This window comes from Thermogemmatispora tikiterensis (genome assembly GCF_003268475.1).
Classification (GTDB): Bacteria; Chloroflexota; Ktedonobacteria; order Ktedonobacterales; family Ktedonobacteraceae; genus Thermogemmatispora; species Thermogemmatispora tikiterensis.
In genome coordinates this window covers 2,892,724-3,008,066 of sequence record NZ_MCIF01000002.1, presented here as the reverse complement: position 1 = coordinate 3,008,066, position 115,343 = coordinate 2,892,724, and the positions used below count along the sequence as shown (strand labels likewise).

General features: G+C 59.0%; 77 protein-coding genes, 1 pseudogene and 1 riboswitch (2 of these 79 only partly in view). Of the genes and pseudogenes, 49 read left to right on the top strand and 29 right to left on the bottom strand.

The features are described from left to right. On the bottom strand, positions 1 to 870 hold the 5' portion of the coding sequence (locus A4R35_RS12080; protein WP_146747200.1) for a hypothetical protein. Its footprint begins 270 nt before the window's first position; the window shows 870 of its 1,140 coding nt (coding positions 1-870); its start codon is at positions 868 to 870; its stop codon lies off the left edge, out of view. A gap of 755 nt (positions 871 to 1,625) precedes the next feature. Next, the gene (gene rph / locus A4R35_RS12070) at positions 1,626 to 2,339 is read right to left on the bottom strand and encodes a ribonuclease PH (RefSeq protein WP_112429684.1); all 714 of its coding nucleotides are present in this window, start codon (positions 2,337 to 2,339) and stop codon (positions 1,626 to 1,628) included. A 388-nt stretch (positions 2,340 to 2,727) separates the two neighbouring features. On the opposite strand from rph, the gene A4R35_RS12065 reads away from it, so the two are divergent. Continuing rightward, positions 2,728 to 4,338 (top strand): alpha,alpha-trehalose-phosphate synthase (UDP-forming), encoded by a 1,611-nt coding sequence (locus A4R35_RS12065; protein ID WP_189361714.1) that lies wholly within the window; start codon positions 2,728 to 2,730, stop codon positions 4,336 to 4,338. 59 nt (positions 4,339 to 4,397) lie between these two features. On the opposite strand, the gene otsB is transcribed toward A4R35_RS12065, so the two are convergent. Beyond that, on the bottom strand, positions 4,398 to 5,243 hold the full coding sequence (otsB, locus tag A4R35_RS12060; RefSeq protein WP_112429680.1) for a trehalose-phosphatase: 846 nt from the start codon (positions 5,241 to 5,243) through the stop codon (positions 4,398 to 4,400). Positions 5,244 to 5,638: 395 nt separating this feature from the next. Here otsB and A4R35_RS12055 point away from each other — a divergent pair, with 395 nt between their 5' ends. Continuing rightward, positions 5,639 to 6,469, top strand: a complete 831-nt coding sequence (locus A4R35_RS12055; RefSeq protein ID WP_112429678.1) for a YjbE family putative metal transport protein — start codon at positions 5,639 to 5,641, stop codon at positions 6,467 to 6,469. A gap of 337 nt (positions 6,470 to 6,806) precedes the next feature. Here A4R35_RS12055 and pknB read toward each other — a convergent pair whose 3' ends face one another. Together pknB and selB are read right to left on the bottom strand one after the other, a co-directional pair. After that, a complete protein-coding gene (pknB, locus tag A4R35_RS12050) occupies positions 6,807 to 8,621 on the bottom strand; it encodes a Stk1 family PASTA domain-containing Ser/Thr kinase (protein WP_112429676.1) in 1,815 nt (604 codons plus the stop codon). 592 nt (positions 8,622 to 9,213) lie between these two features. Beyond that, positions 9,214 to 11,136 carry a selenocysteine-specific translation elongation factor gene (selB, locus tag A4R35_RS12045; RefSeq protein WP_112429674.1) on the bottom strand — a complete coding sequence of 641 codons (1,923 nt, stop codon included), beginning with the start codon at positions 11,134 to 11,136 and terminating at the stop codon, positions 9,214 to 9,216. Positions 11,137 to 11,508: 372 nt separating this feature from the next. On the opposite strand from selB, the gene A4R35_RS12040 reads away from it, so the two are divergent. The 4 genes and pseudogenes from A4R35_RS12040 to A4R35_RS12025 form a co-directional block, all read left to right on the top strand. Then, positions 11,509 to 13,251 carry an AMP-binding protein gene (locus A4R35_RS12040; protein ID WP_112429672.1) on the top strand — a complete coding sequence of 581 codons (1,743 nt, stop codon included), beginning with the start codon at positions 11,509 to 11,511 and terminating at the stop codon, positions 13,249 to 13,251. A gap of 345 nt (positions 13,252 to 13,596) precedes the next feature. Further along, positions 13,597 to 14,232, top strand: coding sequence for a hypothetical protein (locus tag A4R35_RS12035; protein ID WP_112429670.1), 636 nt, complete (start codon positions 13,597 to 13,599; stop codon positions 14,230 to 14,232). Further along, positions 14,213 to 14,791 (top strand): DUF6036 family nucleotidyltransferase, encoded by a 579-nt coding sequence (locus tag A4R35_RS23930; RefSeq protein ID WP_146747199.1) that lies wholly within the window; start codon positions 14,213 to 14,215, stop codon positions 14,789 to 14,791. Before A4R35_RS12035 ends, A4R35_RS23930 begins: the two co-directional genes overlap by 20 nt. Positions 14,792 to 14,797: 6 nt before the next feature. Continuing rightward, positions 14,798 to 15,112 (top strand): annotated as a pseudogene (locus A4R35_RS12025) (AMP-binding protein); the annotation flags it as partial. A 107-nt stretch (positions 15,113 to 15,219) separates the two neighbouring features. On the opposite strand, the gene A4R35_RS25085 reads toward A4R35_RS12025, so the two are convergent. The 6 genes from A4R35_RS25085 to A4R35_RS11990 all read right to left on the bottom strand — a co-directional run bounded on the left by A4R35_RS25085 (position 15,220) and on the right by A4R35_RS11990 (position 24,325). After that, complete coding sequence (locus A4R35_RS25085; protein WP_112429664.1) at positions 15,220 to 16,002, bottom strand: DUF6585 family protein; 783 nt, start codon at positions 16,000 to 16,002, stop codon at positions 15,220 to 15,222. A gap of 275 nt (positions 16,003 to 16,277) precedes the next feature. Next, the gene (locus A4R35_RS12015) at positions 16,278 to 16,868 is read right to left on the bottom strand and encodes a DUF6585 family protein (protein WP_112429662.1); all 591 of its coding nucleotides are present in this window, start codon (positions 16,866 to 16,868) and stop codon (positions 16,278 to 16,280) included. A gap of 612 nt (positions 16,869 to 17,480) precedes the next feature. Next, positions 17,481 to 18,362 carry a hypothetical protein gene (locus A4R35_RS12005; protein ID WP_112429658.1) on the bottom strand — a complete coding sequence of 294 codons (882 nt, stop codon included), beginning with the start codon at positions 18,360 to 18,362 and terminating at the stop codon, positions 17,481 to 17,483. Between the two features lie 311 nt (positions 18,363 to 18,673). Then, positions 18,674 to 21,262 carry an alanine racemase gene (gene alr, locus A4R35_RS12000; protein WP_189361712.1) on the bottom strand — a complete coding sequence of 863 codons (2,589 nt, stop codon included), beginning with the start codon at positions 21,260 to 21,262 and terminating at the stop codon, positions 18,674 to 18,676. A gap of 46 nt (positions 21,263 to 21,308) precedes the next feature. Then, positions 21,309 to 22,502, bottom strand: a complete 1,194-nt coding sequence (gene dprA / locus A4R35_RS11995) for a DNA-processing protein DprA (protein ID WP_223258308.1) — start codon at positions 22,500 to 22,502, stop codon at positions 21,309 to 21,311. Between the two features lie 221 nt (positions 22,503 to 22,723). Beyond that, entirely contained in the window at positions 22,724 to 24,325 is a 1,602-nt protein-coding gene (locus tag A4R35_RS11990; protein ID WP_112429654.1) for a peptidase MA family metallohydrolase, read from the bottom strand. A 433-nt stretch (positions 24,326 to 24,758) separates the two neighbouring features. On the opposite strand from A4R35_RS11990, the gene A4R35_RS11985 reads away from it, so the two are divergent. After that, positions 24,759 to 27,800 (top strand): transglycosylase domain-containing protein, encoded by a 3,042-nt coding sequence (locus A4R35_RS11985; protein ID WP_112429652.1) that lies wholly within the window; start codon positions 24,759 to 24,761, stop codon positions 27,798 to 27,800. Between the two features lie 285 nt (positions 27,801 to 28,085). Here A4R35_RS11985 and A4R35_RS11980 read toward each other — a convergent pair whose 3' ends face one another. After that, the gene (locus A4R35_RS11980; protein ID WP_112429650.1) at positions 28,086 to 28,637 is read right to left on the bottom strand and encodes a hypothetical protein; all 552 of its coding nucleotides are present in this window, start codon (positions 28,635 to 28,637) and stop codon (positions 28,086 to 28,088) included. Between the two features lie 342 nt (positions 28,638 to 28,979). Between A4R35_RS11980 and hrcA the strand changes: the two genes are divergently transcribed. The 3 genes from hrcA to dnaJ all read left to right on the top strand — a co-directional run bounded on the left by hrcA (position 28,980) and on the right by dnaJ (position 33,525). Beyond that, the gene (hrcA, locus tag A4R35_RS11975; protein WP_151727380.1) at positions 28,980 to 30,071 is read left to right on the top strand and encodes a heat-inducible transcriptional repressor HrcA; all 1,092 of its coding nucleotides are present in this window, start codon (positions 28,980 to 28,982) and stop codon (positions 30,069 to 30,071) included. 365 nt (positions 30,072 to 30,436) lie between these two features. After that, the gene (dnaK, locus tag A4R35_RS11970) at positions 30,437 to 32,344 is read left to right on the top strand and encodes a molecular chaperone DnaK (RefSeq protein WP_112429646.1); all 1,908 of its coding nucleotides are present in this window, start codon (positions 30,437 to 30,439) and stop codon (positions 32,342 to 32,344) included. 26 nt (positions 32,345 to 32,370) lie between these two features. After that, a complete protein-coding gene (dnaJ, locus tag A4R35_RS11965) occupies positions 32,371 to 33,525 on the top strand; it encodes a molecular chaperone DnaJ (RefSeq protein ID WP_112429644.1) in 1,155 nt (384 codons plus the stop codon). 119 nt (positions 33,526 to 33,644) lie between these two features. On the opposite strand, the gene A4R35_RS11960 is transcribed toward dnaJ, so the two are convergent. Further along, positions 33,645 to 34,670 carry an endonuclease/exonuclease/phosphatase family protein gene (locus tag A4R35_RS11960; RefSeq protein WP_112429641.1) on the bottom strand — a complete coding sequence of 342 codons (1,026 nt, stop codon included), beginning with the start codon at positions 34,668 to 34,670 and terminating at the stop codon, positions 33,645 to 33,647. Positions 34,671 to 35,109: 439 nt separating this feature from the next. After that, positions 35,110 to 36,477, bottom strand: a complete 1,368-nt coding sequence (locus tag A4R35_RS11955; RefSeq protein ID WP_112429639.1) for a glycine--tRNA ligase — start codon at positions 36,475 to 36,477, stop codon at positions 35,110 to 35,112. Between the two features lie 704 nt (positions 36,478 to 37,181). Between A4R35_RS11955 and A4R35_RS11950 the strand changes: the two genes are divergently transcribed. From A4R35_RS11950 to A4R35_RS11900, 11 genes are all read left to right on the top strand, one after another. Next, positions 37,182 to 39,743, top strand: coding sequence for a DEAD/DEAH box helicase (locus tag A4R35_RS11950; protein ID WP_112429637.1), 2,562 nt, complete (start codon positions 37,182 to 37,184; stop codon positions 39,741 to 39,743). Positions 39,744 to 40,411: 668 nt separating this feature from the next. Next, a complete protein-coding gene (gene pyrB / locus A4R35_RS11945) occupies positions 40,412 to 41,401 on the top strand; it encodes an aspartate carbamoyltransferase (RefSeq protein ID WP_112429635.1) in 990 nt (329 codons plus the stop codon). Positions 41,402 to 41,435: 34 nt separating this feature from the next. Continuing rightward, complete coding sequence (gene carA / locus A4R35_RS11940; RefSeq protein ID WP_112434155.1) at positions 41,436 to 42,572, top strand: glutamine-hydrolyzing carbamoyl-phosphate synthase small subunit; 1,137 nt, start codon at positions 41,436 to 41,438, stop codon at positions 42,570 to 42,572. A 2-nt stretch (positions 42,573 to 42,574) separates the two neighbouring features. Then, a complete protein-coding gene (gene carB / locus A4R35_RS11935) occupies positions 42,575 to 45,763 on the top strand; it encodes a carbamoyl-phosphate synthase (glutamine-hydrolyzing) large subunit (RefSeq protein WP_112429633.1) in 3,189 nt (1,062 codons plus the stop codon). Positions 45,764 to 45,774: 11 nt separating this feature from the next. Further along, a complete protein-coding gene (locus A4R35_RS11930) occupies positions 45,775 to 47,136 on the top strand; it encodes a dihydroorotase (RefSeq protein ID WP_112429631.1) in 1,362 nt (453 codons plus the stop codon). A gap of 437 nt (positions 47,137 to 47,573) precedes the next feature. Continuing rightward, on the top strand, positions 47,574 to 47,891 hold the full coding sequence (locus A4R35_RS25000) for a protein kinase domain-containing protein (RefSeq protein WP_112429629.1): 318 nt from the start codon (positions 47,574 to 47,576) through the stop codon (positions 47,889 to 47,891). Between the two features lie 19 nt (positions 47,892 to 47,910). After that, the gene (locus A4R35_RS11920) at positions 47,911 to 49,914 is read left to right on the top strand and encodes a serine/threonine protein kinase (protein WP_262982328.1); all 2,004 of its coding nucleotides are present in this window, start codon (positions 47,911 to 47,913) and stop codon (positions 49,912 to 49,914) included. 392 nt (positions 49,915 to 50,306) lie between these two features. Beyond that, a complete protein-coding gene (locus A4R35_RS11915) occupies positions 50,307 to 52,034 on the top strand; it encodes a hypothetical protein (protein WP_112429625.1) in 1,728 nt (575 codons plus the stop codon). Between the two features lie 87 nt (positions 52,035 to 52,121). After that, entirely contained in the window at positions 52,122 to 52,517 is a 396-nt protein-coding gene (locus A4R35_RS11910) for a hypothetical protein (RefSeq protein WP_069806111.1), read from the top strand. Between the two features lie 410 nt (positions 52,518 to 52,927). Beyond that, the gene (locus A4R35_RS11905) at positions 52,928 to 53,773 is read left to right on the top strand and encodes an ABC transporter ATP-binding protein (protein ID WP_189361708.1); all 846 of its coding nucleotides are present in this window, start codon (positions 52,928 to 52,930) and stop codon (positions 53,771 to 53,773) included. Between the two features lie 13 nt (positions 53,774 to 53,786). Beyond that, positions 53,787 to 55,556, top strand: coding sequence for a hypothetical protein (locus A4R35_RS11900; RefSeq protein ID WP_112429621.1), 1,770 nt, complete (start codon positions 53,787 to 53,789; stop codon positions 55,554 to 55,556). Positions 55,557 to 55,679: 123 nt separating this feature from the next. Here A4R35_RS11900 and A4R35_RS11895 read toward each other — a convergent pair whose 3' ends face one another. The 3 genes from A4R35_RS11895 to A4R35_RS11885 form a co-directional block, all read right to left on the bottom strand. After that, on the bottom strand, positions 55,680 to 56,891 hold the full coding sequence (locus A4R35_RS11895; RefSeq protein WP_146747196.1) for a YncE family protein: 1,212 nt from the start codon (positions 56,889 to 56,891) through the stop codon (positions 55,680 to 55,682). Between the two features lie 96 nt (positions 56,892 to 56,987). After that, positions 56,988 to 58,148, bottom strand: coding sequence for a WD40/YVTN/BNR-like repeat-containing protein (locus A4R35_RS11890; protein WP_112429617.1), 1,161 nt, complete (start codon positions 58,146 to 58,148; stop codon positions 56,988 to 56,990). Between the two features lie 17 nt (positions 58,149 to 58,165). Then, a complete protein-coding gene (locus tag A4R35_RS11885) occupies positions 58,166 to 60,181 on the bottom strand; it encodes a copper resistance protein CopC (RefSeq protein WP_112429615.1) in 2,016 nt (671 codons plus the stop codon). 273 nt (positions 60,182 to 60,454) lie between these two features. Here A4R35_RS11885 and rnc point away from each other — a divergent pair, with 273 nt between their 5' ends. From rnc to A4R35_RS11865, 4 genes are all read left to right on the top strand, one after another. Beyond that, entirely contained in the window at positions 60,455 to 61,177 is a 723-nt protein-coding gene (gene rnc, locus A4R35_RS11880) for a ribonuclease III (RefSeq protein WP_112429613.1), read from the top strand. Between the two features lie 481 nt (positions 61,178 to 61,658). Continuing rightward, entirely contained in the window at positions 61,659 to 62,081 is a 423-nt protein-coding gene (locus tag A4R35_RS11875) for a cobalamin B12-binding domain-containing protein (RefSeq protein ID WP_112429611.1), read from the top strand. A 7-nt stretch (positions 62,082 to 62,088) separates the two neighbouring features. Continuing rightward, positions 62,089 to 63,051, top strand: a complete 963-nt coding sequence (meaB, locus tag A4R35_RS11870) for a methylmalonyl Co-A mutase-associated GTPase MeaB (protein WP_223258307.1) — start codon at positions 62,089 to 62,091, stop codon at positions 63,049 to 63,051. Positions 63,052 to 63,166: 115 nt separating this feature from the next. After that, positions 63,167 to 64,582 (top strand): DEAD/DEAH box helicase, encoded by a 1,416-nt coding sequence (locus tag A4R35_RS11865; RefSeq protein ID WP_112429609.1) that lies wholly within the window; start codon positions 63,167 to 63,169, stop codon positions 64,580 to 64,582. Between the two features lie 160 nt (positions 64,583 to 64,742). Here A4R35_RS11865 and A4R35_RS11860 read toward each other — a convergent pair whose 3' ends face one another. Next, a complete protein-coding gene (locus tag A4R35_RS11860) occupies positions 64,743 to 66,959 on the bottom strand; it encodes a serine/threonine protein kinase (RefSeq protein WP_112429607.1) in 2,217 nt (738 codons plus the stop codon). A 509-nt stretch (positions 66,960 to 67,468) separates the two neighbouring features. On the opposite strand from A4R35_RS11860, the gene A4R35_RS11855 reads away from it, so the two are divergent. The 4 genes from A4R35_RS11855 to A4R35_RS11840 all read left to right on the top strand — a co-directional run bounded on the left by A4R35_RS11855 (position 67,469) and on the right by A4R35_RS11840 (position 74,981). Further along, entirely contained in the window at positions 67,469 to 69,505 is a 2,037-nt protein-coding gene (locus A4R35_RS11855; RefSeq protein WP_112429605.1) for a DUF790 family protein, read from the top strand. Between the two features lie 83 nt (positions 69,506 to 69,588). Continuing rightward, positions 69,589 to 71,553, top strand: coding sequence for a serine/threonine-protein kinase (locus A4R35_RS11850; protein ID WP_112429603.1), 1,965 nt, complete (start codon positions 69,589 to 69,591; stop codon positions 71,551 to 71,553). A 180-nt stretch (positions 71,554 to 71,733) separates the two neighbouring features. Then, positions 71,734 to 72,582: an FG-GAP repeat domain-containing protein gene (locus A4R35_RS11845; protein ID WP_112429601.1), complete on the top strand. Its 849-nt coding sequence runs from the start codon at positions 71,734 to 71,736 to the stop codon at positions 72,580 to 72,582. A gap of 1,028 nt (positions 72,583 to 73,610) precedes the next feature. Further along, the gene (locus tag A4R35_RS11840; RefSeq protein WP_189361706.1) at positions 73,611 to 74,981 is read left to right on the top strand and encodes an AI-2E family transporter; all 1,371 of its coding nucleotides are present in this window, start codon (positions 73,611 to 73,613) and stop codon (positions 74,979 to 74,981) included. Between the two features lie 19 nt (positions 74,982 to 75,000). On the opposite strand, the gene A4R35_RS11835 is transcribed toward A4R35_RS11840, so the two are convergent. Together A4R35_RS11835 and A4R35_RS25300 are read right to left on the bottom strand one after the other, a co-directional pair. Further along, positions 75,001 to 75,663: a potassium channel family protein gene (locus tag A4R35_RS11835; RefSeq protein WP_112429597.1), complete on the bottom strand. Its 663-nt coding sequence runs from the start codon at positions 75,661 to 75,663 to the stop codon at positions 75,001 to 75,003. A gap of 11 nt (positions 75,664 to 75,674) precedes the next feature. Then, the gene (locus tag A4R35_RS25300) at positions 75,675 to 76,379 is read right to left on the bottom strand and encodes a potassium channel family protein (RefSeq protein WP_112429595.1); all 705 of its coding nucleotides are present in this window, start codon (positions 76,377 to 76,379) and stop codon (positions 75,675 to 75,677) included. On the opposite strand from A4R35_RS25300, the gene A4R35_RS11825 reads away from it, so the two are divergent. Together A4R35_RS11825 and A4R35_RS11820 are read left to right on the top strand one after the other, a co-directional pair. After that, a complete protein-coding gene (locus tag A4R35_RS11825; protein WP_112429593.1) occupies positions 76,378 to 77,424 on the top strand; it encodes a lipid II:glycine glycyltransferase FemX in 1,047 nt (348 codons plus the stop codon). The two genes, A4R35_RS25300 and A4R35_RS11825, sit on opposite strands and share 2 nt — an antisense overlap. A 328-nt stretch (positions 77,425 to 77,752) precedes the next feature. Continuing rightward, positions 77,753 to 77,995 (top strand): PLD nuclease N-terminal domain-containing protein, encoded by a 243-nt coding sequence (locus A4R35_RS11820; protein WP_112429591.1) that lies wholly within the window; start codon positions 77,753 to 77,755, stop codon positions 77,993 to 77,995. On the opposite strand, the gene A4R35_RS11815 is transcribed toward A4R35_RS11820, so the two are convergent. Next, positions 77,992 to 78,642, bottom strand: coding sequence for a GNAT family N-acetyltransferase (locus tag A4R35_RS11815; RefSeq protein ID WP_189361704.1), 651 nt, complete (start codon positions 78,640 to 78,642; stop codon positions 77,992 to 77,994). The two genes, A4R35_RS11820 and A4R35_RS11815, sit on opposite strands and share 4 nt — an antisense overlap. A gap of 208 nt (positions 78,643 to 78,850) precedes the next feature. Further along, a riboswitch (SAM riboswitch) is annotated at positions 78,851 to 78,960 on the top strand. Between the two features lie 579 nt (positions 78,961 to 79,539). Here A4R35_RS11815 and metX point away from each other — a divergent pair. The 4 genes from metX to asd all read left to right on the top strand — a co-directional run bounded on the left by metX (position 79,540) and on the right by asd (position 84,791). Then, positions 79,540 to 80,688 (top strand): homoserine O-acetyltransferase MetX, encoded by a 1,149-nt coding sequence (gene metX / locus A4R35_RS11810; protein WP_112429587.1) that lies wholly within the window; start codon positions 79,540 to 79,542, stop codon positions 80,686 to 80,688. A 121-nt stretch (positions 80,689 to 80,809) separates the two neighbouring features. Beyond that, positions 80,810 to 82,135: a homocysteine synthase gene (locus A4R35_RS11805; RefSeq protein ID WP_112429585.1), complete on the top strand. Its 1,326-nt coding sequence runs from the start codon at positions 80,810 to 80,812 to the stop codon at positions 82,133 to 82,135. 55 nt (positions 82,136 to 82,190) lie between these two features. Beyond that, positions 82,191 to 83,666, top strand: coding sequence for an aspartate kinase (locus A4R35_RS11800; RefSeq protein WP_112429583.1), 1,476 nt, complete (start codon positions 82,191 to 82,193; stop codon positions 83,664 to 83,666). 57 nt (positions 83,667 to 83,723) lie between these two features. After that, positions 83,724 to 84,791, top strand: a complete 1,068-nt coding sequence (gene asd, locus A4R35_RS11795; RefSeq protein WP_112429581.1) for an aspartate-semialdehyde dehydrogenase — start codon at positions 83,724 to 83,726, stop codon at positions 84,789 to 84,791. Positions 84,792 to 84,905: 114 nt separating this feature from the next. Here the strand turns inward: asd and A4R35_RS11790 are convergent, their stop codons facing one another. Then, a complete protein-coding gene (locus A4R35_RS11790; RefSeq protein ID WP_189361702.1) occupies positions 84,906 to 86,267 on the bottom strand; it encodes a S53 family peptidase in 1,362 nt (453 codons plus the stop codon). 405 nt (positions 86,268 to 86,672) lie between these two features. Between A4R35_RS11790 and A4R35_RS11785 the strand changes: the two genes are divergently transcribed. The 3 genes from A4R35_RS11785 to mdh all read left to right on the top strand — a co-directional run bounded on the left by A4R35_RS11785 (position 86,673) and on the right by mdh (position 90,509). Then, positions 86,673 to 87,725, top strand: coding sequence for a CHAP domain-containing protein (locus tag A4R35_RS11785; protein ID WP_112429577.1), 1,053 nt, complete (start codon positions 86,673 to 86,675; stop codon positions 87,723 to 87,725). A 610-nt stretch (positions 87,726 to 88,335) separates the two neighbouring features. After that, positions 88,336 to 89,262, top strand: a complete 927-nt coding sequence (locus A4R35_RS11775) for a CHAP domain-containing protein (protein WP_112429574.1) — start codon at positions 88,336 to 88,338, stop codon at positions 89,260 to 89,262. Positions 89,263 to 89,582: 320 nt separating this feature from the next. Then, positions 89,583 to 90,509, top strand: a complete 927-nt coding sequence (gene mdh, locus A4R35_RS11770) for a malate dehydrogenase (RefSeq protein ID WP_112429573.1) — start codon at positions 89,583 to 89,585, stop codon at positions 90,507 to 90,509. 121 nt (positions 90,510 to 90,630) lie between these two features. Here the strand turns inward: mdh and rsmI are convergent, their stop codons facing one another. Beyond that, positions 90,631 to 91,395, bottom strand: coding sequence for a 16S rRNA (cytidine(1402)-2'-O)-methyltransferase (gene rsmI / locus A4R35_RS11765; RefSeq protein WP_112429572.1), 765 nt, complete (start codon positions 91,393 to 91,395; stop codon positions 90,631 to 90,633). A gap of 1,116 nt (positions 91,396 to 92,511) precedes the next feature. Between rsmI and A4R35_RS11760 the strand changes: the two genes are divergently transcribed. From A4R35_RS11760 to A4R35_RS11750, 3 genes are all read left to right on the top strand, one after another. Beyond that, positions 92,512 to 93,894 carry a helix-turn-helix domain-containing protein gene (locus tag A4R35_RS11760; protein ID WP_189361700.1) on the top strand — a complete coding sequence of 461 codons (1,383 nt, stop codon included), beginning with the start codon at positions 92,512 to 92,514 and terminating at the stop codon, positions 93,892 to 93,894. 496 nt (positions 93,895 to 94,390) lie between these two features. Next, positions 94,391 to 95,323 (top strand): hypothetical protein, encoded by a 933-nt coding sequence (locus tag A4R35_RS11755; RefSeq protein WP_112429568.1) that lies wholly within the window; start codon positions 94,391 to 94,393, stop codon positions 95,321 to 95,323. Positions 95,324 to 95,372: 49 nt separating this feature from the next. Then, positions 95,373 to 96,431, top strand: coding sequence for a hypothetical protein (locus A4R35_RS11750; RefSeq protein WP_112429566.1), 1,059 nt, complete (start codon positions 95,373 to 95,375; stop codon positions 96,429 to 96,431). Between the two features lie 55 nt (positions 96,432 to 96,486). Here the strand turns inward: A4R35_RS11750 and A4R35_RS11745 are convergent, their stop codons facing one another. Beyond that, positions 96,487 to 97,863, bottom strand: a complete 1,377-nt coding sequence (locus A4R35_RS11745; RefSeq protein ID WP_112429564.1) for a helix-turn-helix domain-containing protein — start codon at positions 97,861 to 97,863, stop codon at positions 96,487 to 96,489. A gap of 493 nt (positions 97,864 to 98,356) precedes the next feature. Between A4R35_RS11745 and aroC the strand changes: the two genes are divergently transcribed. Then, a complete protein-coding gene (gene aroC / locus A4R35_RS11740; protein WP_112429562.1) occupies positions 98,357 to 99,520 on the top strand; it encodes a chorismate synthase in 1,164 nt (387 codons plus the stop codon). 155 nt (positions 99,521 to 99,675) lie between these two features. On the opposite strand, the gene A4R35_RS11735 is transcribed toward aroC, so the two are convergent. Then, positions 99,676 to 100,173, bottom strand: a complete 498-nt coding sequence (locus tag A4R35_RS11735) for a Fur family transcriptional regulator (protein ID WP_112429560.1) — start codon at positions 100,171 to 100,173, stop codon at positions 99,676 to 99,678. Between the two features lie 236 nt (positions 100,174 to 100,409). Between A4R35_RS11735 and fdhD the strand changes: the two genes are divergently transcribed. The 3 genes from fdhD (at position 100,410) to A4R35_RS11720 (ending at position 104,077) form a co-directional block, all read left to right on the top strand. Beyond that, the gene (gene fdhD, locus A4R35_RS11730) at positions 100,410 to 101,291 is read left to right on the top strand and encodes a formate dehydrogenase accessory sulfurtransferase FdhD (RefSeq protein WP_223258306.1); all 882 of its coding nucleotides are present in this window, start codon (positions 100,410 to 100,412) and stop codon (positions 101,289 to 101,291) included. Positions 101,292 to 101,346: 55 nt separating this feature from the next. Further along, a complete protein-coding gene (gene mnmE, locus A4R35_RS11725; RefSeq protein WP_112429558.1) occupies positions 101,347 to 102,774 on the top strand; it encodes a tRNA uridine-5-carboxymethylaminomethyl(34) synthesis GTPase MnmE in 1,428 nt (475 codons plus the stop codon). 79 nt (positions 102,775 to 102,853) lie between these two features. Next, positions 102,854 to 104,077, top strand: a complete 1,224-nt coding sequence (locus A4R35_RS11720; RefSeq protein ID WP_112429556.1) for a hypothetical protein — start codon at positions 102,854 to 102,856, stop codon at positions 104,075 to 104,077. Positions 104,078 to 104,307: 230 nt separating this feature from the next. Here A4R35_RS11720 and hisS read toward each other — a convergent pair whose 3' ends face one another. Then, positions 104,308 to 105,606: a histidine--tRNA ligase gene (gene hisS, locus A4R35_RS11715; RefSeq protein WP_112429554.1), complete on the bottom strand. Its 1,299-nt coding sequence runs from the start codon at positions 105,604 to 105,606 to the stop codon at positions 104,308 to 104,310. Positions 105,607 to 106,224: 618 nt separating this feature from the next. Here hisS and A4R35_RS11710 point away from each other — a divergent pair. Continuing rightward, complete coding sequence (locus A4R35_RS11710; RefSeq protein ID WP_112429552.1) at positions 106,225 to 107,004, top strand: glycosyltransferase family 2 protein; 780 nt, start codon at positions 106,225 to 106,227, stop codon at positions 107,002 to 107,004. 12 nt (positions 107,005 to 107,016) lie between these two features. After that, on the top strand, positions 107,017 to 107,409 hold the full coding sequence (locus A4R35_RS11705) for a hypothetical protein (RefSeq protein ID WP_112429550.1): 393 nt from the start codon (positions 107,017 to 107,019) through the stop codon (positions 107,407 to 107,409). 100 nt (positions 107,410 to 107,509) lie between these two features. On the opposite strand, the gene gyrA is transcribed toward A4R35_RS11705, so the two are convergent. Next, entirely contained in the window at positions 107,510 to 110,074 is a 2,565-nt protein-coding gene (gene gyrA / locus A4R35_RS11700) for a DNA gyrase subunit A (RefSeq protein ID WP_223258305.1), read from the bottom strand. A gap of 421 nt (positions 110,075 to 110,495) precedes the next feature. On the opposite strand from gyrA, the gene A4R35_RS11695 reads away from it, so the two are divergent. Both A4R35_RS11695 and A4R35_RS11690 read left to right on the top strand, forming a co-directional pair. After that, positions 110,496 to 111,029 (top strand): hypothetical protein, encoded by a 534-nt coding sequence (locus A4R35_RS11695; protein ID WP_112429546.1) that lies wholly within the window; start codon positions 110,496 to 110,498, stop codon positions 111,027 to 111,029. A 147-nt stretch (positions 111,030 to 111,176) separates the two neighbouring features. Further along, positions 111,177 to 112,748, top strand: coding sequence for a PH domain-containing protein (locus A4R35_RS11690; protein WP_112429545.1), 1,572 nt, complete (start codon positions 111,177 to 111,179; stop codon positions 112,746 to 112,748). Between the two features lie 247 nt (positions 112,749 to 112,995). Here the strand turns inward: A4R35_RS11690 and rlmD are convergent, their stop codons facing one another. Further along, on the bottom strand, positions 112,996 to 114,351 hold the full coding sequence (gene rlmD / locus A4R35_RS11685) for a 23S rRNA (uracil(1939)-C(5))-methyltransferase RlmD (RefSeq protein WP_146747195.1): 1,356 nt from the start codon (positions 114,349 to 114,351) through the stop codon (positions 112,996 to 112,998). 376 nt (positions 114,352 to 114,727) lie between these two features. Further along, positions 114,728 to 115,343: the 3' portion of a bactofilin family protein gene (locus A4R35_RS11680; RefSeq protein ID WP_189361698.1), read on the bottom strand. It continues 323 nt past the right edge of the window; only the last 616 of its 939 coding nucleotides appear in the window; its start codon lies off the right edge, out of view — the gene reads right to left on this strand; its stop codon occupies positions 114,728 to 114,730.

The following is a 115,343-nucleotide window of genomic DNA, read 5'->3' as shown; positions in this document are numbered from 1 at the left end:
TTCGAAGCGGCGAGCATTAGCCTCGCCGGCGTCCTGGGCCGCCTGAGCCAGCGGATCAGACGTGTGAGCGGCGAAGGTATCCTGGAAAATGTCGTCCCAGCTTGACCAGCGCCCACGCAGTGGTTTCCAGCCAAGCTGGCTATCGCTGACCGTGCGCCATTTTTCCTCGGTAAACTGAACCCAATCCTCGATCAAGCGGATACAAGACTCCAATTGCTGGCGCAGGCGCTCCTCCTCGGCGCTGTGGGACTGCGAGCCGCTCTGTGGGAAGCCCTCAGCGGAGGGGGCGGCCTGGCCATAGAAGCCGCTCTGGAAATAGGCGGGAGCCTGTTGCACGCCGGGGAAGAAGCCAGAGTTGCCGGGCAGGCCTGAGAAATCCGCGCTCCCCTGACCGATCTGAGTCATGGGACCTGTCTGACCTGTTTGGCCTGCGGGCAGGCCCAGAACAGGGCCTTGTGGGGAAGCCAGCTCGCCCGTTACTGTCACCCCTCCGAAGGCGGGGTTGAGGCTCAAGATCGAGGAGCCATCGGGCATCAGCATGCCCTCGGGAATGGTAGGCAGACCACCGATCACGATCTCCTCATGCCCGATTGCATCGAGGATGCGCCAGGCCAGTCGCGGGTGCTTAATAGCCCACCACAGGCGGCGCGCCAGAAAGGTACAGGCAAAGGTAAAGTTGACCAGCAGCCAGACCAGCCCGCGCACCGCCAGCCAGTTCACCAGACCGGCCACCACAATCCAGTACCAGGGATCATGTTGCCCTGCCTCCTCAATAATGGTCAGGACAACTGCCACGGTGAGGCTGGGATCGCGCAGAGGATTAATCACATCGATGATACGCCAGAACCATGAACGCTCTGTCTTCTTCAAGATACGCTCCTCTGACATCACACTACGATGCCGCTGTCTCTTATCCTTCGCTCGGCTCACAGCCCGCTGTCAGACCATACGAGCCGTCCAGATTGCAGGCCCCGACTGCCTGCAGGCCAGGTCTTGCCTTTCTGCCGCAGCTTTCTTCGGGCGTTAGCGAGCGGGGCTGACCCTGCCTGCTTCACTGCTGTACCGTTCCGCCTTCTGTCGTCACCCTCTGCCCTTCAGCTGTCAGGTGGGCCTTGTCGGGGAGGGATGAGCCTTCGCTCTGCGGCTCAGCTACTCTGGCTGACGAGCGAGCTACTCCTCATCGTCTGGCTCGCCTGCCGACTGTTCTGTTGCCGTCCTGCACCTGGCTGTGCATATAGCTGCGGGGCCATCTCTCGCTCGCCCCCGTTCCTGCTGCTCTGTGCTGTCGTTTTCTTTCTTCCGGTGTGACTTTCGGCGAACCTCATGCAGACGAGCGGCCTTCTGCAGCTAGCTCTCTCATTCGGCCATTCGCGGGACGATTCTAACATGAGCCCCTGCAGCCTGCAAGCTTTGCCAGCAGGACAGGGGCATATTGGGCTATCCTGACACACCACATCACTGCCATTTTTATTGTACCAGAGCCACGAGCAAGGCAAGGAAGCAGGCTCCCTTGTGGAGTCGGCGGAGCGGTACTTTAGTACCGCTAGCAGATGTTTCAAACGGCAAGGAGCGGGCGAACGAGCGAACAAGAGCCAGTCTTCAGGAAAAAATCCGTGGCGGCCAGGCTAGCGCAGATACGGCTGTTGGAAGGCCAGCAGCTGGCTGATCCCCTCTTGTGCCAGAGAGAGCAATTCATCCAGGCGGGTGCGACTAAAGACGCCGCCCTCGCCGGTGCCTTGAACCTCGACGAAGTCGCCGTGTGCCGTCATGACCACATTGAAATCAACCTCGGCCCGGGCATCCTCCTCATAGCACAGATCGAGGAGTGGCTCGCCCTCGACGACACCCACGCTAACGGCGGCCACCGCGGTGCGCACCGGGTGAGCGGGCAGGAGACCGCGCTCCACTAGGCGGCTGCATGCCCGGTAAAGAGCCACAAAGGCGCCGGTAATGGCGGCGGTACGCGTTCCGCCGTCGGCCTGCAGTACGTCGCAGTCAAGAATCAGGGTGCGCGTTCCCAGGGCCTCCAGATCCACGGCAGCCCGCAGCGAACGACCGATCAGCCGCTGAATCTCCTGGGTGCGACCGCTGAGGCGTCCTTCACGCTCACGTGGTGTGCGGGTCAGCGTTGCCCGGGGCAACATGCTATACTCGGCGGTGACCCAGCCGCGTCCGCTGCCCTCTAGAAAAGGGGGTACCTTTTCCTCGACGGTGGCGGCGCATAGCACCCGTGTTCGTCCCGCCTCGATGATCACCGAGCCCTCGGCATAGTCTAGATAGTCAACTGTCAGGCGTAGGGGGCGTAGTTGAGTCTGAGAACGCCCGTCTGTGCGTATCATAAGCGAAGCCCTCTTGACAATTTCAAGCTATTCAAAGTCTGGTTCCGACTCATGAAAAATACGGAGGAAGGGGTTCCCTCTTGTTGCCAGTGGCTGTTTCCAGGGAGAGAAGGCCCCATTTCCTCTGCGAATTATGGTACTATACATAAGGGTGTCTCCAACAGAGGTATCTGACCGTGCGTCACCTAAAGAGGGCAGAGAAAGGTCTGCGTTCCCTCTCGTCGCCTCTGTCTTCTCGTGCCTCTGCGGGAAGGTAGGCGGCGAAAAACGCACACCGACCAGGCCCGAACAAGGAGGGAGCGGACAAACAAGTGAGACAGCGAGAGAGATGAAGAGCAGCAGAAAGTCGCAGCCGAAGCGCGAAGAACCTGTTAGAAAGGACCAACCTATGTCTGCGCATAAAACGCTGCATCCTGCGCAAGCGGAGCCACTCCATGCGCATCGCCTCATTATTGCGACCAACCGCGGTCCCGTTGAATTTTATCTTACACAAGATAAAGTGTTGAAATCTCGACGAGGAGCGGGAGGAGTCGTCACAGCTCTCATCGAGGCGGCCAGTCGCATGGAAGTCACCTGGGTGGCAATGGCGATGACAGAAGGGGACCGTCTGGCGGCGCGCGGCGCTGAAGCTGAGTGTGGGCGTATTCCCTCGCCGCTGCCGAATCTCAAGATGCAGCTCCGCTACGTTGTCATTCCCAAGACGGCTTACCGCAAGCACTATGACATCATTAGCAATCGCGTCCTCTGGTTCCTGCAGCACTATCTCTATGATCCCAGCAGTAACTCCTTCAATTATCAGCGGCTGCAGGATGCCTGGAGGAACGGCTATCGGGTGGCTAACCAGGCCATTGCCGAGGCGGTGAATGCCGAGATCGAGCGGGCTGAGACCACGCCAGTGGTTATGCTGCATGACTATCACCTCTATCTGGTGGCCGCTATGATTCGTGAGCGGCACCCTAGCATCATCACCCAGCAATTTATTCACATTCCCTGGCCAGACAGCCGTTGCTGGCACTTCCTGCCTAGCAACATTACGCAGGAGATTTATCGTGGCCTGGTGGGCAACGATATCGTTGGCTTCCAGACCGAGCGCGATGCGCGCAATTTCCTGGAAGGGGCGCGGACCATTCTCGAAGGGGCCGAAGTCGACTTTGAAGAAGGGACCGTTGTCTGGCAGGGACACCGCACGCTGGCGCGAGCGTATCCGATCTCGATCTCGGTGACTGAGGAGCGGCGCATTGTCCAGAGCCTGGCCGGGCGGAGGGCTGCCGAAAAGATCCTGCCCCTACTAGGCGAACAGACGATCATGCGCGTCGACCGTATCGAGCCGACGAAGAACATTCCTCGAGGCTTCCAGGCCTATGCCCAGATGCTGGAGGAGCATCCCGAACTGCGGGGGAAGGTAAAATTCCTGGCCTTCCTTGTTCCTTCGCGTCAATCACTGCCCGAATACAAGCGGCTCAACAGTGAGGTGCTCAAGCTCGTCGAAGAGATCAATGCCCGCTATGGGGATGCCAGCTGGAAGCCCATTGAGGTCTTCTGCGACAACGACCGTACGCGGGCATTGGCCGCCATGCAGTTTTACGACGTGCTGCTCGTCAACCCCATTATTGACGGCATGAATCTGGTAGCCAAGGAAGGAGCGGTTGTCAACAAGCGCAACGGCTTGCTTGTGCTCTCGCGCACTGCTGGCGCCTTCCAGCAGCTTGGCAAAGCAGCCATTCCGACTTCGCCTCTGGATGTGGCAGAGACCGCCGAGGCGCTCTACACTGCCCTGACGCTTCCGCCCGAGGAGCGTGAGCGGCGGGCCAAGCTGGCCCGTCAGATCGTGGAGCAGAACAATCTGCAGACCTGGCTCACCCGTCAGATTGAAGATATTAACGAGCTACTTGACCTGGCGCGTTTGGCCGCTGAGAACGAGAAGCGGCAGCGTGAGCAGAGTGAGCCAGAGAGTGAACCCGAGCTTGCGCCCAGCCCGTTGTCTCTTTCAGCAGGATGACCCTGCTGCTAGATGCCGCTGTCTTCGGGCTGGCAAGAAAAGCGCGTGGAGGTAATCCACTACGCACGCTTTTCCTGCCAGCCTGGCGAGGACGCCCCAGCCTCACTCTCCAGGAAGGTCACCATTTCCTCTAGCAAGGCCGCCATGCCAGCCACTCCCTCGACGATGAGATCCGCCCGCTCCAGGAGTCGAGGGGGGGTATCGGCGTGGCGCACAGCGATCGTCACCGCTGCCGGACAGGACCCCTCTTGGCGCAGGCGAATCAGGGTCTCTACTCCATCCAGGTCAGTGGTGTCATCCCCCGCGAAGAGCGCACTACGCAGCTGATACTGCTCGATGAAGCGCTGCAGAGCCTGGCCTTTATTCAGGCCAGGTACGCGCAGTTCGACGGCCATCTTCCCTTCCGTGAGCAGGAGGCCGCTCTCCTGCGCTGGCTCCCTCAGCAGCTCCAGGATCTGCTGCCGGGCCTGGGCAGGATTGGGGCAGCGACGGTAATGGATGGTCCCGCCGATACTTTTGTATTCAATCTGCGCGCAAGGGAGCGCTGGCGTCAGGTACTGCTCCGCCAGCGCAAGCAGCCGCTGCGCTGGAAGGCGGTAGGCTTCGGCCTCTGGAAGCAGTCTGATCGGATGGTGCTCAGGGAGGCCCTCCGCCCACTCCAGGCCGTGATTGCCGATGTACGTGATCTCGTCGACCCCTACCAGCGCCGCGGCGCTGGTGATTCCTCTACCCGTGACCACCGCCACCCTGGCGTAGGGCCGCAGACGTTCCAACAGAGATGCCACGCCTGGAAAGAGCCTGGCGGCTTCAGGGGTCGGAGCAATGGGGCTGAGTGTGCCGTCGATGTCGAAAGTCAATCCACAAGGGCGGGTCAGCAAGACATGGCGTAGTACGGCAGTCAGCATAGTGGCGTGGTCCTCCTTTGCCTACATCTCGTTGTCGTGGCGCGCGCATGGCTGGCGTCGAGCATAAGGCCGTGCGCATTGCATTCTATCATGTGGTGTTGCTGCACTGCGTTACACGTGGTACTATGTAAAGAAAAGCAAGGCGTTTCAGATGCGCTTCCTTACCGCAGGGCTAGCTTTATAGCCCAGGCGAGGCAGCCAGGCTGCTTGCTACCCACAGGCATGGCCCCCAAGCGAGCAGTAAAGACAACGGAGGCTCTGAGCGACGTGATCCCCATTACCGTCGCTCTCTTTGGTGCTGTGTGGCTCCGCTCTCTTCTGACCTGGCTTGCCGATGGCTCTGGCTCTGGGCAGGACAGCAATGAACTTCTCTATCTTCATGAAGGGGGTTGGAGATGCCGCAGACCTGGCTGCAGTTTCTCAGCACTGTCGGCGGTATTATTCTAGTCGATCTCGCTTTGAGTGGTGATAACGCCCTGGTCATTGGGGCGGCCACTGTAGGCATTCCACGACAACGGCGCTGGGCGGCCCTCTCTCTCGGTGGGGGCCTGGCTATTTTCCTCCGTCTGACTTTCGCTGCTCTGGCTACCTGGCTCTTACAGATTCCCTATCTCCAGGCCATAGGCGGTCTTGTGGTTCTCTCAATTGCGGCCCGTCTCTTCTTCAGCCATGCCTCTGAAAAGGCAGAGCCGCAGCCCGCGAGCGCGGCCAGATCGATCCCGGTCAGCGAGACGTCGCGCATCACTCAGCCGCTGAACAGAGGGCCGGCTACTGTTCTGAACAAGGCTTCCCACCTGCATCGCCTGCTGGAGCGTCACCTCTCGCCAGAAAATACCAGCTTTGTGCTGGCCATGCTCACCATCGTGCTGGCAGATGTCACCATGAGCCTGGATAACGTGATCGCCATCGGCGCTATTGCCCAGGGGCAGCTCCCGGTCCTCATTATTGGCCTTCTGACCAGCATTCTGCTCCTGCTCTTAGGCAGTGCGCTGATCGCTGAGGTGCTTAGCCGGTTACCCGGCCTCACACTGGTGGCCAGCTTTATCCTGGCCTGGGTTGCGGCCCACTTGATCATTAATGATCCAGCCATCAGCTTTCTCCAAGATCATGAACTGGCCGTCTATGGTGGGTCATTCCTCTTCGTAGGGGTGATGGCGCTGGTGGCCTATCTCCAGCAACGCCATCAGCGTTACCTGCATTCCTCCTCTCCCCCCTCTTCCCGCTAAGCTGGTGGATTGGCCTGACTCGCTCTCAATGCTGTTTAACTACAATAACTATCGCTTCCCCTGGAGGCGTTACGCTCAGCCCCGGTTGTCCAGCCACTGCCCTCTCAGAGAACGAGCAATGCAGTCAGGTCATGCTTGAGTGAAAGAAGAGTAAGGAAGAAGGATCATGCGATCGCTGTTGCCAGCTGGTAGCGCGGAGCAAAGTGAAAAGGGGACTCCCCATCTGGAGGGTCCCCTGTTGTTGATCGTCTGGTTGCCCTTCTTGAATTGCTGAGCGATGGAGCGTAGTATCCTCTCAGCGCCGTCCGAGTGGCTCAGCCAGCGCCCTATCTCCCTTCTAGGGTAAGAGAGAAGGGGGAGTCGCCGAAGGCTGAGGGTGGGCCGTCGGCGAGGGCGTTGGTGAGGGCGTTGGTGAGGGCGACGGCGTCGGCGTCGGAGACGGCGATGGAGTAGGGGTCGGCGAGGGCTTCTCTGTCGCCGTTGGCGATGGGACGGTGGTCGGCGAGCCAGTGCTTAAGTTCACCACGTAGAGAATCACGCTCTGGCCGTTAGGCAGCTCCTCACCACTCTTGGGCGAAGTACGATCAACATAGTTGGCCGGCTTCGTCGGATCAACGCCGTCGGACTGCACCGTAAAGGGAATGCCCTGACTGCGCAAAATGCGTTCTGCTCCAGCCAGCGTATTACCCACCAATCCATCGGGGACAATGACCTTTGTCGGTCGCTCTTGCAGATCGACCAGGATCGTCGAACCGCGTGGGGCCAGGGCCGGAGGCTGCGGCGACTGCCGAACCACGTATCCCGAGGTCAGGCCATTATGCACCTGCAGTACAAAGCCTGCATTGGTCGCGCGGGTCAGTGCCTGCTGGTAGGTGAGGCCGATCAACGAAGGAACAGGCACCTCTGGCGGGACTGGGGTCGCCTGAGTAGAAAAGTGCAGAAAAGGCACAAATCCCAGAATAGAAGCCAGATAGATGCTGAAGCCGAGGAGCAGAACAGTGGCGATAAGGATAAGAGCAGTAATAATACCAGCTAAGCGTGAACCTCGCTCACCGGCGATCGCATCACGCTGGAAAGGACGAGTTGTGCCTGACTGAACAAAGCCCCCATAGGGTCCAGGCCCGGGAGCAGGGAGAGCCTCGGGTGAAACGTAGGGAGAAGCCGCCAGGGCGCCAGCGGCGAGGGGACGCTGATCGTAGCCTGCAGCGGCAGCAGCGCCAGGGATCTCATTGACCAGGCCGTGCCCAACGCCGGAGGGCGAAGGGCGGTAAGGTGAAGTGACCACTGTTGGCGCTGCTGCCACATCGGCAGCAGGCTCTGCAAGCTCAGTTTCTCCGAGGGCCTCCAGAGCGCGGGCCAGGGCGCTGCCATCGCGATAGCGCATCTCTGGGATCTTTTCCAGACAGCGCAGAATAATCTCTTCGAGAGCGGGAGGAATAGCTGGATTATAGTGGCTGGGGGGTACCGGTGGGTCCTGGATGTGTTGCATGGCCACAGCCACCGGGGTATCGCCCTCGAAAGGAGTGCGCCCAGTCAACATTTCATACATCACGATTCCGAGCGCGTAGACATCGGCGGCTGGGCTAACGATCTCGCCCTGGGCCTGTTCTGGTGCATAATATTGCACCGTACCGAGCGTCATCCCCGTTGTGGTGAGACGCTCGGCATTGATATCCTTATAGACGCTGGCGATACCGAAATCGGTCAGCTTAATCGAGCCATCGCGCCCGACGAGAATATTCTGGGGCTTGACATCACGGTGAACGATCCCGCGGCGATGGGCGGCGCCGAGGCCGAGAGCGACGTCATGGGCGATAATCACCGCGCGCTCCACATCCAGCACACCCCGTGAGCGCAAGTAGCGGCGCAGGTCTGTGCCCTCGACCAGCTCCATAACGATATAGTAATTCCCCTCGCTCTGCCCGTAGTCGTACACCTGCACAATATTGGGGTGCTGCAGAGCAGAGGCGGCCTTTGCCTCGCGCTGGAAGCGCGTGACAAACTTCGGGTCGGTACTGTAGACCTCGCGTAGCACCTTAATCGCCACAGGGCGATCCATGCGCAGGTCCCGCCCGCGGTAGATGGTTGCCATGCCCCCCCGACCGATGGGGTCCAATAGCTGGTATCGCTCGCCCAGAACTTCTGTTTGCATAGCTCTCCGCTTTGACCGTACAGCTTATCAGGAGGGGCCACATGGGCCTTGGGGCCTGGTCGGGCCGGCCTCCCGCCTCTCTCTCGCCTGCTTTGGCCTTGGCTACTCCTCGCTCTTCCTCCCAGCCAGCCTGTTTGCCTGTCTGCCCCGCTTCACCTGTGGCCGCTTCTCACGCTCTAGCCTGGTTGGCGTGCTGAAGCTGGCCTGGTCTTCCGTGCCTGGCAAGCGATGCTCATGCCAGGCTGCTCTGCTGCCTCTCCAGCCTGGTCCAACCAACCTGGCTCGACTCGACCAACGAGCCTGGCCCGCTGCTTCCACGCTCCAGCCAGCGTGCCCTCCGGATGGGACGAGGTATTCTTTCACAAACGCCCTGCTATGGACGATAAACGCAGGATACCCGGTAAACTACAGTTCGCTCCTTATTGTAGCGCATCCTATCCCCATTGGGAACAGCTTTCTCCGAGGTTACTGCGTAGCACAGATCTGTTTTCTCTTCGGCAATCACCTCTGTTGCGGTCTTGCTCCAGAGGCCAGCCCGAGTGCAGCCACTCGCCTCGCCACCTTTCGTGCTGACAGCTAGGAGCCGCCGGCCTCAAGTGCCTGCTGGCTGGGGTAAGCGAACGCGAAGATCACCTACTCGTCGCGTGATACGCTGTTCGTCCATGTGCTCCAGGAGAGGTAAGACGTACTTGCGCGTTGTTCCCAGCAGGTCACGTGCCTGAGCTACAGTAATGGTACCATGCTCTTGCAAATAGGATGTGATGAGTGCTACCGCTCTCTCGTACGCCTCACGCAGAAAAAGGATGGTACCATCTCCCATCTTCACTAGCTCGCCTCGCTCCAGCAGCGCATTCACGAGCTCCTCCCCTATCAGAGCTTCGGCCTCCCCTCGTGTTGGCGGCATAAAAGGATTCTCGCGAAAGACTTGAATTAAACGCTCTACCTGTCGCTGCTGCTCAGCGCTCAAGGTTGGTAGAAACTCGGGGAGGCGGAGCAGGCCAGCGCTGCCGGCTTCGGTGAGCAAGCCCTCGCTGCGCAGGGTTTCGAACACCTCCATTGCCAGGCGTGGCGGCAGATGAAGGCGGGAGCGCCATTCCTCTTTAGACAGTCCGCTACGCAATGGAAACTGCACATGGTAGTCGCGGACCAGGCGGAGGGCCTCCTCGCTGAGGGCCTGCCAGACACTTAGCGCGAACCAGTATGTCCCCACACGTCGCACTCGTCTCTGAGTTAACAACGTCTCCAGGGCCTGCTGCGTCACAGGCTGGGTGAGATTACTCAGGCGGGCTAGCTCGGCGGTCTCATAGGCTGGCCACTGGAGGCGCGTCGTGCCTGTCATGCGGCGTACTGGCTGTTCGAGATGGGTCAGGATGATAGCTTCAGGGCTGCCCTGAGCCAGCGTCTCCAGATGGTGGAGCACCTCGCTGCGGCGTCGACGGTGATAGCGCGGGTGAGCATCGAGGACTGCGCCGCCGCCGATCGTGAGGCTGGGCGAGGGAATACGCACGATGAAGCGATCGTGGCGCTCAACCACGGTTGGCTGGTGCAGACGCAGTTGCGCCCAGGTACTTTCACCGGGAAGCAGTTCGTCGTCTTCCAGCAGGCGCACGGTGGCTGGTACGACCTGAGCCCCGCAGTAGAAATCAACCAGGGCGTTGTGACTCAGTGGGCGCGGAGCATCCGCCAGCAGGCGCAGGCGGACATCGATCAGCGTGGTTGGCTGCAGCAGGCCCGGCAGGGTCACCACATCGCCCCGCTCTACTTCCTGATGGGCAATGCCGGCCAGATTCAGGGCGGTGCGTTCCCCGGGCTGGGCGACGCTAATCGCCTGCCGATGGCGCTGGAGGCCGCGAATGCGGGCCTTGAGGCCGCGCGGGAGAATCTCGACCTCTTGCCCTGGCCGGAAGCAGCCATCGATGAGCGTTCCTGTCACGATTGTTCCGAAGCCAGCAAGGGTAAAAACACGATCGACCGGGAGACGGGGGCGTCCCCGGTCGGGGCGCTCAGGGGCCCTCGCGGTAGCTTCTTGCAGGTGAGCAAGCAGGGCCGCTATCCCCTGGCCGCTGATGGCCGAGACGGGCACGATGGGAGCGCCTGCCAGACTGGTAGGCTGAAGCAACGTGGCGATCTCCTCGCTGACCAGGGCCAGCCATTCTTCATCGACTAGGTCGGCCTTCGTTAAGGCTACAACGCCGCTACGGACCTGCAGCAGGTCGAGAATGGCCAGATGCTCGCGGGTCTGGGGCATTGCTCCCTCGTCGGCGGCCACGACCAGCAAGGCGACATCGATGCCTCCCACTCCGGCCAGCATGTTCTTGATGAAACCCTCATGGCCCGGTACATCGATGAGGCTGACCTCGCGGCCATCCGGCAAGGTCAGCCAGGCAAAACCCAGGTCGATCGTCATGCCGCGGACTTTCTCTTCGGTCAGACGATCTGGATCGATGCCTGTCAGTGCCTTGACGAGGGTTGATTTGCCATGATCAATGTGCCCGGCTGTTCCTATGCATGTCATAAGCGTCGTCTATGATGAAGACAAGCGATGCCCGACTGAGACGCTCGCGTTCTTCTCGTTCTTCGACAGTCTGATCGCTTGCTCTCTGCTCATGCCGTGGGCAGGGAAGAGAGCCTCTCTACAGTATACATCGTTGTCTGGTGACTGGCTATGGAGTCTGGTCAGCAGGGATAGAGCGGTCTGGCAAACGCCGGGGTAATGAGCGTCTGGCTTGAGTACGGTTGAGGTGACGGTCAGTTGGGCCCAGAGGAACTTGATTTTTGGTAGAGCATTGGCTACGCTAGCTGTGAGTGAAGGGACGGGCATGGTCCTGCCCGTCCTGCCCTGTAGCGCCCTGTTGTCTCGTTCAGCTTCAGAGGAGAAAGAAGCACCATGACTCAACTATCCGCATCTGAAGGGGCCACAGCGCCTGTGGCCCGGCAATGGAGCTATGCCAGCGGTCCCAGTGATGTCCCGCTGCTGGGTCTGACCATCGGCGATCTCTTTGATCAGACAGTTGAGCGCTTCCCCGACCACCCTGCTCTGATTGCCCGCCACCAGGGTATCCGCCTCACCTATCGCCAGCTGCAGGCCGAGGTCAATCGTTGTGCCAAAGCCCTGATGCAGCTCGGCATTCAGAAGGGCGAGCGGGTCGGCATCTGGGCCCCCAACTGTGCCGAGTGGTGCATTACGCAGTTTGCGACGGCCAAGATCGGCGCCATTCTGGTCAATATTAATCCCGCCTATCGCCTGCATGAGGTCGAGTATGCGCTCTCTCAGTCGGGCTGCAAGGCCCTGATCACCGCTGCCGCCTTTAAGTCCTCCAATTACGTCGAAATGCTGACCTCGCTGGCACCCGAGCTGGCAAGCTCTGCACCGGGCGAGCTGCACGCCGCGCGTCTGCCCGAGCTGCGCCTGATTGTCCAGCTCGGCGAAGAGTCGGTACCTGGCATGCTGCGCTGGAGCGAGCTGCTGGCGCAGTCCGAGAATGTCAGTGATGAGGCATTAAGAGCAAGACAAAGAGAACAAGAATTTGATGATGCGATAAATATTCAGTATACTAGCGGCACGACCGGATATCCCAAAGGGGCGACGCTGAGCCACCACAATATTCTCAATAATGGTTATTTCGTGGCTCGCCTGCAGGGCTTCACCCACGGGGATCGGCTGTGTATTCCGGTGCCGCTCTACCACTGCTTCGGCATGGTGATGGGCAATCTGGGCTGTGTGACGCATGGGGCGACGATGGTTTACCCGGCAGAGAGCTTTGAGCCGCGAGCCGTGCTGGAGGCGGTCCAGGAAGAGCGCTGTACAGCCCTCTATGGGGTGCCGACCATGTTCATCGCCGAGCTGGAGCATCCCGACTTTGAGCAGTTCGATCTGAGCAGCCTGCGCACGGGCGTGATGGCAGGCTCTCCCTGCCCGGTGGAGGTGATGCGCAAAGTTATCGAGAAGATGCATATGAAGCAGGTGGAGATCTGCTATGGGATGACGGAGACGTCGCCGGTGTCGACGCAGACCAGGCTGGATGATCCGCTAGAGAAGCGGGTGAGCACGGTGGGGCAGGTACATCCGCACCTGGAGATCAAGATTGTCGATCCGGCGAGCGGGAAGGTGGTGCCTGTGGGCCAGCCGGGGGAGCTGTGCACGCGCGGCTATAGTGTCATGTTAGGCTACTGGAATAATCGCGAGGCCACGGCTCAGGCCATCGATCGGGCGCGCTGGATGCATACCGGCGATCTGGCGGTCATGGATGCTGACGGGTACATCAACATCGTGGGGCGCATCAAGGATATGATCATTCGGGGCGGCGAGAATGTCTATCCGCGAGAGATTGAGGAGTTCCTTTATACCCATCCCAAGATCAGTGATGTCCAGGTGATCGGGGTGCCAGATGCGAAGTATGGCGAGGAGATCATGGCCTGGATCAAGCTGAAGCCGGGCGAGCAGGCCACGCCGGAGGAGATCCGGGCCTTCTGCCAGGGGAAGATTGCCCATTACAAGATCCCGCGCTATATCAAGTTCGTGGACAGCTTCCCGATGACAGTGACGGGCAAGATCCAGAAGTTTATCATGCGCGAGCAGGCCATTCAGGAACTGGGCTTGCAGGAGGCCGCTCGTATCCAGACGGCCTAAGCTTGTGTGCTCTATAAGCGTGTGCCTTGACCAGTAGTGTGTAGGGGATGAGTCTGGCGCCAGGGGAGCAGCCACCCCCTGGCGCTTGCTCTGCTGGCTGGCTCTGGGGAACGCGCCAGCGCGTAGCCATGCGCGTTCAGCAGTTTGTCCCTCACATCGGATCATGATGCGCTCTGGTCCGATTTCCAGGGTTTCAGCCAGGCTCCAGGGCAAGCCATCCCCACTACGGGATCTCGATTGTCCTTGCAGGAGGCTGGCCTGTTACGACCTGGGGCAGAAAGATGGTATTCTTGAGGAGCCGTGAGGTTGGTTCAAACAGGAGCAAGCGAGGAGTGAGCCAGGGCTATGTCTACCAGATTGCAGGCCGATATTGACCCGGTCGAGATTCAGACGTTGATTGCCATCCTGCGTGAGTGGGGAATCTATTATCTGGTCGCCAGCGCACCGCCGCCAGCAGGGACCTCCACGACGGTCGATCCAGTAGAGCTGCTATTGCGCCTGGCTAGCTGTAGCTTTCCTCTTGTGGAAAATGCTACCATCTCTCTTTTCATACTCCATCCCGAGCTCGCTCCCGCCGCGCAGGAGGTTCTCCAACGCTGTGAAGGTGAACCCCGTGAGCGGCTGGCGGTGCTTATTCTGGCTACACTCTACTTGCAGCGCTGGTGGTTCTTTCGCCTCGCCTTTGCTCTTGGACGCCTGTCTACTTTTCCTGAAGAACCATTTGCCTCTCTCTGGCAAGAGCGTCAGGTGCCACCGCCCTCTACCGATGGAGGACGGGCCGGTCTACCCGCTCTGGAGAAGTATCTACAGCGGCGCTATGGTCTGCCTCTCAATTTTATGGCTGACTGGCAGAATCAGATTGACCATCTTCTGGAGCAAGAGGAAGCTAAAAGGCGAGTGGTCCCGCTGAAGGTGATTGAAACCTTACGGAAGTTGAGCCAGCAGCAGTTACAGGCGCTCAGTGGCAAGGAGCAATGCTGATGAGTATGCGCAAGCCGGCTGGGCAAGAACGAAATTGAGCTGTTCCTTGCTCGATTGGGTAGGACTCAGAAGCCTGGCAGAGTCTACCTTTGTGGTAGGAGCAGCACTCGTTCATTGTGGCATTCGTCCTGGATATACTCTAGATATTGACCTTCAAATCGGCATTGATCCTTACGATCTTATAGAAGAAATAGAGCATCTAAAGCAAGAATTGGATGTAAATGTTGAAATCGTTTCTCCAGGTGATTTTATGCCCCTGCCAGATGGTTGGGAAGCACGCTTACAATTTGTCAAGCGCTATGGAAAGCTCGACGTCTTCTACTTTGACTGGTATAGCATTGCCCTTTCCAAAATCCTGCGTGGGAGCCAGCGCGATAGCCTTGATGTCCAATTGATGCAGCGGCAAGGTTGCATTGCCCTTGAAGAGCTGGATTATCTTTTTCAGAATGTGCTAGATAAGCTGGCTTCTCCTGCCTACAGGCGGCGCTACCCCAATCTCTCGCGTGAGCGCCTGCAACAGCGCTATGAGGCATTTCGCCTTCTCCTCCAGAGTAGCTAAGTGGTGATGCACATGAAGCAGGTGGAGATCTGCTATGGGATAACGGAGACGTCGCCGGTGTCGACGCAGACCAGGCTGGATAATCCGCTAGAGAAGCGGGTGAGCACGGTGGGGCAGGTACATCTGCACCTGGAGATCAAAATTGTTGATCCGGCGAGCGGGAAGGTGGTGCCTGTGGGCCAGCCGGGGGAGCTGTGCACGCGCGGCTATAGTGTCATGTTAGGCTACTGGAACAATCGGGAGGCGACGGGGCAGGCGATCGATCGGGCGCGCTGGATGCACACCGGCGATCTGGCGGTCATGGATGCTGATGAGTTCTATCGGCGGTAAGGAGTGAGCGCCATCGTTGGCCAAGCTTGATGAATCCGGTACCAGGGGAGTAGCTGCTCCCCTGGCACTTATTTTATTGACTGGCCTTCTGGGGAGCGCTAGCGAGCGGCCTTGTACACAATCTCGACTACAGCGTTGAGTAAGCAGGCGTTGGGCTGCCGTGGTACCCAGGTGCGGTACCAGTCCGAGGTCCGTCCCTCGCGCCGGATGACGATCTGCTCAGGCCCAATCTCGATCGTCTCGACCTGGCTCCAGGGCAAGAAATCCCCTTTGTTCCACAGGCCGTCTCGGCTGACGAAGAGCGGATCAAAGTTGAGGATCTCGCCCCGCTGATAGCCTTCCAGAAGGGCAGGAAGGTGGGTGGCGACAAAGTAGCTTTCAATTGTATCGCAGATGCGCGCGCGCTCATGTTCATTCAGTTTGTGAAGGGTGGAGATCTCGAAGGCTCTGCCTTGCTTGTCCCTGATCTTGATCGTATCGATGTCCTTTACTCCTGCGGATTGAGTATTGCTGCTGTTCTTATAGGTGCCTCGCCAGAGCATCTTGATCTCCTTCCAGGGAAAAATCTGCTGGTTGAGGGGGCTGGTGTGTATAAAGCCGTTGCTAAAGAGATCGATGCGGCTGCGGGAAGTATTGAATGTCCAGCCGGCCCAGAGGACTAGCGGCCAAAGAGTTATGCCCAATGCGATGAACGCGCCGAGGGCATGCACGCTTCCAACGAAGAGCAGTTCGATGAATAGCGTCGGGAGGAGTAGAAAGAGGCAGCTCCCAGTCTTCTGAGGGAGTCTGTAGCTACAGAGCCAGTCGCCAAGACCTCTGGCCTCTGCTCGTCTCAGGATAGAGGAAGGAACTGGCTGTCGGGGTGAGAATTCTTGCTGCATGGCGGTCCCGCCTTTGTGCGCGAGAGGGCTCTTAGTTGGGGCGGCTTTCTCGCCTCTGCCAAAAGCCTAAACGCCTACATGTTTCAATGCCTGTTCACTGAGACATTACCATGAAGGCTAAGCAAGAAGCAAGGGTATTTGCCGCTGTTCACTCTTGCTGTCGCAGGGAGCTCACTGACAGATGGGTAATGCGACGCTGCCGACTCGTACATTGCTGCCCGTGGCAGAAAGGCAGCAGCTTCCTGAAGATGGGGAGCGAGCTGTCGCGTCATGCTCTAGCGACTGGCCTTGTACACAATCTCGACTACAGCGTTGAGTAAGCAGGCGTTGGGCTGCCGTGGTACCCAGGTGCGGTACCAGTCCGAGGTCCGTCCCTCGCGCCGGATGACGATCTGCTCAGGCCCAATCTCGATCGTCTCGACCTGGCTCCAGGGCAAGAAATCCCCTTTGTTCCACAGGCCGTCTCGGCTGACGAAGAGCGGATCAAAGTTGAGGATCTCGCCCCGTTGATAGCCTTCCAGAAGGGCAGGAAGGTGGGTGGCGACAAAGTAGCTTTCAATTGTATCGCAGATGCGCGCGCGCTCATGTTCATTCAGTTGCGTGAAGGTCGAAAGCTCGAAGAGACTGCCGTTCTGCTGTTTTACCTTGATCGTGTCGATCTCGCCTACACCTTCAGGATGAGAATCACTGGATGCCTGGTAGGTGCCTCGCCAGATAGTCGAGATGTCTTCCCAGCGAAAGGCCGCCTGATTGAAAGGGCTGCTCCACAGAAAGCCGTGGCTGAAAAGATCAATGCGACTGTAGAATGTATCAACTGTCCAGATAACCCACATCAGGAGCAGCAGGAAAGTGATACCTAGCGTCACCAGAGCGAAGATAGAGAACCGCTGCTGAGACAGAGAGCCTCAATGAAAAGAAGAGGCAGAAGCAGCAAGAGACAGCCCCAAGTCTTCTGAGGCAGGCGGTAGCCGCAGAGCCAGTCGCCCAGCCTCTTAGCCTTTGCACGCCTCAAAATGGCGGGCGGAACGAGTTGCGGCAGCGAGTATTGTTGCTGCATTGGACCCATCTTCCTTTCGGGAAGAACCGTCAGCGGTGGCCTCCCCCAGTTTGGCGAGGAGCTTTACCCTTCAGTCCCCTTCCATCACATTCTTCTTCTCTTTTTAAGAAAATACCAAGCTGGAAGGGAAAGAGGCAAGCGTAATCCTCCGCTCCCTCTCTGTCCTCGTGTCCCACTGTCAGGAGCGCGACCTATCGCATCAGGTCCGTATGTTGCAGGCTGAAGCCGAAAGATAGATGTTATCCTTGAGGAACAATGAGGCTCTCTAGATGCGAGTCAGCGATAGGGCGAAGGGCGAGAGCAGATGTCTGTGAGATTGCGGGCCGACAGCGATCCGGTCGAGATCCATGCTGTATGGTGATCTTACGCAGGCAAGGAACCCACTAGCTGATCACCTGTGCTCTCGCCGTCTCCTTGCAGATTAAAACCAGCGACCCAGCCACGGTTTCTCTTGCAGCGTTTTCTGCACCTCCTGAATATAGTGGATGGCCCCACTATCGTACCACTGGCCGCTGTACCAGGAGCCGAGGCAGCCCCAGATATCGCCAGCGTGATAGCGTGGGTAGCCGGCGCTGGGCGTCGACGCCTGCAGCTGAGTAGCCAGGCCCTCGTAGCACATGCGCATCATCCCGTAGACATAATCGGCATTGAAGGCCGTATCATCGCGCATCATCGGCCACTCGTGACTGAAATAGCGATAGGTGATTTGCAGCAGACCATAAAAGGAAGGGCAGGATGAGCCATTCCAGGTGCCTGGTGGACAGTAGCGGCTCTCGGTGGTCTTGCCCGCGGCGGTGCTCTGGTGCCACCAGGACTCGACCGCCGCCTGTGCTCGTACCAGATCGGCGTTGACCCCCCATTTGCAGGCCACCCACTGGATGATCTCATCGGTGGTACCAGTGAAATTGCCGCTAATGCGGGCGCTATAGCGATTGGCCTGGGGATTCTGGGTGTAGGTAGGATAGAACTGGTCAATGGCAGCCAGCTGTTGGGCTGTTGGCACATGGTGATTGGCGGCGGTGTTGTCTGGACGTGGCTCCCACGAGCTGTAGTGGATGCTGGCCGCGCACTGTTGATCAGAGGGAAGGACGGCCCCCACGGCACTGATCAGACCCTGGACGGGGGACGTTGTGGCCGCCGGCGCGGTGGTGGCCGTCTTGGGGAGCGGCGAGGGGGTCGGCAGGGCTGCTGGCTCAAAGGTCATGGCTCCAACAGTAGGAGTCAGTGGCCGTACGCCCGAGCTGGTCAATGGACTGACAGGCTCAGTTGTTCCCATACAGGCGCTGAGCAGCAAGGCGCTCATGAGCAACGCAACTCTGCTCGCCTGCTGTGGCCGCCCCCAGATTCGCCGCAGCACCCTGGGAGCGAGCAGCCGTAACGGATGGCCCGGATCACTGAGCATCCTCATAGTCAGATCTCGGTCCTGCCTGTATCGCTATATGTCTTTTAATCTATCTATAGAACGAATCAAGACCGTGATCTTCACTGAGGCATACCTAGGCCGTCTCTCTTGCCTGCCGCTGCCCTTGAGGGGCCGATTTCTGATATGCCGGCTGATTCCGCTTGGTGGGTTATTCCCCTGGTAGGGAGGTGGTCCTGAAGCTGGTCTGGCTCTCAATCGACCCGCGGCACGCGCGCCAGAATCTCCGACACCACCTCGTAATTGATCGTGCCGAGGCGTTCGGCCACCTGCTCCGCCGTCAGTGTTGCCTCACCCTGGCGCCCGATCAGCACCACCTCATCGCCCACGCGCACCCCGGGAATATCCGTCACATCGATCATACACTGATCCATACAGACCCGGCCCACGATCGGGGCTTCCCTGCCGTGGATCAGGACCGAGCCCCATGTACGCGGCGCGCGGCGGAAGCCATCGGCGTAGCCGACTGGTAGCACTGCGATGCGTGTTGGGCGCGTTGTCACATAGGTACAGCCATAGCCGATGCATTCACCCTCTGGAACCAGCTTCACCTGAGCCACCTGCGTCTTAAAGGAGAGTGCCGGGCGAAAACCGGCTGGCAGCCGGACCTCTGGTGAAGGATCAAGGCCGTAGAGGGCGATTCCGGGCCGCACCATATCGAAATGCGCCTCTGGCACCGTCAGCGTCGCTGCACTATTAGCAGCATGAGCCAGAGGAGGGCGCAGTCCCTCGGCCTCTAAAGCCTGCAGCACCTGCTGAAAACGCGCCAGCTGCCTGCGGGTGTAGGACTTATCCTGCGCATCGGCCATAGCAAAATGGGTAAAGATCCCTTCCAGCTCCAGGCCTGGCAGGCGTGTGATCTCCTGTGCCAGTCGGACGATGGCCTCAATCTCCTCAGCGCGGATGCCCAGACGTCCCATGCCCGTGTCCACCTTCAGATGGACCTTCACCGTGCGTTGCAGGGCCTGAGCGGCACGAGAGAGTGCCTGGGCCGCTTCACTCGAATAGAGCGTGATTGTCAAACCCAGGCGCACCGCCTCACGCATCTGCCAGTGTGGCACATAGCCAAAGACCAGGATAGGGGCCGTAATACCTGCTTCGCGCAAAGGAGTGGCTTCGCTGACCGTTGCCACGCCCAACCTGCTGGCTCCATTCAGCAGGACAGTGCGGGCCACCTTCAGCGCCCCATGACCATAGGCATCGGCCTTCAGACTGGCCAGCACCTGCACCCGTGGCCCAACCAGTTCCTTGATGCGTCGTGTATTATTGGCGATCGCGCTCAGGTCGATCTCCAACCAGGTTGGTCGCTCCGGGCGCATGCGTACAATCTGCTTCCAGCCTGGGGTCTGGCGCACTAAGCGTTCGGGGGCCTGAGCAGGATCGGCCAGCAAGCGCTCCGTCACGCGCTCCATGCGGGCCTCCTCGGAGCCTTTAATCAGTACCACATCCCGTGGCTCGTCCTCCGTCGGCTGATCAGCCTTCTCCAACAGAGCAAGCACGGCCCGTGCGGCATCCTCATGGGTAGAGGTCTGGATAATGCGCTCAGCGGGCAGGCCGGCCTCGTGCGCCGCCTCAGCAATCAGCGCTGCCCGTTCGCCGCGGGTTACCAGATAGTCCACCTGACTCGCCGCCGCCTGACCGACGAGGGTGTGGCCCTCCTCCTCAAAGGTTCCCAAATTGAACATGTCGCCCAGCACAGCGATGCGTCTTCTGGCTGGCAGCCGTGCCAGTGTCTCCAGGGCGGCCAGCATCGAAGCCGGAGCCGCATTGTGCGTATCATCCAACAGCCAGCTTCGCTGCAGGCCAGGCAAAGGATTCAGACGGCCAGGCAGCGGAGCAAATTCTGCCAGCGCCTGGGCAATCTGCTCATCGGACAGCCCACACAAGCGGCCCACGGTCGCGGCGGCCAGCATGGTCGTCACAAAATGCGCGCCGAGCAAGCGTGTTCTCAGCGCCTGTCCACTCCCTGACCAATGGGCCTCTGTCCCCTCCCAGGAGACGTGGACCTTCTCCAGGGCCGTGGCAGTAAAGGCCTGCCAGTGGCGGTCGTCGCTCCGGCGGAGCAGGCGGCGGAGCAGCTCATCATCTCCATTAACCACCAGTGTACCCTCGGCGGGCAGATAATTAGCCAGACTTACCAGCTCCGTCGCCAGGTGCTCCAGGCTGCCGAAATACAGCAACTGAGTCGGGCTGATATTGGTCAGTACCCCGATACGGGGCTGAGCAATGCGGCAGAGATTGCCAATCTCACCCGGATGGTCGCAGCCCAACTCGACGACTGCATACTCGTGGTGCTCCTCCAGGCGACCCAGAGAGAGGGGCAAGCCCAGCAAATCATTGTAATTCTGCCAGCTCTTGAAAGTGGCAAAATGGCGCTCAAGCACATGCGCAATCGCTTCCTTGGTCGTCGTTTTCCCCGTGCTTCCCGTGACCGCGATCACGGTAGGCCGCCAGCGAGCTAGAATCGCCCGGGCGTAGGCTTGCAGCGCCTGGCGCGTATCCGCGACGACCACCACCGCCGCGCCGCTCTCTTGCAGAGCAGCGCGCTGCTCCTCAGAGAGCGCACTGAAATAGCGACCCTCGATCAACAGGCCGCCAGCTCCGCGCTGCAGGGCATCCTGCCAGTAGTCATGGCCATCGCTGCGCTCACCGCGTACAGCCACAAAAAGCTCTCCGGGCAGCAATTGACGTGTATCATGATTGAAAGCGGGAAACTGCTGTTGACGTCCAAGAAAAACTAAACTCCCTCCCGTCGCCTCCAGAAGATGATCCAGCAAGATCATAGAGCCGACCTGACCTCTCTTCTCAGGCTGACGCTGTGCCATACACTTAGCGGGCCAGCACATAATACATCGCGCCCACCTGTTTTATCATACCCTTTAGCTCCAGCGTCAGCAACGTCGCAGCCACCTGTGAGGAGGGCAATCCTGATGTGCGAGTCAGCTCATCGATATGGCGCGGCTCATGGTTCAGCAAGGCCAGCAGTTGGCGTTCGACTGGATCGTCCGGCAGAGCCTGCTGTAGCTCCAGGCACTGTGAAACCGTAAACAGATTGAGCGCGTCCAGGATATCCTGAACACTGGTAATCAAATGGGCGCCGTCCCGGATTAAGCGATTGACCCCCTCGCTCCCGCGGGAGAACATATTGCCAGGGACAGCAAAGACATCGCGTCCAGCCTCCAGCGCATGGCGGGCTGTGATCAGCGCTCCGCTCTTCTGGGGAGCCTCCGTCACCACTACTCCCAGGGCCAGGCCGGCGATAATCCGGTTGCGTGCAGGAAAATTGCCACTGTCGGGATAGGTCCCAGGAGGATACTCGCTTAGCAGGGCCCCCTGGCCTGAGCTGACGATGCGGCGCGCCAGATTGACATTTGACCCTGGGTAGAGGACATCCAGACCACAGGCGAGGACCGCGATTGTACGTCCCCCGGTTGCCAGAGCCGCCGTATGGGCCGCTGTATCGATACCGACCGCCAGGCCACTGACGATCGTCACGCCGTGGCGGGCCAACTCTGCCGCCAGATGCTCGGTCACCAGCTTGCCGTAGGCGCTCATACGGCGGGTTCCGACGATGGCCAGGGCACATTGATCATTGGGGTTGAGCTGACCGCGCAGGTAGAGCACAGGAGGAGCATCGTTCAGGCGCCGCAAGGCCGGCGGGTAGAGCTGGTCCCTGGGTGTCAACGCCTCGATATCGAGGCGTTGCAAACGGGCCAGCTCCTCCTCTGGAGCAATAAGCGCGCGCTGTCGAAGCAGGCTTTCAACCAGGCGAGTGTGAAGGCCGGCAGAGAGTAGCTCTGCTCGTCCTGCTTTCCAGGCGGCGGATAGCTCACCGTGGAAAAAGGTCAAAAGCTTCTTGAAGCTGGCTGGTCCAATGCCGCGGATGCGACTGAAGGCCACCCAGTAGGAGCGCTCTTCTTCAGAGAGAGGGGGGTGGGAGAAACCGCCAGGGGAGGCGGGAGTGCTCGTTTGCCGCGGTACGCAAGCTGAGTCAGAAGTTGTATCATCCATTATATCACTCATCGCACACATCCTTTCCACATGACACATCTAATCATCATATGAATGATATTCTTCCGCCACCATTCCATTTAACCGTTTTGCCGCTGGCTCTTGCTGGAGATAAAGCGATTGGCGATCGAGGGCTGGCCTGCAATGCTGGCCGGGAGGGAGCCGGATCTGTCAGAGCAGTGCTAGAGCGGCGGGCAACAGGCTAGAGGAGCCAGGCCTGTTGCCCGGCTGCATCAAACTTCCGGACGAGGCGGCCACGGCCCGTGATCCTCGCCGTGATCCTTAGCTCCTGGCTCCTGCGGTGGCGGAGAGAGCGGACCTTCCTCCCTTCCTGGCAAGCCGAAAGGCCGATCGCTATCGAAGTACGAAAACCCATCGGGGGTCCTGGGAGCGGACTGTCCAGGCCAGCCTCCCTGGCGTCCAGGTGGTAGAGGGCCACCCATTGAGGGCGGACCCTGTCGATCTCCGCGGCTGGCCGACAGAATCTGCTCTGCTGCCTGAACAGCGGCCAGCGCCTGAAGACGCTGATTGCGGACTGACAACAGGAGCAGCGCGGTGCCCAACAGAGCCGTGAGCATCAGCATGGCTCCAAGAGCTGCCAGAGTGGTATCCCGGCTATCGCTTGTGGCTGGCGTCGGCACTTGGAGCTGGGCCGTTGTGGCTGGCTGTGCGACTGGCGTCTGCATCTCCGCAGGTGAGAGCGTTGGTGGCTGATGGAGAGCCAGATGCCACTGATTCTCCAGATGGGCCTGATCCTCACCGATAGCTGCCTGGAGGGCCTCATCGAAGGTCTGCCTGTTGCTACCAAGGAGCTGGAACAGATGCTCCAGCGCTGTTTTGCCAAAGGTGCGATACATATAGTCGACCAGATTCCAGCTCTCCGCATAGGCCAGATAGGCGGCATCGCTGTCGCTTGGGAAGCGTTCCGTGATCTGGGCCAGCGGGAGCAGCGAGTGGCTGCGCAAAGCCTCATTGAAGCGGTCGGTCATTTCCGGCTCGTGGTAGAGCTGGCAATAGACGGCCAAACCTTCGTCGAACCAGAGAGGGATGTTTGTGTCGTTAGAAACCGTCTGATGGAGCAGCAGATGGGTCATCTCGTGAGGCATATCGCGCGCCAAAGTTTCGTCTGTGAGACTGCTCACCATAAAGAAGGCCTCATTGAGGGGCGGGAAGGCTTCGCCTCCTACCCATTCGAATGTATCGGGAGGGAGGGCACTGCGGAAAGCGTCCTCGCTGCTGTAGACCCAGAGATCAAAGGCCTGGTGATAATGCAGACCCGTCACCTCTAGCAGGTGGTTCTCGTCGGTAACAGCGCGCGTGAGCAGAGCCTGGCCGAAACCGGGGGTCTCATTATACCAATGGAGGTGCATATATCCCTGAGTTGTGCTTTGCCAGCTAAAGCGCGTATCGGTTACAATAAAACTGACATATTTAGTTAAATGAACATTATCTAGAGAATCGCTAAGTTCCCAATAATAAGTGACTGTTGCTCCTGGCATAACGTAATTATTCCCGCTGGTATCCATGCGCCAGTGCAAGGTAATCGTTTTTGCGGCATTGGCTGTGACTCGCTCGGTATCGTCGACATCGAATAGTGGGATGGAGACATGGATATAGGCGACGACAATTGGCGCCAGGCTATCAGTAGCGCTCAATTGGAAATCGATGTAATTGGGGAAATGGACGCTCTGCGATTGGGCCATTACCGAGATCGGGTCTGCGGCCCGCTCGGCCAGGGCGGGGGAAGCCAGTTCTCCCCCTATCAGCAGCCAGGCAGCAGCAAGAGAAGAAAGAACTCTGACAAGCAACGGCAAGCGAGCATAGTGCACAAACATGTGGATATTGCTCCTTTGCAAGAGAACGGCCCAGGCTTCTATTGTCCCATGTATTGTACATGATTTATCTGGAGATGTGAAGCTATGAATTGGCAGAGCTTCTAGCGTGCATCATGGTCTATGGATCGGGATCTGTACGAGAGGATAGTGGGCATGAGGGTGGAGGGATTGGAGGGCATGGCCTGAAAGGGGGATAGCGGTAGGCAATTATCTTACCGTGTGCTATTGTGTCTACGTCCGATAGATTGCTGAGCAAAGCAAGCAGACATCATGTCTAGCATTCATGAGCAGAGGAAGGAGAGCGGAGCTGCAGGCTTGCCGTGCTGGTTGGAGCCTGTGGAGGGGGTGGGCCTCTCTCCCTGGACCGGCGTTCTGGCTTATTGACAGCCGGGCGGTGGTGTACAAGGAGTCTCATTGAGGGGATTGTGAACCGATGAGCAACAGTCAGTGGAAGCAGCCGTTCAACCGTCCTGAAGGAGCAAATTATAACGGTCACCAGCAAGAGCGAGCGCCGGGGAGCCTCTTACGCCGCTACGGTGAGCAGCCTACCAGCGGGCCATCCGCCGTATCGCCGCAGCCGTCAGGGCTGGGGCTGAACGTTCCCCCAGCGTCGCAGGCGGGCCATCCGGCCATGCCGCAGGGAGGTGGGGGAACGCCGGCGCCCTTACCGCTGCAGGCCAGTCCAAGCAATCAGGAAGGTCAACCGCGACGTACCGGCCTGCTTTCGGGGCGCTACAATAATTGGGTCTCTAACGTCTCCAACGTCGTACGTCGTTGGTCTGGCAAAGTGGTAGCTGTAGCCGGTACCATGGGCTTGGGCTCCCATTCCCAGGCAGCGCGTCCCCTGGTTCCCTCGCAGGCGCTGCGTTCCTCGACCCTGCCCGCTGGCTCTGGTGCCGGTGTAGGCCCGGGCCTTCTAGAGAGGCCAGCCCCCTCTGTCCAGCGCGGCGGCATCGATAAAACTCGGCCCTGGCGTCGCTCACGCACTCTGCGCATTTCCATGCTCCGGAGGCGGCGTCAGCGCCTTAAGAGTCGTCAGTTTGGCCCGCGGCGTGTGGTAACCGTGGTGGCCTCGGTGGTGGCCGTGCTCATCCTGATCTTTCTCTCGACGGGCGGAGCCTCGGCCTACGCTTACTATCAAGAGCAGTACCCGCGGGTACAGCAGTTAGCGAGCCAGCATGTCAGCCAGACCTCGCGCATCTATGATCGCAACATGAACCTGCTGTATCAGGCCTATGACACGGAGAGTCAGTACGCCGGGCGGCGTACTCCAGTGGCATATAAGGATATTCCGATGGTTATGCAGCAGGCAATGATTGCCGCCGAGGACCCCACCTTCTGGGAGAACGCAGGTTTTGATCCCCAGGGTATCCTGCGCGCTTTCATTGAGCATAACGGTGGCGGCAGTGGCTTGACGCAGCAGCTGATTAAGAACCTTACTCACGATGACCAATATTCCTATTCACGCAAGATTACCGAGGCGGCCCTGGCTATTGCCCTGACCCAGCAGTATCCCAAGTGGAAAATCCTGGAGATGTACTTTAATGTAGCGCCCTTTGGGGCTCAGGAGCTGGGAATCGAAGCGGCAGTCGAAGATTATTTTGATCTCAAGCCGCATTGCGATGTCCACTTCAACTGTATTCCGGGTATTCGCTATCTCGATGTAGACCTGAAAACGGGCAAGCATGATCCCCTGCTGGGGCTAGCGCGTGCCTCCTTCCTGGCAGGTCTGCCACAGAATCCCGACTACTATGACCCTTCCCTGGAGAAAGTTATCCCGGGTAACACCGAGCGGGCGCTGAACCGTCAGAAATATGTGCTCAACCAGATGATCAAGCTTGGTATGGTTGTAGATGGCGTGGGACTGGTTACACCCGAGGTAGCGGCGAAGGTCGAGGCCATCTCTGCCCAGTTCAAGTTCCATCCCTATGTCAACACCATTCGGGCTCCCCACTTCGTCTTCTGGGTCATCTCTCAGATTGAGAACGCTCTCGGCCACGGAGATATGCAGGCCGGTGAGGTGGCTTTCCTCACTGGCGGCTTCAATATTCGGACCACGATCGACGTCAATCTGGAAACCTTCGTTGAGAAGGCCATCGATCGCCATCTCGACCAGGTCGAGTGCCGCTATTTTTCCTACTATACTGGCTGTGGTCCCTTAAATACTGTGAACAATGTCAATGATGCCGCAGTGGTCGTCATGGATGCCAAAACGGGCGAGGTTCTGGCTATGGCTGGCAGCTCCGACTGGAATTCGAACAAGCCCCAGATCAAAGGGCAGGTCAACGCTGCGCTCTCACCGCGCCAGCCAGGCTCTTCTTTCAAGCCTATTGTCTATGCGACCGCCTTCCAGATGGGCTGGTATCCTGGCATTGTATTGCCGGATGTCAAGACCTACTTCCCATATAACAATCAGAACCCCGAGACTGACCCGGAAAACAATGCCTATCATCCAACCGATTACGGCAATACCTACCATAACTGGAATTCGACCATACGCGAGGCCCTGCAGAACTCCCTCAACGTGCCCGCTGTCAAGGCAATGGAGTTCACCGGTGTCCAGAACGTGATCACGATGGCGGAGCGCATGGGTATTACGGCCATCCGTGACTATGATCTGCCAGCCTGCCGTCAGAGCAAAAATAATCCGAATCTCACCTATCAGGATTGTTTCTTCCCGAGCCTGGCGCTGGGCACTGCCGAGGTGCCGCTCTTGCAGATGACGGGAGCTTATCAGGTCTTCGCCGATGGAGGGATGCATGTCCCGCCCCAGGGGGTACTCGATATCTGGGACAACTATGGTCACCATCTCTATCACTATGATACCAGCCATCCTCCAGCCACGCGCGTGCTGAGCCCTCAGATCGCTTATATGATTACCGACGTGCTTTCGGATGAGGCTGCCCGTGCCCAGGAGTTCGGCGGCGACCATACGCTGTCGATGTGGGACTGGCACCTGCCCAATGGTCAGGTACCCGATGTGGCTGCCAAGACCGGCACGACCGATAATTTCAAGGATAACTGGACCATCGGCTATACACCTGATGTAGTGGTGGGGGTATGGGCTGGCAACGCTGATAACGAGCCGTTCCGCGGCAACGTGATCGGTATTACGGGCGCTGCCCCTATCTGGCATAGCGTCATTGAGCGGGCCATGGGCGCTTGCAATATGGATGGTGCCAATATTCCTTGCGGCTCTTATAAGTCGCCGTATCATGACTACTTCTTTACGGCCCCACCGGGCGTGAAGAAGATGTGCGTCAATACGGTGAATGGGCTGCAAGGCAGCGGCTACTGCGACGTCATGCTGGATGATGAGTATCCGCAGCAAAGCGGCCTGCCGGCGACTACTTCATCGTCAACGGGAACGGGTGATACCACCGGGATGAATCAGGGCAATGGCGGCAACGGTGCTGCCACGCCAACAGCCACGGCAACAACCAATAATGGGGCCTCACCAACAGCCCAACCGTGAAGCTGCGTCTGGTCTGTTGAAGGCAAGGCAGCGATCAGGGTAGAGGAACGGGGTGGGCTGGAGTGACTCCTGTAGAAGAAGAAGAAGATCCAGCGGGTCCGCCCCTGCTAAGGGACGCCAGTCAGAGAGGCACCTTGCGGGAGGTGGACCCGCTGTTTGCCCGGCTGCCGCCAGACCGTTAGCGCGTTAGCGCGATCGACACCTGCTCGTTCTGCGCTGGGCTTGCTGGCCCTGGCCGGACCAGCGCCGGGATCAGCCGGGATTCGCCAACCGGCTTGCTCTCCTCTACTGGTTGACGCAAACCTGACGCGAGAGAGAACCCCAGATAGCCAGACTCGCGCAAGCCTGCGTCAAAACAGTGCCGTCGACCATGTTGGTCCAGGCGGGGAAGGCGCTGCCCGTATAGTAACTGGTGCAGTTTTCAGGATAGCATTGGCGTTCGGAGCCGCCAACTGTCGAGATGCGGATCGAGATGGCGTAAGGGGCATTGAGCCAGACGACTGCCCAGTTGGCCTGGCAGAGCGTCGAGTAGTAATTATAGAGCTGGCCGATCCATGTACCTCCTCCCTGGGGGCCGCCAGTCCAGATGTCGACCGTCGTGAGCGTGACCCCATTATTGGCGCTAGATTTGCCACAGGTTGTCGTGTATGGATCAGCTCCGTAGCACTCCGCTCCCTGGCAGGGAGGTGGATAGTAATGAGGCTGAACGCTCTGATCGCTGCTAATGCGGGCCTGAGCATGCGCGGTGGGCGAAGCAAGCAGTGCGGGGAAAAGTATCGATAGGATGACTAGTAGGGAAGAGAGGGGGATGATCAGGTTACGCTGAAGAAATAGCATTGGTGAGAACCTCCCCAATCTTGCTTCATGTGAGATTCAGTTGGAGAGATCACTTGAAAAGTGATCTCTCTGATACTTTAGTATATACATGCTGATTTGTCAATCTCAGCTTTGAGAGGCTCATAGCTATCTTCCAGTATGTGGGGCAAAGGGAGAGAGAGGCGCCCGAGGCTGACGGTCACCTCCCCTTGACAATCCTTTCTGCCGAGTGCTATGCTGTACTTGCAGTCTCACAAAGAGACTGCTAGCACTTATTTTGGCCTCATTGATGCCTGAGTAACCCGGCGAAGAATGGAGGGCCGGGGGGGCTGGGTAGAGCCAGAGATAGGGGCCTGTGAGCCGATGTCGATCCCGCTGAGTCCACGCAAACAAGAGATCCTGAGAGCGCTGGTCGAGGAATACATCCACACAGGCATGCCAGTGGCCTCCGAGACGCTCGTACGCAAGTATGGCCTCAGATATAGCTCGGCCACGGTGCGGCACGAGCTGGCCGGCCTGGAGGAGGCAAAGCTGATCTATCAGCCGCATACCTCAGCAGGGCGAGTGCCGACCAATCAGGGCTATCGTTATTTCGTCGAACATCTGATGGAGGAGTCGGCCCTCTCTTTAGAGGAGCAGCGACTGATCCGCCACCAGTTCTATCAAGTGCAGGATCAGCTCGACCAGTGGGTGCGCCTGACGGCCTCGGTGATGGCGCGGATGCTGCACAGCGCCGCTGTGATGACGCCGCCGCGGGCCAGCGTAGGGCAGCTCAAGCACTTTGAAGTTCTCTCGGTCTCCGATTATTCGGCTCATCTGGTCCTGGTAATGAGCGATGGCACAGTGAGGCAGCGGCGCCTGTTGCTGGAGACGCCTTACAAGCAAGAGGATCTGAGCGCCATCTCGACGCGTCTCAACAAGCTCTTCCAGGGAAAGAATGCTGCCGAAGTCATGGCGATCTTGGAGAAGCGAGGCTTCTCCCCGGTGGAGCAGCTGATCGGCACGGCCATCGCCCAATTGCTTGAGCAACACAGCCGTCTCGTCAGTGATCTCTTCTATCGTGAGGGTGTCCTCAACATTTTAGAGCCGCCTGATGGGCGAAGCCGGGCCGGCGATGAGGAGCGCCGTGAGCGTAGTCACCGCGCGCTGGAAGAGGAGCGGCGCGAGCGTGTCAACAAAGTGATCAAGGTGCTGGAAGAGAAGAGCTTTTTACCAGCCCTGGCCTCACACGTGCGCGAGTCCGATGGGGTACAGGTGATCATCGGTGGAGAGGATGAGTGGGATGAGATGAAGGATGTCAGTCTGGTTGTTGCTCGCTATGGGCGTGAGGATAAGCTCAGCGGCCTCTTGGGTGTGATTGGCCCCACACCCATGCAATACGGGCGGGCGGTGGCGGTTGTCCGCTATATGGTTGAGCTGATGAACGACCTGCTGGAGCAGGGCTATGGCCTGTGAGCGGGCGGCTGTAGCGCGCTATGGGGGGCCGCCACAATGGGCGGGTGACGAGCATACAGGCAAACATGGAGTGCTGAAGCGGTGGGGATGGGTTAGGGGATGGTCAGGTAGTTGGTTGATGGGGATGGGCTAACAGGGTGGGGGAAGAGGGTTGCCAGCAGTCATCTTCACTGATTCCCTTTCACTGCCTGTGCTCGTTCGCGGCCCCAGCCCTGGCGGGTAGGAGCTGGGCCAACATCAGGCTGTCGGTGTAGGCAAGTAGACCGAGTGATAGAGCTAGAACGGACAGGCGGCTCCTTGTGATCATCCTGCTGTTCTCTCCCCCGGCCAGCGCAGAAAATCTTGCGAGATTGTAGGAGGCAACTGTGCCACGAGTTATTGGCATTGATCTTGGGACGACGAACTCTTGTGTTGCTGTTATGGAAGGCGGCGAGCCGGTGGTGATCCCCAACGCCGAGGGCTCGCGCACGACGCCGTCTGTCTTTGCGGTGACGAAGAACGGCGAGCGGCTTGTCGGCGAGATGGCGAAACGGCAGGCCATTACGAACCCTGAGAATACCATTTATTCCATCAAGCGCTTCATGGGGCGCAAATACGATGATCCCGAGGTTGTGCGTGATCGCAGCCTCGTTCCCTATAAGGTGATCCGTGCCAGCAACGGCGACGCCTGGGTTGAGGTCCAGGGGCGGCAGTACAGCCCGCCGGAGATCTCAGCCATGATCCTCCAGAAGCTCAAGACCGATGCGGAAGCCTATCTCGGTGAGCGCGTGACACAGGCGGTCATCACAGTGCCAGCCTACTTCAACGATGCCCAGCGTCAGGCGACGCGCGACGCGGGACGCATCGCCGGCCTGGAGGTTCTGCGCATTATCAATGAGCCGACGGCGGCCTCGCTGGCCTACGGCCTGGATAAGAAGAAGGATGAGCGTATCGCCGTCTACGATCTGGGCGGGGGGACCTTCGATATCTCCCTGCTGGAGCTTGGCGATGGTGTCTTCGAGGTCAAAAGCACCAATGGCGATACCCATCTGGGAGGCGATGACTTCGATCAGCGCATCATCAACTGGATGGCCGAGGAGTTCCAGAAGGAGCATGGCATCGATCTGCGCCAGGACCGTATGGCCCTGCAGCGCTTGAAGGAGGCTGCCGAGCGCGCCAAGAAGGAGCTGTCCAGCTCGCTGCAGACGGAGATCAATCTGCCCTTCATTACTGCCGATGCCAGTGGCCCCAAGCATCTGATGGTGACCTTGACACGCGCCAAGTTGGAGCAGCTGGTGGAGGACCTGATTGAGCGCTCGCGCGGGCCGGTGATGCAGGCTCTGGCCGATGCCGGCGTGCGCCCCAGCGATATCCAGGAAGTGGTCCTGGTCGGTGGCCAGACGCGTATGCCGGCAGTTCAAGCCCTGGTGCGCCGGATCTTTGATCGCGAACCGCATCGTGGGGTCAATCCCGATGAGGTGGTGGCTGTGGGAGCCGCCATCCAGGCCGCCGTTTTGACCGGCGATATTAAGGACGTGTTGCTGCTCGATGTTACACCGCTCTCGCTGGGTATCGAGACGATGGGCGGCATCTTTACCCGCTTGATCGAGCGCAATACGACTATTCCAACGCGCAAGAGCCAGATCTTCTCTACCGCCAGCGACAATCAGCCGAGCGTCGAAATTAATGTGCTGCAGGGCGAGCGTGAGTTTGCCAAGGATAACCGCTCGCTGGGGAGCTTCATCCTCGATGGGATTCCGCCTGCTCCTCGTGGCGTGCCACAGATCGAGGTGACTTTCGATATCGATGCCAACGGTATTGTCAATGTCTCGGCTCGCGATAAAGGCACCGGGCGCCAGCAGAAGATTACGATTATGCCCTCCAGTGGCCTCTCTCAGGAGCAGATCGAGCGTATGATTCGCGAGGCTGAGGAGCACGCGGCGGAGGATCGCCGGCGCAAGGAGGAGGTCGAAGAGCGTAACCAGGCCGATAGCGCCGCCTATCGCGCTGAGAAGAGCCTGGCCGACCTGGGCGAGAAGCTCTCTCCTGAACAGCGCAGCGAGCTGGAGACGAAAATCGCTGAGGTACGCGCTGCTTTGGAGGGTGATGATATCGCGCGCGTCAAGGCTGCGCGCGAGGCGCTCGAGCAGAGCTTCTATCGTGTCAGTGAAGCCCTCTATCGTCAGGCGGAGAGCACCGATGGCGCTTCCTCTACTACCACAAGCGATGGGAATGGCCAGTCGCAGGGAACAACGCAGGACGATACCATCGAGGGCGAGTACAAGGAAATGTAGTTCTCTGACGTTAAAAGGACCTGTCGATGCCTGCTGGTAAACGAGATTACTACGAAGTTCTGGGTGTATCGCGCCACGCAAGCGAGGAGGAAATTAAGAAAGCGTTCCGCCGCCTTGCCAAGCAGTATCACCCGGACGCCAACAAGGAGCCAGGCGCTGAAGCACGCTTCATTGAGATCAATGAGGCGTACGAGGTCCTGAGCGATCCGCAGAAACGCGCGGCCTACGATCGCTATGGCCATGCCGGGGTCGGCAATGGCAGCGGAGCTGGTTTTGGCGGGTTCGGCGGTTTCAGCGACTTCGGCTCATTTACGACGCTCAACGACATCTTCGAGACCTTCTTCGCTGGAACGGCAGGTTCGCAGCGCCGAACGGGACCGCAGCGGGGCGCTGATATTCGCTATGAGCTGACGATTACCTTCGAAGAGGCCGTTTTCGGTTGTCAGAAGGAGATCGAGCTGCCTCGCTGGGAGACCTGCCCTCATTGCCACGGGAGCGGCGCTCAGCCAGGCACTTCGACAGCTCGCTGCTCCTCCTGCGGCGGTACTGGCGAGATTCGACGCGTGCAGCAATCGATCTTTGGCCAGTTTGTCAATGTGACTGTCTGTGAGCGTTGCCGTGGCGAGGGGCGGGTGATTACTACGCCTTGCGAGAAGTGTCGTGGCCAGGGGCGCGTGCGCAATAATCGCCGCGTGGTGGTCAATATCCCTGCCGGCGTGGACGATGGGATCAATGTGCGCGTGACTGGTGAGGGTGAGGTCAGCGCTCGTGGCGGTACGCCTGGCAACCTCTATGTGATTCTGACCGTTAAGCCTCATCCTTTCTTTAAGCGCCAGGGCAACGATATTATCTACGAGCTGCCGATCAGCTTTACGCAGGCGGCTCTCGGAGACGAGGTCGAGGTGCCAACGATCGACGGCAAGACGGCAACGCTCAAGATCCCGCCTGGCACGCAGAGCGGTCGCTCTTTCCGCCTGAAGGGCCTGGGCGTCCCCGTGGTTCACAGTAGTGCGCGTGGCGATCAGCATGTGATCGTGAAGGTCGTTACTCCTACAAACCTGACGCCCGAGATGCGTCGCCTCCTCGAAGAGTTCGCTCGCCTGGAGCGTGAGCAGAGCGAGCAGAACGATAAGAACATCTTTCGCAATCTCTTCGAGAAGACGAAGGACGTCTTTCAGTGATCCTCGAGGCTGCGCTTGCACTCGAAGGTCATCGTCGGCAGGCCAGGGAGGAGAGGGTGGGGTAGATCCTCCTCTCTGCCCTCCCTTCCAATGCGCCTCTGAGGCCAGCCTGGCCCGGTTTACAGCGAAGAGAGTGCGGCGAAAGCCTGGGGTGTGCTGATCTCTCTCGTCGGGGCCGGTGTGGCGCAGGGAGCAAACTCGGCCAGCACGGGCAAGTGATCACTGGCCTGGGGCCCTTTGACGCCATTGCCTTCCTCCACGACCTGGCAGGCGCGTAGCCGCGGCGCTAGCTCGGGGCTGGCAAAGATGAAGTCGATCCTGCCTGCGGGCATGAGCGCTGGACAGGTGAAGCCCGGCTCATGAGGGTGCAGGTGGCGGAAACAGTCGAGGTAGCCTGCACGCCGTAGCAAAGAGATGCTCTTGCGGGGCACATAAAGACCGGCCAGGGCATCGATGAACCAGCGTGCTGGCCGATTGCGCGAGAGATGCGCGAGGAGAGGTTGCAGCGGACGCAGGCGATCGGGCAGCACATAGGCAAGGTGGGGATGGCCATCGCGCTCATGGCTCTCTCCGCTGGGCAGAGTCTGATCCAGGTAAAGCACATAGCGCAGGAGCGCACTGGCGCGCAGCGCCTCACCAGGCGCCAGTGCATTGAAGTCTCCCATGAGCAGGTGAGGCTGACCATGTGCGGCGGCCATGATATCCAGGATAGCCTCAACCTCACGCTGCCGCAGGTGCTCTGCGGCCCGCCCTTTGTGAAAGCTGGCAATCAGGTGGGCTACAAAGACGGTCAGCTCGTTCCCATCCTCCTCGCGCACATGCACCTCTAGCACTGGACGAGTCAGCACTCCTGGCCGTACATGAACCCGGCTGGCAAGGACTGGTAGCCTGGTGAGGCAGGCCACCTGAAACTCATCGCCCGCTGTTGGATGGTCTCCCCGAATCAAGGTCATCTGCAGACGCTCTGCCAGTTCCTCAACGACAGCTTTCTCTGCCTCCCTGCGTGGATTCAGCCCCTCGGGCAGCCCAACAATATCAGGCTGAACGGCGCTGATCAGGCGTGCCAGTGGCTCTGTGCGCCGATCCTCTCCAGGACAGGGAGTCATACCACCGGCCAGAATATTATATGAGAGTACGCGTGTCATCTTCGTCAGTTTCAGTGCTTTTTGCGCTTTGCGGAACCTGTAAAGCAATCATGAAATGGTTGTTCGCCCGTCGCCGTCCTGTGCTCCCCGCCGGCGAACGGCAGCGGAGCGCACAGAGGGTGATCATGCTCTGCTCTCAGCCGCACGATCACTCGCAATTTAAAACGGTTTGACTGGGAGGAAAAGCACGCTCTGCGGCTAACTGTCTCCTGTATGCTTCCCTCTTCTGAGCGGCGAGCGAAGGGACTTGCGGCAACGGATAGCAAGGAGACGATCGCAAGGGAGGAGAGACGGTGTTCATCGACTTACGGAGAGCACCACACCGCCGATGCAGCAAAGAAGAGAGGATGTAAAACGCCAAAGGGGAGCACACAGCCGCAACGGTGGGCTGGCGGCTGGCTCCCCTTGTAGCGAGTGCCTGGCTGGTAGGGGGTGCTTTTCAGTGCCAGGTTACGCGCTCCAGCAAGTAGGCTGGCAGCTCCTCGATGGCCACACGCACCTGAGTCATCGTATCGCGGTCGCGCACCGTTACCGTCTTATCTTCCAGGGACTGGAAATCGACGGTGACGCAGTAAGGCGTACCAATCTCATCCTGGCGTCGATAGAGGCGCCCGATGCTGCCCGTATCGTCATATTGAGCCACCATCAGCCGGCGCAGGCGCTCATAGATCCCACGGGCCAGCTTCACCAGCTCCTCGTTGTTGCGCTTCAGTGGGAAGACGGCTACCTTCACCGGAGCGAGCATCGGGTGCAGATGAAGCACGGTGCGCGTTTCGCCGCTCTTGCCCTGGGGATCAGGTTGTTCCTCATAGGCATCCAGCAGCAGATAGAGGAAGGTGCGATCGACGCCACCGGAGGTCTCCACGATCCAGGGGATGTAGCGCTCCTTGGTCACCTCGTCGACGTAGCTCAGATCCTCGCCGCTATACTGGCTGTGGCGTGAGAGATCCCAATCCTGACGCCAGTGGATGCCCTCCCACTCCTGCCAGCCGAGGATCGTCTGATACTCGATGTCGAAAGCCTGGCGGGCATAGTGGGCCAGCTCATCGGGGCCATGTTCGCGCAGGCGTAGACGATCCTTGTGGTTGATCAAGCCGCGGTACCACTCGAAGCGGCGCTGTTTCCAATAGTCGAACCACTGCTGCATCTCGCTCGGATGGACGAAGAACTGCAGATCCCATTGCTCAAACTCGCGCTGGCGGAAGAGAAAGTTACCGGGAGTTACCTCGTTGCGGAAAGCCTTGCCGATCTGGCAGATCCCAAAGGGGATCTTCATGCGTGAAGACTTGACGACGTTCATGAAGTCCAGATAGATATTCTGGCAAGCCTCGCCACGCAGGTAGGTCTTCACGCGGTCGTCTTCGACCACGCCGAGGTAGGTTTCCATCAACAGGTTAAAGGTCCGTGGCTCCATCAGCTCGCCGCCATCGTTGGGGCACTTGCGCTGCTCCAGGTTCTCGGGTGGGAGGTGATCGACGCGGAAGCGCTTCTTACAGGTCTTGCACTCGACCAGGCGATCGACAAAGTTCTCGACATGGCCGCTGGCCTCCCAGACGCGAGGATGGGTGAGAATAGCACCCTCGATCCCCACGACATTATCCTGCGTCTGAACCATCGACCACCACCAGTAGCGGCGGATGTTATTGCGCAATTCGACGCCCAGAGGACCGAAGTCGTAGACGCCTGAGATGCCACCATAGATTTCCGAGTTAGGGTACACGAAGCCGCGCCGCTTACAGAGCGAGACAATCTTGTCAAGAGGGACAAAGGCTGTGTCGCTAGTCTGTTGCTGTTCAAGCTGAGTCATAGGCGAGTGGTCTCCTTCTCTGCAATAAAAATCGCCCCAGGCGTTCACAAACGCCAGGGACGAATATCGCCAATGTAAGCCGCCCGGGGCTGACCTCTCTCAGGCGATATGCGCGGTTCCACCCTGCTTCTTCGCGCTCTTCGTCCCTACCTGCCATCAGAAGGCAAGGAAGGATCGCAGTGCGAAGCCACTCATTGTTGACATACCGGCTCCGAAGCGCCCTTCACCGGTTCTGGATTGCCGGCCTTCCACCAACCGCCGGCTCGCTGTTACCCTCGACCGGTTACTCCTCTTCATCATCGCCGGTCTCGTTGTTCAGTTGGTCTACCTGTCCAGTCGCTTAATTGAATTGCTCTGCTATCAATCAGAGCTTCTGTGTGTCTGTAGTATAGCAGGGTGCGTCTGACGGTGCAAGAGGGCAGAACCGAACGGACCAGACGCTACCTGCCAAGGCCCCTTCCTACCCGGTGCTGACCGACTGGCAGGCTGGCAGGCTGGCTGGCATTCACCCCTCCGGCTCTGGCTGCTCGGGGCCGATTTTCCTTGCCTCCGATAACTGGCCCTGCTTGCCCCCTTCCTTCTTTCGTGCTACAATGAAACCATGAAACAAAATGGCTGTGCAGAGTCTCCTGGGCAGAAGAAAGTCCTTCATGTTGAGCAGCACCGTAGTCTGTTTTCTGGTAGCGCGTTAGAGAAAGGTTGAAATGGGCAAGAGAAACGTGGAGGTTGATCCTGAGATTCAAGAAGAGATAGAGGCATTTGCAAGTCGGTATCCATTTCCTCTTGACACCTTTCAGAAAGAAGCCATAGTACACCTCGCCCAGGGACGATCGGTGCTGGTGGCGGCTCCGACGGGGACAGGGAAAACGCTGGTGGCCGAGTATGCCATCTGGAAAGCCTGGCAGCGAGGTGCGCGCGTCATCTACACCACCCCCTTGAAGGCGCTCTCTAATCAGAAGTTCCGTGATTTACGAACCACCTATGGGCCGGAGGCGGTCGGTCTTGTCACTGGGGACATTGTGGAGCGGAGTCGGGCGGCGATTGTTATTATGACGACCGAAGTCTATCGCAACATGCTCCTGGAAGAGGGGGCTGAGGACGGCCCTTCCTCGCTGACTGATGTGGCCTATGTTGTCTTTGATGAGCTGCATTATCTCAGCGATCCTGAGCGTGGCCCCGTCTGGGAGGAGGCCATCATCTGCTCACCTTCTCATGTACAGCTTGTCGGTCTCTCGGCGACGGTCAGCAATGCCCAGGAACTGGCCGATTGGATCAGTCGCGTACACCGCCCTGTGGCCCTGGTTATGCACGAAGAGCGAGCTGTGCCTCTGGAGCATTACTACTTTCTCGATGGCAAGTTGCATCTTGTCCAGGACGCTGCGGGACGGCGTGTAGAGCGCTTCCCCAAGATTGGAGGGGAGGCGCGTCTGGCGCGGCGCTATACTTTCATGCGGGATTGGGAGGGAGCTGAGGAGGAGGAGCAAGAGGAGAGAGCAGCTTCCGGGACAGCTGCCGGCGAGGGGCAAGAGGCTACCTCCGTGGCCACAGCGACGGAAGCTGCGGTCTATGACCATCCTCAGGAAAAAGCTCGCTCTAAGCACAAGCGGGCACGTCCGCCGTTCCGACGGGCGCCCGAGCCTGGCGAAGTTTTAACAGCCCTCCGCGATGCTGATCTCCTGCCGTGTCTCTACTTTCTCCCGGGGCGGCGAGCCGTTGAGGAGGCAGCAATGAGCGCGGCGCGCCATCTCTTCACCACGCCACAGGAGCAGGAACGCATCCATGAGGAGATTAGCGTCTGGCTAGAGCAGCTGCCGCCCGAGGACCGTAATTTGCAGCAGGTGCATGCGCTTGTCAACCTCTTGCCCCGCGGTTTAGCTTTTCACCATGCCGGTCTCCTGCCGGGCCTGAAGGTGCTGGTGGAGACCCTCTTTGCTCAGGGCCATCTGCGGGCGGTCTTTGCCACCGATACTCTGGCTCTGGGTATCAATATGCCTGCTCGCTCCGTGGTAGTGGGAAGCCTGAGCAAGTTCGACGGCGTAGAGATGCGCCTTCTGACCCCGAACGAGTACCGCCAGCTGACCGGGCGAGCTGGTAGACGTGGTATGGATGTGCGCGGAGCAGCGGTCATCCCGTACTCTCCCTGGGAGCCGTTTGAGGAGGCCTTTGCCCGTATCACGGATGAGCTTCATCCGGTCTACAGCTCTTTCGTGATTCGTTACAATTCGATTCTCAACCTCTGGCGCGAGGGGGATATCGGGCACCTGCGGCGCATCTGCGCCTCTAGCCTGCGCGAGTATCAGCGCTATCGGGCCTGGGAGGAGCAGAGGCTACGCTTCGTTCAGCAAGTAGAGCGCCAGCTCCGTAAGGGGCGCAAAGTCAGCCCCAAAAAGCTCAAGGCTGCAGAAGAGACAGCACGTGCCCTGGAGCGCAGTCAGCGGCGGCGTGGCCAGCTCCAGCTGAGTCGTGAGGGGAAGGAAGAGCTGGAGGGCACGGTCTTTGTCCTGCGCTCCTTGGGTTATATTGGGCCCGACGACCGGCTGACCCTGCGCGGGCGCCTGCTGCGCAGTATCTTCCATCCGGCGGGCATCCTCATTGTCGAGCTGATCATGGATGGCATCCTGGATGAACTGACGCCCGCCGAACTGGCGGAGGTCTGTAGCTGGTTCACCTTTGACAACGACCGGCGCCTCTACAATCGTCATGTACTCAACTCGCGGCTGAAGGAGGTGCGGCGCGAACTCAAGCAGGTCGAGAAGCAAGTCTGTGAGATGGAGGAGACAGCCGGGCTCTCCCTGACGCCGCGCATCGTTCCCGAGTTTCACGGCGTGGCCCTCTCCTGGGCACGCGGAATGTCTCTCAACGGACTCTTGCGGCGCATCGATCTGGCCGAGGGCGATATTCTGATGTTACTCAATCAGACCATCGACCTGCTGCAGCAGGTGCAGGGAGCGATTGGCCAGCTGCTGGATGCACGCGACCTCTGGTCCGCAGTGCTGAGCTGGCCGAACGACGGCGCTGGTCTCAGCCGCAATACTCTCAAGCAGGTGCGGCGTCAACTCGCCGAGCAGCAAGAGCAACACGAGCGCCTCTCGCGCCTACGTCCCTTGTTTGCCCAGGCCAGTGCCTTGCTGATGCGGGGCATCATCCTGCAAAGTCGCACGGTACCCTCGATGGTAGCACGCATCAATGGAGAAGAGCTGCCGCTGGATGCCGAAGAGGATAGTGATCCTCACGAGGCTCTTCAGGATCTGATCGAAGAGGCCTAGGCAAGACAAGAGTCAACAGGGGAGAGACGCAGCCGAGCGGGCCCGTTACGAACGCTCTGGCCGCAGGCTGCAGCTGTCCCATCCTGTCACTGTGCAGGGCAGGCAGGTGGGGGGTGAGTGGCAGGCACAATGGATAGCCAGAATGAGCCACGCGGCAGGCGTCTCCGCAGCTCTGTCCGGGGCGATACACCGGTTCTCTTCTGAGGACAGCTCGGGCCCGTGTAGTCGCTACGGCGGTCGGGCGCGCCCTCCTATTCTTTCTCGTAGGTACCTGTTGGCTATTGACTTTTAGCAAAGTAAAGTGTATAAATATATGACGATTTGAAATGGGTTTGCTCGGCAAGTTTGTGGACAAAGGGTCTGGCTCCATCATGTCTTTGATCGACTGGCAGTCATTAATTACTCTCCCCTTATGGAGGGTAGACTGTTCATTCTACAGGTGGGGTGGACCCGGTGTCTTGCCCGAGGAAGAAGATTTTTTCCTCACCCCTGGAAACAGGGGTGGGGAATTTTTTTATAGCCTCAGCCGGGGCAGACCTCATCTCGTGAGCAAACAAGGAGGAAGCTCTCGCTCGCTCCGTTTCATCGTTCCCAGCTGAAAGGAATGGAGCACTGACAAGCGTATGACCAGTCAACAGGTTGTGCTGAAAGGCTAGCTGGAGGACAGCATGAATCAGGTAATTACGCATCCGCCTGGCTCACTTGAGCTGATCAGCGGAGATTTCAAGGGGAAAGATATTCTTTCTCTTGATCAATTTTCAGCTGCCGATCTCTATAGAGTCTTCGCGTTAGCGCGCGAGATGAAAGAGTTGGTTCTTGCGAGTCAGCCTTCTCAACTGCTTGCTGGTCAACTCGTAGCCCTGTTGTTCTATGAACCCTCCAGCCGGACCTTCGGCTCTTTTGCGGCTGCGGTCAAGCGGCTTGGCGGGCAGACGCTGGATATCCAGAATCCCGAGGTTGTCAGCTCAGTCTGGAAAGGGGAGTCGTTTGAGGACACGATTAGCGTCTTCGGGGCCTATACGCAGGCGATTGTCCTGCGCCATCCGCTGCCGGGCGCGGCCCAACGGGCGGCGGAGGTGGCCAATGTGCCAGTGATTAATGCTGGCGATGGCAACAATGAGCACCCCACCCAGACGCTCCTCGACCTCTTTACGATCTATGAGCAATTTGGGCGTCTTGATCATCTGAAGGGCCTGCTGGCCGGTGATCCGCTCAACAGCCGTACCCTGCACTCGCTCATCCGTGGCCTGGCCCTCTTTGAGGGCAATACTGTCTATCTCCTGTCACCCGAAGCGCTGCGTCTTGCGCGCGAAGATCTGCTCGCGCTGAGGGCTCGTGGCATCGAAATCGTAGAGATCCACAGTGAGCGAGAAATTCCTACTGACTGTCATTTCTGGTATTGGACGCGTATTCAGAAAGAACGTCTCTCATCTCTCGATGACTATCAACAACTGGCTGCTGCTTCGTTCCAGGTGACACCGGCGTTACTGGCTGAGCGTGCCAATCGCGAGATGATTCTGATGGACCCCTTGCCGCGTGTTGGGACGATCGATCCTGCCGTCGATAGCGATGAGCGCGCGGTCTATCTGCGTTCCCAGATCAGAAACGGTTTGTACACCCGCATGGCCTTGCTGGCGTTGATTCTGGGGAAAGCGTAGTGTCGTTGAAAGGACTTCCTGGATGCAGCAGAACATGGTAGATCGAACATTTCTGGTTGCGGAGAACCTTGCCGATCTCTCTCGTTTTGCACTTGATACCGGTGCCCGCCGCGGGAAGCTGGTGCTGGAGGATGGCACGATCTTTGAAGGCACGTCCTTTGGCTATGAGGCTTCCATTGCCGGTGAAGTCGTGTTTTGCACGGGGATGGTTGGCTATCCAGAGGCGATGACCGATGCCTCCTACGGGGGCCAGATTCTGGCCATGACCTATCCCCTGATTGGCAACTACGGGGTGCCGCAGTCGGAGTACTGGGAAGGTGAGCGCATTCATATCGCCGGACTGATCGTATCCGACTATATAGACACACCCTCTCACGCCCAGAGCATCATGAGCCTGCGCTCCTGGCTACAGCAGCAGCAGGTGCCGGCTCTGGAAATCAAAGATACCCGTCTCCTGACGCGGCATATCCGTACGCATGGGACGATGCTGGGCAAGATCGTTCTCGACGATGAGGATCTGCCTTTCTATGATCCGAACCTTGACAATCTGGTAGCGGGCGTCTCATGCCGGCAGGTTGAGCGTCTGGGCGAGGGCGATCTAACTATTGCCTTGATCGATTGTGGCACCAAGCACAATATTGTGCGCTCGCTGCTGAGACGCAATGTGCGCCTCGTCCGCGTCCCCTGGGACTATAACCTCTTTGACCAGGCCAGTACCTTTGAGTTCGACGGCATCGTGATCTCCAATGGGCCTGGCGATCCGAAAACGGTTCAAAAGACGATCCAGACTATTCAGATCGCCCTGGAGCGAGCGATCCCGATGTTGGGCATTTGCCTGGGCCATCAGCTCCTGGCCCTGGCCGCCGGCGGCGATACCTATAAGATGAAGTTCGGGCATCGGAGCCAGAATCAGCCATGTCTGCTGAATGATAGCAAGCGCTGCTTTATCACAACTCAGAATCACGGTTTTGCGGTTGGAACCTTGCCACCAGGATTTGCTCCCTGGTTTATTAATGGGAACGATGGTACCAACGAGGGTATGATCCATCACGAGCTTCCCTTCTTCTCTGTGCAGTTCCATCCAGAGGCAAGGCCCGGTCCAATGGATACCGATTGGATCTTTGATCACTTCCTTGCTCGCGTTCGCATCGAAAAGGAGGCTCGCGGCTGACAATGAAAAAATTGCGCAAGGTGCTGGTCCTGGGCGCCGGGGCACTCAAAATTGGGCAGGCCGGAGAGTTCGACTACTCCGGCTCCCAGGCCCTCAAAGCGCTGCGAGAAGAGGGGATCTCAACGATTCTGGTCAATCCCAACATTGCGACCATTCAGACCTCCAAAGAGCTGGCCGACCAGATCTACTTTCTGCCAGTCACACCCTTCTTTGTAGAGCGCATCATCGAGAAGGAGCGCCCCGACGGTATCCTCCTCTCTTTCGGAGGACAGACGGCGCTCAACTGCGGTGTCGAACTCTTCAAGAGCGGTGTTTTGGAGAAGTATCAGGTCGAGATTCTGGGCACGCCCGTCACGGCCATTATTCTGACAGAAGATCGCCAGGAATTTGCCGAACACCTGCATAAGATCAATATCCCGACGCCGATTAGTAAAAGTGCAGAATCACTGGAAGAGGCGCAGGAAATTGCTCAAACCATTGGCTTCCCGGTCATGCTGCGGGCTGGCTTCGCTCTGGGTGGCCAGGGGTCAGGGATTGCTCACAATATGGAAGAGTTGCGGCGCATCGTGACCAGTGCCCTGGCCTTCTCTCCGCAGGTACTGGTCGAGCAATATCTGCACCACTATAAAGAGGTCGAGTATGAAGTTGTCCGTGATGCCTATGATAATTGCATCACGGTCTGCAACATGGAGAACATGGACCCGCTGGGCATCCACACTGGCGAGTCGGTAGTGCTCGCCCCCAGCCAGACGCTCACGAATAGCGAGTACCATACCCTGCGTTCGGCGGCAATTGCCATTGTCAGGAGCCTGGGCATCGTTGGGGAATGCAATGTCCAGTTTGCCCTCAATCCGCGCACGTCCGAGTACTACGTCATTGAGGTCAACGCGCGCCTCTCGCGCAGCTCGGCTCTGGCCAGCAAAGCAACCGGCTATCCGCTGGCCTACGTCGCTGCCAAGCTGGCTCTGGGCTATGCGCTCCCCGAGCTGACCAATAAGGTTACAGGTGTGACGCAAGCCTGCTTTGAGCCGAGCCTGGACTATGTGGTGGTCAAGATCCCTCGTTGGGACCTCGATAAGTTTAAGGGTGCCGACCAGACCATCGGTACCAGCATGAAGTCCGTTGGCGAAGTGATGGGGATTGGGCGCACCTTTGAGGAGGCCTATCAGAAGGCCATCCGCATGCTGGACCTCGGGCTTGAGGGGGCGACCTCAAAGCGGGTCTTTCTGGGGGAGGAGAGCGAGGCCGCGATTATCGATAAGTATCTCTATACGCCCACTCCCAAGCGCATTTTCGCTCTGCCAGTGGCGATGCGCAACGGCTTCTCGATCGAGAAGATCAGCGATATTACGGGCATCGATCCCTGGTTCCTGTACCGCATTCAACACATTGTAAAGCTGGAGGAGGAACTGGAGCGCGATCACGAGCTGACCGCGGCTCGTCTGCTTCTCTTGAAGCAGGCTGGCCTGTCTGATAAGCGCATTGGCGAACTAACTGGCAAGACGGAGCTGGAGATCCGGGCGCTGCGCCAGCGCTACGGGGTCCTGCCCTCGGTTTTTCAGATTGATACCCTGGCGGGCGAGTTCCCGTCGGACACAAACTATCTGTATATGACCTATAATGGGCAGCATCACGACGTCGAGCCGCTGGGCCAGGAAGGCGTGGTAGTGCTTGGCTCCGGCCCCTATCGCATTGGCTCCTCCGTAGAATTTGACTGGAGCAGCGTCAACACGGTACAGGCCCTCAAGAAGTACGACAAGCGCTCCATCGTCATCAACTGCAACCCCGAGACAGTCTCTACCGATTACGACATGTCGGACCGTCTCTACTTTGAAGAGCTAACCTTTGAGCGCATCGCCGACATCTGCGACTTTGAGGACCCTTATGGGGTCATTGTCTCAGTAGGTGGCCAGACTCCCAATAACCGGGTCAAGGCGCTGCATGACTACGGCATTCCCATCCTGGGCACCTCTGCCGGGCACATCGACCAGGCTGAGAATCGCTCGAAATTCTCGCAATTGCTGGATGAGCTGGGCATTCGTCAGCCGGCCTGGGATACCTTCGAGACCATCGAAGATATCCTCAGCTTCGCCGAGCGCGTTGGCTATCCGGTCCTGGTACGCCCTTCGTACGTGCTCTCTGGCAGTGCCATGAATGTCTGCTACACTCCTGAGCAACTGGAGCGCTACACCAGGTATGCGGCTGCTGTCTCGCCCGACCATCCGGTAACCGTCACCAAGTTCTTCCAGAAAGTCAAGGAGGTCGAGCTGGATGCCGTCGCCCAACGAGGCGAGATCAAAGCCTTTGTAATCTCGGAGCATGTGGAAAACGCTGGGGTGCACTCCGGCGATGCGACGATTGTGCTGCCTCCCCAGACTATTAATGCTGAAACATTGCAGCGCATCGAAGAAGCGGGGCGGGCTATTGCACGCGCACTGGAGATCACTGGACCATTCAACGTCCAGTTCCTGGCCAAGGATAACCAGGTCTACGTGATCGAAGCCAACCTGCGTGCCTCGCGGACCTTCCCTTTCATCTCGAAGGTCACAGGCATCAATCTGATCGAGTTGTTTGTCGATGCGCTCTTCCAAAAGGAGATCGCGCCCGTCACCATGCCCTCCCTCACCTTTACGGCGGTGAAGGCCCCACAGTTCTCCTTCTCACGTCTCACAGGCGCTGATCCCTTGCTGCGCGTTGAGATGGCCTCGACGGGTGAGGTGGCCTGCTTCGGCGAGGACCTGGAAGAGGCCTACCTCAAAGCGGTGATTGCTACCGGTGGGCATATTCCTCAGAAGGGCATCTTAATCAGCATCGGCAGCGAAGAGAAGAAGCAGAAGTTCCTGGAGACGGCCAGGTTGCTGGCTTCTCTGGGTCTGCCGCTCTATGCCACCGAGAAAACCTGCGCTTTCCTGCGTCAGCATGGCATCGAGGCGGAGATGCTCTTCAAGATTCACGAGCAAAGAGAGCCTAATGTTCTCTCTTACTTTCGAGAGCGCAAGATTGATCTGGCTATCAATGTGGTTGACAACTATGTGATGAAGGAGGTTGATGATAATTATACAATACGTCGTGCGGCAGTTGATTATAATATTCCTCTGCTGACCAAGGTGAAGCAGGTGCGTCTGTTCGCGCGGGCCATCGTCAACAAGGATCTGCGGACGATTCCCATTAAGGCCTGGAATGAGTACTGAGGAGCTGTGCTATGCCGACAACCCTCATGGGCGCGCTCGTACTGCCCGATCGTATTATCAACGGAACGATCACCGTGGTCGATGGGAGAATCGCGCGCATAGAAGAAGGCTTCTCCGTCCAAGCTGGAGAGACCTTTGATTTCCGGGGGAAGTACCTCCTGCCCGGCTTGATCGAAGTGCATGGCCACATGCGTGAGCCGGGGCTGGAGTACAAAGAGGATATCGCTCATGGGACGCGGGCGGGCCTGGCTGGGGGCTATACCACGATCCTGGATATGCCCAACACCAGGCCGCCGACGACGACCGCGGCCCGGGTTGACGAGCAGATCCAGCGGTATACAGCGCGCTCCTACTGCGACTTTGCCATCAATATGGGGGTCTCGCGCGAGGAGATTGATGAACTAAGGGCGGTCGATCCCACGAAGATTACCGGTGTCAAGATTTTCGCTGCCGGTCACCAAAGCGCGCCGACGACCATTCCGCGCCTGAGCGACCTGGCTCGCATCTTTGCCATTCTGGGCGAGCGGGGCCTGATGGCCATCGTCCATGCCGAAAATCAGGAGCTGATCGATTACTTTCTGCATCAGTACCGTGACATCGCAGGTCGGCATGATCCCGCGGCCTGGGGAGAGGTGCGCAACCTCGCCGTGGTGCTGACCTCAGTGCTGGAGATGATCTCGCTGGCCAGGTACTTCGGCGTGAAGCTCTACTTGCTGCATCTCTCGACGCCCGAGGAGCTGGCAGCAGTCGACTTTGGTCGCCGCATTGGAGTGGAGGTCTATGGTGAGGTCACGACAGCCCATCTCGCCTTAAGCAGCGCTGATTATGCCCACTATGGCAACCTGATCAACATTGCGCCAGCCCTGCGCTCTCCGGAGGCGCAAGATCAGCTCTGGCAGCTGCTGCGCGCGGGGAGGATTGACACGGTGGTGACTGATCATGCACCTCATACGCTGGCCGAGAAGCAGAAGGCCAGCGTATGGGAGGTTGCCTCGGGGATGCCTGGACTGCAGGAGGCGGTCCCTGTCCTGGTAAGCAACTGGGTCAAGCGTTTTGGGAGAGGGACGCTGGAAGAGGGGCTGATCCGTATCGCTCAGGTCACCTCGGGTAATATCGCGCGCATCTTTGGCTTTGGGCAGAAAGGGACCCTGGCCGTCGGTAAGGACGCCGATATTGTGGTGATTGATACTGAGCAACCCTGGAAGGTGAGGAAGGAAGACCTCTATACCAAAAACCAATGGTCGGTCTACGAGGGCCTGGAACTGATCGGACGCCCGGTAGCGACCTTTTTGCGTGGTCAGCTCGTTTACCGCGATGGCCAGATTATTGGTGAGCCCCAGGGCCAGCTGCTGAGGCGCACCGCTCGCTGCTGAGATCCTGGCAAGGTGCCAGTGCAGACCCGCTGAGCAGGCTCTCCTTCTCCTCAAAAGGAGGAGGGCCTGCTCTCTTTCTATGAGGGCACGTTGCTGGTGAGGACCCCTGAAGTGGTGATGGGGAGTCTTCCCTCTCTCTGGGAAGTCGTTGAGAGCGCAAGGCAGCCCAAGAGAATGCGGTGAGTCGCAGCCAGGGAGGGCTTCATCCTCGTCGCAGCTGGCTAAGAGCCATTACCCACAACCATTACTTTGGTCATGCCTGCCAGGCGGATTCATTGTCAGAGCTGTGTAAATTAACTAAGATGTACAAGCGAAAAAATATTTCACGATACACTGTGGTGTACCCCCCCCGACGTGCCTGCGCGCTGAAGTCTGGGTTGCACGTCGTTGCCGAAGAACAATCGCGGCTGGGCGATTGAAACAAAAGAGGATGTTGCATGAATCCTGAAGCTTTGATTGGAATGAAGCTGGGGACCTGCACGCTCCAGCGCTTGATCGGGCAGGGTGGTATGGGCGCGGTATTCCTGGCGCAGCAGTCGCGACCGCGCCGTCAGGTGGCTGTGAAGGTGCTCTTCCCGATGGCCTCGCTGACACCTCATCAGCTGGCAGCCTTTCTGGAGCGCTTCCGGCGCGAGACGGATGCCGCCGCCTCTCTGGAGCATCCCAATATTATGCCAGTCTACGAGTATGGGGAGCAGCAAGGCCTGGCCTACCTGGTCATGCCCTATATCAGCGGGGGGGACACTGCGCGATGAGATGGAGCGTGAGGGGGCAATGGCCCTGCCCAAGGTGCTCAACTATCTTGAGCAGCTGGCCGCTGCCCTTGATTTTGCCCATGAGCGGGGCGTCATTCACCGCGATGTCAAACCGGCCAACATCTTGAAGACGCCCGATGGCCGCTTGCTGCTGACCGATTTCGGTCTGGTGAAGATTATCTCTGAGGAGCGGGCGAGTCAGGTGCGTTTGACGGGGCCTGGGGCGCCGGTGGGCACGCCCGATTATATGTCGCCCGAGCAGGTGCTGGGGCAGCCAGTTGATGGGCGGGCCGATCTCTACTCGCTCGGGGTTATTCTCTATCAGATGGTGACCGGCGTGGCGCCCTTCCGGGGTGAGGCCCCGATGCAGATTGCCGCCCAGCATCTGCAGACTCCGCCCACGTCACCGCGTGTTTTTCGCCCTGATCTTCCGGTGGCTGCGGAGCAGGTGATCCTGCGCGCGCTCGCCAAAAATCCGGCAGATCGCTACTTCAGTGGTCAGGAAATGGCTCTAGCCTTTCGTCTGGCCCTGACTTCCGCCGGCATCAATGTCGATACAGGTCAAAATCCTGCCATTGCGGCGCTTGGTCTCTCGGGTAAGTTCGCCGTGCCTGGCAGTGCCGGTGGCCTGCTTGACCCGCGCTGGCAAACGGCCAGTGCGCCCCAGCCTGCCGTCAATATGGCTTCTGTGCCCCAAGCGCAGGCTGTCCAGGCGGCCCCTCCCATGCATGGCGCGCCCGCTGGCGATCTGCCAGCGACAGCGACAGCCTTCCCTGCTCCTTCGCTGAAGCTGCCCGCAGCTGAGCCTCCTCGGCCTACGGCAAAGCTCCCAGCAGCCAGCAGCGCCAGTCGCCGCGGTGGCCTACTCTCGCGCACTGGGATGTTCCCGCGAGTGGGCGCCGGCGTGATGCCGGAAAGCGCGACTGGTCAGGTCGGTCCGGTCACCAATGAACAGCCTGCTGTGCTCTGGTCGACTGAAGAGCAGCAGCCCAATTTCACCGATCCTCTGCCTTCTGTGGCCGCGCCTGCGGGTGATCAGGGAGTCCAGCAGCTTTCGCCCGCCTTGTCGACAACGACGGGGACGCTCGCTCCGGTGGCCCAGCAAACAGCCACCTCGCCTCTAGTGAAATTGACTGGTCCCGTCAAGGTGGTCAAGGTCCCCGTGGCTGGCCAGCCAGGTCGCTATGTCACCGGTCTGTTACCCCTGACTGCTCCCAGTACGGGGCAGGCGAAAGGCGCCTCCAGGGGTGAACGTCGCCGGGCGCGCATGGTGGTGACCTTGATTGTGGCTGCGCTCATCCTGGTGGTTGGCTCCGGTCTCCTGCTGTTGGGCCATGTCCATAGCGGCCAGAAGATGGGACCCCAGGGAACGGCGACCCCCGCACTGCAATCAACGGCCTCGCCGATGGCAACCGCGGCCAACGCCAGCGATGTGCTCTTCTCTGATCCGCTGTCGCAGAATGTGCATGATTGGCCGACGACTCCGGCGGATACCTACGCCTTTAAGGATGGCGCGTATCACATCACGAACCATAGCCAGAAGGGAATCGCCGTTGTCCTGCAGTCGGCGCCTTTTACGGGCCCGATAGGGTACAGCCTGACCATGCAGGAGGTTAAGGGCGACGACACCAATGTTAACAATTCCTTCGGCCTGATTCTGCGTTTCAGTCAGCAGACACGCGGTGGCAAAACGGTGACAACCTTCTATAGCTTCGAGGTGCAGAATATCAAAGGCGGTGAGTACCGCTTCTATAAGTATGACGATAGTCGCGGCCCCAATAACGCCTGGGGTACACCGATCTGGCGCAAGAAGTTTGGCAGCGAGTTCCACCAGGGGCAGGGACCCAAGAACGTCAATACCTTGAAGGTCTTTGCTAATGGCTCTAGCTTTACCTTCATTGTCAACGGCACCATAGTGGGCCAAACCAAGGATAACTCGCTCCCTTCGGGTACCGTGGGCATGCTGGTAAATCTGAACGGGACGGAGGTCGCTTTTAAGGATCTGCTGATTACGCGCAATTGACAGAGCATGCGATGGACGCTGAAGCACTGCGTGGGATGGTCCTGGAAACGGCACCCTGTGAGCTGGCTTTGTCAGAGAGGGAGAGAGGCCGTTGGTGGGGCGGAACAGAGCTGTTGGTCGTGGCAGGTAGGTAGGGAGGGGGGATAGTGGTGGTGGAGCTGCTCTTTCTTCCTCTAGCTTTTCTTACTCCCGTGCTGCTTCCGGCGTTCCTGGAGGGCTTGCGGCAGGATGAATAGCCAGAACACGAGGGGGCACTCGCTGCCTTTCATTACAAACTGCCCTGAGCCTGGATCTGCTGGCGGCGCTGGCTTGCCCTGGAACCAGTGGCCGCCTTCCGCCAGGCGTTGACGTAGCTAGCAGGCACTTTGTCACGAGAGGGAGGACAGCAGGGGATGCATCCATCTCAGAGTCCAGATCAATCACGCCCGCGACGGAGTCTCTTTGATCCTATCTGGCAGCTGCAAAGCCAAAGCGCGCAGAATGCTGCGGACTCGTCAGCGGCTAATGCCGCCACGAATGCTGCTCCCCAGCATGGACTTGGGGAGGAGGCGGCTGCAGGTAACGCTCTGCCCGGGGGAGGAGAGACTGCCGCTGGCCCGGGGACACTCGGCTCTCGTCCGGTGCGCAAGCTTGGTTTGCTGAGCGCTGCTCGCCTCCAGGCCGAGACTAATATACTGACTGGCCCTGCGGCAGGTGAGATGCAGGTAACCCAGATGCCTTTCCCGGGCGAAGGGCAACTGTCGCAAACGCAAATGCCTGCGGCCAATGTAGGGTCTCCATCTCCCTTTGCTCCTGCTACCTTCTCTTCACCCTCCGCTGGCGCAGGTACTATGGCGGATGCGAGCGCTGAGGCGTCAACGATGGCCCTGAATCAAAGCGCTCTCTTCCAGAATCGGCAGATAACTGATGCTTCCGCCTTTGGCGAGGGTTCACAGGCGCCGCTCGCTCAGCAGGGAGTCTCGCAGATAACCTCGGCGGCTGCTACGGATGCGACCGAGATCCAGCTGCCTTTTCCCACACCGACCCCAACCTCCCTTACGGGCTTCTCTCCTAATGTCACACGCGTCCTGGCCCCGTTCACTGGCCCACTTCCTGGCGCTACAAGCACCCTTCCCAGAACAACAACTGGTGCCCTAGGCCCCTCTCCTTTTATCGAGGCTGGGGGCAGCAAGAATACGGCTGCTCTGACCGGAGCGCTGCGCCTGGTGCAGATTCCTGTTGCTGGCCAGCCGGGACGCTACGTGACCAGCATGTTGCCTGTCTTGACTGAGCCAATGCAGCCGCCTCCTGCACAGGGTGACTCGGCCCAGAGGGGCTTCTCGCCAGCGTCGCTCTGGAAAGAGAAGCGGAATCTGCTCATCTTGTTGTGCGTCTTACTCGTAGTGCTCACCGGGTCCGGCTTGCTGATGTTCGCCCGCCTGCATGCCAACCCGGCCCCACAGGCGAGGAAGGGATCTGTCACTGCGGCAGTGGCAACGGGGACCGCGGCGGTCAACGGAACTCCAACGCCCACCGTTATCATGGAGGACCCGCTGGAGGAGAATATCCACAACTGGCCCGTTGTCACCACCGGCTCACGCCTCTTTGTCTTCAAGGATGGGGCCTATCACATCATTAACAACGACGACAATAATATGGCCGTGGCTATCTTGCCCGACGCTCCTGGGCCGTTGCTGAGCACCTCGCTGGCCTATACCCTGACAATGCAGGAGATTAAAGGTGACGATGGCTCGATCAATAACCAGTTTGGCATGATTATCCGTTACAGCCAGCAGTCCAAGGGGGGCAAGGTAACAACTCAGTTTTATGCCTTCGAGGTGCGCAACACCAGCGATGGCGAATATCAGTTCTGGAAGTTTAATAGCTCTGCCCCCGAAGATAGTCGCTGGACAAAGATCTGGTCGAAGGGCTTTGGTAAGGAGTACCACCAGGGGCATGGCTCAAAGGCCGCCAATACCATCAAAATCGTGGCGAGTGGCAAGAACTTTACTTTCTATGTGAACGGCAAGAAGGTGGGAACAGCTCAAGATGGCTCGATTCCTTCTGGCTCTCTGGGGCTGCTTGTGAACCTGAAGGGAACGGAGGTGGCTTTCTCCAATCTGCTCGTGACAACTCCTTGAGCTGATCGTTTTCAGTAACGGGGAACGGTAGTCGTTTTTCCTCATCGAAATTTGCCCACTTGTGGGCCTGTGGCTGGAGGCAGTATTTTGAGAGCGATCTTTGTCTGGCTGACACTGATTATCACGGCATTTCTGTTCCTGCTCAATCTTGGGCTTGTGATTGTCTTTAGGAAGCGCAAGAAGACAGAGGTGCTATCCTATATCGGGGCTGGTTTGATTGAGCTGGCTGTCTTCTGCGTAGTGCTCCTCTTCCACCTGGGCGTGCTGACCTCTATCCCCTTTCATCTGCCGCCGGGCCTGAGCTTCAATCGCGCGGAGATCGCTGCAGCTCTGGCCCTGGGAATCGGCCTTTTCCCAGCAGCCTATTGGCACCGGGTATCTATGGCCCAGCTGCGCGCTCGCATGGAGCAAGATGCCCGATTGATGAAGATGCGCAGCGACGGGGGTGTGCGGATCAAGACCCCCGAGGAGTGGATGACCTGAGCAGGGCGGTGGCTTCTATGCCACCTTTTGCTCTGCCAATCTTGCTCGTCTGAACGCCCGCCGTCACTGAGGCTCTGAGCGAGCTGCTCTGTTGCTCGCCGATCGCCTGTAACTCAGACTCGCTCCTTGTTACCAACTACTACCCTCTCGCCGAGGTCTTTCCCCGCACCGCAGACTATCAGCCTGCCTGCCCAGCCTCACTTAAGACCGATCTGCAGCAAGCCTGCTTTTCTATCTCTCCACTCTTCTCTCCTCCCTGCTTCCTCTATCGCTTTGGATGTGGCTGCTCTATCTGCGTTTTTCTATAGCAAATAGCTCGGTTCGTCTTCCAATTGTAGCTGTCCTTGACAAAGGGACCCTTTGCGTGTTATACAATATAGCAATTAGTTATAATAATGGGAGGTAAACGGATGCACTCTGATCCTCGGCAGTTTGCCGTAGCCAATCCATTTACGCAAGAGGTGGAGGAATGGCAACAGGAAGCCGCAATTGTCACTCGTGATCTGGTGCGTGTCTTTGGCCAGAAGGTAGCGGTCAATCACCTCAACCTGGTGGTGAGGCGCGGCGAATTCTTCGGGTTTCTGGGTCCCAATGGTGCCGGTAAATCCACCACCATCAAAATGATGGTTGGTTTGCTACGTCCGACGGCGGGCCGGGTCTGGGTGGCTGGCGTTGATGTCTGGCGAGAGCCGCTGCAAGCCCGTCGCCTGATGGGCGTGCTACCAGAGCAGCTCAATCTCTACGAGCGCTTAACCGGGCGTGAATTCTTGACCTTCACCGGTCATATGTATGAGTTAGCGAAAGGCGAGATCGAACGACGCTCGTCCGAGCTGCTGCGCTTACTGGCGCTGGAGGAGGACGCCAATAAGCTCATCATTGACTATTCGGTGGGGATGCGCAAGAAAATTGCCCTGGCGGCGGCCCTGATCCATAATCCGCAGGTGCTTTTCCTGGACGAGCCATTTGAGGGGATCGATCCAGTCAGCTCGCGAGTGATCCGCGATATCCTGCAAGACCTGACGAGGCGCGGGACAACGATCTTCTTCTCCTCCCATATTATGGAGCTGGTCGAGCGTCTCTGCTCGCGCGTAGGGATTATCAACCAGGGGGTGCTTGTAGCAGAAGGGACCCTTCAGGAGCTGCGAGCGCGGGCTAGCGGCACCGGTGATATGCCGCGTGACGCCACTCTGGAAGACATTTTCTTGAATGTGATCGGGGTGCGCAACGAGGAGCACAACTTGAGCTGGCTTGAATAAAGAGGAGATTGGTATGCCATCGAGTTTCCCGTCTGGTGGCCTTAGTAGCTTCAGGCTCGATCCTCACAAGCTCCGCTGGCTGCTTTGGCTGCGTTGGCGTCTCTTTGTGCGCGGCTTGACGCGTAGTCGGCAAAATATCGTTTCATTTGCTGTTGGCGCCCTTTTCCTGGCTGCCTGTTGCGGCAGCACGGCCTTTGCTCTGACTGTGGCCTATCGTATGATAGCTCCGCCGGGGAATGTAGAGCTGCTCTATGTAGTCTTGACCAGCATCACATTGCTCTGGATTCTTTTGCCGGTTTTCCAGTATGCTCAAAATGAGGGCCTGGATATCTCCAAGCTGCTCCAATTTCCCCTAACGCGGGGAGAAATGATGGTTGGCCTCCTCATCGCTCAATTAATCGATTTGTTGAGCTTTGGGTTGATGCTATGGCTGATCACAATTATCCTGGGCTTCACTCTCTCTCCTGGATTGCTGCTTTTAAATATCGTGGCCACGCTCATCTTTTTAGGATTTGTCGTGAGCTGCAGCCAGCTGGTGATGGCTCTTCTCTCGGGCCTCTTGCAGAACCGGCGATTCCGTGATCTGAGCTACGTAGTGATTATCCTCGGCTTCGCTCTCTTTTACATTGCGCAGCAGCTTTTGCTGCGCGGCATCTTTCTCGAGAACTTCACCAAAGGATTGATGCAGCGTCAGTATTCCCACTATCTTGCCTGGCTCCCACCCGGCTGGATTGCGCAGGCGATCGAGGCCGGGCTAAATGGCAACTGGTTGGCCAGTCTGGGCTGGCTGCTGCTGGCGCTGCTCCTCACACTGATCTTGCTCTACCTCTGGCTGCGGGTGCTAGAGCGGGTGGTCACGCAGCCGGAAGTCGGGGGACGGAGCCAGGCCGGACGTGTATCGCAGCGAGCGGTGCCCGTTGTCTCTGGCACGATGCCGTCTGCCGCATCTGCTGCCGAAGTGGCTGCTACTCCAGTCCTTGCCCAGGGCCAAGTCAGGACCTCCTGGTTCGCCCGTTTCCTCTCTTCTCAGACGCTTGCCATTGCCGCCAAGGATCTGCGCTACTTCCGGCGTGATCCTCAACTGCTCGGACAATTGATCATGCCCCTGGTCGTGGCCTGTGTGGCTTTGGTGGCTCCCTTCCTTGGCAGGAACGCCGGGCGCGTAGCAGAAGATAGCTGGTTCTTTCTCTTCTATCCCCCCTTCATTGTCTTCCTCTACCTCTCCATGCTCTCGATCAACGCCCTGGGACTGGAGCGCAAGCCGCTGACGGTCCTGCTCCTCTATCCGATCAAGCCCGAGCGCCTCTTCTTTGGCAAAAACCTGGCGGTGCTCGTGCCTGGCCTGGTGCTTTTGCTGGCCATGCTCGCCTTTGAAAGTCTCTTTCTGGGTCTCTGGCACCTCGTGCTGCCGTTCCTGGTTGCCGGGCTGGCGAGCATAGGTATTGTGCTGGGTTGGGGAAACCTTACCTCTGTCTTCTTCCCTCAGCCTGTGATCCAGAGGCGGGGCATGCTTCTTGCTGGCTCCGCCAGCTACAGCGGCGCTGGTTGTACGCGAGGCTTGTTCCAGCTACTGATCCTGGCCATCTCGCTGATCTCGCTGACGCCAGTCATTCTGGCCATGATCCTGCCAGTCTGGTTCAACATGACCTGGCTCTGGATCGTCAGTGTTCCTGTCTCTCTGGCCTATGGTCTCGCGTTTTACCTTCTTCTCACGCGCTTTGTCGCCGCGCCGGCTCTGCTGCGCCGCGGACCGGAGATCCTGGAGGCCGTGGTTCGCGATTAGGGGCAAGGAACCGCTAGCGAACCACAGGTCAGGCAGGAGAGTCCCTGCTCGAGCGAGCGGGCCGTCTCCCCTCCCCCCTCTCCTGACGGGAGGGGAGACGGCCCCTGCTTGCCGTCTCTTGTCTCAACCTTTGCCATGCTGGGACTCTGCCTTTGGCGGCTGGCTCCGTCCCAGGCGCTGACGCAGCCAGAAGAAGAGTACAGGTACGATGATCACCAGGCCAATCAGGGTGTAGAGAGCTACGGTGATGAAACGGTCGCTTGATGCTGTTGTCGCGGAAGTGGTCCCCAGGGCGGGGGGATAGAGGCCGGTGATGATGAAATGTGGTGAGCCGCCTACATGGAAAACCTTGATGATCTGACGCGCCGGCACATCGAGCATGGCTACATCGCCGTTGGCCAGGGCGGCAAAGCCAAACTCGCCATCGCTGGTGATGGCCACCGCCTGGGGGGCGGCGCTGAGGGTGAAGCTGTGGTCTGGCTCCGCCGGCGGGGGGCTACCTGGGACGATAGGGGCCAACACGTAGAGCTGCCGGCTCGCCTTGTCTGGCACGTAGATATCGCCTGTGATGGCATCGTAATCCATGGCGCCGAAGTCTCCACCGCGAAAGAGCGTTGGATAGATTTCGCGCGTTCCCAGGTTGACCGCAATGATGCTATGCTGGCGCGTGCTGACGTAGGCGATGGAGCCAAGAGGAATGGTGATCGAGAGCGGTCCCTGGGGAACAGGGACGGTGGCCAGACGCTGGCCAGAGGAATTATAGACTGCCAGGGCCTGGCTCTCTGAGACCCAGAGCTGGTTGCCTTTTCCTCCCGAGATACCGCTTCCGACCACGGCTACAGCCAGGCCAGCGACGTTGCTCGCCGCGCGTATCGTTCTCTGCAGGGCACAGTTTGCGGGGTCGAGCACGCTGATGAGGGAGGCTTCGGGGCCGGCGGCATAGAGTAGATTCGCCCCTGGATCAAAAGCCACGAAGGAGGGAGCACCGGGTACATGAGCTGAACAAAGCACCTGTCCCGTGCGAGCCGAAACCATGCTAACGGTACCGAGAGTAGGCTGGGCCACATAGAGGAAGCGTCCGTCCAGGCTGAGGTAGGCCATGTGGGGATCGCCTGCCAGGCGAATGGAGGGCTGGACCTGTTGCTTGACAATGTCGATCACGCCGATGCCGTTGCCTCCGCCTACTACATAGGCCAGGTTGGGTGCTCCCCCGTCAGCTCGAGCCGGCTGCGGAGCACCCAAGCCTGGAGGGGCAACGAGGCTCAGGACCATCAGCAGTGACAGCGACAGAGACGTCAAAAAAGCCAATCCTCGTCCGACAAATGACATCCGCATAATGCCTATCCTTGCTTGCTGGCTTGTTTTGGCCTGAGATGGCAGCGATAGCCGGTGGAAGTTGAGCCATTGCTCGCTCATTGGTTGTCAGGCTCATCATGTGCTGGCTGGGGTCAGCGACTGCCAGTGCGCTCCGTTCCCTTGACCGCTGAGCACATAGACCTCTGTTGGGTAAGAGAGCGACAGATAGAGCTGGAAAGGATTGAGAGGATCGACCGCCAGCTCGCTCAAGTTGCCACTGATCATTGGCAGGCTGACCCAGCTCTGGCCACCGTCAGTGCTGCGGTAGATGGTGGTAGCCGTTTTGCCGTATAGAATGTGTGGGTTGCTGGGTGCAGCGACCAGGGACGTCAAGAGAAAAAAGGAGCGTGCGCTCGTGCCGGGCGTGCTGGGTGTGAAGGTGCGGCCACCGTCGCGTGAGATATACATGCCGGCATCACCACTGGCGTAGATTGGCTGGTTGGGGCCGGCTGTGGTAGCATCGAAGATGCCGCCATGAATGCCAGCAATCAGCTGCCAGTGGAGGCCACCATCACTACTCAGCGCCATTCCGGCGCTGCTATAGACCAGCAGATGGCCTGGTGCTCCCGGTAGCGGTAGCAGGCCGCTGATCACAGAGAAAGGCAGCTTCCCGGTCTCGCGGAAATGGCTTCCTCCGTCGTGGCTGACAAGCAAACCGTACTCCTGACGCTCTGAGAGATAGATATAGACCTCGTTGGGGCTGTCGTTGCCAGCGACGGCCAGGAAAATAGTGGTTCGCGTCAAACTGGCGCTGCTTGCCATCAGCTGCCAGGTCCTTCCCTGGTCCTTGCTCATATAGAGGCCCGGTGTGCCACGGGCGTTGCTCACGTTGGGGTAGGTCAGCACGTAGAGGCGCTGGGAATCAAGCGGGCTAACTGTGAGCGAGTAGGTCATAAGGTCTTCCATGAGTTGCCCTTGACCGCCAGCGACCTCCTGCCAATGCTGGCCTCCATCCTCCGAGCGGAAAAGGCCATAATGCGTGGCCAGGAGTAGGACATGAGGAGGGAGGGCAAGCAAGGAATGCACATGGTTAGCGGCGCTTCCGAAACCGTTGCCCTCTGTGACTGCCGTGGGGGTCGACAGCGCCGAACCCTGGCCGCTGCCTGGCAGGCTGCAGGCCAGCATGCTCGCTGGCAGGAGCACGAAGAGTACAATGAGCAGCGCCGTTGGTCCAATGTTCCCCCTCAGGGGCCGCCCACAGCGGCCTCGATGCCATCTAGCCAATACAGCAGCCATGCTATTCTGTTTCCTCGCTAGAAAGGAGTGAAAAACTTGACTTGCATCTCATGAAGCTTATTGTCTAGAGTTCTTATTTGCACGCGAGCCGACCAATTGCCACTCATGGTCAGGTCGCCCTGGGCACTGAAGCTTCCGTCGGCGGCTGGCTGCAGGTTTAGTACCTCCGTGCCCATATCCATATCGAGCATATTCAGGTACAGCGTCACGCCGACCTGGGTCACTGGGCGCTGCGTTTGGCGATCGCTGACTTTGACGGTAAAGGTATTGGTGCCGAAACGGTTCGGTGAGACTGTCAGCGTTACCGTAAAGAGACCGTCGCTGGTAGTGGCGCTGGTCGTCAATGGTTTCGGAGTAGCGGTCGAGCTAGCGGTGGGAGCTGTCTGATTCTGGGCTGTAGTGGGAGCCAAAGTCCCGGCGAAGATATTCATCAGGCCGACGCAGATCAGTACTCCCACGCCGAGCAGCGGCTCCCAGCGCAGCACGGTCGTCAGACGGGTAGTCAGCCTGGTCAGGCGCTTCTCTCGCAGCTTCAGCTGACGTGCCCAGCGTCTCTGCTGGATTCCCGTTTCAGGCTCCTCTGAGGCCTTTTCTGTCTGTTGCGCTGTTGGGTTTGTCTGGCTTTGTTCCAGGTGTTCAAGGCAGTAGGCATATTTGCCATACTCCTTTTTCAAACGCGGGCGCAGCAGCAGTACATGGAAAGCGCTGGTCGCGAGCAGAGCGGCCACCAGCACAATTTTGATCAGCAGCGCGCGCCCATAGGCCGTCGTAATCAGCTCCGCGGGGCTGGTCAGATGGAACGAAGCGCTGAAAGGGCCAGTAATGGTCAGCAAAAGCACGCCGGCGATCGCCCAGGGAGAATAGTAGGGCAGGACTGTTGTTAAGGATTGCGCGCGCAGTGGAGGAGCGTGCTGCTCTAGCAGAGGCAGATAGCATGTAACGATATAGAACATGCCACCAATCCAGAAAGCCGAGCCGAGTAAGTGTAGCCAGTCAATCAGGACTGAAAAGAGAAAGAGATTGCTACTCACCGCGGCGGCATGGCTGGAAAGTGTCATGGTGCCGAAGAGGGCCAGGCCAAGAAGCAGATTCAGCCAGGCGCAGGCCCGCTCGAAAGGAGCAGGGTGCCGGCGGGCCAGGAGCTGGTAGAATGCCACTGCCAGAGCCAGCAAGATTATCGCTTCGCGTCCCAGCCAGAAGGTTCCAAAGCGGCTACTTGTGACCATACTCAGCAAGAGAGAGGGAGCCAGGGCGCCGCTCCATTGGCCATTGCTCAGAAAGAGGGCCTGGCCGACAAGCACGCCCAGATTAGCCACCAGCAGCGCCAGCAAGGTGGGGACAGCAAAGCGGTGAATGAAGCGCGAAGGCATGGCCTGCACAATGGCCTCCGTCTCGGAGTGATCGCTGCCCTCGCCGGTAGGGACAGCCTCCAGGACGAAAAAGCGCCACAGTTGGGCTCCCACCCAGAAAATGGCCCCCAGCTCGCTCAGGGTCACGGCCACCAGGTTGAAAAGGCCAACGGCATCGATTTGCCCTGTGTAGAGGCTGCTCGTATTGCCACCGCCGAGCAGGTCCTGGCCGGGCGGGGGCGCGCTGGCATTCAGGTGGGGTACCGTGCCGTTAGGTTCGGCAATCGTGAACAGGAAGGAGCCACGAAGGACGTGCCCATCGACGTTGGAGACACTGCGCCAGACGACCACATACACGTCGGGAGGCAGGTTCGCTTTTAAGCCGAGATCAAGCTCAGTGGGGTCACGGGACGAGACGTGAGCATTCCCTGTATCGACACGCTGATTGTGGCTATTGACCACGACAGCACTGCTCAGCGCCGGATTCAGATCCTCGCTGAACCAGAGGCGAACCTCTGTCGGGGCGGTCCGCAGGAGGGCATCCTGGGAGGGATCGGAGCGTAAGAGCACCGCATGGGCTTCTGCCGTTCCGGGAAAGAGCAGGAACAGGGCCAGAGCCACGAGTGCCGCTCCGATCGTCAGCTGCCAGCAGGCCGAGCGACGTAAATCCTTGTGCATCAGCATTGTCCTGTCCTCAGCTGCATAGGCCTGATCATGGCCTTGCTTGGCCTCTCCTTACTTATCTACTCTATGGATACGCAGACATGGCGGGAAAGATCGTGGTCAGAAGCAGAAAACAGATTCTTCACTACCCCTGGTCAGTTCCCATTGTCCGATGATTACCACAGGGTGTCAAGAGACGGGGGGCGTCGCTGCGGCGTCAGATGCGCCCCGGCGACCCAGAGCTGATGAGAGAGACTCGACGCTTGCGGCTCAGGTAGGCTATAATAATACTGTATGACGGAGAGCACCAGCGATCTTGCAGAACTGGAAGCCCGATTACAGATTACCTTTCACGATCGACGATTGCTGGAGCGCGCGCTGACGCATCATTCCTGCTGTCCTGAGACGGCCATCCGTGACTCGTACGACACGCTAGAATTTCTCGGTGATGCGATCATCAGCGCTCACGTCGTGGAGTATATTTATCGCAACTTCCCGGAGGCCTCCGAAGGAGAAATGACCTCGCTCAAGTCGGAGGTAGTCAGCCGGCGGGTGCTCTCGCGCATCGGGCGCCAGCTCGGTCTCTTTGATTTCGTACGTGTTGATACCGCCAGTTTGCGCACCTTCAATGAACGCTCGCGTGATTCTCTGTGCACCGATGTTCTAGAGGCTCTGGTCGGCGCCATTCACATTGATCAGGGGCCAGAAGTCGCTCGTGAGTTCGTGGCACGGTGGATTTTTCCGGTCGTCAACGAGGTGCACAGGCAACTCTTCAACAGCAATCCCAAAGGACGCCTGCAAAACATCCTCCTCCGTCGCTCCGGTTGCCTTCCCCGCTATCGTGTCCTGGAGGAAGGTGGCAGCCGCAATGACCGTACCTTCACTGTTGGTGTCTTCGAACATGACCTGCTGCTTGGCGTTGGCACGGCTTCCAGCATCAAGGAAGCAGGGCGCCTGGCGGCCCTTGACGCTCTCCGCTCGCTCCAGCCGGAGGGGTTTCCCGAGACCCCATCCTGAAGCGAGCCTTTCTCTTGCCCTTGTAACTCGTGCTTATCCCTGGCTCGCATGGTTGGCCGGCTGCCTGACTGTCTGCCTCTTGCTTTCTCTCAGTCTGGTGGGTGGAAGCGAAGCGGCGGCTTGCAGGGACTGATTGGCCGATGTAGAATGGTAGTGCTCAATTGGAGATGCGTGAGTAGCGTACCTGGAGCCTGGTCCTGGGCGGCCTCTGCGGCAGTGCGGGGGCTTCTTCCTCGGGCTACGCTGCGGCAAACTGAGCGCAAGCAACCTGGCCTGCTGCCTCTGGTCTTTGCTTAGCGGCCCAGCAGCGTCAATGAGAGTCGGAGGAGGAGACTGCCTTGCGCCGAGCAGGGCCGAGCAGGGCGGCAGGCTGGCGCGACCGCGACGCATACAGAAACCGGCTGGCTAAGGAGCTGGCCTGACGTTCAGCCTGGCCATGTCAGGCGCAGGTTTCAGCGAGGTTGGACAAAGGAGTCACCTTATGGCTGCAACTCGTCCCATTCGCGTGTTGGTTGCCAAACCAGGACTGGATGGGCATGACCGTGGCGCGAAAGTCATCGCCCGTGCCCTGCGTGATGCAGGCATGGAGGTTATCTATACGGGCATTCGTCAAACACCAGAGATGATTGTGGAAGCCGCCATTCAGGAAGATGTTGATGCCATTCTCCTGAGCATCCTCTCCGGCGCGCACATGGCTCTCTTCCCTCGCATTATGGAGTTGCTGAAGCAGAACGGCGTCACCGATGTCCTCGTAGCCGCTGGGGGTATCTTGCCCGATGAGGATATTCCCGCTATCAAAGCGATGGGCATCAAAGGGTGCTTTGGCCCGGGAACCCCCGTTGAGCAGATCATTCAGTTCGTGCGTGAGAATATTCACCCTGAGCGTCTCCAGGTAGAGGTGTAGGTGCGGCTTGCAAAACCAGAATCAGAATCTGATCGAGCGTCTTCTGAGCGGCGACCGGCGCGCGCTGGCTCGTATGGTGACCCTTATCGAAAATGGGGTACCTGGTATCCGCGATTGCCTGGCTGAGTTGCATCGACACGCTGGGCGCGCTCACATCATAGGCATCACGGGATCTCCAGGCGTAGGCAAGAGCACCCTGGTGACCCGGCTCACGCGCGAATTTCGCCAGCGCGAGCGACGTGTAGCGGTGATCGCCGTTGATCCCACCAGTCCTTTCTCAGGCGGGGCGTTGCTTGGCGACCGCATTCGCATGATGGAGCTGGCTGGTGACCCGGGCGTCTTCATTCGGAGCATGGCCAGCCGCGGAAGCCTGGGTGGCCTCTCCGCCGCTACGCGCGATGTCGTGCGTGCTATGGATGCTGCCGGTTACGACCCGATTCTCATTGAGACCGTCGGCACCGGGCAGGCCGAGGTCGAAATCATGCGTGCCGCGCATAGCGTAATGGTGGTTTGTGCTCCCGGCCTCGGCGATGAGGTTCAGGCCCTCAAGGCCGGTATTCTGGAGATCGCGGACCTCTTTGTTGTCAGCAAGAAAGATAAGCCGGGCGCTAACCAGACTGCTGCCGAGCTGGCCATGCTCTTGAGTCTGGCCCCCGACCGGCGTACTGCGGCCTGGCGCATTCCGATCGTCCTGACCAGCGCCCTCAAAGGCGAGGGGATTGATCAGCTTGTGGAAGCTCTGGAGCGTCATCGTCGCTTTCTGGAAGACAGCGGCCTGCTCCGGCAGCGTGCTCAGCGTCAGATCCGTAGTGAAATCGAAGCGCTGATCGTACAGAAGGTGCTTCAGCACCTTGAAGAGGAGGTCAGCCCCGGCGAGTGGCAGCGCCTGCTGAGCGAGATCAGCGAGCGAGCGCGTGATCCCTATAGCGTCGCACGTGAGCTGGAGGAGCGCCTTGGCCTGCCTCGCTGAGCGCCATCCCATCCCGCTCCGCTCCGGTCAGGCGATCGAGCAGCTGCAGCCGGGAGAGGTAAGGCGTCAGGTCAGGTTGGACAAAGCTGCAGCCGGGAGAGTGAGGAGAGCAGGCATGATTGTGATCGATCTACGCGGACGTGATCTTGTGTTGTTGCCGCCTGCTGAGTGGGGCGCTTTGCCGACGGAGGAGCTGCTGCAGCGCCTCTTTGGGCCGCACCTGCCGAAGCGGGTAGCGGCCCAACTTGGGCGTGATCGTCGTCGTGGCTTCTTGCGCACGTTGCCCATCCATCTCGCCGCTGTCAAACAGGCCTTGAGTCAGCAGGGAACCCCTTTTCAGGTTGCCTTTGACGAGCGCCCGGCTCTGCCCTTCGTTCCGGTGCCCGCTGTGGAAGCGCGTCCGTACCAGCAGGAGGCTCTGGAGCGCTGGCTGGCTGCGGAAGGAGCGGGAGTCATCGTCCTGCCGACTGGTGCGGGCAAAACAGTGGTGGCGGCCCTGGCTATCCACTCCCTGCAGCTCTGGACAGTGGTGGTGGTCCCCACTATTGACCTGCTGCAGCAATGGCGACTGGCCCTGGCCTCCATGCTGCAACTGGCGCCAGAGCAGATCGGCCTCTTTGGGGGTGGCGACAAGAACCTGCAGCCGATCACCGTCATCACCTACGATTCTGCAGCCCTCTATCCCCTAGAGCTGCGACGCTTTGGCTTGCTCATCTTTGACGAATGTCACCACCTCCCGGCTCCGACCTATCGTCAGATTGCGCTCAGTGCTTTTACACCCCGCCGCCTTGGCCTCAGTGCCACTCCTGAGCGCAGCGATATGGCTCACCTGGATCTGGAAGAACTCATTGGTCCCGAGGTCTACCGGCGCGGCCCAGAGGAGCTAACCGAAGGTCGCTATCTGGCCCAGTATCGGGAAATCCGTATTGAGGTCACGCTTCCTCCCGAAGACCAGCAGCACTATGCCGAGCAGCGGGCCATCTATCGTTCCTTCCTCCGTCGTCGCCGGATCGCTATTCGCTCGCCAGAAGATTTCCAGCAGAAGCTGATCTTTCTCAGTGCGCGTGACAAAGAAGCCCGAGCAGCCATGCGTGCCTGGAGAGAAGCGCGTCGCATTGCTCTCAACGCAGCTGCCAAATATGAGCAGATCGAGCAATTGCTCAAACGCCACGCCTGTGACCAGGTGATCCTCTTCTCCGAATATAACCAGGTTGTTGAAGAGATCAGCCGGCGCTTCTGTCTGCCAAGCGTCACCTACAAGACGGCTGCCGAGGAGCGTCAGCTTATTCTAGAGCGCTTCCGCCGAGGGCAATACAGCAAGCTCGTCACTGGGCGTGTCCTGAACGAGGGAGTTGACCTTCCCGACTGTCGCGTGGCTATCATTGTCAGCGGGAACAGCACCAGACGTGAATATATTCAGCGTCTGGGGCGGGTTCTGCGACCCAAAGAGGGAGAAGCCACCCTCTACGAGCTGGTCAGCAGCGGCACGACCGAAGAGGAGATCGCTCGTCGGCGGCGCCAGTCATCTTGAGTGCCACAAATCAGGCTTTTATGCCTCTCGGCCTCTCTTCCTTACTCACTAAGCCTAGGCTAAGGTGGACGTGAGGGGAAGGGGCTTCCTGCCTGCAGAGAACGGCCTGCCTCGAACCCAGACGAAGCGACCTGCTGTTCTCGCTTCTGCTCATTACTGCTCAGACTTTTTGCAGGGGTACCGCGGCCAGATACTGACACTCGACGTAGGCTTGATACATCCCTGCCGAACCCTGGTCCATCGTGGGCTGGTCGTTGGGTGGAATCACGCGTCCGGTATAGGAGTCTGCTGCAGCCTTCTTCAACTGCAGTGCCAGATCGAGTGCGTTCTGACTTCCCATCTGGTCCAAAGGAGTCTGAGCCAGTTTAGCGCTGTAGGTACGCATGTTGGCCACCCACTGTCGTAGATCGCTCAAGGCATTATTGATATGCTGGATATGCTGCAGCATTGTGCTATTCTGACCAGCGACCTCTTGCAAGTGGCTGATCTCGCTGGCCATCATGTCCAGATACCCTGGGGTAGATGGCGAAGAAATGAGGCCGATCGGGATCTGTAGGAGCGCAGGCTGATTAGCGGGAAGGTCGCCGCTGCTGTGAGCGTAGCTGGTACTGTCGATCATGGTAATAATGCGGTTCGCCTGGCGCCAGGCCAGACCGTAGTCGTGGGGGCCTTGCAGATCATCAACGATACTGCTGGCCTTATCATTGATGGACTTAATTGTCTCGAACATCTCTACAGCGATGCCGACCTTCTCGGGCAGGCCCGGGGCGAGGTAGAGCAGATGCTGCAGGTAGGGAAGAGCGGCCCCGTTCAGATTACCAGCATAGACCTTGGGTCCTGCAGGAGCTTGCGGCTGCTGCTGGCCATCTTCCAGGGTCACAAAGAAACCGGTAGCTACTGAGAGCAGATTGGTATGCTGGACATCGCCTGGATAGACGAGGCTTGCCTTGCCGTTGGAGATCAGTAACTTCCCGAGGGGGATAATGCGAGAACCGCTGGCCTGCATCCAGGCATAATAGGCCTGGTTCGCTGCCGGAGCGGGCAAGCCGGAGATCTCGATACGGAGCACATCGGCGTGACCCAGAGCGTCATCCTGGAAAAAGACGTAGCCGGGAATGCCGGGCGTCGCTGGTTGACTACTCGGCTGACTTTGGTGGGGCCAGAGACTGGCGAAACTGGCACCCAAAATAATGATACAGAGAACAACCCCGCTGATGATGGCGTAGCTGAGAGGAAACTCCTTCCCACGTCCTCGGGCTGGGACGGCAGGCAGTACTGCTGTAGTCGCTGGAGGCAGAGCAGGCGCAGGAGGAGCGGGCGGGAGAGGCTGGGGAACACGAGCGGGCATGGGAGCCGGCAAAGGTGTACTTGGCGCCGCTCCGCTCTCCGGGGTAACCACCGGGATGCGTCGTGTCGTCTGGGCGGTGGCAGCGGGCAGCGGGCCAGAGAGAGCGCTGGGCTCCTCTGCGGAACCGTGGCCATCGCGGAGAAACTCGTCACCCAGCGAAAGCTGGCCCGTAGGTAGCGCCGCGCAGGCTTCTGCTACCGCATCGGCCAGGGCTGAAGCGCTGCGGAAGCGCGTCGCCGGGTCCTTGGCGATGGCGCGGAGAATCACCTCTGAAAGGCCTGGCGGGATGCTCGAATTAATCAGGATCGGAGGGGTCGGCAGCACGTTAATATGCTGCATCATCAGCGCGACGGCGCTCTCACTGCGGAAAGGCTGGACTCCGGTGCACAGCTCATACAGGATGACGCCGAGCGAGTAAATATCGCTCCGCTCAGTAGGGGGCTGGCCACGAGCTTGCTCAGGTGAGATATAGAGGGCGCTCTGCAAGCTGCTCGTCCCTTTGAAAAGCGTGGCCAGGCCAAAATCAGCAATGCGCGGCTCGCCAATCTTGCTGTGCAAGGCATGGCGCTGGTCCAGCAGGATATTGGAAGGCTTCAAACCGCCATGAATAATGCCCTGCTGATGAGCATAGTCCAGGGCAGCTCCAAGAGCCTTAAAAAGGTAGACGAGGGCGGAAATAGGAGGAAAGAGACCCTTGCGCAGCGTGTGCTGAATATAATGGGCCAGCGTCTCCCCCTCCACGTACTCCATCGCCATACAGGCCATCGTGCTGTTGGTCTCCGGTACGCGGAGCACCTCAAAGCCGAGCAACGACACAATATTGGGGTGATGCAGGGCGCTCAGCATCTGGCCAGCTTGGTGGAAGCGTGCCAGGAAGTTGGGGTCGGCCTGCAAATCGCTGTGGAACAGCTTGAGCGCTACCACCTGGTTGCGCTCAAGGTCGTAGGCCATCCAGACCTCGCCCAGGCTGCCACTGCCCAGTTGCTGCTGTAATCCATATCTGCCAATGCGGCGCGGGATGGTGCTCATAGCAACCCCCCTCTGTTCAGGATGGTGGTTGTCCTACAGTGTGTATGCTCTCTCCCTGAAATAGAACACGGTCGCAAGCGCCCATTTTTGTGAGGATAGCGCTGCGCTGCACTGCCTCCCTGCTCAAGCGGCGCGCCCGAGGGCGAGAGTGGCCGTTAACCAGCCCAATGCCCATCCATTGCCTTCCCGTGAGTACTATACCAGATACGGGACAACCATGCAATGAGATCATACCAATGTCTCTGGGTCAGCTTCTTTACAACCTTCACGACAAAATTCTTTTGGAGAGGAATGATTTTATAGATCATAATAATATTTTTGTTGCCTTTACGCCGGAGAACCCCCTATGTACGTCATACCCTCATGGGATGGGAGAAAGGTCCCACCGCTGGCCCGTCTGCTGGCCTGCTCATGGCCGAGAGGTCACTGCTAGGCAGTGCCGCTTGTTTGCGATATAATGCCTCTGTCCGTTAGAGAACGACGGGGGCGAGAAGTCAGGGAGATCGTGTGTGCGTCTCAGTCTACAAGATGTCAAAAAGCAGGTCTACCGTCGCGGTGGCGAGCGCTATCTAACGCTGCGCTGGCTGCAGCCAGGAGAGCTAAGTGCCGAGATCGCGCAGCTCCTCGCCTACTATGAAGGGCTGCTCGGGCAACCGCGACGGGCCTTTTCTCTAGATGAAGCGCGTGCCTGTATTGGTGACTATCGTCTTGCCGATGGTCTGATTGCCGTTCTTGGAACCTGGTACACCTGGCAGCAGCCGGCCTGGACCGACGAGCTCAAGCACCTCGCCGCTGGTGAGCAAGCGCTGATGGCCCTCCAACAAATGGGCATTTCCTCCTCCGTTCAGCTCCGTCTTGCGCTCTTCGACTATGTCAACAGCAGCTACGATGGTTTTCTAGCCGGCAGCGAACGCACGGCGGCCCTCACAGCCTTTGCGGCCCGTTTCTCTCTCTCGCTCGCCGAGCTAGAGCGGCTGCTCATCCTCGACAATGAGGACGAAGCCTGCCTGGTGCGAGTGAGCGAAAGTGTTCCCCAGCCGGCGCTGATCGTCGCCTATTACAACCAGGCTATCTTTGAGGCAGCCTTGAGCAGCGCGGCTCGGGTGACCTTTCTCCTTGACTCTCAGGTGTTACGCGCTGTCGAGCCGGTCGGTCTGGGTGCAGTGATCAAACGCTTCTGCTACCTGGCGCGCCGCCTGGGCATCTATTATGATCTAGATTACGCCGCTGAGCTGGAGGGTGATCCTTTGCCGCTCTCCGAGAGAGATCAGCCCACCCGTCTGCGCCTGACCTGCTATGGTCCCCAGGAGATGACGGGCCTTCCTCAGCAGTATGGGCAGCGGCTGGCCCGTCTCTGCCGCTTGCTCCTGGAGTACGCGCCCTGGCCCGCGACGGGCACAAGTGCCCGTCGGCGCCGGCGCAGCGCTGAACGACTGCGCAAAGCCATTGTGGCTGCCGAGGCCCTGGTTTATCTGGGCGAACGAGCCTATCATCTGCCCCTGGACCCCGATCTGCTTTCCCTGCTGACCTTGCCAGAGGAGGACCAGGCGGGACGGCCAGCTGAGGCAGGCGAAGCTCTCTTTGACAGCGAGCTGGAAAGTACCTTCGCCGCTGCCTTCCAGGCGCTCGAACGCGGCCCAGGTCAAGGGCTGGAGGGCTGGTCCCTGGAGCGTGAGCCTGAGCCACTGCTGCTGCGAGAAGGGATCTTTATTCCTGATTTTGCTCTTTCACGAGGACAGCAGCGTCTTTATGTCGAAATCCTTGGTTTCTGGACATCTGCTTATAGAGAACGTAAAATACAGAAATTGCAGCAGTTGCAAGGACGTAGCGATATTATTCTTCTCGTACCTCGCGAGGCGCGGGCAGCCTTCGCCTCCCTGGAAGGAGCCTTTCCCATCGTGAGCTACGATGGCCAGGTGGCCCTCAGCGATCTCCTACACCTGCTCCGCAGCCGTTACGATGACTTCGCCAGGCGCCTGGCCCTCCTCGATCGCGAGGCGATACGGCAGCAGATTCGTCGGGAGAACTTCATTGCTGAGCGTGACTGCTATACCTTGCTGCGCTGCTATCGGCGGACTGAGCTGGAACAGGCCGCAGCGACCATCAGTGATCAGTGTATTCGCTTTCTTCCTGGCGTTGGTCTCTATACGTGTGAGTGGTTTGAACGCTTTGCCGCCTCATTCGTAAAGTGGGTAGAAGAACGTGGCACAACGGCCTGGAGCGCTGTAGCGGCTGAGCTGCGTCTGCGATGGCCATGCCTGGCGAACTGTGATGATGCGGCCCTGGAGTCCCTGCTTGAGCAGCTTGAAGGCGTAAGCATCGAGCACAGCTCCATCTTTGAGACACAGATCACCTATAGAGGCGTGGAGAGCACAACCACAACTGAGGCCACCAGCGCCAGCAGCGAGCCACTGTCGGTCGTCATCCCGCCGGCAGGGCGGCCTGCGCGTGAGCGCAAACCGCGTTCTGGCGCGGGAAGCGCGAGCGAAAAAGAGCGTCGCTCGCGCGCCTCTCAGGATCTGGCGCAGCCTGATCTCTGGGCCTGAGCAGGGCATAACATGCCACCATCTCTGTTCTCTGCTTGCTGGGTAGTCAGAATAACAAGGGAATTGCTTCTTAAGGATAGAGAATGGACGTCAATGAGCTTCTAGGCGTGACGCTTGGCACATGTACACTAGAGCGGATCATTGGACGTGGCGGTATGGGAGCTGTTTTTCTGGCACAGCAATCGCGGCCTGTACGCACAGTCGCCGTCAAGGTGCTGATTCCGTCCCTCAGCTACGACCCTGAAGAGCAACGGAATTTCTTAGAGCGCTTTCGGCGTGAAGCCGACACTGTTGCTCGTCTGGAGCATAAAAATATTCTTCCTATCTATGAATATGATGAAGCGCTCGTTGGTAACGAACGACTGGCCTATCTGGTTATGCCCTACATGCGTGGGGGAACGCTGCGCGACCGCATCGATGAAATGAAACGCGAGGGGCGGCACTTCGATCTGCGCATCATCGTCAGCTACATGAGCCAACTGGCTGATGCCCTTAACTATGCTCACAACTTTGGCATCGTCCACCGCGATGTCAAACCAGCGAACCTGCTCTTCCATCTGGACGGGCGCTTGCTTTTGAGCGACTTTGGCATTGTGCGCCTGGAGACCTTACCGGCCTTGACTGCCATTGGTGACTTCCTGGGGACCGTTGAATACGCCTCTCCCGAGCAGGTCAGCACCAGCGAAGTTGATCATCGCTCTGACATCTATTCGATGGGGGTCGTGCTCTACGAACTCTTGACTGGTGAAGTGCCCTTCACCGGTACCACACCCTTTATCGTCATGAACAAGCATCTGAGTGAGCCTGTGCCTTTGCCGAGCCAGAAGCGTTCCGACCTGCCACCAGCGGTTGAAGAGGTCGTTCTCAAAGCCCTGGCCAAGCGTCCCGAAGATCGCTATCAGAGTGCGTTAGAGCTGGCTGCCGCCCTGCGCAGCGCTGTACTCGGGGCCTTCCCCGCCCCAGCTTCAGGCGTATTGCGTATCAGCGGCAATGCTGACAACAGCGATCTGACCGTTGCCGAGCCGGTGAGAGAGGCCGTGAGCGAGGCCGTAGGGGCGAGGCAAAAAGGCTGGGAGGGAGGCGCCTCCCCAGCGGGGCGCGCTCCCTGGCAGCAAGGGCCGCGACCCTGGGAATGGCCTTCGCAACACCAGGCGCAGGAGCAGCTCACGCCGCCTGTTTTGCCGGATGAAGAGACTGAGCCAGCCCCGATCTTCCACGAGGGGCGGCGTCTCTTTTACTATAGTCTGATCCTCATCGCCCTGGTGGCCCAATTCCCGATTCTGGCTCTGCTCTACGCCCTCAGCAGCGGCAAGGGCGTGCTGCTGGCTGATCTTGGCGTCTTGCTGGCCACGGGTATCAATCTGCTGGCCCTCGCCGCCCTTGGATTCTGCGGCGTTACGCGCTCCTCTCTGCGCAACGTCAAAGGAGCCATCTACCGCAGCTGTGCGGTCTCGCTGGTTGCCCTGGCAGGCGCCACGCTCCTGGTCAGCCTGGCTGATGCCGCCGCTCCCTGGCTGCCGCTGCTGGCCTATATCCTGCTTTTAGGTAGCAACATCTATGCCGTGCGTCAGCTGGGGCAGGTCGATGTGGCCCATGATCAGGTCGAGGTTGCTCCAGTCCATTGGCGCGCCGCAGCTGAGGCGGCTCTCACCGGACTCTTGCCTCTTACTATCATCCTGATCCTGATCTTAGCCACCTCGGCTCAGCACCTCTTTGCCCCCCATTTGCTCAATATGCTTGGTTTATTGCTGATTGCCCTTGTAGCTGCTCCAACGCCAGGCGCAGTAGTCTCTATCGAGACGCGCAGGCTCTCCACGGCCTCCTTCATACGCACCAGCGCCTGTGCAGGCCTCTTCATGTTTCTCGCTGCCTTCCTGTTCGCCTCCGCCTGGGGATTACTCGTCGCGAGACAGAGCTGGTTCTTTGCCCAGTTTAATCCTCCCTGGATAGCCCTGCTCCTCTGGGCAGGTCTGCTGGCCCTGATCGGCTCCCTACGCGGCTTGCTCGATGCCTATCTCTACCTGCGCCTGACCCCGCACAGCCACTAAGACTGACTGGGCTGGTGGGGGTAGCCCAGTCTCTGCTGAGTGCCAGGAGATCAGGCTCTCAACATTGACAAGCCTGGCTTGACGGAGACGGCCCTATAGGATATACTGTCCCTCAAAACTAGAACAAATTTTCTAGATCGTCCCCAAAGCCTGAGCGCAAGAAAGGAAGCAGGTGACAGTTTGAACCCGAACCATCTTCGGCGAGCTGCAGAGTCCCTCCCTCTGCGTCAGCTCCCGCCCAGCGATGTCGAACGAGTGAGCACAGTTCACGAGGAAGATGAAGCTTCCTGGAAGGAAGCGCGTCCCACCAGCGTCGTGCGACGCTATCAGGTGTTAGCCGATGTGAAGACTGAGGTCGGGCGGGTTCGTGCCGATGCCCTACCGGAGAGTAGTCTTGTCAGTACACGGCGTAGCGCTGCTCAACGTCAGAATGAAACAAGAACAGCCGCGCCAGTGCGCCGTCGGGCCAGCGAGCGTCAGCCTGCAGCGAACCCGGCAGTCGCTGCGCGGGAGCGGGCGCGGGAGCGGCGCACCGAGGAGCCGCTACGGTCAGCACCGTCACCCCAGCAAGCCGGGAGGCGCTATCACTGGCTGCTGTGGCTGGGCCTCTTTTGGCTGGCGATGGTTGTCGGCTGGGTCGTCCTGACCGCCCTGACCGGCTGGTGGCAGACCACTCTCGATGACTGGCGTTATGGGCGCCCACGCACCTTCCAGATCGATGCCGTGGTGGGGCATAACGATTCCCCCACAAACCCGAGCCATTTTATTGCCTTGAATCTCAACCGCCACGTCGAGATTATCGAATTTCCTGGCGGCGATGCCACCAAAGCCCGTATCTATCTAGGGCCAGTACTGGTTGGGCCTGGGCAGGACCTGGCACCAGTGACTCTCAGCTTCCAGGATGTCAACGGCGATGGCAAGCCCGATATGGTTGTGACCATCGAAGGGAGCCACTTCTTCTTCATCAATGAGGACGGTTCCTTCCGCCCCGCTCGACCTGGCGAGCCGCTCAGATTCACCTCTTCCTGAGGTGGGCAGTGCTTTCTCGGCCCCGGGGCAGGGTCCAGCGCCTCTCACCGGGAGAGAGCTGGTCAAGGCCAACATCCTCTCCCCCGGCCAGGGAGGCAAGGGGCCGCCTGCCGGCGCTATCTTACCACTTGCTTCCCCTATCACAAGGCGAGCAAGCCTGACCAGACTCAGCTATCGCGCTCCGATGGAGCGGCTGCTCCCACTGCCTGCAGCACTGGTGGCTGCCGATGCTGGTGACCTGGGAGCTGAAATTCGGGCACAACACTGACTTCTGCGGCAGCTGGGACGTGATAGACACGCCCTTCAGCGCTTTCCTTGTTGGACGGTTCTGGACGTAATGCGAGAATAGCGAAAATGATTATCCATGAAATGAGTAGTATCAGAAGTGTCCAATATATAATAGTTTGGCTTAGCAGAATAGCGAGACCGCTCATGGGCACATCCCTTAGAGATTTGGATACGCTGACATTGTCGTAGACGATAACCAGACGACAGCTTAACGATGGCTAGACCAAGGTACCGCCGTAGTTGTTGGCTGCGGGTAGGTGTCGAGGGCTTCAAAAGGACAGAGGCGAGCTGGCCTCGCTCTGTCGAGCGCCGTGCCTTCTTCTCCCTCCTGTGCTGATAGACTTTAGAGAAGCAACCGACCGTACAGACTCCCCAAGGTTTACAAACGTATCCTGCTCTCAAAAGTTACGTAGGAGGAGAGGATTTTTCTCCCCTCGATGGGCGGCGAGACCAGCGCGTGGAAAAGTCAGACCGCTGCTCCTGATGGCGAGGAATAGGTCTGCCTGCGCCTGGCCTGTGGAGAAAGTCGTGGCCCTGCATGCCTCAGCACCCGCTGTCTGACAAGCAGGCATGATCTCTCTAGTAAGATAGACCTGGAGAAAAGCACTGCTTTGACCGACAACGCTCAATCAAGCTTAATTGAGCGCCCCGTCCCTGCTTGTCTTCCCATCGGGAGAGGAGCATAATAGAAGCGGATGATTCCGGTGAGGGGTCGCCCGTGCCTGGTAAGGAGGGAGTGCATGGAGCGTGTTGACTGGCAACGTGTTCGAGATATTCTCATTAGCATTGTCTGCATCTCTATTCTAGGCTGGTTAGGATGGAGCATTTCTGGCCTCTTTCTACATGCCCTGGTGCTGCTCCTGCTAGCCATGGCCATAGCTTTTCTTGTCTCACCACTGGTCGACAAGCTCCAGCGCTTTGGTCTGCCGCGCTCGCTGGCCACGCTGCTCGTCTACGTTGTAGTATTAGTAGTGGTCGGAAGTCTCTTCTACGCCTTGCTGTTTGCCCTTATCCGTCAGGCCCAGACCTTCTCAGTGACCATCCAGAATTATGCCTATCAGCTGCCTGAGCTGTCGGCGAAGCTGCAGAAATTTCTTGTTGACCAGGGCATTCCGCAGGAAAAGATCGACAGCGTCTTAACGCAGATCGAGATGCAGGCGACCGACTTTGCACGTTCGCTTGTCAACAACATTGTGGGCTTCCTCTTCACCCTGACTGACCTCATTGTCAATGTTGTCCTGGTGACGGTCCTCAGCTTTTACCTGACCCTGGATGGCAAACGTATCCGCGACAGTCTTTTCAAGGTGGTGCCGCGGCGTTCACTGCCTCACTTTCTCCTCTTCGAAGATGCCCTCAATCGCGTCGTAGGCAACTATATCCGCGGTCAGTTGACGCTGGCGGTCATCATTGGGGTACTGGCGGGGCTGGGCTGCGCCAGTCCCTGGTTGGGACTCAAAGACTATGCCTTGATTGTGGGGGCCCTGGCCTTCCTCTTTGAGACCATCCCGATGGTCGGTCCGGCTCTGGCCTCTCTGCCTGCCGTGGCCATCTCCCTTCTCTTACCCGAGCCATTTCCTCGCACCTTCGTGGTCATCGGCTACTTCGTGATCATCCAAATCGTCGAAAGTAATGTCCTGGGTCCGCGCATTGTGGGTCATGCTGTAGGGCTGCATCCAGTGGCCTCGATCCTGGCCTTAATCATCGGCGCCCAGCTCTTCGGAGCCTTCGGCGCCCTGATCGCGACTCCAATTGTAGCCGCCGCCTGGGTGGTGGTTACCAGCATCTATCGCTCCCTGGTGAAGGGGGAGAGCGCTGAGCAGATCTTGACCCCACGCCGTCAGCCCTGGGTCTTGCGTCGGCGCCGCGCTCAGCAGCAGCCGGGCCTGACCGGCGAAGCCAAGGTAGCTCATGGTCTGCGTACTACAAGTGAGGTGATCCTTGATCAAGGGATAAACCGTGTCAGCGCCGCTCCGGCTATCAAGAAGGGAATCGACCTGGAGGAGAAGATCGAACAGCTCGACCTTCTGCGCTCCTTCCCTGAGCCGCAGGAACAGCGCCACACGGTTGTTCAGGGTGAGCAACAGGAACAGGATGAACCTGTCGAACGCTAACAGGGGCAAGCGGACCGCTTTAGCCAAGCGCCCCAAAAGCTTTGCGAATGGCGTCCTCGCCTTCTGGACTCACCAGCGCGAAGATCTCGTCATCCTCCTGGATCATGGTGTCGGCGTTGGGGATAATAGGCTGGTTATTCCGCACGATCAAAGCCAGGTTGCTATTGCGCGGCAGGTTGATCTCGCGTAGGGTCTTGCCGATCGTGGGCGACTCCGCAGGTATGCGCAGTTCGACAAAGTCAAGGCCCGCCCTGCGTAGCTTCATGAGCGGCACAAAGCGTGTGGTAGGTATCTCCGCCTCGATGAGCGAGAGAATGGCTTTAGTTGGGCTGACGGTGATATCGATGCCAAGCTTCTGAAAGATCTTTTCGTGCTTTGGATTGTTGAGCCGGGCTATAGTGCGGTTGACGTTAAAACGTCGCTTGGCCATCTGGCAGATGACCAGGTTGTCATCGTCTTCGCCGGTGACGGCGATGACCACATCCGCACGCTTGGCACCGGCATCTTCCATGACGCGCGCTTCGCAGGCATCGCCACGCACGACGGCCTCCCCCAGCTCTTCACTCAGTGCCTGGTAGCGCGTGGCGTCCTTCTCAAGGAGCAGAACCTCATGTCCCTGGTTCAGGAGCGTTTTGGTGAGGTAGTAGCCGATGTCGCCACCGCCTCCGATGATGATATACATAGAGCTATCCTCTATTGTTTCTCGTCTTGTCGCGCTGCTTTTGCCGCTGTAGGCTCGCTGAGGAGGACCTCAGCCAGCATCTGCGCCCCTATCGTGGTAGGACAGAAGGTCTCCAATCCCAGCTCATGATAGGTGCGCTCCCGAATCGGGTCGTAAATACGGCAGACGACTTTTTTAACGTGGAAGATCTCCTTGGCGATCTGGCTCGCCATGATGTTGCGATTATCGCCATTCGTGACCGCCGCGAAGGCGTCGGCTTCCTTGATACCGGCGCGGATCAGGATGTCCTCATCGACCCCGTTGCCCAGGATGGTCTCGCCCTTGAAGTCGGGATCAAGACGCTGAAAGGCTTCGCTGCTGTAGTCGATGACCGAGACCTGGTGACCCGCGCGATCCATCATATTGGCCAGCGTTGCGCCAACGCGGCCACAGCCGAGGATCACTATTTTCACCTGTTGCCTCCTGATTTGCGGTGAGGGTTGGTGTCCCTCCCGCCAGTAATATATCAGCCTTGGCTCGCTGACTGACCAATGCCGCACCTCTCCGCTCGTGGACAGGTGTGCATAGCGGGGAAACCCACCAGACGATATTATATCATTGCTGTGCCAGCCTGTACGCTCTCCCTGACCGAGCCTCCTGTTGCCAGGCTCCTCCCTCTCCCGGGACGAACTGCTCTCTCTTGTCGAGAGCGCTGAGCATGATACAATAAAGCTCATGAAGCAAGGTTATCTCTTGAAGAAGATTGACGAGCGCCGGGTCTGGGATAGCTTTCTGGAGAAACACGACGGCCACCTGCTGCAAAGCTGGGGCTGGGGTGAGCTAAAGGCCGAGGCTGGCTGGCAACCTCTGCGTCTGGCGCTCTGCGAGCGGTCGACGGGACGCATAGTGGCTGCCGCTCAGGTGCTCTGCCGCGGCGCTCCCCAGATGCCATACTGGTGTGGGCATCTGGCCTACATTCCTCGCGGCCCTGTGCTCGACTGGTCTCATGAGGAAAGCTGCAACGCTTTCTGGACAGCTCTCCATCGTCTGCTGCGCCGGCGTGGAGCCTTAGCCCTGCGTCTGGAGCCACCCCTGCTGGCGGGCACTGAGCTGGGAGAGCGAGTGGCACACCGCCTGCTGACCTCCGGCTTCCGCCCTGTGCGCACTATTCAGCCGCTGCGCACAATCATAGTTGATCTCGACGCTGACGAGGAGACACTCCTGGCACGTATGAAGGAGAAGTGGCGCTATAATCTGCGTCTGGCTGCCCGACGAGGCGTCAGGGTGCGCGAGGCTCAGACCCTTGAGGATGTGCGTGCCTGGTATGATCTATTGAAGATCACGGCAGCGCGCGATGGCTTCGGTATCCATCACTACGAGTACTATGAGCATGCCTGGCTGATTCTCGCTCCCCGCAATCAGCTTGATTTACTGCTTGCCGAGTATGAGGGACAGCTCTTAGCTGGGATCTTTGTGGGACGCATGGGGCGTGAGGCGCTCTATCTCTATGGGGCCTCCAGCAACGAGCTGCGCCAGCTGATGCCCAATTATTTGCTCCAGTGGGAGGCGATGCGTCGGTCCCGCGCTGCTGGAGCTGTCCGTTACGACTTGTGGGGTATTCCTGAAACCGAAGACGAGCACGAGCCGCTAGCGGGTGTCTACCGCTTCAAGCGCGGCTGGGGTGGCGAGGTAGTGCGCTTCCTCGGCGGCTACGAGTACGTGTATCGCCCGCTCAGCATGAACCTGACGCGGCGCCTCCTTGGCAAGCGCCTTGCCCTCTAGGCAGACACCCGCTCTTTCTCACGCTCTTCCCTGTATTGTCCTTCCCCTCGGTTCCATTGCCGCTTCTTCTGGCCTCGCCTCTCTCCGATCTGTCACCTTGTGGCTGGCTGATCCGTGTCTTTGGAGGAGAGAACCAGGCCAAGAGAACATGCTCTTGATGAGTAGGCTGCTGGTGAGGCGTATCAGACATGTTCTCCCTCCCTGGACTTCTCTCTCAGAGAGATGCGAGTCTTTCGAAAGTGGCGTGGAAGGCAAGAGCAGGTTAATCGCTAGCGAGACCTGCTCCGCCCTGTTGGCCTGCATAAGCGGTTTTACCTAAGGAGGCGACATGTCCGGCGAGCGTGGATGTTTATTCAATTCACTGCTCTTTCTCATAATCGTCTTTGTGCCAATTGTTGGACACATTATCGAGACATTCATGATTTTAGAGGATGATCATTCAACTGCTGGCAAGCTCCTCTGGCTGGCGGTCATCTGGTTCATCCCGTTCCTTGGACCGTTTCTCTACCTGCTCTTTGGTCAGCGGCGTCATCATGTTGCCTTTGGCCAGCCGAGCTATGGGACGCGCTAAGACTGAGAGGAGAACGAGGGCGTGGTGGATGGGGCCTCGCGCAGCATGGCCCACAAGCGCAGGCCCTGGCCGTGGGGAATCGGCGTCTCGCTGACCACGCGGAAGCCATGCCTCTCGTAAAAGCCGACGTTACGCGGATTCTGGGTTTCCAGGTAGCAAGGGAGGTGGCGGGCGTCGGCCTGCTGGAAAACAACCTTCAGCAAGGCGCTGCCGATTCCCTGGCCCTGGTAAGGGGGATCAACACCCAAGGCCCAGAGGTACCAGTGTGGCCCATGTGTGTGCAGCGCATGCTGACGGGCGGCATAGCGCTCGGCCTGGCCGATCCGCCAAAGACTGCCCAGGCCGACGCGCAAGGGAGGAAAGCGCAGGCCGATGCTCAAGAGGCGCTCCAGAGTAGGGGTTGTCTCCCCAGGTGGTAGCCAGCAGGCGATCCCTTCCAGGCCCGGTGAGGCATAGACCTGGCCGTAGCGCAGGCAATAGTGGACCGTCATGGCAAAAAGGCCGGGCAGCACAACAGCGCGGCGCTTCTCCTCGGGAAGCACAAAAACCATCAACGGATCACGCTGGAAAGCTCGTGCCAGAACCTGGCAAGCCTCGGCAGCCTTTTCTGCAGATAACAGCACTGGTTCAGAGCTCGATCGACTCATAGCCTTTCTTTCGTCCATCTCTTTCTTCTTGTTCATGCTGACCTGGCCTGCTCTCCTCCGTCCAGGTGGCAAGCAGCCTGACGTAGTTGAGAAGCGACCAGGCCGTGGAACAACCATTGCCATGCTGACCCTTGACAGCTCCAGCCATCTCCGCTATACTAACTAACAACTATAATGTACCCGAACAATTGAACCGACGCGGTTAGCGCTCTCATCAAGACGGGTGGAGGGAGACGGCCCTGTGAAGCCCGGCAACCCGCCAGCAGAGCTGCTGGCAAGGTGCCAATTCCGGCGGAACACTGTTCCGCAAGATGAGGGGAACCTGGCAATGATGCTAAAGACCCCTTTTCACGAAAAGGGGTTTTTTCTTGCCCCGCGTACCGGGCGGGTACGAGTGTGCTCACCAGTCGTCTAGCGGTCAATCGAATCGAGAATAACGTTGACGAGGACGAGTAGACGTCGTGTGCGGCTACAGAGAGTCGGCGGCGCTGAGATGCCGGCGCTGCGGCGGCGTTGAAAATGCCCTCCGAGTTGCAGGTTGAAGGTCCGCCTTGGGCAGGCGGGCGAGTAGACTGTGCCGGGTGGCTCCGTTACAGGCTGCAGTGTTGCGAGCGAGCTGCATCCTGGGCAAGACCCTGCCTCAGATGGTTCGGTCGGTCAGCCAGACGGCTGAGATCTGAGCCGGGCCAAGAGCAGCCAGAGAAAGGAAGCCGCCTGAGTTGGGCTGCGCTCTGATACAAGGTCATGGTTGAGCCTGGGGACCTGCGGCTTGGCAACACTCCAAGGTCAGCGTCGTGAGGCGCTGGCAAAACAGGGTGGTACCGCGAAGAGACTGTCCCTCGCCCCTGGGTAGGGTGAGGGTTTTTTTGTTCCCTTTTCGTTGCAAGGAGTGTGCACATGGTGGCTCGCGTCGAGCACAGCGTGGTGACAGGTACACAGCCTGCTCCTGTGAATCACTTGCAAAGCTATACCTTTGACTCGTTGCCGCTTCAGTACGGTGGCCGTTTTGGCCCCGTGACGCTGGCGTACGAAACCTGGGGGCGCCTCAACGCGGCAGGCGACAATGCCATCCTGATTACCCATGCTCTGACGGGCAGCTCGCATGCTCATGATCCTGAGCACCCGGACGACCCGAAGGCCGCCTGGTGGAACCCGCTGATCGGCCCGGGCCGGCCCTTCGATACATCGCGCTACTTTGTCGTCTGCTCGAACGTGCTCGGCGGCTGCTATGGCAGTACTGGTCCTTCGTCGATCGATCCGAGCACGGGGCGACCCTACGGCATGCGTTTCCCGCTGGTCACGATCCGTGATATGGTCCATGCCCAGCGACGCCTGATAGAGCACCTGGGCATTCGGCGCTTGATTGTGGCTGGCGGCTCGATCGGAGGACAGCAGGCGCTGGAGTGGGCAGTTTGCTACCCGGAGCTGGTGGAGAAGGTCATCGTGGTGGCCGCGACGGCGGCGTTGACAGCGCAGGCTATTGCTTTCAGCGAGGTGGGGCGCCAGGCCATTATGCTGGACCCGCGCTGGCAGGGCGGCGATTATCCACCCGGTCAGGGACCCGATGCCGGTCTGGCCATCGCACGTATGCTTGGCATGATCACCTACCAGAGTGAAGAGGCAATGGAGCTGCGCTTCTCCCGTCGCCCGGCTCGCGCTGGTGAAGTGCCTTCACCGACCCGCACTCCAAGTCTGGGGAAGCGCTTCGATGTAGAGAATTATCTGTATTATCAGGGTAATTCCCTGGTGCGGCGCTTCGACGCCAATACGTATCTATATCTGAGCCGCGCGATGGATCTCTACGATGTCAGCGAGGGCTACCCTTCTCTTGATACGGCTCTTGCTCGTATTCGCAGCCGCGCGCTCTTTATCGGCATTCGCTCCGATTTTCTCTTTCCGGCGGCGCGGGTCCGCTGGCTGGCCGAGCGTGTTCGCGCGCTTGGGGGAGAGGCGACCTATGTCGAGTTGGATTCTCCTCATGGCCATGATGCTTTCTTGAAAGAGTGGGAGCAGATGAACGCTGCTCTGCGCTGGCTGGAAACCTGAGCACGTTCCGCCTTGCCGGGACACGCCCATTTCCTTGCCCGATGCGCCGTTGGTTTCCCTGTCCGCCTCTATGGTGGCGGCCTGTCGTTAGATCTGGTTTTTCTCAGGAGTAGATTCTCTCATGGCACTGAACAGCAATCGTAGTTATGGTTTTGAGACGTTGGCGTTGCATGCAGGTCAGGAAACGGCTGATAGCGCCACGGGTGCCCGGGCCGTTCCTATCTATCAAACAAGCTCGTTCGTGTTTGACAGCCCGGAGCACGCCGCCGATCTTTTTGCGCTGCGCAAGTTCGGCAATATCTATACGCGCATTATGAATCCTACCCAGGACGCCTTCGAGCGCCGGATCGCAGCGCTGGAGGGTGGTGTGGGGGCGCTGGCAACCGCTTCCGGCCAGGCGGCGGAGACGCTGGCCATTCTGACCATTGCTGAGGCAGGCGATGAGGTGGTCTCCTCCACCAGCCTCTACGGCGGCACCTATAATCTCTTCCGCTACACGTTGCCGAAGCTTGGCATCACGGTGCGCTTCGTCGATAGTCGTCACCCGGAGCAGTTCCGAGCTGCGATCACCGAGCGCACCAAGGCGATCTACACCGAGGCCCTGGGCAATCCCCGGCTTGATATGCTTGACATCGAGGCGGTGGCTGCCATTGCCCATGAATACGGCGTCCCCTTAATTGTTGATAATACCTTACCTACGCCCTATTTGTTGCAGCCGCTCAAGCATGGGGCCGATATTGTGGTCCATTCGGCAACCAAGTTCATTGGCGGACATGGCACCTCCATCGGCGGGGTGATTGTCGATGGCGGCAAGTTTGACTGGAGCAATGGGCGCTTTCCGGCCTTTACTGAGCCTGACCCTTCTTATCATGGCCTGCGTTATGTCGAGGCCTTCGGGCCGCTAGCCTACATTATCAAGGCCCGTGTGCAGCTGATGCGCGATATAGGCGCCGCCATCAGCCCTTTCAATGCCTGGCTTTTCCTCCAAGGTCTGGAGACCCTGCCCCTGCGTATGGAGCGTCACAGCCAGAATGCCCTGCGTATCGCTGAGTTTTTAGAAGGTCACCCGGCGGTGAGCTGGGTCAGCTACCCTGGTTTGCCCAGTCATCCTCAGCATGAGCTGGCTGTGCGCTATCTAACACATGGTTATGGGGCTATTCTGGGCTTTGGCATCAAGGGAGGGCTGGAAGCTGGTAAGATGCTGATCCGCCATGTAGAGCTGTTCTCTCATTTGGCGAATGTGGGCGATGCCAAATCGCTGATCATCCATCCGGCCAGCACCACTCACTCGCAGCTGACGCCCGATGAGCAGCTGGAAACGGGCGTGACCCCCGATTTTATCCGCCTTTCGATTGGGCTGGAGACTGTTGAGGATCTGATTGAAGATCTGGATCAGGCGTTGCGAGCGGTCTCGGCTAAGCTCGGCGAGCCGCTTGGTGTCGCGTAGAATGAAGCGAGACAAGCAAGAGGTGTCTCGCCTGGGAGATAAAGGGTGATTGTCAATGGATGTTGAGTGTTCGCTCTGTGTGCTAAAGTTCGGTGGTACCTCTGTTGGCAGTGGCGATCGTATTCTCCGCGTTGCTCAGATTGTGGCTCAGACAGCCAGTAAAGCTCTCAACGAGGCTGCACCTTTTCCCGTCGTTGTAGTCTCAGCGATGTCAGGCATTACAGATCAGCTGCTGCGCATCGCCCATTTTGCCCGGCGGGGCGAGAGCCTCGAGTGGCGTCGCGAGTTGGCGGCGCTACGTGAGCGACACCTTCAGGCCGCTGAGAAGGCTGTCCATGATGGAAAGCGCCTGGCGGAGCTCAAGGCTGCTCTAGAGCAGGCACTGGCCGGGCTGGAGCGTGAAGCCGCTAGCTGCGAGGACTATGTTGACGCAGTGGCTGCCTGGGGGGAGCGCCTGTCGGTGCTCTTGCTGGCTGCCGCCATCAATGACCTCGGCCTGCCGGGAGTAACAGCGGCCCCGGTGCGGGAAGAGGTCATTGTAACGGGAGAGCCGCAGGGCAGCGCGCCGAGCGAGCCGGGCGCTGTCATTGGTGCAGAGCCTCTGGAAGAGGAAACGCGAGCGCATGCGCAGCTGTTGCTCCAGCCACTGCTCCAGGAACGGACGGTACCGGTGGTGCCGGGCTTCATCGGTCGCACGCGTGCCGGGCTGGTCACAACTCTGGGGCGCAACGGCTCCGACTATTCAGCGACCGTCATCGGGGCCGCCATTGACTGTGGCGAGGTGGCTATCTATACCGATGTGGACGGAGTTATGTCTGCCGACCCGCGTATCGTCGCCAATGCGCGTCTGCTGCCGGCCTTGACCTATGCGGAGGCGGCGCGTCTCTCCTGGTTTGGCGCGAAAGTCTTGCATCCGCGCACTCTGATCCCGGTAGCTCAGCGCAATATCCCCGTGCGCGTGCGTAACACCTTCCGCCCCCAGATGCAGGGCACACTCATTGGACCAGAGGGCAAGTATCACAGCGGCGCGACGGCCATCACCGTTCGGCGACGCCTGGCTCTGGTGACTGTCGAGAGTACCAACATGTTTGGTGCGCCCGAGAACGCCGGTCAGGTCTTTGCCCTGGCGGCTCGTGTCGGAGCTGCCCCCGTGGCCATCTGCTCCTCTTCCGGCCACCATCTCTCGTTCATGGTCGAAGAGCAGGCCGCGGCCTCGGTCGTCTCCTTGCTTCAGCACGACCTGGGGCACTGGCGTGTCAGCTGTCGTCCAGGCCTGGCTGCCTGTGCCTGTCTCGGCTCCGGCTTCACGAGCGATCCGATGAGTCCAGCCCGCGCCATTAGCGCGCTCGCGCGCGAGCGCATTCCGATTATCTCCCAGGGCGCTTCCGAGCAGGGCATTATTCTCATCATTGAGGATGGCGACAGCGAGCGTGCTCTGCGCTGCCTCCATCGCGATTTGATCGCGCCGGTGATTCCTCTAGTGCGCCCTCCAGCTCATGGAAAGCGTCTGGAAGCGCTGAAGGTCCGCTAGGCTGGGATAGAGAGGATGCACGAGTAGAAGGCGTGGGCAAAGGAGGATGCCTTGACAATGCAACAGATACAACAACGTCTTCCGGTGGCGGTGCTCGGGGCGACTGGCATGGTAGGTCAGCGCTTTATCGAGCTGTTACAAGGCCATCCCTGGTTTGAGCTGGTAGCCCTGGCGGCCTCTGACGTGCACGGGGGTCGTCCCTATGGCGAGGTAGCGCGCTGGCGTCTTGGTGGCAGCCTGCCCGAGCAGGTGGCCCGCCTGCCGGTCTTGCCTTGCCGCCCGGAAGCTCTACCCGAGGTCAAGATTGCCTTCTCGGCCCTGCCAGCTGAGGTCGCCGGCGAGGTCGAGGCCGCTTTTGCACAGGCTGGCGTGGCCGTCTTTAGCAATGCCAAGACCTATCGCATGGAGCCCGATGTGCCGCTGTTGGTTCCCGAGGTCAATGCTGAGCATGCCCTGGCCATCCAAGAGCAGCGCAAGCGCCGAGGCTGGAGCGGCTGCATTGTGACCAATCCCAATTGTTCGGCCACCCCGTTGGTGATGGCGCTCAAGCCCTTGCAGCAAACCTTTGGCATCCGCAAAGTTCTGGTGACGACGCTGCAGGCGATCTCGGGGGCTGGCTATCCGGGTCTACCCTCCTACGATATTCTCGACAATGCCATTCCCTTCATCTCCGGTGAAGAGCCGAAGGTTGAGAGCGAGACACTCAAGATGCTGGGCGAGTGGCGCGAAGCGAGTGGTTTCAGCATGGCGCCATTGGTCGTGAGCGCGCATTGCAATCGTATCGCCACGCGCGAGGGCCATCTGGAATGCGTGAGTGTCGAGCTGGAGCGTCAGGCCTCGCCTGAAGAGGTGATCGCAGCTTGGGAGCATTTCCTGCCTGAACCTCAACGTCTGCAGCTGCCGAGCGCTCCCGTGCCGCCGCTGATCTATCGTCGTGAGGAAGATCGTCCACAGACACTGCCTGATCGCGATGCGGGTCGAGGAATGGCGGTCACTCTGGGGCGCCTGCGTCCCTGTCCCGTCTTGAGCTATAAATTTGTCGTGCTGGGCCATAATACCATCCGCGGTGCGGCGGGTGGCTCCCTTTTAAATGCGGAGCTATGTGTCAGCAAGGGCCTGCTTTGAGAGCGTCTGGCTTTGACTGAGCAGGCAGAGAGCGAGTCTGGAATTAAGTATTTCCGGGTTCGCCGGCCTTGCGCTTCAGCCCGCCTCTGCCTCTGGCCAGCGGCAGGCCGGGGATTATTGACCTGCCGCTGCCAGTGTGGCCTGGGTGCGAATCAGATCGGGAATCAGGTATTGAGCATTGGGGCTGCCTAGCCCGGTCACAGCGTCCCAACCGGTTCCAGCAAGGTAGCCAGGGACATTCACCCCCTGATGAACACTGTTATCCCCCACAGTAATATCGTGGAAATCGCGCTGATAGTTCGCCGTAGTTGCCAGCGTATACAGGGCTGGGTTCAGAAAACCGAGCGGGTGACCGGCCATCTGATTGGCAATGGCCGCCAGCGCGGCCCACATTGGAGCGGAGGCGCTGGTCCCACCAACTGTCTCCCAGACGCCGTTGAAGTAAAAAGCCAGATTAGTGCTCGGATCGGCAGCAGCGGCTACGTCGGGAACCCCACGCCGGCCCTGGAACGCTGCCTGGGTGTAGGAGGGCAGCAACTTCTGATAGGATGGCTCCGAGAAGAAGGCGCTGAAGCCGCCGCCGCTCTGGCTCCAGCCAATCTCGTGGATCTGGGTCCCCTGGCGCAGCAACGTTGTCCCTCCAACGCTGGTCACCCAGGGCACATCGGCGGCGAAACTGGTCGTGGCCTTGGGTGAAAGCCGCGACATATTTAAATCGGCGTAGTCAGTGGCGCCTTGATCTCCCGATGAGCTAAAGAAAGTCATATGCTCCTCTAACGTTGCCTTCTGGAGCAGGATGTTCCACTTTTGCACCTCCTGCCGACCTGCAGCATCCTCCAGGGTTACCTCGGAAGCCCCCCAGCTTTGGGAGACAATCGTGCCCAGGTGGTGGTCGATGGCATACTGGATCAGCTGGCGGAACTCGGGCAGCCCAACTGTGCCTTCCGTTTCAGCAACCGGGCTGACCAATACCACAATATTAGCCTCGGGGGCCAGGGCATGGATGATCTCTACGTCGAGTTCGGTTTCACCAGCCCAGCCGCTCTTATCGTGGTGGGGATCGTACTCTGGCTTCTGGATTGGCTGGATCACTTGCACCTTGGTGAGCGGCAGCTGAAAGCGACGGCTGAAGACATCAAGGTCCCGTTGCAGGGTGGGACTGCCGAACGAGACGATATCGATAATGGTCTGGCCCTTACCGGTATAGCCGCGCTGGATTAACGGCTCGATGCCGTAATATTGGCGAAGCTGGAGGGGAGTATAACAGGTTACTTCGGAGCTGAAGAGGATAGGAGGGCAGCTCTCGGCTGCTGCGCTGGGAGTGGGCGTGCGCGGCGTAGCGGTCGTCGTGGAGGTTATCTGTGGACCGCCACTGATCCCAGGTAGACCCGTGCAACCACTGAAGGCAAGCGCGAGGGTGAAGGATATCAGTATCAACAGCTTGAGGAAAGGCTTTTGTTGGCCGTGGCCTTGCATCCAGCTCTCCTTCTGAAAAATATCCCTGTCTGCCGTGCCGTGCCATGAGTGGACGCAAACAGCACAGCATTCCATAGCGGCTCACTGCAGCCCAATGCGAAAGCAGTATATCCCGATGAGCCAAAAAGGTCAATTCTTCTTCATAGTAGTTCCTCCTCTCTCAGAGGATGCCATCCGCCTGACAGAAAGCAGCAGCTGATCGGACAGCCTGGTAGCGGTGGGAAACTGACGAGGAGCAGGCGGTTAAGAAGAGACCTACCGTGCGGTACTATGGTCCTAACAGTAGCAAGGCGCGCTTGACCGCTATCCTCTTTTCAGAGTACATTCAGGCATGATGACATAGAAAGATATCAATAAGAAGGCGCGCAACAACGCGGCTCATATTTTCAACGATAGGAAAGCAGCATGCTATCATTTAAGGACCGTCAAGACAGAGTCGCAGAAACGCAAGAACGAGCTGAGGAGCCGATTCGTATCCCTGGGTTAGTCACCCAGTTGTCGCCGGTTGAGCAACTCGCCTTTCCGGCTCAGTCGGTCTCCCTACCCGGTGCGACTGACCTGAGCGATGGCCGGCAGACGCCTCTCCCAGAGGTAGCGGGCGAGGAGGAAGAAAAGCAAACGGCCTTACTGCCGGTAGCCAGGGCTGGGGAAGGGGCGGAGTACGCTACGCCCGAGACAGGGCAATTGCCGGAACTGCAGACGGCCCTGCTGCCGTTGGTCAGCTCCGCCAGCGCGAGCACGGCGCGTCCCCCGCTTATCATTCGTGGCGATGGCAAAAAAGCGCTCAGGCGTCAGGATGGGGCGCAGCTGCTTCCACGCAAGCGCTGGCATGTCCATGCGGCGGTCCTGGTCCTGGTTGCGCTGATTCTCACTGGTACCCTGCTCACGGTGCTGCCCGAGAGTCCTGTAGGAGCGCGGAGTGGGGGCGGGCTATTCCAGTCCATTATGAATATGATCCCAAGCAACAGCGGCAGTTCCAGCACGCTGGATCTGGCCGCGATGCGCGCCGCCACGGCGACAGCCATTGTGCGCAGTGGGGTTGGTTACGATCCCGGTCCGAGCAATCCGACTGGTGTGCAGTCGGGGCCGGTTGTTGGCAGCAGCTCGGGTGACCCTTTCCCATACGGCCAGTGCACCTATTGGGCCGATTACCGTTATCACCAGCTGACGGGAGTGTGGGTGCCCTGGGGCGGCAATGCTGATGAGTGGGTGGCAGGAGCCAGGGCCAATGGCTGGATTGTCTCAACTCAGCCGCATATCCCCTCCATTGTTGTCTTGATGCCTGGCGTCCAGGGCGCGAATATCTACTATGGCCATGTGGCCATCGCCGAGAGTCTGACTTCTGACGGCGGTGTCTACACCAGTAATATGAACTGGTACGCCAATGGCGGCGGCTGGGGAATCGTCTCCTACTATACGTTCTACCCCGGCAGCGGTGTCTATTTTGTCTGGATCTAGGCGCCAGGCTTGATGTGGCTGGCCTGGCCGCGTGAGCGGGCGCTCCACCTAGATTCGATTCAGCTCAGACGATAGCAGGAGGAGAGGCTGGTCAAACCAGATAGACCAGCCTCTCCCTTTGTGCTCTCCTGACTTGCTGCAGTTTTCAGCGCCTCTTGCTCCATGTACATCGGTCCCATTGTCCTACGGGGCGGTGGGCTGCCGTCAACCAGCCCCGAAGCCCGGGCCGCTGCGGCTGCGGGCAAGCCCCTGGCCTGGCTTGAGCCAGGGGGCGTTGACAAGCCGCTTGTTCTTTCTAGAACTCCACTCCCCTGCACCTTTCTCCCCTCGCCAGACCTCGCTGAGCGTCGACTCTCTCTGGCCGTGCTGCCCCACTCTCTCTTCGCGCTTGCCAGTCCTGCTGACTGTCTGACGACGCTGGCGCTCGCTGGACTTCTCCGCAAAGACTGAGGAAAAGAGTTAATTACTGTCTGCTTGCTATTGGAGATGTTTTTAGTACAATATTCCTACTTAGCAGCGAGAGTGACTTGACCGTCAGCGGCCTACTGAGTAGAGTCAGACACATACCGAAGGCAACAGGTTTTTACTCTAGCCAGATCGGGGAGCGTGTATGTCATGGTTGAAGGGTAGTCGAGACAGGACCGGCGGAGCGGGAATAGAGCAGCAACAGGCTGGCGAGCGGATCGGAGTGAGTGGAGGTCCAGCGATGCTTGCCGACCGACAGTCTTCCCTGTCGGCCTCTGCAGCGGCTGATGGCTGCCCGCCGCTGACCCAGACGGTGGAAAAAGCGCCGCTAAAGCCGTCGACGGAAAGAGAGAGGCCGTCAGCAGTTTTGCCAGTGGTGCACAGTCCGGGACGTCCCCCGCTGGTCATTCACGGCTCACCAGCGGGGGGAACAGGAGGAGGGCCGCCGGCACCGCGCCGACGTTGGTGGTTCCAGCTTGTTACCCTGAGTCTGGTCATATTGATGCTTCTGATAACGCTAATAAATGTTTTGCCGGTAGGGCCGGGAGACAGTGGCAAAGGTTTCAACCCGCTGCGCTCGGTCATCAGCTTCATTCGCAATGGCCAGGACAACACCTATCAGATCGGGCCCCAGGCGGCCACGGCTACAGCTGTCACGCAAGATGGCTACGACAGCGGGCCACTGCACTATCCCGGGCTGCCCTTGCAGCCGACAGAGGGGGATTTGAACCGTTTTGCCTATGGACAGTGCACCTACTGGGCCAACCTCCGCTATCACGAGCTGACCGGCTACTGGGTGCCCTGGCAAGGAGATGCCTACCAGTGGGTAGCGGGAGCTGAGCAATACGGTTGGGTGGTCTCTTCACAGCCCCATGTTCCCTCAATTATCGTCTTGCAGCCAGGTGTCCAGGGAGCAAGTGCCTATGGGCATGTAGCTGTAGTAGAACGGATCAATCCTGATGGCAGCGTCTATACCAGTAACTACAACTGGTATGCCAATGGTGGCTGGAATCGTCTTTCCTATGCTACCTTCTATCCTGGTCCTGGCGTAGCCTTCGTCTGGCACCCATGATGCTCAGGGAGCCAGCCGAGCTGCTCAGAGACTGACTCTCCCTCTCTCCGCTCGGCTCTGCCAGCCACTGCCAGCCGGGCGAAGCGCGCGGGGCGGCCAGGAGTGGGCCGCGCTCGTCAACGTCCCCTGTTTGCCAGCCAGGAACATTGCGCACCCTTGCGAGAGAGACATACAATATGGCTGGGTCCGCTGTTATCAGGCGGGCGCAGACAGAGGGTCAGGCGAGCGAGCCAGCTGGCGATGCCGCCTGCCTGGCGATGCTGCCTACAGTCGGCGGCATCCTGAACTCGCAAAAAAACTGATCTGGAGAGGAAAGCCCGATGCGCACCAAGATAACCATTGTTGGCGCCGGTTTTGTTGGAAGCACGCTTGCGCAGCGTCTGGCAGAGCGCGACTATGCCGACGTAGTGATGTATGATATTGTGCCCAATATGCCGCAGGGTAAAGCACTGGACATGCTCCAAGCCGGCCCCGTTCTCGGCTATGATAGCCTCATCGTTGGCACCAACGATTATGCCGACACCGCCAACTCCGACCTGGTCGTAATCACCTCTGGCTTCCCGCGCAAGCCTGGCATGTCGCGCGATGATCTGCTGCGCAAGAATCAGGAGATTGTCACCCAGGTTGTGCAGGAAATCATCAAGTACTCGCCCAACTGCATGCTCATCGTCGTCACCAACCCGCTGGATGCCATGGCCCAACTGGCCTACCATGTTAGCGGCTTCCCCCGTAATCGCGTCGTAGGGATGGCGGGAGTCCTCGACACCGCGCGTTTCCGCACTTTCATCGCCCAGGAGCTAAACGTCTCCGTGCGCGATGTCCAGGCGTACGTCCTCGGGGGCCACGGTGACACAATGGTCCCTCTGGCTCGCATGTGTACGGTTGCGGGTGTGCCCATCTCGCAGCTGCTGCCTGCCGAGCGGATCGAGCAGATTATTCAGCGCACACGTGACGGCGGAGCGGAGATTGTCAACTTGCTCGGGACCGGCAGCGCCTATTTTGCTCCGTCGGCGGCAGTGCTGCAGATGATCGACTCGATTGTCCTGGACAAGAAGATGATCATGCCCTGCTCAGCCTACCTCCAGGGCGAATATGGTATTCAGAATCTCTTTGTCGGCGTCCCTGTGAAGCTGGGAGCCAACGGCGTGGAGCAGATCATCGAGCTAGAGCTGACAGAAGACGAGCGGGCCCTCCTGCAGAAGTCGGCAGCGGCTGTACAGGAGCTCGTTAAGGTGATGGGCATTTAGCTGCCCTCCAGACAAGAGGGACGACCTGCCAGAGGGCGGCAGGGCCGTCTGTGTCTCCATCAGCGCAGAGACGGGCGGCCCTGCCTTATTGGTAAGGCAGACCTGAACCAGTGTGCAGGCGCTAATCCTCATCCACTTCGCTGTCTGGTTCATCCACCTCTGCCGAAGGAGGCTCCGCCCAGGTGGCATCTTCCTGATGGGCCACTTCTTGCTCACCTGAGGCACCAGCAACCACTAGAACGTACTCGCCTCGCAGCTTCTCCTGAGCGATGGTCTCTAGCAGAGAAGAGAGCGTCCCACGATAGACCTTTTCGAACATTTTGGTTAACTCATTGGCGAGAGCTGCCGGACGATCACCGAAGACCTCCAGAGCATCGCGGAGGAGATCACTAAGCCGATATGGGCTTTCGTAGTAGATGAGCGTGTAAGGCGAGTGCCGATCAGCCTCCAGAAAGCGTCGCCGCCGACCCGCCTTGCGGGGGGGGAAGCCTCGGAAAGTAAAGCTGTGAACCGGGAGGCCGGAAAGAACAAGGGCCATGACAAAAGCGGCTGGACCAGGAATCATCGTCACCGGAATACCGGCCTGGATGGCCCGCTGGACCAGAGTGTAGCCCGGGTCGGAGATGCCAGGCGTGCCAGCACTGGTCACCAGAGCCACTGACTTCCCCTGCTTGAGAAGGGCCTCGATCTGCCGTCCTGCTCGCTCCTCGTTGTGCTCATAAAAAGCGAGCAGCGGCTTGTGAATATCGTAATGCCTCAGAAGGATAGAGGTCTTACGGGTATCTTCGGCGGCAATCAGATCAACGCTGCGCAGAACCTCTAAGGCCCGCAAGGTAATATCGCCGAGATTGCCGATCGGAGTCGCGACGAGATAGAGTGTACTCATGCAACATGTCCACCTGTTATGAAACTGGCAGAAGGTTGGAGGCTGCAGCCAGGCTAGCACCAGTGTACCAGAGCCGCGGCTGCCCGGGCCAGACCGGGCCAGGAGCAATCAGACGCACTGGCGGCAAAACCCCATTAGTAATATTGGGAGGGTCAGACAGGAGCTGACCAACCTGAAGCGTTGTAGTAAATGACAGTCTTGTGACCATGCCAAAGGGCTGGAGCGGCGGAAATATGGTCGGCTGTTTACTTGCCGTGGGGGATACGGCAGAACGCTAATGATCACTGCCGGCGCTGGCGCAGTGACTGGGGGCAACGGTGGAAAGGTGGAGGGAGAGATCCAATCTCACTCTGATTGCAAGGGAAAAATAAAACGAGCATTGCTCATAACTCTGACTCGGAACCGATTCCTAACTGCTCAAAAGTGTGCTGAAATGCTGGCCGGCCAGAGAGATTATAATCGAGAGAGAGACTGTTTCGCTAGCACTGTAATCGTTGGACTTATTCCAGGTCTGAATGTGGGAAGGCTACCCCCTCTGAAGATCAAGACGCTGGCACTCGCAAAGCATTTAGCTATTGTTGTATAATGATAGAAGAGCTAAGCTTTGCTGGCAGCGTAGTTGCATCTCAAATATATGAATTTTGTATTCAAATCAGAAGGGAACAGGCCGTATTTTTGCTGCTCCTGAATCAGGCTAAAAAATTAACCTCCTAGGGACAATCAGGCTAGAGAGAAGTACCCATACAGAGAGAACCTATCTGGCTACTCCTTAAACTAATAATGCACGATATATTGACCTCGTGCCCTAAGTATGATAGAGTAGACTTGATGTTTTGCTTAGACTGCTCATCCCTGGATGTTGATACATCCCTTGCTTACTAATTCGCTGCAGCTTGTACAAGCCTGTTGAAGACCTGCTGCTCAGCCGACCGACCAACCAACCAACTAACTAACCAACCAACCAGCCAGGGATGGCAGTGCAACAGCATCCAACGGACCTGGTGCATGGCCCGGGGCGGCCATCGGCAGGCAAGGCGGTGCTGCCCTGCATGTGCCAGCCAGACAAGCAAGCATACTTTCGAGAGAGCAAGCGGAATCTCGGAAAGGAAAGTCCTTATGCCGTCGACAGAAACTGCGAACGTGGGTAAAGCGGTTGCTGCCCGAGTGGGCACCAATATCCGTGAGGTGCGCACGCGGTTGGGCCTCACCCAGGCGCAACTGGCGTCGCCCGAGTTCTCAATTTCATATATCTCTGCGATCGAGCGGGGCAAGATCCGTCCTTCGCTCAAGGCTCTGTCTATTCTCGCCCGGCGGCTCGATGTCCCGCTTACCTTCTTGTTGGAAGGTTCGCCTGCGGGAGCGGCTGAGGCGCGAGCTGTTGGCTACTCGCCGGCGGACTCCGGTCCTGATCAGCGGGTTGAGGTCGATCTCTTGCATGCTGGCATCCTCATCCAGCAGCAAGCCTATGAGGAGGCAACGCAGTTGCTGGCGCCCCTCCAGCCCGAGCGTCTTACTACCGATCAGGCTTTCCGTCTCTATCTGTTGCGGGGCCTGATCCATCTTGGGGCTGGGGAATATCAGGAGGCTGTCGTGGATCTACGGGCCGCAGTTAACCAGGGCGAGGGCATGAATGAAATCGAATACAGCGAGCGTGCGCGCAACTACCTCGGCAAAGCTTACTTTCTCCTCTATAACTACACGCTTGCCTTGGAGAATCATCAGCGTTGCCTGGAGATCATCGAGGCTGGCCAGATCAAGGACCCGATCTTTGCGCTGGAAGTCTTTAGCAATCTTGCGAATGACTACTTCCGCCTTGGCGAGCTGGAGAAGGCGGTGACCTTCTATCATCGTGCCTTGGAGACCCTTGATGAGGTCTATCGCGACAGTCGGGCCTTCGCTCGTCGTTATATGGAGATCAGTCAGCAGTATCGTAGCGCTGGCAAACTGGCGATGGCTCGCGACTATGCGATGCGCAGCCTGGCCATCTACGAGATGCGCGATGAGCAGCGTCTGATAGGCCTGACCCATCAGCAGCTTGGCAAGGCTCTGGAGAAGCAAAACGATCTGGCCGGGGCCGAGCAGGAATATCGTCGCGCTATTGAGATCGAGCGCGGATTGAGTGATGAGGTGGCTGCCTCGCTCTGTCATACCAGTTTGGCGGAGCTGCTGCTGAAGGAAGGAAAACGGGCCGAAGCCGAGCGTGAGGCCCAGGAGGCTCTCACCCTGGCTCGTGCCAGTCAGGACCCGCGCACACAGGGGCAGGCCCTGATTGCTCTGGCTCAGATCCGTCATCAGGAGAGCGATTTCTCTGGCGCTGACGAGCTGTTCCATCAGGCCCTGGACCTCCTTGATCGGGCCAATGCCCATGAGCTGGCTGCCAGTGCCTACTTCCGCTATGCGAATCTTTTGGAGCAGCGAGGTGAGGTGCAGCGTAGTCTCAATGCCATTAAGAAGGCGTATGAGCACCAGCGCCAGGGGAAATTAGGTGATCTAGAGTAGCCTGCCCGGCCCGCTACCGCCCGCGCGAGGCGGGTAGTGGAACCGGGGCTACTCTTCTGCCGCCTTGGCGGATCTTATAGCCCTGGTGGAGACCCTGGCTGCTGGCCCGGCTGACCTGCCCAACGTTCAACGTTGCCGTCGGCTGGCAGCGCTGCCAGTCGCCTGAAGAGCTGGTCGGCTGCTGCCTGTTGTGACCCTGGCCCTGGCCCTGGCCTTCGCGTCCGAGGCGCCCCCACCGCGGCGCTGCTCCTGCGCGCCACGGTGGTCCTCTCTCTCCCCTTTCTTTTATCGTTGCCCCTGGTGCACTCTTCGCCTGACATGAGAGAAGATAAGGGGCATCGTCCTCCATAGCATTGTGAAACGCTTCCCCGCGCTCTGTCTCCTTGCTTGATGGCGCAAAAGCAGATATACTGCTGTGAGATCCTGCCCACGCTCACGCTGCCTTCGGGAGAGAGGCTCCGCCTGATCTTAAAGTCTTTAAAGGGGAATCTTGAGCATGTCATTCACGGCCCGTGACCTAAGATATGAGCCGGAAAAAAGCTTTCCAGCGCTGGAAGCTTTCCTCCGGCAGCGGGCTCAGCGCTACCTGGGGCCGCTGCAGTACGATGCTGAGGAGGTCGACCTGGTGGTCAACCACGTGGTTGAGCGCCTGGTTGCCTTGGGCCTGCTGGGGGGAGGAGACCGGCAGCCTGAGACGGTGCTGGACCGCCTGAGCGAAGCCCAATTCTATGCTTTCCTCAATAACTGCGTTCATCATAAGGCGATCGATCGCTTGCGCCGTCAACATCGGCAGATGCTCCCCTTTTCGGTCCTGCAAGAGAGTGAAGACTCCCAGGGCGAGGCTGATCCTTTGGGCGAGATCACTACATCGCTGTGGGGCGTGCCTCCCTTTGCTCATCCTGAAGAAGCGGCCCTGGCTGCTGTGACCCAACAGGAGCTGCGCATCTTGTTGAAGCACTGTATTAAAGCGCTCGCCAGTGCTCCACGCCAGCTGCGGGCAGTGTTGCAGGAACTGGAAACGTTAGGGGCTGTGGATCTGGCTCGCCAGGTGGTAGAGGAACTCCAGGCGATCTCTATCACCCCCCTTCCTGCTGAGACCCCCCTGGCTCACCTGAGTCAGCATCGCGACCACGCTTATAAGAAGCTCCGCACCTGCCTGCAGTCCCAGAGTTCCAATTTGGCGGTTGTTGTTGCTCTGCGTCTAACAGAGTATGAGGCTTTGCTCTCGTCTCGTAGCACTGAAGCTACTGGCGAGCTAGCGGTGCCGATACAGGATCTGGTGCGCCAGGGGCTGACGCTGGCTGAGGTCCAGCGAGGACTGAGACAACTGACTTTCGAGGGCTTGCTGAACTGGCACGAGGGAGATGAGGTCGTGCATCTTGATGCTGCTCGCCTCCGCCGGTTAGCTCGTTACTATCGGGTCGAATAGCAGCAAATCGTGGTTTCCCCCCGATCAAGAGGAAGGAAGGAGGTTGTGAATGAGCAACCACAGCAACTATGAGAGCGAAATGAACCAGCCACATCCGGGTTCTTCTGGGGGACTGGCACGTTGGTTGCAGGAGTTGATGCTACCCCCCAATGCGCCGGCTCCTTCCCCCTCATCTCCAGGCGAGCAGCTCACTTTGCTCCAGAGCCACGACGATCATCTGCTCCTCTATCAGCAAATACCTGATTTTTGTGAATCGCTGATTAAACATGATGATCATGTTTACCTTCGTTTTGCCGGACTCATCTATCATCTGATTGGTTGTTCGCTTTGCCGAAGCGCCTACGTGGAAACCTACGCTGCGCTGAAGAAAACCCTGGGGAATCAGCCTCGCTCGCCTGAGCAGGAGGCCCTTTTGCGCCCTCCGGCGACCGTTCCGCCAGCGCCAGCGCGATCTCTGGTGCATCTCTGTCAGGCCCTCATTCGCCAGGCAGAGCTGCTGTTGCGTCGGGCAGAACACGAGCCGAAGCGCGAAGATGCCCTCGTCGCGGCCCGGCAGCTTTTGCAGCGGGCGATCCGCCTGAGCGCTGGCCTGACTCAGCAGCGCGAGCAAGCCTTGCACGATTTGGTACGCGTGGCAAGTCTGGTAACCACGAGCGAGGGACCACCCCGTGAACCGCCGCTTTATGCCTACGAGCTGCGCCAGCCCCGTCCTGTAACGCGCTCTGTACGCAGGAGCGTCCTTCCTTTGGCGAGTGCGAGCTTATCTGGCCAGCAGGCGACGCCGGCGGTGATCCTCTTGCAAGCTGGTCCTTATGAAGGCAGAATAGTGCAGGAGGGTGACCTCCTTGTGCTCTTCCTTCAGGGATTACCCGCGGAGCTGCATGGCCACTACCTGGAAGCAGCACTGCCTCTAGGTACCCTTGTTGAGGCTGTGGAGTGGTTCGGCGGCAATCCGCAAGCAATTCGTTCTCCAGAGACGGTGGATTCCCAGGGCCAACTGCGCTTCCCATTAGGGCGCACGTCACTCCAGCTGAGTAAGCCAGAGGAGCGCAACATGCTTGAAGTGGCTTTCATGCGCCTTGAATTGCGCCCCTGCCAGCCCTGGTGAGGAGTAAACACTGACCCTGAGCAAAGGCAGAGGAGAGGAGAAAGTGGCTCGCCGTTCAGGAACGAGTGCGGTGCTGGGCGATCTCGTAAGCACGGCGGAAGTAGAGAAAGGCTTCACGTGCGTCCCCTCGTCCCTCAAGCAGGTGAGCATACGTGCTGTAGTATTCAGCGAGCTGATCGCGGTCAATATGGAGGCGCTCCAAAAGAAGAAGCGCCTCGCGACAGAGTTGATCACCGCGCTCGTATTGGCGCTCCTCGTAAGCAAGCTGGCCAAGAAGAAAAAGGGCCTCGGCCTGAATGAGATTGTCACCAGAGGTGCGCGCCAGAGCCAGGGCCTGCTCGCTGTAACGTCTGGCTTCTGCCAGCCGGTGCTCATGATGAAAATGCCAGTGTGCCAGGTGAAAGGCAATGCTGGCAGCTTGCAGAGGTTCTCTTGCCCGTTGCTGCAGATCTTCTAAGGTAGCGAGTGCTTGGCGTCGGCTGGCCTCATCGCCACTCTGCAAGCGGACGTGGTAAAGCAGATGGGTCATCTCTCCTTGTAAACGACTGAGACGTCGCTGAGCCTGCACCGCCAGGGCTTTGTGGGCGCTGAGCAGGGCCAGTGAATGGTTGCCCTGGCGAGCATAGCCTGCGCTTAGCTCGGTGTAGGCCTGTTCGGGACGTTGAGCGGGGACCGCTGCCTCCCTCTCGCTCAGCGCTGCTGCCTGTTTCAAAGCGGTGATCGCGCGTTCGCTGTCGCCCCGCTTGAGATAATGCTGTCCAAGGCCAAGATAGCATCGAATTAAAAGAAAATAGTCTTTCGGCGTGATTTTGTCGGAAATATTGATGCTTTCATTATAGAAGAATTCTGCTAAATAATAATTTTGCATAGAGAAATGTACAAGGCCAGAAAGATAGAAGATACGAGCTTTTAAAGGAGAAGGTTCATAATCTGCGAGAAGCTGGCGACATTCTTCGAGGGAGCGCTCAGCCTCGGAAAGGCGCCCGACGGAGAAGGAGGCAAGGGCGAGAAGATAATAGACCCGCGCCTTATCCTGGCGCGGGAGCATGGCACTGATCAAATCATGCAAGGTGGCGGTGGCCCGGTCTAGCTCGCCCTCATGAATCCAGATCTCGCTCTCCAGCAGCCGCAGGTGCACTTCATTCTCGCCTGCGCGGGCGTGCCGTCCATCGCGAGCGGCTACAGCTGGCTGACTCAGGGGTCCTCCTCCGGTCTCGGCCAGAAGCTGAGCGGGGGAAACGTTCAGCCGGCTCGCCAGAATCTCCAGCGCCCGAATGGAAGGCTGAATCTGCCCGCGCTCAATGGCTGAGATATAACTGACGGAGAAATCGTGACCGGCCAGCTGGCTCTGAGTTAGTTTCCTGGCTTGCCTGATTGCTCGCACTCTTGCCCCTACTGAAGACCCGAGGTGGTTGGGCGTCTTTGGTGACATAGAACCCTCCTACGTACAGCACACTCGTGAATATGAATGGGGAGTCAATAAATAGATAACTTCCTCATAAAAGAGATTGTAAATTCTTTTTATTGTTGTGTCAATAGCAAGAAAAAATCAGCACGCAAAAAAGTCCCTTTCTTGTGTTACAACTAAAGCTGTCTCAAGCTCATGATCTCCTGAATGAACAGCGTATTGCAGCAGTCATCGCAATGCTATGCACAGTTCAATCGAGATTCAAGCAGGGGCTTCTCGCCGCTTTAGAGGTGCTGTCTGGTAGCCGATCTGCCCGAACTGTTCATCAATCTCTCTCTATGGAAAGAGAGCGCAGAAGCTCTCCCTCGCTGGTACTATCTTCCCGTGCTTCTCTATCCTGGCCTGGCTGTCTGCTCTCAATGAATGAAGGCCGGAGGAGAGGCATCTCCTGCTGACGGCCTGCCCCCTTTCCCTGTATAATCAAGGCAATCTGGACTTCTGGGAGGGTGAGTCTATCATGTTTCGCTTTCTCACCGCGGGTGAATCGCATGGTCCCTGTCTGACCATCATCGTCGAAGGGTTACCAGCTGGACTGGAGATCGACCGTGAAGCTATTGATCGTGATCTCCGTCGTCGCCAGGGAGGGTATGGGCGTGGGGGACGTATGAAGATCGAGAAAGACAGCGTACGTTTTCTCTCTGGCATCCGGCATGGGCGGACCCTTGGCTCACCGGTGACCATGCAAATTGAAAACCGCGACTGGGTCAACTGGCAGCAGGCGATGAGTCCTGAACCGCTAGAGGAGCTGCCCGAACCGGTGACGCGCGTACGCCCCGGTCACGCCGATTTTACAGGAGCCATGAAGTATGGTCATCGCGATGTGCGCAATGTGATTGAACGGGCCAGCTCGCGCGAGACCGCGGCGCGTGTGGCTGTAGGGTCCCTCTGCCGCCAGCTGCTGCAGCCTTTTGGGATCTCCATTCACAGCCATGTCCTGGCCATTGCCGACGTAGGTTATGAGGAGCCGCGTCCCCTAACGCGCGACGCCTATCCCCCGAGCCTGTGGGAGCAGGTAGAAGCCTCACCGATGCGCTGCGCTGATCCCGCCTTGACCGAGCGTATGATTGCTCGTATTCTAGAAGCAAAGCGGGCTGGCGATACCTGCGGCGGGGTCTTCGAGGTCGTCGCGCTTGGGGTCCCGATCGGGCTGGGGAGCTATAGTCAGTGGGATCGACGTTTGAGCGCGCGCCTCGGTCTGGCTATGCTCAGCATTCCCTCGGCCAAGGCTGTCGAGATTGGTGCAGGACTGGAAGCGGCGCGGCGTACTGGCTCTCAGGTGCATGACGTGCTGCGACATGGGGCTGACGGAAGCTGGTACCATGTGACTAACAATGCCGGAGGCATCGAAGGAGGGATCACTAACGGCGAGCCACTGGTGGTACGTGTAGCGCTCAAGCCCATCCCTTCTCTGGCTCATCCGCTACCCGCCGTCGATCTGGCCAGTGGCGAAAATATTGATCAGACCCGCTATGAGCGCAGCGATGTCTGTGTAGTGCCCGCCGGCGGCGTCGTCGGTGAGGCGATGATGGCCATCGTCTTGACCGAAGCCCTGCTAGAAAAGTACGGAGGCGATAGTCTTGAGGAGATGCTGCGTCATTTCCAGGCCAGCCAGTCGGCTTAGAGCCGGACCAGACCAGGCTGGGCTGGGAATGGAGAGGAAGCGCCGCCAGCGCCCGCCACCAGTGTGAGCGAGGGAGCGGGCCAAAAGGTAGCCTCGACGCTCGGCGCCCATGACTGTGCTGCTGGTTCGCCCCAAGCTAGCAGGTGCTGTTGCGTTCAGCTCTCGTCTGGGGTGCTGGTGCTCTTCATCCCTGCGGTCGACTCGCCTGCTGAGGGGAAGGACTGCCTTTTCTGCCAGCAGGCCTGACAGTAACCGCTGGCCACCAGGTCCAGTGTCAGGCCGTGAAAGCCGTATTGTTGCTGCAGGTCTTCATGCAGATTGCCAAGCAGATTCTCGTCGAGGTGGATAATGACGTGGCAGCCACGGCAGATCAAATGGTGATGGGCCTTGCCTGGCGCACGCTCGTAGCGTGGTGGCTCCCCCGGAAGACGGTTCTCTCGCACTAGCCCTAGCTCCTTGAGGAGTTCGAGCGTGCGGTAGATGGTCGAGAGACTGACCGCGGGATTCTGCTGCTGAACGCGCTCGCTGATCTGTTCAATGCTTAGATGGGCGTCTGCTTCGTGAATAACGTTCAAGATCATCGAGCGCTGCGGCGTGAGACGGTAGCCACGCTTGCGCAGAAGCTCGCTCGACGACTTGACATAGTGATGCATTGCTCAAACCTCGATGTGGGATCGACCTGAGCTGAGCTGTCCTCTCCTCACCGGGACAGCCTGACAGCTCTCTTCGCTGAGTGAGAAATACCTTGACGGATCGGGTGCGCGACCTTGCCTGAATCCTAGCATGGCCAGATGCAAGGCGTCAATGAGGACTGGTGGAGGCCGATGGCGGGCCAGCTCATCTGGCGAGTGCCTGGTGAGGGCGCGGTACGATGAAGGAGAACGGCACCATGACTGCTACCCATTTTTGGCGCTCTATCGTTGATCCGCTGCGTGTCATGAGTGCGCGCGTGCTGCACTGGGAGGAAGAACGTTCTCAGCCGCGCGAAGAGGCGCTGGCCGTCGAAGAGCCGCTGGAGGTCCGGCTTAACCAGCGCAGTCTCGCGATAATTATGCGCACCCCTGGCCACGATCGCGAGCTGGCCCTGGGCTTCCTTTTCAATGAGGGTCTCATGCGCTCGGCGCAGGAGGTGCTGCGTGTTGAGGAGGCCATCGATGCCGATGGCCTGCCGCTGCCCAACGTCATAGAGGTCACCCTGCGCGGCAGCGAAGCCCAGGCGGAGCCGATCAGTAGTGGAGCTGCCTGCCAGGCTACCTTTGAGCGTCACTTCGCGGTCTCCTCTAGCTGTGGATTGTGTGGCAAGAACAGTATTGCGGATCTGCTCAGCTCGCTTACTCCGCTAGAGCCGGATAAGCTGCGTTTGCGAGCTGAGACGCTCTACATGCTGCCTGAACAGCTGCGGGCGGCCCAGGCTGTTTTCTCCCATACCGGTGGTCTGCACGCGGCGGCTCTCTTCTCTCTCGAGGGGGACTTGCTGCTCCTGCGCGAAGACGTCGGGCGGCACAATGCGGTGGACAAGCTCGTGGGCTGTGGCCTGCTCCAGGGCACCTTCCCCTATCGCGAGCACATTCTCATGGTCAGCGGGCGGACCTCGTTCGAAATTATACAGAAAGCTCTCTCTGCCCGTATCCCTTGTGTGGCCGCTATCTCGGCGCCATCGAGCCTGGCTGTGGAGCTGGCCGAGCAAGCGGGCATCACGCTTGTTGGCTTCCTGCGGGGACGTTCAATGAACGTCTACACGCACCCTGAGCGTCTGCTAGCCGCTGGCTAAAGTCCTCTTGCACGTCAGAGAGGACGGGACTATAATGCGGACTATGCGAGGAGCCATGCAGAGTGACACCATAGCAGCGATCGCTACCCCTCCTGGTGTGGGTGGCATTGGCATTGTGCGCGTGAGTGGGGAGGCAGCTTTCTCCATTGTGCTCCCGCTCTTTCGCCGTCCCGGTGGGGAGCAGACGCTCCCACCCTCGCATCAGCTCACCTATGGGCGGATTGTTAACCCGCGGAGTGGTGAGGTGCTCGACGAGGTGCTAGTGGCTTTCATGCGTCGGCCCCACACCTATACACGCGAAGATGTGGTTGAGATCCAGGGACATGGCGGGCCGCTCGTCTTGCAGCGTATTCTGCGCCTCGTCCTGGAGCATGGGGCACGGCTTGCGCAGCCGGGCGAGTTTACCCTACGCGCCTTTCTCAACGGACGTCTCGATCTGGCGCAGGCCGAGGCTGTCATGGATGTCATCAGTGCCCGCACCGAGGCGGGGTTGCAGCTGGCCATGCAGCAGCTGCAGGGGCGCGTGTCGGCCCGTTTGCGCGAGGCCCGGCAGACTGTTCTAGGCGTCTTAGCGCGCATCGAGGCGAGCATTGATTTCCCCGAAGACGATATTCCGACTCCTCACGCCGACGAGTTGCGCCCCCACATGCTGACAGCCCGGCGCATGATAGATGAATTGCTGGCCGGAGCAGAGCAGGGGCGCCTCTATCGTCACGGCCTGCGCACCGTCATCATCGGTCGCCCCAATGTCGGCAAATCAAGCCTCCTGAATGCCCTGCTGCGCAGCGAGCGCGCTATCGTCACACCGATCGCCGGTACAACCCGCGATACGGTTGAGGAAGTGGCCAATCTCCGAGGTATCCCTCTGTACCTGATCGATACCGCTGGTATCACTCCTACGGACGACCCAGTCGAACAGATTGGCATTCAGCGCAGCCGTGCTGCCGCCGAGAGTGCCGACCTGGTGCTGCTGGTCTTCGACTGCGCTGAAGACTTCACTGCTCAGGACCGTCAGGTCTGTGAGGAACTGCTGCGTCTGGGTTTTGGTCAGCAGGACAAGATGACGGCCAATGGCCGGGCAGGACGCCCGGTGATTCTGGTACTAAATAAGATCGATCGCCCGCGCTCACTGCCGCTTGAGCAGGTGCGCCGCTTCTGGCCAGAGGCGCCGCTGGTCATGACTTCAACGCTGACGGGTGAGGGCTTGAGCCAGCTGGAGGAGACGATCGCCAACCTGGTACTGGCCGGCAAAGCGTTGCAAGACGATAGCGTACTGGTGACAAACTTGCGTCACCAGGAAGCCCTGCGCCTGGCCTCTCAGCATCTGCAGGCTGCCCTGGCTACGCTGGAGCAGGGCCTGCCCCTCGATTTCGTCTCGATCGATCTACAGGCTGCCTGCCACGCCCTCGGCGAGATCACTGGCGAGACGGCCAGCGCCGATCTGCTGGAGCGCATCTTCAGTGAATTCTGCATCGGCAAGTAAAAAGGATGCTCTTTTGTTCTTTATATATTGATTTATTTGTAATATCCTCTAAAGGGAGACAATGATATTCAGGAGCAGTATGAAGCGATCGACGCTGCTTATCGCTGTGGCCATTGTCCTGAGCAGTGTCGTCTTGACCGCCCTGGCTTACCGGGTGGCGCTCGCGGGTATTGTAGGCGGAGAGGCCACGCCGACGCCGGTGCCGCTTGCTCAGCGACCGACGCCGACTCCCTCGCCAACGCCGACCTTTACGCCGACACCGACCCCTTCACCAACCCCTTCGCCGACCCGTGATCCGGCCACCATCCTCGGCGTTGAGGGGCGTACCGCCGCCGCTGCTGGTGGCATTAGCTGGGTTCGTCTGGGAGACCACAGTTGTGGTGCTGCTGGCCTGCAAGGCAGCGCGCTCAAAAATGCCATTGCCAGCATGCATGCGGCGGGTTTCCATGTCTTGCTGACGCTCTGTCAGCCAAGTGCAGGACCACCGCGTCTCTACGATCCCAACATTATCCAGGATGCGGCTTCGGCAGGGGCGGATGCCGTGCAATGCGGCAACGAGCAGATGAAGCTTGACGCCTGGACGACCTATGTCACCCCTGAGCGCTTTGCGCGCTTCTATGATCTCTGTGCCCAGGCCGTGCAAACCTATGACCCCGGCGCCAAGGTCATTCTCGGCTCGGTCGATCCGCTGGTCGTGCCAGACGACTACAGCAAGCTCATGGTCCGTGTTGCCTATCTGAACGAGATGCAGACCGCCATGAATACCCTCGTCCATCCGGGAGGGCACTGGAGCTGGCGCACGCAGACCCTGGGTCTCATCGATAGCTGGCACAATGGTTATCCAGGCGATTACGTCAATAACCTCTACGGACTGCTGGCCTTCTGGGCGCAACAGTTTGGCATTGATCTCAATAGCGGCAAGTTGGGAGAGCACATCTGGATCGTCGAGGGCACTGGCTGTTTTCAGGGCTGCGGCCTCAACGTCTACAATCCGGCTGAGATCGCCGTCGCCCATATTCTGTCACTGATTAGCGATGTGCGTACGGCCATGAGCTATCGTGTCCCCTTCTTCTACTTTAGCGGACAGGACTTTATCATCGATGGGCAGCTCTGGCCGATCGGCGTGGTAGATGTTGGGGGCCATCCCAAGCCCTTAAGGCAAGATCTGGGAATGGGAGCGCGTACGCTGACGCTCAGCTGTCCGCAGGGGACGGTTCAGGTCCAGACACAACCAGCCTTGCTCGGGGCGCTCTATCGCGGCTGCCAGCTGCCAGCGAACTATCGGAGCGTGCTAGCCAGCTAAAGGCAGCGCCTGGCGCCAGTTGCTAAATCGATTCTGCCTCGCCCGGCCAGGTAGCCAGCCAGAATGGCTCCCCCGGGCGTGGATCTGGGTGAGCAACAACGCTCGGAGCAGTTCTCGATAAGAATCGACAGGGGAGACTGCTCACCGTCAGGAAGGGAATAGCAACAGTGAGCGAGGAGAGAAGGCCGCCCGTAGGAAATGCGGCGGCGCTCTTCTGCCCCCCGCTTCTCTCAGAGCTGGAGGTGGCGCAGGATCTCTGCGCGAGGAACGGCTATCTGACGTGCCTCCTCCTCAGTGCCCTCGGCGCGCAGAGAGCGGACAGTCACCAGCCCGCTGGCCAGCTCCTCCTCTCCTATGATCAGGGCATAGACAGCGCCCGAGGTGTTGGCCTGCTTCATCTGAGCTTTAGGGCTGCGATCGCCGTAGCTCATCTCTGCTTTGATGCCGGCATGTCGTAGCTCAGCAATCAAGCGGATAGCCGCCTCTTTAAGGGCCGGCTCCTTGCCCATGTAGACCACAAAAGCCCGCGGCCTCTCGGGAGGAGGTGGGGTGATTCCCTGGCGCTTCAGCTCTAGAATAACGCGCTCGATACCCATGCCAAAACCGATGCCGGGCGTGGGAGGGCCGCCCAAGATCTCGGCCAGTCCGTCATAACGTCCCCCTCCGTTGAGGGCCGTATTGTCCATCTCTGAAGTGAACTCGAAGACCGTGCGCGTATAATAATCCAGACCACGCACAAGCAGCGGATTCAGCTCGAAAGGCACCTCGTAGAGCTGCAAGAAGCGCTGCACACGCTCGAAGTGCTCGCGGCACGCGTCGCAGAGGTAATCAACACTATGGGGGGCAGCGGCGATCTTGGCCTGATCTTCTGGCTCTTTGCAATCCAAGAGACGAAGCGGGTTCTTCTGGAAGCGAGACTGGCAGTTATAGCAGCACTGGTCAAGCAAAGGGCGATAGTAAGCGCGCAGAGCCTCCACGTAGCGCGGGCGGCAAGTTGAGTCACCAATGCTATTGAGCTGGACGCGGATGCCTCGCAGCCCGAGCTGGCTGTAGACCTGATAGAGCAGGGCGATCAGCTCGGCATCGATCGCAGGATCACTCTCGCCGAGGGCCTCGCAGCCGAACTGGTGGTGCTGGCGATAGCGCCCGGCCTGGGGGCGTTCGTGGCGAAACATTGGCTCGCTGAGATAGTAGAGCTTGACGGGCTGAGGCAGCTTGAACATCCCATGCTCCAGGTATGCCCGCACCACGCCCGCCGTCCCCTCGGGGCGCAGGGTCAGACTCTGGCCGCGGCCCTCCTTTCCTGGGCGATCCTCGAACGTATACATCTGGTGCTCAACCACGTCTGACGTTTCGCCAGAGGTCTTGAGGAAGACCCCTGTCTCTTCCAGAATGGGGGTCTCGATACGGCGGTAACCATACAACTCGGCCACAGCCGCGGCGGTCTGCTCCACGAAGCGCCAATAGGGCTGCTCCTCGGGCAAAATATCGCGGAAGCCCTGCAGGGCTCGGTACTGCTGTGCTGACATAGTCCGGTTCTTTCGCGCCTCCAGATCGGAAATGCACAGCCTATTATAGCAGATGATGTCCAGAGGAGGAGGGCCGGAGGAGTGAGCCAGAGGACTGGGAAGAGAGGGTTATCATCCACTTCTGCATTTAAGCCGCAAGCGGTGGGCTGTTACTCTTGAGCTAAAGCAGGCGTTACACTCATAGTTAGTTGAGGGGAGGACCAGCTGGCCTGTTAGGTGCTCACAGGAGGTGAGCGGTGGGGAGCCTGAATGAGCTACGTATAAGATCCTCAGCACGGCAGGGAGAGAGGTGCGGCCTATGGTCGAAGAGCCAGCCTGTCCTCTGGACATTCTGGCGGGGAAATGGTATTACACAACTGAGGAACTGGCTCGTTCTGTAGTTGCCATCAGGCTTGCTGGAATGCCATGGGGCCTGTCCGCACGCGATCGGATGGTAGGTCCTGCACGCGCCTCCGCCGGCAGTCGGCATCAGGCATCCGGCTATGCATGGGCCAGAATGGTCAAGGTCTGCACGTGAGCAAGGATGCGACTGACATCTCCGTTGGGCCGTGCGAGCCAGAAGAAATGCCCGGTTCTTCTTCTTCATCTCAACCGCCGTACGGCAAGTAACAGGGAGCTATGAGCGAATTACAATCAGAAACCATTGAGACAGGAGTCAAGACGAAGTACAGCCTTTCGGTCATTCTGCCTGCCCATAACGAAGAGGCAGCCATTGCCGGTACACTCCAAAATGTGCTGGAGACCCTGACCCCCTGGGTGCAGGACTTTGAGGTCGTAGTAGTCAACGACGGCAGCAAAGACAACACCAAAGTCATCGTGGAGCGCCTGGCTGCCGCTGATCCACGCATTCGGCTGATCAACCATCCGGTCAATCGCGGCTATGGGGCGGCCCTGGTCAGTGGCTTTGAGGCAGCGAGTAAAGACCTTGCCTTTTTCATGGACTCTGATGGCCAGTTTGATATCCGCGACATCGAGCAGTTTTTCCCGCTCATTGAGCGCTTCGATGCGGTCCTGGGCTATCGGATCAAGCGCCAGGACACCTGGATGCGCAAGCTCAATGCCTGGGGCTGGAAATGGCTCGTGCGTCTGGTCTTTGGCCTGCGCGTGCGCGACATTGACTGTGCCTTTAAGCTGTACCGGTCGCAATTTTTCCGCGAGCACAAACTAGAGACGCGTGGCGCCATGATCAACACGGAGATTCTCTACAAGTTCACGCGCGCGGGCTACACCTATACTGAGGTTGGCGTTCATCACCTGCCCCGCAGAGGGGGGCGAGCCACAGGCGCCAGACCGGAGGTCATTGCGCGGGCCTTTCGTGAGCTGATCTACTATGCCTGGAAGTGGCGAACAGAGGAGCGCTCTCAGAGGAGAGCCTATCGGGCTATGCTACACGAATGAGGTAGAGAAGGAATGAGCGCGACCTTTGCCGAGCTATATGCTCCTGCCCTGAAAGAGGTTTTCACCGTCCAGGCCCGGCAACGCCTAGCGGAGGGAGTGGATGGCCTGGAGTATGCGCGCTCCTACGCCGAGCGGGGCAAACCTGATTTTGTCCTTGCTTTCCTGCTCCTGGTGGAAGCCGGGGATGATCTCAAGCGGGAGCTGTTGGCCTATGCCTATGAGCGGCGAGCTGTGCTCTCTGAACAGAAAGCTGCCAGCTTCGCGCGGCAGTTCCGCCGTCCCTTTCCACTCGTACGCCAGAGCGCCCGTCAAGATCGGCTAGCAGCTCAGCGCATCCGCTCCGGCCAACCGCTGCCGTCGCCTCACGAACTGGCCCGGCTCTTCAACGAGCAGGCGGAGCTATAGCAGAGCAGAGCAGGGTCAAGGCGACCTCAACAAGGCGACCTCAAAAGAGCGGGGCCGGTCAGATCTGGCCGGCCCTCTCCTCTCATGTGCTAAGCGCTGTCTATCCCTGCTCCTGCTCAGGCTCCGGGCTTTCATCAGAAGAAGCTGGCTCTCCGTTGGCTTGCAGCTCCGCTCTCTCGGTGCCCGGTGTCTGATCATCCTGCGGCGTGAGGCCCTCCTCGCGCTCGCCGTTGCGTTTCCCGTTCGTCGTCGCCACCGCCACCACGCTATCGCCTTCTGCAATGGTCATCAGGCGCGTGCCCTGAGTCGCGCGGCCCAGGCGTGAGACATTGCTGATCTCCGTACGGATTACCACCCCGCCGGCGGTAATAATCATCAAATCATTATCGAGATCAGTAATGATACGGGCCGTCGCCACTGGACCGGTCTTCTCTGTCACCTTGGCTGTCAGCACCCCGCTGCCGCCGCGGCTCTGCACTGGATACTCCTCGATGGGAGTGCGCTTGCCGTAGCCGCGCTCCGTCACCACCAACAGCTCGCTGTCGCGTGGAGTCAGGTTAAGCGAGACCACGCTGTCGCCCTCTTCCAGCCGAATACCACGCACCCCGCCGCTCATGCGCGAGGCCGCGCGCAGCTCCTCCACAGTGAAGCGGATGGCTTTCCCATGGGCAGTAATCAAGAGCACATGGTCATCGGCGCGCGCCAGCTTGGCTCCAATCAGGCGATCGTCCTCCTCTAGATTCATGGCGATCAAGCCCTGGCGGCGCACACTCTCAAACTCGCTCATGACCGTCTTCTTCACCTCGCCCTTGCGGGTTGCCACGATCATGTAGTCGCGACTGACCCCCTTGGGTACGGCCACGATGGCCGTCACGCGCTCCTGCTGATCGAGGGCAATCAGATTAATCAGGTGCTCACCGCGAGCCGTGCGACTGACATCGGGCAGCTCATAGACGCGGAGCTGATAGACGCGGCCCCGGTCAGTAAAGAAGAGCAGATGATCATGGGCGTGAGCCACCAGCAAATGGCGAACGGCATCATCTTCGCGCGTGACCATGCCGGTAACGCCCTTGCCGCCGCGGCGCTGGGCGCGGTATGTGCTGGAGGGGAGACGCTTGATATAACCCTTCTCTGTCAGCGTCACCACCACTTCCTCATTCGGAATGAGGTCTTCTTCCGTGAAGTCGCCGGCCTCTCCTTCGCTGATATCGGTACGGCGCGGATCGCCGTACTTCTCTTTCAGCTCCTCCAGATCGGCTTTAATCAGCTTGCGCACTTCATTAATATCGCTCAGCACCAGGTTATAGTAATCGATATGCTGCTGAACGGTGCGCAGCTCCTCCTCGACCTGCTGGCGTTCGAGGGCAGCCAGACGAGCGAGACGCATATCGAGAATGGCACTGGCCTGGGCCTCCGAGAAACCGAACTGGGCCTGCAGGGTGCGATTCAGCTCAGCCTCCGTGCCCTGCGACTGGCGAATGGTCTGGAGAATGGCATCGAGGTGCTCGAAAGCCTTGCGGAAGCCTTCGAGGATATGCTTGCGGGCCTCCGCGCGCGCCAGCTCATAGCGGGTTCGCCGCGTGATCACCTGTTCACGATGGTTGATATAGTGCTGCAGGAAGCCTTTGAGCGTCAGAATACGCGGCTGGCGATCGACCAGCGCCAGCATGTTGGCATTAAAGGCGCTCTGCATAGCTGTGTACTTGTAGAGCGAATTGAGGACGCTGGTCGGATTAGCGTCGCGCTTAAGCTCGATGACCATGCGCATGCCGCGACGATCGGATTCGTCACGCACCTCAGCGATCCCTTCGATCTTCTTGTCGCGAGCCAGCTCGGCGATCTTTTTAACAAGCTCGGCCTTATTGACCTGATAGGGCAGTTCGGTCACCACAATACTGGCACGCCCGCGCTCGTTTTCCTCGATATGAGTACGAGCACGGACAACGATACGCCCGCGCCCGTTGGCGTACATATTGCGAATGCCTTCGCGACCCTGGATAATGCCACCTGTAGGGAAATCGGGACCAAGAATGATGCGTGAAAGGTCTTCAGTGGTGGCCTCGGGATGATCGATCAGATAGATGATGCCGTTACAGACCTCAACGAGGTTGTGGGGAGGGATGTTCGTTGCCATACCAACGGCAATACCAGCGGAGCCATTGACCAGAAGATTGGGGAGGCGCGCGGGCAAGACAGTTGGCTCCTTCGCCTGATTGTCGTAGTTGGGCACGAAATCGACCGTGTCCTTGTCGATGTCGCGTAGCATCTCATCGGCGATGGGCGCCATTTTGGCCTCTGTGTAGCGCATCGCCGCCGGTGGATCATCGTCCTGAGAACCAAAGTTGCCTTGGCCTAAGATCAGCGGATAGCGCATTGACCAGGGCTGGGCCATGCGCACGAGGGTATCGTAAACGGCAACGTCGCCGTGCGGGTGGTAGAGTTTGAGCACCTCGCCGACGGTACCGGCACATTTGCGGAAGGGTTTATTGGCTTGCAGGCCCATCTGCTCCATAGCGTAGAGGATGCGACGATGCACCGGCTTGAGGCCATCGCGCACATCCGGCAGCGCGCGGCTGACGATGACGCTCATGGAGTAGTTCAGATAGGCCACAGTCATTTGGTCAACTATATCGACGGTTTTGACATTACCTACTTCTTCCATCATGCAAAAATCCTCAAGTAAAAAGAAAGGTCAGTGCCAATGCTCAAGCGCTGCTAGCTGCATCGGATGGGGACGAGACGAGATGGACAGAGATGATGGCTCGACCCTTGCCAGGCCAGACCGGGCCGGGCCGGGCCGGGCCTCCTTCTCAAGCTCGCATTTTCTTATAGTATAGCACATCTGAGAGAAAATTGCGAATGGGGGCCAGAACTTCCCTATTGGGAGCTGAAAACCCGCAGCTTTTCACCCATCCAGTGCTATATTTCATAGCTGACATGTGGTATGATAGATGCTAGAGCGGGATTAAAAGAGGCTTGTATAGCGCTGTAAGGTAGGCGCCCTGGACTCTGCTCAGGGGAACTGCAGTGCTGCTAGCGACTGTGCTACGGCTGATGCCATTAGAGGGAGAAGGGTAAGCAAAACAATGGAATGGCATCTCACTCTTCAGACGGCCTTGTTCATCCTGCTGGTGCCGGTCTTTCTCTGGCTCGGGTACCGTCGGGGATGGCGTCGTGAACTGTTCCTATTGCCATTTGTGCTGGGAGCAGTGCTCTTTCTCATCCTGAATGTGGGGCGGGGGCTGACGCAGTTTCTGACACAGCTCTTTGTTGATCAGCCTGGCATCAACCCCTCACCGCGGGCGGTGACTATTGTCACCGTACTCTGTCTGGCGGGCATTATTGCGGCGGGCTATCTCCTGGGCAATCGCCTCTTCCCCAAGCCGAGCGCGCCCCAGGACCGCGTCCTTGGCCTTGGCCCAGCCCTGATCACTGGCTGCGTTGCTGTCTTCTATCTGACGACCCTCGTCTTCCCTCAGACCCAGGCGGTGATGCTAGGCCAGGGCTTCATTCTGCTGGATCAGTACCATCTAGGCTATTATGCGCTAGCGCTCTTTATTATCATCGCTGTTGTCGTCGTCATCCGACTGGTCTCGGCCAGTGCTGGCAAGAAGAAGTAGCGGCGGATATTAGGGGCGTGAGCCGGGCAAGATCAGTGAAGAGGGCCAGCGAAGAAGGGACGACTGAGACTGAGAGCGGCCAGGTGTAGAAGAGACCCAGTGAGGATGGCCTGACGAGTCGTCTGCCACGCAGCCGAGGTGTGTGCGATGAGCAAGAAAGACGCCAAAACCATTGCTGCCGAGGAGCAGGAGAAAGACGATCCCTGGCGCTCGGGGCGAGCGCGCTGGAACATTCGTCAATTCCGCAGGGGACGTGACAGGCGTTGGCACTTCCCCGGTCAGCAGCCTGATGAGGTTGTTCGGCTGGTTGTCCGCAAACACAAGATCTTTCTTTTGAGGCCGGCTATGCCTGCCATTGGACTGGCTCTGGCCTTGTTGCTGGTAATCTGGGCCAGTACCCGTCAACCGGCTCTTGGAGGAGTGTGGTTGGCCCTGGAAGTGATCATTTCGCTGCTGATGCTGGCTGCCTTGGGCTGGTTTCTGTGGAAAGACTTCCTGGCCTGGTGGTTAGAGACCTACATCATTACCAACAAGCGCATCATCAGTTCGCGGGGAGTGTTCCAGCCAGTGCGCCAGCAGATCGAGATCAGCAAGGTGAACCAGGTTGGTATTGACCAGGATAGCCTGATCAGCCTTTTGTTCTCCTACGGCAACGTGCATCTTTACCTCACCGGCGGCGACTTCATTATGAAGGATGTGCCTGCGCCGCGGAAGGTCAAGGATGCCATCGAGGGACTGAGCGCTGAGGTCAAAGGTAGTAAGAAGCCCGAGGAGAAACCTCTTGCTCCCCGCGATCAGGATCTGACCCGTGTGCTGGAGCAACTGGCCAAAGGCAAGGAGGTCCCCAAACTCCAGGATGCTGATGAGCGCTATCCGCTGCGCCATCCCGATCGCGTACGTGGCCCCAGGCGTACTTTTGGTGGCCCGCTGCATATCCCCTGCGATGTGCATTATGCCTCGGGCGAGTTCACCGTTGAATACATCCAGCGCTCGCGCTACGTACTCTACCGCAACCTGGCTCTACCGCTCTTCTTCTTCATCTGCATTCCGCTGCTAGCGATTCGCGTCTCGCAGCTTATCCCGGCAACCTGGTATCTGGTGGCCCTGATCGAGGTTGTCCTCCTGCTGGTCATGGGCCTGATCTACATCAACTACGTCGATGACGTCTACATTCTGACGAACCGCCGCATCATCGACATCCAGCGCCGCCTGATTTTCCTCTACGAGGCACGGGTGGAGACCGAGTACAAGAACATTCGCGATATCAAAGTAACGGTCTCCAGCGTCATAGAGCGGCTGCTCGATATAGGCAATGTTTACATCGAGACCCCTGGTTCCAGCGCTGACATCGTCCTTTCTACCGTCGATCATCCTTTTCTGATCCAGGACAAGATCTACTCGATTAAGGGATACAAAGATCGGGTAGACGCAATCTCTAAAGAGAACGCCAGCAAGAAGGAGCTGCAGACCTGGTTTGCGACGGTCCTGGCAACCCTGGAAGGGAAATGGCTCAACTATGGGACGCCCAATCTGCAGCGTCTCGATTATTGGTCGGCGGTTGAGCGGGCCAGTGAGTTTGGCCTGCGCGTCGTGGCTATGGGCGAGGATGCTTCCTATCCCGATCTGCCACCGGGGCTGGTTGTGCGCCAGAATCCTCCGCCTGGCACCGTCATCAGCCAGGGGGGCGAGATTCAGGTCTATCTGAGCAAGCGGCTCTAAGTCTAAGTACGACTGACTGGAAGTCTCTGGTGTGCGGATGGTCGCAGGCAGTGCCTGCCCGTCTGCCTGGGCAGAACGCCTGTCAGAAACGGAAAGCGCCATGCCAGCAGCGGCTTCCTCTCCGGCACGGGGAGGAAGCCGTAGCGTTGGCACGGCGCTCTTGTATAACAAGAGCAGAGAGCAAGGCTTAAGGTATATTCGCTCACTCAGGAAGAAGCATCCTGTGGCTTAGGCGAGCGACTCGAACTCAGCGCATGTTCCCACGTACGAGCAGAGCCACGCACTCGATATGGTAGGTTTGGGGGAACATATCAATAGGTTGGGCGGCAATCAAGCGATAGCGATCGCCGGCGCAGAGCGTAGCGATATCGCGCGCCAGTGTACTTGGATCGCACGACACATAGCAAATAGCTCGTGGAGCCAGAGCCAGCAAGCCCTGCAGCGCCTTTGGGTGGCAACCGGCGCGTGGTGGGTCGATCACAGCCAGATCGATGCGCTCGCGGCGATAGTGAAGCTGTCCAAGCAAGCGTTCGAGAGTGCCTTCGATTGTTGTAATATTGCTCTGATTATTGAGCAAAGCGTTGGCACGCGCATCGGTGACAGCGCTGGGCTGCGACTCGATAGCGATCACGCGGGCGGCGTGATTAGCCAGGAAAGCCGAGAAGAGGCCAACGCCGCTATAGCCGTCCAGAACCACGTCGCTACGACGCGGCTCGAGCATCGCGAGCGTGCGCTCGATCAAAGTCGCGGCCTGAGTAATATTCACCTGGAAGAACGAATCGGCGGAGACGCGGAAGCGCTTACCGAGGACCATATCGGTGAGGAACTCCTGTCCCACCACCACGCGACCGAAGCGTCCGCCGACGCGCTCGATAATGACCCCGACGATGCCGGGTGCGATCGTAATCAGCTCGTGGGCCAGCTGTTGAGGTGCCTCGATGATCGAGCCGGGGCGGGCCTGGATTGTCAGCAGCGTAGGCACAGCCCTGGCTGTCTCGCCGGAGCCGCCGGCGGGGCTGACAGTCCCGACGGCGCCGCGGATGGTGAACTTCTGGATCATCTGGCCCAGGGCATCCCCGAAGTACTTCAGCAGCTTCGCGCGCACGCGCTGATAGACCATATCCAGGGCGGGATGCAACAGCGGGCAGTCCTCCAGGTCCTGGACATCGTGGCTGTCGGTCAGTTGGAAACCGATCTCACAGTTGGGACCGGTTGAGAACTGAGCGATATTGCGATAGTGCCAGGGCGAAACGCCAGCGGGCATACCGATAGTTGGGTGGACCACCGCATCGGGCTGCTTGCCGATGCGCACCAGCAGCTGGCGGACGATGTGGGCCTTCCAGGTCAGCTGTGCCGGGTAAGCGATATGCTGCCACTGGCAGCCGCAGTCAGTCAGCTGAGGATAGCGCGGCTCTACTCGCTCTGGCGCCGGGCGTAAGACTTCCAACAGCGCCGCTCGCGCATGTCCGCGGCGTTCTTCAACGATTTCCACACGAACACGTTCGCCGGGAATGCCACCGGGTACAAAAAGGACCCGTCCCTCGTATCTTCCGACGGCGTCGCCTCCATAGGCAAGGTCTGTCAATTCAACGTCGATGCTCATAATCACCTCGGCGGCCACCTGCACTCTAGAGGCTTGCGTCCCTGCAAACGTCCTGATCGGTTGCGCGCATGACTGCGGGGGCAGGCCCTACGAGCGCATCGATTGTGCCGTCCCATCTTTCCAACATTGTAACAAACCTACACTGTTGTGCAACAGCAGGGGTGAAGAAGGAGGGGCCGTACGTACCCCCTCTTCTGAGCTTGGGAAGGGGGGGCCCGCAAGCGACGGGCCCAATCAGTAATACGCCCCTATTATACAGGATGTCGCACAGTCAGGCGATGGTTAGTTGTGACCAGCCCAGAACTCTCCCTGCTGCGAGCGGCGGCCTGGCGGCTAAATAACTGGCGAACCGTGAAGGAGCCAGGCCAGGTTTTTTTTAAAGCATGAGCGGGTACCGGGGCAGGCCGTAGAGCCGTGTGCCAAAGCGGCTCAGAAGAGCGGCGCCCAGGCCCAGCAGGCCTGCGCCCAGGCTCACCAGCCAGCCGAGAAGAGGGAGAGAGCTAGCCAGAGTCAGGATGATGAGTCCCACCGCCACCTGGAAACAGCGGGCGTGCCGCTGTGGAGCGGACGTCTGTAAGAGTCGTTCACCGATCAGCAGGCCGAGGGCGACCATGCCCAGCGCCCACCCCGCAATCAATCCTACAGCCACTATAATAGCCAGCGGAATAGTGATAATCAGCGTACTCAGCAGTAGGATGAGGACCGGGGCCAGAATCGAGCTGAGCAGACCTACGAGCAGACTGCGCCCGGCGGAGGTCTGGATGGTGGTACGTACCAGCATCACGTGCTCAGGAAAGAGCCAGGTAAGCAGCAGTCCAAGCCCAACCCAGATCAACAAGGAAAGAGAAGGGAAACTGAAGGTCAAGGAGTTAGGGAAGGGCCAGATCAAACGCTGCGAGCGGTCAATGAGGGTGCCATCGAGCTGGGCGTTGCGCTCGCGGGCCCAGCGGGCATTGTAGAGGTGGATATTGCCGTGAACGTGGGAGCCGCTC

Excerpts from the sequence above, each read along its gene's own strand:
- rph (WP_112429684.1), bottom strand. The coding sequence starts at position 2,339 with ATGATACGCACAGACGGGCGTTCTCAGACTCAACTACGCCCCCTACGC.
- A4R35_RS12065 (WP_189361714.1), top strand. The coding sequence starts at position 2,728 with ATGTCTGCGCATAAAACGCTGCATCCTGCGCAAGCGGAGCCACTCCAT.
- otsB (WP_112429680.1), bottom strand. The coding sequence starts at position 5,243 with ATGCTGACTGCCGTACTACGCCATGTCTTGCTGACCCGCCCTTGTGGA.
- A4R35_RS12055 (WP_112429678.1), top strand. The coding sequence starts at position 5,639 with ATGCCGCAGACCTGGCTGCAGTTTCTCAGCACTGTCGGCGGTATTATT.
- pknB (WP_112429676.1), bottom strand. The coding sequence starts at position 8,621 with ATGCAAACAGAAGTTCTGGGCGAGCGATACCAGCTATTGGACCCCATC.
- selB (WP_112429674.1), bottom strand. The coding sequence starts at position 11,136 with ATGACATGCATAGGAACAGCCGGGCACATTGATCATGGCAAATCAACC.
- A4R35_RS12040 (WP_112429672.1), top strand. The coding sequence starts at position 11,509 with ATGACTCAACTATCCGCATCTGAAGGGGCCACAGCGCCTGTGGCCCGG.
- A4R35_RS12035 (WP_112429670.1), top strand. The coding sequence starts at position 13,597 with ATGTCTACCAGATTGCAGGCCGATATTGACCCGGTCGAGATTCAGACG.
- A4R35_RS25085 (WP_112429664.1), bottom strand. The coding sequence starts at position 16,002 with ATGCAGCAAGAATTCTCACCCCGACAGCCAGTTCCTTCCTCTATCCTG.
- A4R35_RS12005 (WP_112429658.1), bottom strand. The coding sequence starts at position 18,362 with ATGAGCGCCTTGCTGCTCAGCGCCTGTATGGGAACAACTGAGCCTGTC.
- alr (WP_189361712.1), bottom strand. The coding sequence starts at position 21,262 with ATGATCTTGCTGGATCATCTTCTGGAGGCGACGGGAGGGAGTTTAGTT.
- dprA (WP_223258308.1), bottom strand. The coding sequence starts at position 22,502 with ATGAGTGATATAATGGATGATACAACTTCTGACTCAGCTTGCGTACCG.
- A4R35_RS11990 (WP_112429654.1), bottom strand. The coding sequence starts at position 24,325 with ATGTTTGTGCACTATGCTCGCTTGCCGTTGCTTGTCAGAGTTCTTTCT.
- A4R35_RS11985 (WP_112429652.1), top strand. The coding sequence starts at position 24,759 with ATGAGCAACAGTCAGTGGAAGCAGCCGTTCAACCGTCCTGAAGGAGCA.
- A4R35_RS11980 (WP_112429650.1), bottom strand. The coding sequence starts at position 28,637 with ATGCTATTTCTTCAGCGTAACCTGATCATCCCCCTCTCTTCCCTACTA.
- hrcA (WP_151727380.1), top strand. The coding sequence starts at position 28,980 with ATGTCGATCCCGCTGAGTCCACGCAAACAAGAGATCCTGAGAGCGCTG.
- dnaJ (WP_112429644.1), top strand. The coding sequence starts at position 32,371 with ATGCCTGCTGGTAAACGAGATTACTACGAAGTTCTGGGTGTATCGCGC.
- A4R35_RS11960 (WP_112429641.1), bottom strand. The coding sequence starts at position 34,670 with ATGACACGCGTACTCTCATATAATATTCTGGCCGGTGGTATGACTCCC.
- A4R35_RS11955 (WP_112429639.1), bottom strand. The coding sequence starts at position 36,477 with ATGACTCAGCTTGAACAGCAACAGACTAGCGACACAGCCTTTGTCCCT.
- A4R35_RS11950 (WP_112429637.1), top strand. The coding sequence starts at position 37,182 with ATGGGCAAGAGAAACGTGGAGGTTGATCCTGAGATTCAAGAAGAGATA.
- pyrB (WP_112429635.1), top strand. The coding sequence starts at position 40,412 with ATGAATCAGGTAATTACGCATCCGCCTGGCTCACTTGAGCTGATCAGC.
- carA (WP_112434155.1), top strand. The coding sequence starts at position 41,436 with ATGGTAGATCGAACATTTCTGGTTGCGGAGAACCTTGCCGATCTCTCT.
- carB (WP_112429633.1), top strand. The coding sequence starts at position 42,575 with ATGAAAAAATTGCGCAAGGTGCTGGTCCTGGGCGCCGGGGCACTCAAA.
- A4R35_RS11930 (WP_112429631.1), top strand. The coding sequence starts at position 45,775 with ATGCCGACAACCCTCATGGGCGCGCTCGTACTGCCCGATCGTATTATC.
- A4R35_RS25000 (WP_112429629.1), top strand. The coding sequence starts at position 47,574 with ATGAATCCTGAAGCTTTGATTGGAATGAAGCTGGGGACCTGCACGCTC.
- A4R35_RS11920 (WP_262982328.1), top strand. The coding sequence starts at position 47,911 with ATGGCCCTGCCCAAGGTGCTCAACTATCTTGAGCAGCTGGCCGCTGCC.
- A4R35_RS11915 (WP_112429625.1), top strand. The coding sequence starts at position 50,307 with ATGCATCCATCTCAGAGTCCAGATCAATCACGCCCGCGACGGAGTCTC.
- A4R35_RS11905 (WP_189361708.1), top strand. The coding sequence starts at position 52,928 with ATGCACTCTGATCCTCGGCAGTTTGCCGTAGCCAATCCATTTACGCAA.
- A4R35_RS11900 (WP_112429621.1), top strand. The coding sequence starts at position 53,787 with ATGCCATCGAGTTTCCCGTCTGGTGGCCTTAGTAGCTTCAGGCTCGAT.
- A4R35_RS11895 (WP_146747196.1), bottom strand. The coding sequence starts at position 56,891 with ATGCGGATGTCATTTGTCGGACGAGGATTGGCTTTTTTGACGTCTCTG.
- A4R35_RS11890 (WP_112429617.1), bottom strand. The coding sequence starts at position 58,148 with ATGGCTGCTGTATTGGCTAGATGGCATCGAGGCCGCTGTGGGCGGCCC.
- A4R35_RS11885 (WP_112429615.1), bottom strand. The coding sequence starts at position 60,181 with ATGCTGATGCACAAGGATTTACGTCGCTCGGCCTGCTGGCAGCTGACG.
- rnc (WP_112429613.1), top strand. The coding sequence starts at position 60,455 with ATGACGGAGAGCACCAGCGATCTTGCAGAACTGGAAGCCCGATTACAG.
- A4R35_RS11875 (WP_112429611.1), top strand. The coding sequence starts at position 61,659 with ATGGCTGCAACTCGTCCCATTCGCGTGTTGGTTGCCAAACCAGGACTG.
- A4R35_RS11865 (WP_112429609.1), top strand. The coding sequence starts at position 63,167 with ATGATTGTGATCGATCTACGCGGACGTGATCTTGTGTTGTTGCCGCCT.
- A4R35_RS11860 (WP_112429607.1), bottom strand. The coding sequence starts at position 66,959 with ATGAGCACCATCCCGCGCCGCATTGGCAGATATGGATTACAGCAGCAA.
- A4R35_RS11850 (WP_112429603.1), top strand. The coding sequence starts at position 69,589 with ATGGACGTCAATGAGCTTCTAGGCGTGACGCTTGGCACATGTACACTA.
- A4R35_RS11840 (WP_189361706.1), top strand. The coding sequence starts at position 73,611 with ATGGAGCGTGTTGACTGGCAACGTGTTCGAGATATTCTCATTAGCATT.
- A4R35_RS11835 (WP_112429597.1), bottom strand. The coding sequence starts at position 75,663 with ATGTATATCATCATCGGAGGCGGTGGCGACATCGGCTACTACCTCACC.
- A4R35_RS11825 (WP_112429593.1), top strand. The coding sequence starts at position 76,378 with ATGAAGCAAGGTTATCTCTTGAAGAAGATTGACGAGCGCCGGGTCTGG.
- A4R35_RS25300 (WP_112429595.1), bottom strand. The coding sequence starts at position 76,379 with ATGAGCTTTATTGTATCATGCTCAGCGCTCTCGACAAGAGAGAGCAGT.
- A4R35_RS11820 (WP_112429591.1), top strand. The coding sequence starts at position 77,753 with ATGTCCGGCGAGCGTGGATGTTTATTCAATTCACTGCTCTTTCTCATA.
- A4R35_RS11815 (WP_189361704.1), bottom strand. The coding sequence starts at position 78,642 with ATGAGTCGATCGAGCTCTGAACCAGTGCTGTTATCTGCAGAAAAGGCT.
- metX (WP_112429587.1), top strand. The coding sequence starts at position 79,540 with ATGGTGGCTCGCGTCGAGCACAGCGTGGTGACAGGTACACAGCCTGCT.
- A4R35_RS11805 (WP_112429585.1), top strand. The coding sequence starts at position 80,810 with ATGGCACTGAACAGCAATCGTAGTTATGGTTTTGAGACGTTGGCGTTG.
- A4R35_RS11800 (WP_112429583.1), top strand. The coding sequence starts at position 82,191 with ATGGATGTTGAGTGTTCGCTCTGTGTGCTAAAGTTCGGTGGTACCTCT.
- asd (WP_112429581.1), top strand. The coding sequence starts at position 83,724 with ATGCAACAGATACAACAACGTCTTCCGGTGGCGGTGCTCGGGGCGACT.
- A4R35_RS11790 (WP_189361702.1), bottom strand. The coding sequence starts at position 86,267 with ATGCAAGGCCACGGCCAACAAAAGCCTTTCCTCAAGCTGTTGATACTG.
- A4R35_RS11785 (WP_112429577.1), top strand. The coding sequence starts at position 86,673 with ATGCTATCATTTAAGGACCGTCAAGACAGAGTCGCAGAAACGCAAGAA.
- A4R35_RS11775 (WP_112429574.1), top strand. The coding sequence starts at position 88,336 with ATGTCATGGTTGAAGGGTAGTCGAGACAGGACCGGCGGAGCGGGAATA.
- mdh (WP_112429573.1), top strand. The coding sequence starts at position 89,583 with ATGCGCACCAAGATAACCATTGTTGGCGCCGGTTTTGTTGGAAGCACG.
- rsmI (WP_112429572.1), bottom strand. The coding sequence starts at position 91,395 with ATGAGTACACTCTATCTCGTCGCGACTCCGATCGGCAATCTCGGCGAT.
- A4R35_RS11760 (WP_189361700.1), top strand. The coding sequence starts at position 92,512 with ATGCCGTCGACAGAAACTGCGAACGTGGGTAAAGCGGTTGCTGCCCGA.
- A4R35_RS11755 (WP_112429568.1), top strand. The coding sequence starts at position 94,391 with ATGTCATTCACGGCCCGTGACCTAAGATATGAGCCGGAAAAAAGCTTT.
- A4R35_RS11750 (WP_112429566.1), top strand. The coding sequence starts at position 95,373 with ATGAGCAACCACAGCAACTATGAGAGCGAAATGAACCAGCCACATCCG.
- A4R35_RS11745 (WP_112429564.1), bottom strand. The coding sequence starts at position 97,863 with ATGTCACCAAAGACGCCCAACCACCTCGGGTCTTCAGTAGGGGCAAGA.
- aroC (WP_112429562.1), top strand. The coding sequence starts at position 98,357 with ATGTTTCGCTTTCTCACCGCGGGTGAATCGCATGGTCCCTGTCTGACC.
- A4R35_RS11735 (WP_112429560.1), bottom strand. The coding sequence starts at position 100,173 with ATGCATCACTATGTCAAGTCGTCGAGCGAGCTTCTGCGCAAGCGTGGC.
- fdhD (WP_223258306.1), top strand. The coding sequence starts at position 100,410 with ATGACTGCTACCCATTTTTGGCGCTCTATCGTTGATCCGCTGCGTGTC.
- mnmE (WP_112429558.1), top strand. The coding sequence starts at position 101,347 with ATGCAGAGTGACACCATAGCAGCGATCGCTACCCCTCCTGGTGTGGGT.
- A4R35_RS11720 (WP_112429556.1), top strand. The coding sequence starts at position 102,854 with ATGAAGCGATCGACGCTGCTTATCGCTGTGGCCATTGTCCTGAGCAGT.
- hisS (WP_112429554.1), bottom strand. The coding sequence starts at position 105,606 with ATGTCAGCACAGCAGTACCGAGCCCTGCAGGGCTTCCGCGATATTTTG.
- A4R35_RS11710 (WP_112429552.1), top strand. The coding sequence starts at position 106,225 with ATGAGCGAATTACAATCAGAAACCATTGAGACAGGAGTCAAGACGAAG.
- A4R35_RS11705 (WP_112429550.1), top strand. The coding sequence starts at position 107,017 with ATGAGCGCGACCTTTGCCGAGCTATATGCTCCTGCCCTGAAAGAGGTT.
- gyrA (WP_223258305.1), bottom strand. The coding sequence starts at position 110,074 with ATGATGGAAGAAGTAGGTAATGTCAAAACCGTCGATATAGTTGACCAA.
- A4R35_RS11695 (WP_112429546.1), top strand. The coding sequence starts at position 110,496 with ATGGAATGGCATCTCACTCTTCAGACGGCCTTGTTCATCCTGCTGGTG.
- A4R35_RS11690 (WP_112429545.1), top strand. The coding sequence starts at position 111,177 with ATGAGCAAGAAAGACGCCAAAACCATTGCTGCCGAGGAGCAGGAGAAA.
- rlmD (WP_146747195.1), bottom strand. The coding sequence starts at position 114,351 with ATGAGCATCGACGTTGAATTGACAGACCTTGCCTATGGAGGCGACGCC.